Source organism: Pseudomonas sp. IT-P4 (genome assembly GCF_949767755.1).
Lineage (GTDB): Bacteria > Pseudomonadota > Gammaproteobacteria > Pseudomonadales > Pseudomonadaceae > Aquipseudomonas > Aquipseudomonas monachiensis.
Genome location: NZ_CATKPX010000014.1, coordinates 57,238 through 171,357, shown reverse-complemented (window position 1 = coordinate 171,357; position 114,120 = coordinate 57,238). Strand labels below are relative to the sequence as shown.

Below are 114,120 nucleotides of genomic sequence, written 5' to 3'. Positions count from 1 at the left end.
AAAAATGGCCGGTGGTCGTTGCATTACGATTGTCGCCTGCGTTTGGCTAAGCTTAATAAATCAGGGCGAACTGAAACCTTGAGTGATAGCGGCCATCAACGGATCTGGATCGGCCTCAAGGCGGCACTCCCAAGGGAGACGACTATGTACGCAGTTATAAGAACCTACCTGGGTACTGGAGCAAAGGAGCTTTTCGGGCTGTTGGAACAGCGCAATGCCGACGTCGAAGCGACCCTGCGGACAGTACCTGGCCTCGTCAGCTACACACTATTGAATACGGGTGATGGTGGCACGTCGGTGACTGTTTGCACGGACAAGGCCGGCAGCGATGCGAGCCTGAAAGTCGCGCGTGAATGGATTCAGAAAAATGCATCGAATATCCACTCGAACCCACCGATCGTAACGGAAGGTCCGGTCATTGTGCAGATCAACTAGCGTCCGGTCCGCATGTTGGTGAGTGCTATACTTTTTTTCAGATTGCACGAGGTGTGCAACGTTCCCCCCCACAGTACAGCTACCGACTGCTGCCGGACATCGGAGGTCTACAGCAAACCCGAAACGGGAGGTGTGGCATGAATCGACACTATTACATCAGTGACAATCTCAACGATCTTGAAAACGTTGAATATGAACTGGAAGCCAGCGGCATCAATTCCGAACAGATTCATGTACTCAGTGAAAAAGTTGCTGATGTAGAAGAACATCACCTCCACGAGATCAGTTCGCTAATGGAACAGGATGCTGTTCATTCTGGTGAGATTGGTGCGGTGATCGGCGTGCCACTCGCGGCACTTGTCCTGGGCGGCGCCTATTGGATGGGCTGGACCGAATCCCCCGCAGGCTGGATGCCCTTTATTTTCCTTGCCATTGTTGTATTGGGCTTCTGCATCTGGGAAGGCGGCTTTTTTGGGTTCCAGGTGCCGAACACTCACTTCCGCAATTTCAAACAGGCAGTAAAAGAAGGCAAACATATCTTCTTCGTGGATGTTGAACCGAATCAGGAATCGGTACTGGACCAGGTAATCAAACAGCATCCGAAGCTGAAGATTGCCGGCACCGGAACTGCAGCCCCCCACTGGACAGTGGCCTGGCAGCACAAATGGCATCAGTTCAAGCGAGTGATATCGGGTTAGCCAGGAGACTCAAGGCCATCCGAAAGCCGCTTACTGGCCAAAGAAAATGACCCGGCTGAGGAACACATAGTCTGCCTCGGTGGCCATAAGCCCGATGAGCACCAGTAAACACAAGGGTGGCACCAGTATGGCGTAGACCATGGCCAGGCGCTCCCATGCCATATGCATGAAGATGGAGACAATCAATCCTGCCTTCAACAACATGAACGTGATAATCAGGGACCAGCGAAGGTAGCCATGGAAGTGGAAATAGTCGACCAGGTACGACAGCGTGCTGAGGACGAACAGCAGCCCCCAGATCTTAAGGTACAAACTGATCGGATGTTGCTGACCCTGAGCATGTGCCATCACCCGTGCTCCTCTACCATAAATAGAAGAATGCAAAAATAAATACCCACACCAGATCCACGAAGTGCCAGTAAAGCCCGGCTATCTCGACGTTCTGATAATTTCCGGAGCGCTCATAATCTCCGCGCCATACTTTCAGCGCCACAATGCTGAGATAGAGAGCGCCGATCGACACATGCAGTCCGTGAAAACCGGTAATCATGAAAAAGCTGGCGCCAAATTGCGCCGCTCCCATGGGGTTGCCCCAGGGGCGCACCCCTTCTGCGATGAGTTTGCTCCATTCAAATGCCTGCATGCCGACGAAAGTCACCCCCAGGGCAGCGGTCGCCAGCATCAGGGCCGTGGTTTTCGCGCGGTTACGGCGATAGGCGAAATTGACGGCCATGGCCATGGTGCCGCTGCTGCTGATCAGCACAAAGGTCATGATGGCAATCAGGATGAGCGGGATTTCCTTGCCACCGATCGTCAATGCGAACACTTCACTGGGGTTCGGCCAGGCGCTGGTGATGGTCATGCGTACCGACATGTAGCCGGTCAGGAAACAGGTGAATATAAACGTGTCGCTGAGCAGGAATATCCACATCATCGCCTTGCCCCAGGGCACCTGCTTGAAGGCCTCCTTATCCGAGGCCCAGTCGCTGGCGATGCCCTGCCATCCAGGCGCAGGTGGCACACCTGGTGGATTGGATGAGCTGGATTCGACTTCAGCTTGCGGGTGCAATGCCATGGCTGTTCACCTCAGGCCGCAGAATCTGGCGATGGCTTCATAGGTTTGCGGCGTGCTGGCCAGCAGCGCGAATAGCACGAACCAAAGGCCCAGCAAGTAATGCCAATAGATGGCACAGAGCTCTACGCTGGCGCCAAGTTGCGCCAGTGGCACATGACGCAAGAATCTGGCGACGATCCAGCACCAGGCGATCAGCCCGCCCAGCAGGTGGAGCCCATGCAGGCCCGTCAACAGGTAGAAGAAACTGTTGGCCGGATTGCTGGCGACAAAGTAGCCCCAGGCGACAAATTGCTGCCAGACCCAGAATTGCCCCGCCAGAAAGGCAATGGCAAAGACACCCCCCAACGCAAAACCAATGACCGTTGCGCCCAGCCGAGCCTTGCGGGCGGCCATGCGCGAGCACTGCAGTGCGATGCAACTGATTACCAGAAAAGCCGAATTCAGCCAGAGCGGCCAGAGATTGCCTAACGGCGCCAATGGCTCTGTCAGGGGTAGCCAGTCGACCATTTGAGAACGGGCGACAAAGGCGATCAGGAAAAGGAAGAATAACGAACTCACCACCACCAGAAACAAGCGCAGGCCTACCCTTGCGGTTTGCCGTCTAACGGCATCCTCGGCGGCCTGATTACCCTCGGGGTCGCGGCTCCAACTGCCGCCGGGATCAGCGCCGCCGGCGTTTCTCAATAGCAGCCTGTTCATGTCTTGATGTCCGCCCTGGTTCCGGCACTGAACTGCCGCATGTGCTCCAGCTCCTCGGCGGAGACCGTTTGCGGCACGAAATCCTGCTCTATCCCCGGCACGCTGTAGTCATAGGCCCAGCGATGCACGACCGGCAATTTTTCTCCCCAGTTACCGTGTTTCGGCGGGGTGTCCGGCGTTTGCCATTCCAGGCTGGCCGAACCCCAGGGATTACTGCCTGCCGGCTTGCCCTTGAATGCACTCCAGGCCATGTTGAACAGGAACAGCAACTGGGAAACGCCGACAGTCAACGCGACCACCGTAATGAAGGCATTCAAGTCTTGCGCGGACTGCGGGATGAACGCGTAGTTTTCATAGGCGTAGTAGCGACGTGGCATGCCCTGGAAACCCAGGTAGTGCATGGGGAAAAAGATGGCGTAGGTACCCAGAAAAGTAATCCAGAAATGCAGCTTGCCCAGGGTGTCGTTCCACATGCGCCCGGTGACTTTCGGGAACCAGTGATAAATACCGCCGAACACCACCAGTACCGGTGCAACGCCCATGACCATATGAAAATGGGCCACGACGAAATAGGTGTCCGAGAGCGGGATGTCCACGATCACATTGCCGAGAAACAACCCGGTCAGGCCGCCGACCAGGAAGGTGATGATAAAGGCCAGGGCAAACAGCATCGGCACGGTCAAATGGATGTCGCCGCGCCACAGGGTCAGTACCCAGTTATAGACTTTCAGCGCGGTCGGCACCGCGATGATCAAGGTGGTGACGGCGAAGAAAAAACCAAAGTACGGGTTCATTCCGCTGACGTACATGTGGTGTGCCCAGACCACAAAGCTGAGTACGCCAATCGCAATAATGGCCCACACCATCATTCGGTAGCCGAAGATGTTTTTACGCGCATGGGTACTGATCAAGTCGGAGACCAGGCCAAACGCCGGGAGAGCGACGATGTAGACCTCCGGGTGGCCGAAGAACCAGAACAGGTGCTGGAACAATATCGGGCTGCCACCCTGGTGATCGAGCTGCTGCCCCAGCGAGATCATCGCCGGCATGAAGAAGCTGGTGCCCAACAGCTTGTCAAACAGCATCATGACCGCACTGACAAATAACGCCGGGAAGGCCAGCAAGGCCATGATCGAGGCCATGAAGATGCCCCATACCGAGAGCGGCATGCGAAACAGGGTCATGCCGTGCGTGCGCGCCTGCAACACCGTGGTGACGTAGTTCAAGCCGCCCATGGTGGCCGCGACAATGAAAATCGCCAGTGAGACGAGCATCAGGACAATGCCCCACTCGACCCCCGGTGTCCCCTGGGTAATGGACTGTGGCGGATAGAGCGTCCAGCCGGAACCTGTGGGGCCGCCGGGGACAAAAAAACTGCTGAGCAACACAACTACCGCCACCAGGTAAAACCAGTAGCTGAGCATGTTGACGTAGGGGAAGACCATGTCGCGGGCGCCCACCATCAGCGGGATCAGATAGTTGCCGAAGCCCCCCAGAAACAAGGCCGTGAGCAAGTAAATGACCATGATCATGCCGTGCATGGTCATCGCCTGATAGTAAGTACTGGCGTCCATGAACGCCAAACTGCCGGGGAAGCCTATCTGCATGCGCATCAAGCCGGACAACACCAGAGCGATAAGACCCACGAAGATGGCCGTCAACGAATATTGAATGGCTATGACCTTGTGGTCCTGACTCCAGATGTATTTGGTCAGGAAACTTTTGGGCTCGTGCAGTGCTTCTGTTTCGGCTTGCTCCGCATAGGCCATCACGTCATCCTCCTGCCGAAGTTTCAGTGTATTGCTGGCTGCTTTACGGCGACTTCCCTGGCTGCGCGTTGTTCGCATCAGCGTCAGCATTCGCTTTGGATTTGATGAAAGCGATCAGTGCATTGAGCTCCTCGTCACTCGCAGCCAAGGTTGGCATGACGGCGGCATAGCCCTTGACGATTTTGGCATTGGGATGAAGAACCGAATCCTTGAGATAGTCCTCATCGACCTTTACGCTCGTATCGTCGGCAAGGGTTTCCGTCTTGCCATACAGGCCCTGCCAGCCGGGGCCGACGCCCTTGTTGCCATCGACACTATGGCAGGCCAGACAGCCGAGCGACCCGGCCAGCCGCTGCCCCTGCGCCACCAGATCTTCACCCGGGCTCGACGCTTCGCCGGTCGAAGGTTCACCGTCTTGCCCCGCAGCACCCAGTGATTTGATCAGGGCGATGACGGCACCCAGTTCATCGTCCTTGAGAGTATAGGCCACCATGACCGGCGGGTAGCCCTGTACCAGTCGGGCCTTCGGATCGAGAATCGACTCTTTCAGGTAGGCCTCGTCGACCTGCACACTGGTGCCATCGGCAAGCTGTTCCGTACGGCCGTACAGCCCCTTCCATCCCGGGCCGAGACTGGCACCGCCATCCTGGCTATGGCAGGCCTTGCAGCCGAGTTGCTCGACCAACTGCCGGCCTTTTTCCAGCACGCTGTCTCGACCGGGTTTGGCAGTTGCCGTCAATGTCTGCGCAAACGTCGGTTGGCCTTTGAGCCATTGATCGAAGACGCCCTGCTCTTCCACGATCATATGGCCGCGCATGTTGTAATGACCTACGCCACAGAATTCAGCGCAAAGGACGTCGTACTTTCCGGTTTTAGTTGGCGTAAACCAAAAGTACGACACCATTCCCGGCACCATATCCATCTTGCTGCGAATTTGCGGTACATAGAAATCGTGCAGGACATCTTTAGCCCGCAACAAGACTTTCACCGGCCGATCGAGCGGAAGGCGAACTTCATTATTCATGACAAGCACATCGTCCTGCCCCGCAGGATCCTTGGGATCAACGCCGAGGGGATTGGCGGAGTCGACAAACTTGATATCCGACTTGCCCAACTTCCCGTCCTGGCCGGGAAAACGAAAGGCCCACTGCCACTGCTGGGCGACCACTTCAAGGTCGTAAGCCTCTTTCGGCACCCGGATGAAATCGTTGTAGACAACCAGGCCTGGGGCCAACATCCCGGCGATACCTACCGAAGTGATGATAATCAACCACAGTTCCAGCTTTTTATTTTCTGGCTGGTAGGCCGCCCTGGCACCCTCCTTGTGCCGATACCGCATCACCGCGACCGCCATGAATACCGTGATGGCAATGAAAAATATGCCGCTGATGATCAGGGTGATGAACAAGGTGGTGTCTATGGACCCCCAGTTGGAAGCTGCCGGTGTCGCATGCCAAGGCGCAAGTATGTGGAATAGCACTGATGCAATAACGATTAGTATCAGGACAATTGCTATTACCATTTCCTCTTCATCCTATTCCTGTTGTTCATTGGGTATGCAAAAGCATCGCCGCTGACGTCCAAGCAGGGCAGGCAAATGCCACCCGTCCGGGCGGCAAAGTCAGTAAGAAGTATAGAGCCCATCGGATGTACCGTGAGGTTGGCAGGCGAGGCCCGGCGACCGGCTATACTGAATTTCTGATGACGGACAGCAGGGGCGGCCAGAAGCGGGTCAGAAAATCGAACCCTGCCCTTGTACAGTCATCCAACTTAAGTAATGGCATCGTGCAGCAACGATAGCTACAGATTCCAGCAATCCACATGGGAGGTTTCGTCATGAGTGTCCTGACGATCGAAGGCTGGTGCAAAACCAGCGGCGCCCAAAAATCCACCCCGATGGGGGAGATCCATTTCAACGTCGACGGCCCCTTGCACCTCCGTCTGGAGGAGGCCGAAGAGCGCTTGCAGAAAACCCACGAACAGCAAGCCATGGTCGATGTCGATATGGACTCGATGGAGTTGATCATGCCCGAGGGATACGCCCCCTTGTCCGACTGCCAGATGCGTGTCTATCTGCAACACGAACGCGGACAGTTCCATCTGGTTGGACACCGAGCGAGTGACGGCAGCCTGATCTACACCAACGCAGTGTTGATTGATCAACTGCTTGAGTAGCGGTTACGTGATTCCCGGTATCGGAGTTTCTCCGCGGGATAATGTGCGGTACCGAAAACTCACGGGTCTTTTAAACACAATTCAGTGTGTTGCTTCGACCGGTTGAAACCCCAGACAGAAGCGGCCCTTCCCGTCCCGTTAAATCCACCTCGCCTCAGGGGCAAGTAGCCCCTGGCAAAAGCGATCGGTGAAACAGGGCCGCGACTCTCTCCATAAATGGGGTACTACACCCACCCGACCAGGTGTTTGCCACCAAAATTGAGGGATATTCCCCCCCTTCCCCGTTCTCTCGCTTGAAGACCTCGCAATCAGCCTGTTAATTCATTTGAGTTTTTTCTTCGCCCTATTGAAATGGCTCATTAGTTGCACCACCCCTGATACCCGCAACAGCTGTCGTCCCGGACATCACGGAGGCGGCGGGGCTCGCCGGATCAGGCATGACGCGAGGGGTGAAAAAATGAATCGAGCGACACCACCATGCAGTTCCATCGCCTTGTTGCCCAGGTCCAGCCTGTGGTGCGTATTCCACGCAAACGTGAGGACGGGTGATGGCTTCCACTAATAGATCAATCGCTCGAATCACCAAGCGACCAATGGCCCTTTATAAGCAGCTCGCTGAGTTAGGCCTGATGTTTATTGCGTTGGCGATGACGCTGGCGTTGTCCGTTGTACTGGCGATGGAGTTCACCCTTGGAGTGTTTTGACAAGTTATTGCCCCTACGACGAGCGCCCGTTTTACCAGGCACCCATGTAAATGAAGCGACTATGGGAGGTGTGTCATGTGGAATCAGCCTCTGATGATGGTGGCGATCTACTTTGCCATCACCCTCTGCTTCGGCTGGTTGTGGTCCGCAGCTACCTTGTATTGGTTTTGACCCAATGGAAAAAATGAGTCACCACCTGATTTTATAAACACACATGGCCGGCAGCCATGCGTCGGCCAGGTGGAAACCGAAGGTCAAGCGGTCAAATGGCCCATGGGGGCGCAGGGGAAAACTTTGACTCGATCCATTGTTTGAACGCGACAACCACCGCGCCCGGAAACCTGGCCGATGGCCTGACCAGATAGACCCCACCGGCGGAATCCAATTGCCAGTCCGGAAGGACCTGCAACAGCCTCCCGGCAGCAATATCGCGACTCATCAACCAGTCACCTGCCCCCAATATTCCGGCATCGGCGCGGGCCGCTGCCAGTAATGAATCGCTGTCATTGGCCGTCAGGTTTCCTTTGGGAGAAACCGTCTGCAGCTCATTGCCGCGATGGAGTCTCCACTGGGGAAAAGACGCCAGGCCGCTGAAGCGAAGGCAGTTGTGCCGGATCAGGTCCTGTGGCGTTTCGGGCATGCCGTGTTGCCTGATGTAAGCAGGCGAGGCACAGAGTATCCGGCGATGGTCACTCAGTTTCCTGGCGATCAACCGGCTGTCTTCCAACTCTCCGATTCGGATCGCCGCATCAAAACCTTCATCGATGATGTCGACCAGACGCTCGCTGTAGTCTGCGAGGATCGAGACATGCGGATGAGCCTCGAGAAACTCCGGCAGCATCGGGCCAAGCCAACGCCTGCCCATGGCTGCCGGCAATGCAAGGCGCAAAGTACCGCGGATTTCGCTGGCGCACTCGGACGCCTGCTGCTGCGCTTCATTCAGCAATTCGATGGCCGAGCGAAGGCGCTGCTCCAGCCTGGCACCTGTTTCAGTAATTCGAACCTGGCGGGTGGAGCGCTCCACGAGCCGAACGCCAAGGCGCTTTTCCATTGCGGCGAGGCGTTTCGAGACGACGGTTGGGTGTCGCTGCAATAGCCGGCCAGCCCCGACAAATGAGCCTTGCGAGGCCACGGCCAGAAACGCAGCGATTTCATCACTGTGCTGATTGTTCAGAACATCAAGATTCATGGTTTTAGAATGATCGCCCCCGATGAACGCCCCGACTCCAGGTCGGCATGCGCCAATGCTGCGTCCGCCAGAGAGTAGCTTGCCCGGACCGAAGGTTTGATAATACCCGCACCGATGGCCGCCAACACATCCTGCGCTCGTTCCTGGTACTCGGAGGCACTCGCGGTATGGGCTGCCAACGAAGGACGTGTGAGGAACAGCGAGCCTTTGGCATTGAGTGTCGACAACTCCACGGCTGACGGCGCACCTGATGAAGCGCCAAACGACACCATCAGCCCCCGTGGTCGCAAGCTATCCAGGGATGCCTGGAAAGAAACACGCCCTATCGGGTCATAGACGACGTCGACCATTTTACCGTCGGTGATTCGAGCGACCTGGGAGGCCAGGCTGGCAGCATCGAACACCAGGACTTCATTGCACCCCGACGCCAGGGCTTTCTCGACACTGGCCTGCTTTGAAACCACGCCAATCACGGTGGCACCCAAGTGCTTGGCCCATGGCACCATGATTTCCCCCAGCCCTCCCGCCACACCGTAGAGCACAAGGGTGGTGCCGGGCCCTACGGGATAGGTGGCTTTCAACAGGTACTGCGCAGTGATGCCCTTGAACATGACGGCTGCGGCATCTTCAAATGACAGCGAATCCGGAATTTTGACCAGCCGCTCTGCCGGATAAAGCCGGGCCGAAGCGTAGGAACCCAAGGGGCCGGTGGCATAGGCCACGCGATCCCCTGTTCGCACGTTGCTGACACCCGCACCCACAGCGGCAACACGCCCCGCGCCTTCCAGCCCCAGCCCGGACGGCAAGGGAATGGGCACCGCTCCCTTGCGCTGGGTAACGTCGAGATAGTTGACACCCACAGCCTCTTGCTCAAGCCATACCTCGCCCTGGCCTGGTGATTGTTCGCTCAGTGCCTCCAGGTTCAGTACTTCAGGGTTGCCGAACTGGTTAAACCGGATCGCAGATACCATGGTCATTTCTCCATCAGTCAGAAGCCGTAATCAAATGAGTGGGCTCAGTGTGAGAACTGATCTGCTGATGAACAAGACTGGAAAATTGCAGGACATTAATGCACTGATTGCAGCAATGTAACCACCGATAGCGGGCTATGCTCTGGGGACGTCAACGCCAGTCGGGCTGGGTCTGGCTCTGCGACATGTCGGCGCAGCAGATCCAGTTCACAACGGTAATCAATTCTCCGGTCGGTTCGACAACGCTTCATTCATGCCATGAAGGGAAACATGACTTGGCGTTTCTATTTTTCAGTTGACTGAGCACGACTAAATCGTGGAGTGAACCCACCATGTCCCTGGACCGTAAACTGTTTGTTGGCGTCGCACTGACATACCTGCTACTCAGCGGTTGCACCTCCCAAGTCACTGAACGCGAGCAATATTCGGGCTTCCTGTCCAACTACAACAACCTGCAAGAAGTGACCACCGCCACGGGTGAGAAGGCAATGCGCTGGGTGAGCCCGTCGTGGAACCCGAATGCGTATGACACCATCGCGTTCAGAACGCTGGAGTTTTATCCCTCGCCCAAACCCAACGAACAGGTCAATCAACAAACGCTGGCCGACTTGCAGGACTTCATGTCCAGGAAGGCCAAAATCGTACTGGGCCAGAAATACCAGAGGGTGTCTAACGCCGCCGCCGCACCAGCCAGGTCACGCCCCCTGATTCTTCGTGCGGCAATCACTGGCGTCAGCGCCTCGAACGAAGGCATGAAGTGGTATGAAGTGCTGCCGATTGCGGCCGTTGTCGGAGCGACACAGGCAGCTACCGGTCACCGGGATCAAGACACTAATCTATTCATTGAAGCCGAGTTCATTGACGCAAGAACCAATCAAACAATGGCCAAAGTGGTGCGTAAGGTATTCGGCAACCCGTTAGAGAACGAAAGTCAGAAAATCACCACCAAGGACTTTAAAGACGCTATCGAAAAACTGAATACCGATCTCTGGACGTTCATCCACAGCTGACCGCGAATAAACTTTCAGCTTCTTTCTCCCCTTGCGCCCTGCCAGCCGATGCGCGCCCCTGTATATGTTAAGGCGGCGATCCGACTTGCCCGCGAACACGACGACACACTGGCCGCTTTGGGCCGGCAGTTGACGTTGATGACAGGCAACAATCGGCCAACAGCGGCCTCTGACCACCGTGGGGAGTATAATTTCACCACGGTGGACTTATTCCCCCCTTGGAATTTAACTAAGTCACTCGTAACTGATGATTCCGAGTTGCTTTGCCATAAACAGTTCGTTCCGCTCAACGATCTCCTCGATCACTTTCCCCTCTTTGTTAAACCGAAAATACGTCAGAGCGGTCCAAGTCAAGCTCTTGCCTTCTACGTTAAAGCCATGCCATGTATTCGAGCCAGTAGCACAGTGCGTCAACGCGACTACAACAACGTCATCCGTGACAACTTCCTTGCTGAACGTAGTTTCAATTGTCTTATATCGTTCGAGAACATTTTCGCTCAAGGCTCGCTTAAAGTTTTCCAAACCACCTATCGGAGCATCGCAGTCCGGTCGATGCACAACCACATTGACATCGAAATACTCGGAAACCCGCTCAACATCCTTACCATCCACGCAGTATTTAAAGTAGTTCTTCACCGTATCTAGATTTTTGACACCCATACGACACTTACTCCTCTCAGATTGATAACAAGCAATACATCCCAAAGCTTTATAAAAGGCCGCCCCGCTCAAAAGGAGCCGTATACCAGAAGCGTTACATCAATTCGAATAAGACCTTTTGCACACTTCACGAGTGATTAACTGGAACGACCCAGCGCGCCAGGTACATTCTAGGAGGGGTTATGGTATTCGTAAATCTAGAATATATTAGACCTGATATCGAATATTGGAATACCACATGAGTCTGGAACGGTTGGAAAAATGGGCAACAGTCAGGCATTTCCGCCTGGCGATTGCATTGTTTGAATATGGCAGTGTTTTGCACGCCTCACGCTCGCTGAACCTCTCACAGCCTACAGCGAGCAAGCTACTACAGGATCTGGAAGAGGCTGTAGGGGCTCAGCTCTACACCCGAAATCGTAGGGGGGTTACGCCTACGGAGCTTGGTCGGGACTTTGTACAGCGCAGCCGGATGATCCTTGCCCAACTGGATCATGTATCCCAAGCAATCGACGCGCTTGGAAAAGGGCATGCCGGGCGTGTTGCTATAGGAAGCGTGTTAACAGGGTCAAGTTATCTTGTGCCAGCAGCCATCGCACGACTCTGGGCAAGCCGACCAAGCATCCGCATCAAAATCATCGATGGTGTAAGCGGAGAACTAATACCTCGGCTCATCTCGGGCGAATTGGACTTCTTGATTGGGAGACTTTCCGATGTCAGCTCAAGCGTCGTTGTCGCTCAGGAGGCACTTATTAGCGAAAACGCGGTCATCGTTGCGCGCCGTGACCACCCTCTTGCCCAGCAAACAGAGGTTAAACTGGAAGAGCTCGCGCGCGAAGCATGGATACTGCCCCCAATAGAAACTACTTTACGGAAGCAGTTCGATAATATCTTTCATCGAAATGACATCAATCCACCACATGCAACGATAGAAACCGCATCATTCTTTAATATACTTTGGTTATTAAAGCAGACCGATTTTCTTGGGATATTACCACAATCAGTTATTTCTGACCCAGCACACAGTAAGGAACTAATCCGCCTCCCGGCTTTTGAACCTCTAATTCTGGAACAAATTGGTGTTTCCCGACTAGCAGACGCTACATTGTCACCTGCCGCTTCCGCTTTATTGGACTCACTAAGAGAGATTATGCACAACACCCAAAAAATGGGCGGATACCTTCCGTGAGAGAAGGAGTTCTAATCGTTGCAATAGCCCATCGAATTGACGGGCAGCCTTGAGAACAGGCAGCAATCGGCCAGAAGGAGACATTCGTTTGCGTCGGGATGCCCCCTATCCAGTCGTCAGGCATTAAGCACTGTCGAGATGGTCGCGTATGAACTCGATGAACCGCTGGGTCTTCGCAGGAAGCAGCGGTTTTTCGGTCAGTGCGTAGACCGAGGTGCCAGTGCGACTACGACCAGATGTGCCACATCCTCGAAGGCAGCCTGCGCCTGACCGATGCGGACGGCGTGGCGAAGACCTTCGGGCCTGCGCCTCGCCTGGGAACGCCGCCACCCCATACGTCAACGCAAGTTCCAAAGCCGGTTACAAGGGGTATAACTATCAGAACAAAAGGCGGGTCACGCAGAATGGGCCCTCCGAAGGTAGCGCCCGGGCCAGGTGCCCCAGGCCCGATCGGCGCCTGCGGCGCGGAGCGATGTGATGAGATCCAGAACATGGCGATGGGCTCGCAAGAGCCTTCTTGGCTGCATCGAGCTGGCCTTGCTGGTCGCTCCTCTGTGCGCCAGCGCCATGTTCAAGTGCCAAGCCAGGGACGGCGCCATCAGCTACACCAGCCAAGCCATCGCCAGCGCCCGTTGCACTCGCCTCAATGGCATGGCGGGCGCCGGTGTCGGCGCCAAGGCAATGGCCCTGCCACGGGTTGTGCGGGACGACGACTCAGGCGCGGTGCGGATTCGGGTGTTCACCTTCATCCACAAGGGTACTCGTCAATATGTGAGCCGGCGCCCCGTCGGTATCTCCGCACGGGTCGATGTCCTTGAGCTCTATTACATCAAGGGCTGCTATCTGTGCATGGCGCCGAAGGATTTCAAGGTCGCCTCACTGCGCCTGGACACCCTTTCCTATCGGCGGGAGATCGAAGCCGCTTCGGGTCATTATGGTGTCGACAGGGCGCTGGTCCGCGCAGTGATACATGCAGAATCGGCGTTTCGCCCCAACGCCATTTCCGAAGCCGGCGCCCAGGGGCTGATGCAGTTGATGCCCGCCACCGCCCAGCGCTTCGCCGTGGACGATCCGTTCGACGCACGACAGAACATTCGTGGCGGCGTGCGCTACCTGGCCTGGCTGCTCAAGCGCTTCAACGGCAACCAGGTGCTGGCTTTGGCAGGTTACAACGCCGGCGAAGCGTCCGTGGTCGAGTACAACGGGGTGCCTCCCTACGCCGAGACGCAATCCTACGTCACCCTCGTGCAATCCTTGACCGAACGCTATCGCAACCATCGCTAGGTAAGTATCGACAAGCTGATTTTCGTCCCGCATGTAGCTTGTAGTCTCAGCCCTCGACTAGCTGGGTCAATATCTCCAGAAAACTGGAGTTACGAGTACCAACACAGTCAGGATTTCCAACCTTCCTAGAAGCATTCCAACCGTGAGCAGCCATTTGGCGGCATCCGGTAATGATGAGAAATTACCGGCCGGCCCAATGATTGCGCCAAGACCCGGTCCGACGTTACACACCGCCGTAGCGGCACCGCTCAACGCGGTTGTCCAATCAAGCCCAATGAGAGCCAGGCCCAAAGCGATGGCGGCAATCGTGATGGTGAAGAAAAACGAGAAGGTCAAAAGCGAGCGCACGATCTCCTCATCGATGGGATGGCCGTTGTATTTTTTCTGAATCACGGCTCGAGGATGGATCAACTGCTTCAAGCTGCTGACCAGTAGAGCGCCAGCCACCTGAAAACGGAAGATTTTAAGACCGCCTGCCGTTGAGCCGGAACAGCCACCGACGAAGGTCAGATAGAAAAACAGCAAGACAGCGAAGCTGCCCCACAAGGTGTAGTCGCCAACCGCAATTCCGGTGGTCGTGACGACCGAGGTCACATTGACCGCCACGATACGAAACGCATCCCACCATCCGTAATCACTGTGAAAACATAACCAGGTACCCACGGCCAGCGATGTGACGAGCAAGAATCCAATGAATCCGCGGACCTGGTGGTCCTTGATCAGCGCACGCCGATTACCCCGCAATGTCGCGACGTACAAGGTGAACGGCAGGCTGCCCAGAATCATGATGACTACCGCCACCCAGTGAATCGCTGGTTGCGTCCAATGCCCAAGGGAAGCGTCCGAAGTTGAGAACCCTCCGGTAGAGATTAACGACATTGCATGGTTGACCGCTTCAAATGGCGTCATTCCAGAGAGCCAGAGCGCCAGAGCTCCAAACCCGGTAAGCCCCAGATAGAGCAAAAGAATGTACTTGGCTGCCACATGGGAACGCGGTGTCACTTTCTCCGACCAATCGGAGGACTCTGTCTGGAACAGACGCATGCCGCCTACTCGCAACAGTGGAAGGATCGCCACAGCCATGCCGATAAAACCGATGCCGCCCAACCAATGCAGCATGGAGCGCCATATCAACAAGCCGGGAGATGAGGTATCCAGACCGGTGAGTACCGTCGAACCAGTGGTTGTGATGCCAGACATCGTTTCGAAGAATGCGTCGGTGTAGCTGATTTGGCTAATGAACACCATTGGTAACGCTGCGAAGGTGCACACGACAACCCAGCTTCCGGTAGTCAGCAAGTACATGTCCCTGGGACGAAGTTGGCCAGTATCCGGGCGTCCCCGCACGATCAACAGGAGGCCACAGACGAAGGTAATCAAACTCGACCAGAGAAAGGCCGACAGATCGTCGCTACGCTCATAGGCCACCAGTGTGATCATGGGAATAGCCATGCTTATGGCCAGCGTGATCAGAAAAATGCCCAGGATGAAGCCGATAAGCCGAATTGCTGCGAGGGACATGACAATAGCGTTCCAAATTAACACCGCGCAGTATTAGATACCCAACCTGAAGCCCCCGTAAATTTTGCGTAAAGCTTCTACGGGCAACCCCATAGGCTGCGTGCGTGAACGGGCTATATCGGGTCGAGTTCTGCCGGTCAGGACAGGCAGAAACCGGCCAAAAGCGGTCTTTCACGACGGCCATTTAAGACGTGCGGACGACCCATCAATGCCAGAGCTCACGATTGTTCCAGTAAGGCAAACCATCTATTGATAGTGCACCCAAAAATGTTTTGGTCACTTCAACATCACGAGTACCCGGAAATATCAGCTTACGCCTCCGCTTACATCCGGTGATGTTCCAGCAAGAAGTCCACGAACAATCGCACCCGCGCCGGCATTGCCGCCCCGCCGACGAACACCGCATGAATCGGTTCCTGGTCCCCGGGGTTCCAGGCTTCCAACAGCGGAATCAGGTCGCCGCGCTGCAGATCCTCGCTCACGCTGAACTCACCGATACGTGCAATGCCGGCACCTACTCGCGCGAGTTGTGCCAGCGCTTCACCACTGCTGCATTCGATGTTGCCGCTGACCTTCAGGGAAAACTCTTTTCCATCGCGGATGAACGGCCAGTTGGGTTCGGCACGCCGAAAGTTGAAGCGCAGGCAGTTGTGCTGTAGCAGGTCTTCCGGTTCCTGAGGGATGCCGTGGCTCTGCAGATACTCGGGCGATGCCACCACTACCTGGCCGGTGTCGCCGATCCTGCGCGCGGTCAGCGGGCTGTCGGGCAGATGGCCAAAGCGGACCGCGACGTCGGCCTGCCCGCCGAGAATGTCGACCACTTCGTCGCCGAGGGTGAGGTCGACGACGATGTTCGGGTAACGGGCGCTGAATGCTGCGACCAAAGGAACGATGGCCAGCCGCCCATGGCCAAGGGCGGCACTGACCCGCAATCGCCCCCTGGGTACGCCCTGGTCGGCGATGGCTTCTTCGACCTCGTCCATGTCGGCCAGGATACGCCGGGCGCCGCGCAGGAACGCTTCGCCCTCGGCAGTGAAGGTGATCGCTCGGGTGGTGCGCAACAGCAGGCGGGTGCCAAGACGTTGCTCGGTACGCGCGATGATCCGACTGACTGCCGAGGGTGTCAGGCCCAGTGCACGTGCGGCGGCCGACAGGCTGCCTTCCTGCGCCACGGTGATGAACACGCTCATTTCACCTGACCTGCCGTTGAAATCCACTTGTGCCTCCTGCGCAAAGGTGATTGCCAAAAATGCTATCTACCACCTGAAAAGACTGGATCGTAGCATTAGCGGCATAGATAAGGAGCCTTCCATGCGTATCAATCCACCACTTGTCGCGCTCGCCATCGGTGCCTTTGGCATCGGCGTAACAGAATTCGCCCCCATGGGCATGTTGCCGGGTATCGCTGCGGATCTGGGCGTTTCCATTCCCGCCGCCGGTTTGCTGGTCAGTGCTTATGCGCTGGGCGTATTGCTCGGCGCACCGCTGATGACCCTGACCACCGGCAGGATTCCCCGGCGCTATCTGCTGATCGGGCTCATGGCGATTTTCACCCTGGGTAATCTGATGTCAGCCCTGGCCACCGATTACTACAGCCTCATGGTCGCCAGGGTGGTGACCTCACTGAACCATGGTGCATTTTTTGGCGTTGGCTCCATCGTCGCCGCCAGCGTGGTCGCCCCGCAGAAACGTGCCGGGGCGGTTGCGGCGATGTTCATGGGCCTGACCCTGGCGACCATCGGCGGTGTGCCGCTGGCCGCCTGGTTTGGTGAACTGTTCGGTTGGCGCACCGCTTTCTGGGGAATTACCGGCCTCGGCGTGGTGACCATGGCCGCATTGTGGTTCGCCCTGCCTAACCTGAAGACGCCGCAAAGCGTCGGTGTAATGGCCGAAATTCGGGTACTGGGGCGTGGTCCGGTACTGGGCGCGTTGGCCCTGACCGTAGTCGGATCGAGCGCAATGTTTACCGTCTTCACCTACATCGCGCCGATCCTCAGCAGCGAGACCCATGCGTCCACCGCCTACATCACCGCCATGCTGGTGCTGTTCGGTGTGGGGTTGACGCTGGGCAACATGTGGGGCGGCAAGGCCGCCGACCGCTCGATAGATCGCACCCTGATCGTTTCGCTGAGCGTGCTGATTCTCGTCTTGCTGGCGTTTACCGTTCTGATGCGTTGGCCGCTGCCGGCCGCCGTTGCCATCCTGATATGGGGTATCGCCAGCTTCGCCCTGGTGCCGCCGCTACAGATGCGCGTCATGGAAGCAGCGAAGGACGCGCCCAATCTTGCCTCTGCGGTGAACATTGGCGCCTTCAATTTTGGCAACGCGATTGGCGCAGCACTGGGCGGAGCGGTGATCAACGCCGGTCTGGGTTATCCGGCGATTTCCCTGGCCGGAGCGGCGATGGCTGCTCTGGGGCTGCTGATGGTGTTGGCTTATGCCTGGCGTTCCAGAACGATTGAAGCGGCAGTGGTGTGACGAAGATGAGGGGGAGTGGTTCGTTACGATCGATGAGTGGCGGCAATCGGTCAATTTTAGCCTTTGCTGACCGGCAGCTTTGGGTCGTTTTCTGCCGGTCACCACTGGCAGAGAACGGCCAGGAGCAGGCAGTGACGTATAACCATGAAACCAGTAAGGTTCCACTCAGTTTCAATAACAGCTCTCAGACCAACAAATCGACGGTCTGCAACATGCGCCGATAAGGAGATTGCGTATGCCCCATCTCCAGGTGAATGGTTTCGATCAGACACTCCAGAAACCGCTCGGCCGCCGGCCGCAGGGGCTGCCCGCTTCGGCTGATGGCGCCCACCGAGGCACTGCCGACCGGCTCGCGCAGAGGCAAGGTGCACAAGCCTTCGCGCTGAGCACATATCTCCACCAGCGGCCAGGGAAAGATGCTTAACATGTCGGTTTCACGCAGCAAGCTCAAGATGATCGAGAGCGAATGGGCGAAATGCACATGCCCCTGCGTCGAAATCGTTCCATCTTGTTGCGAGGCCAGTATCCAGTCAGCCGACGCCAGGTCCTCCATGGTCCTGCTGTTCGACAGCGGGTGTTGGTGACGGGCGACCACCGCACAATCGGCCGTGAACAGCGGCAGATAGGTCAGGTCGGTGCTGGAAGACCGGGTATCAAGCCGTCCGATAAACAGATCGACGCTCGCATCCCGCAGCAACGGACACGCGACCGATGAAAGCCCCTCATGCAATTCAAGTTGTACCTTTGGAAACAGCTGGCGAAAACGCACGACGGCTTTTGGCATGAGCGTCATCGCCAACCAGGGTGTCACGGCGACCGACAAGCACCCCACCAGTTCCCCCTTGCAATCAGGCAATACCTGACGGGCACAGACCATCTGTGCCACCAGCAGACGTGCCTGAATCAACAGCTTCTTGCCGAGCTCGGTAAACACAATCCCTGAGGTATTGCGGATCAGCAATTGTGTGGCGGTGTCTGCCTCCAGCTTCTGGATGGCCTTGGTGACCGCTGCCGGCGAAGTGTCGAGTCTTTTTGCAGCGCCGCGGATACTGCCCGCGTCGGCCACCGCCACGAGTGCATTGAGTTGATAGAACTTCATAGTGTCCGCCGGTGTTAACCCAGGGTTGCCTTGTTAACTTTCGATTGCCTGTCAGCTGCTGCCTTGGCCCACTACTCTCGGACCAACACCAACTGAGCTTCGAACCTCAGCAAAAGACCGTACCAGAAAAAGCCCAGGCACTTTGATGAAACGCATGATGCCGTAAGCCATCGTCGATTGTGGCCCTTGCGACAGATTGGTTTCTCCTCTTGATCACCAAGGAAAAACACTGCCAATGACACAATCCATCACGCTGTTAAAAGAGATTGAGCAGGAAATGCGCGAACTGCGCCACCAGATCCATGCCAACCCTGAACTCGGTTATCAGGAGGTCGAGACGAGTGAGCTGGTAGCCGAACGTTTGATCAAGTGGGGTTATGACGTGACGCGCGGCTTCGCCGAAACCGCGGTCATCGCCACGCTGAAAAAAGGCACCGGTTCGCGTGTGATCGGCATACGGGCTGACATGGACGCACTGCCTATTCTGGAAAAGACCGGGCTGCCCTATGCCAGCCGGATACCGGGCAAGATGCACGCGTGTGGCCATGACGGGCATACGGTCATGCTCCTCGCCGCCGCCTACGCCCTCGCCCATGGCCATCCGTTCGATGGCACCATCCGCCTGATTTTCCAGCCGGCCGAAGAAGGTCTGGCCGGCGCCCGACGAATGATTCAGGAAGGCGTGTTGCAACAGTTCCCCTGCGATGCAGTGTTCGCTGCACACAACATGCCTGGCTACCCAGTCGGAAAACTCGGGTTCCGGGCCGGCCCCTTCATGGCCTCTGCCGATCAGGTCAATGTCACGATTCACGGAAAAGGCGGTCATGGCGCGATGCCGCATCTGAGCGTCGACCCCGTGGTGGTCTGCGCAAGCATCATCATGGCTTTGCAGACAATCGTCTCGCGTAACATTTCACCTCAGGAAATGAGCGTTATCACAGTCGGGTCCATTAACGCAGGCAAGGCGTCCAACGTGATCCCGGACAGCGCGCACATGCTGATTTCCGTCCGCTCACTGAACAACGCCGTCCGGGACCGCCTGGAGAGCCAGATAAAACACCTCATTCACGCCCAGGCGCAGGCATTCGGCGCGACCGCCGACATCGACTACAGTGCCGATTACCCTCTGCTGGTAAATGACGAAGAAATGACCCGGTTTGCCAGTCAGGTGGCCATCGACTGGCTCGGTGAGGACGAGGTGATGAACGACATCGTGCCCTTCAATGGCAGCGAGGATTTCGCCTACTTCCTGCAGCAATGCCCTGGCAGCTATCTGATCATCGGCAATGGCGACGGTGAAAAGAGCTGCATGGCTCACGACCCTCGCTACGACTTCAATGACGACATCCTGATTCGGGGCGCTGGCTATTGGGTCAAGTTGACTGAGGCCTTCTTGCCACTCAACGCTTGAGCAAAGACCTGTCAGAACGAGAAAACCAATAAAAACGAGGTCATCATGCAACTACGCAAACTTCAATACATCACCCTGCTGTTCGGGCTGATCATCACCCCGTTATCTCAGGCAGAACCGGTAATCAAGTTCGGCGTCGACCCTAGCTACCCGCCTTTCGAGCAAAAGCAGCCAGATGGCTCATTGAGTGGTTTCGATATCGATCTGGGCAATGCCCTTTGTGCCGAGTTGCGGGTCAAGTGTGTTTGGGTCGAGCAGCCCTTCGACAGCATGATCCCGGCGTTGAAGGCGAAAAAATTTGACGCCATCCTGTCTGCATTCAGCGCCACCGAGCCACGTCGCCAGCAGGTCGATTTCAGCCATAAGATCTACACCGCGCCGTCTTCTCTCGTTGCCAGAAAAGACTCCGGATTGCTGCCGACGGCAGAATCATTGAAGGGCAAGTCGGTCGGGGTGGTTCAAGGCTCGCTGCACGAAAGTTATGCCAAGTCGCAATGGGGCCGCCAAGGCATCAATATCCTTTCCTACCAAACCCAGGACCAGGTGTTTTCAGACCTCATCAACGGGCGCCTGGATGCATCGTTCCAGGCCTCGGTACAAGCCGACATCGGATTACTGCAAAAGCCTCAGGGCCAGGGCTTTGCCTTCGCCGGTGAGCCCATCACCGACAAAAGCATCATTGGCGATGGCGTCGCTATCGGTGTCCGAAAAAACGAGCCTGATCTCAGAGAGCAGTTGAACACGGCCATTGCCAGAATTCGCCAATCAGGCCAATACGACCAGATCGCGAAGCAGTACTTCAACTTCGATATTTACGGCGATTGAGGCAATCCCCATGAACGAAATGACACAACGCGGTGAATCTCGTTATGCCATCCCCGTCAGCGACGAGACTGTACGTGCCTTTCAAACTGATGGTGCGGTGTGCATCCGTAATGCGTTTACTGCGCAGCAAATCAGCGAACTGACGCTAGGTATCGAGCACAACCTTGCCCATCCCAGCCCTCGCGCAAAAGTGGCGAGCAGCCCTACGGATCCGGGATGGTTCTTCGAGGACTTTTGTAACTGGCAAGAGAATGCATACTATCGCGACTTCATCTTCAACTCCGCCATCGCCCCCATCGCGGCCACCCTGCTGAACAGCCTACAGGTGCGCCTGCACCATGATCACTTGCTGGTGAAAGAGCCCAATACGCGCCAACGCACACCTTGGCACCAGGACCAGCCTTACTACAACATCACGGGTTCGGACACCGTGAGTTTCTGGATTCCTGTTGACCCCGTGCCCAGGGAATCGACCCTCGAATTCATCGCCGGCTCACACAAAGGCCCCTGGTTGATGCCCCGGTCCTTCATGGACAGCCAGGCCAAATGGTTTTCCGAGGGAACACTGGGCGAGCTACCGGATATTGAAAGCCATCGCGAGGACTTTCCCATTCTGGGATGGACGTTGTCGCCAGGGGACATGGTGTGTTTCAACATGTTGACCTTGCATGCCTCTGCTGGCGTGGGCGGGCATAACCGTCGTCGCGCGTTTTCAGTGAGGGTCATAGGCGATGATGTGCGGCATGCGCCGAGACCTTGGGCCACCTCACCCGACTTTCCTGGGCTTAAAGATGCTCTGGCATCAGGTGAACCTATGGAACACGAGCTTTTTCCGACACTCTGGCATCGAGAAAGCAGAATGTCCGAGTGATAGATTGACGATGCAGGATGGCTCAGAAAAAGCAGATGATGGGTACGGGTCAGTTGTTTCACGGAACGGGAAAACCGGGTCATGTGCCCGGTTAACCAAGGTATGTGGTTTCCTCTTACAATCTCGACATCTTGCGATATGTTTTGGATGCCTGGATCGCTACCATTTCAAAGGAAGACACTTCTGACCGTCTGCAATGGGTCGATTCTGTTGAAAAAGTCGACCCGCCCCGGCTAGCCATGCATCGAGCGGTGAAAGCGCATTTTTTGCACGCAGCTACGTCAAATCTGAATCTTGGACCTTCTGCGCAAAACACAGATTTCAATCTCAGACGCGCACTTTCCTGCAATGGAAACCGAAGCCGACTTTTTCAACAGAATCGATCAAGAGCAGTCATTCGTGTGTTCACGCATGGCCAGCGTGCATTTTGTATTCAACGGTTCTTTTCCCATTGGTCATTACTCATCGCCAAGCGAAAGCCGAGATGCGACATAGAGTTCATAGGGTCTGCGCCCTGCCGGGCACTGGTTCTAAAACTCGTGCAGTAGCTGTCGCTACAAAGAAAAGATCCGCCTCGGATTACACGCTGCGGTGCATTGGCCGTCACCCCAAGTTCGGGGTCATAGCTGTCGGATGGCCCCACCGGGTTTACAGCCGCTTCACCCGCCGGTTGACGCTTGAGCCCAACTCTAAACGCGTCGGCACGATACCAATCGGCGACCCATTGCCAAACATTCCCGGACATATCGTAGAGCCCGTAGGCGTTAGGTCGGTAACTGCCTACCGGCTTGGTGCCAATTTTGAATTTGTTACTGGCTCCGGTCACGGGAAACGGCTGTACCTCATCCCAGGTATTCGCCATCTTTTCCCCTCCGGGCGAGAAGTCATTCCCCCACGCATAATTCGCTTGTTCCAGTCCGCCTCTTGCGGCGTATTCCCATTCAGCCTCGGTCAGTAGGCGCTTGTGCGCCCATGCTGCGTACGCCTGCACATCTTCACGTGAAACCTGAACAACAGGATGGGTTTCCTTGCCCTCGATGGTACTGTCTGGCCCCAGCGGGTGACGCCAGTCAGCCCCCGGTACAAATGCCCACCACTGGCTGAAATCATTGAGCGGGATTGGTCTGTCTGTGCCGACAAAAACCAATGCGCCAGGCACCAAGTCGCTGTCATCCGGCTCAGGAGTCCCTGGCGGCAGTTGGACTTTCAGATCTTCCCATTTGGGTTTGCGTTCGGCGGTGGTGACGTAATGTGTTTCAGAAATGAAACGGGCGAAATCGGCATTGGTGACGTCGTAGCGGTCGATCCAATACCCGTCGAGTCGAACCTTGTGCGCCGGCCCCTCGTTTGGACGAGCCTGCTTATGATCGCTCCCCATCAAAAATTCTCCGGCAGGAAGCCAGACCATTTCCAGGGGGCCATTTTTTCCATCACCCAGCGTCAAAGGCATAGGGCCACGAATGTGCTGATACACCACAAACGCCAGGCAAACCGACACGATCCCGGCGCAGACGATGGCGATACCTAAACGCCGTTTCCGGATAAGCATTTGCGTTCCTCTTGATTTCAGTCTGCGGCCATTGCTGACCCTGCCTGGTATCAAGATCAGGTATAGACACCACTCCTCCAAAGTCAACGACCACTCGGGTTAACGTTGAGATGGGCTGGCGAGAGAAGAAAACGGTTCTACACTCCGAACTTGGGGTTTCGGGGGTTTACAGGAGCTGGCCATGGCCACTGCACACTGGAATAAACCTTTATCGTTGCGCCAGCGCATCAGTTCCGGACTGGCAGTTGCCTTGCTTGCGCTCTCTTGCGCCAATGCAGCGACACAGGAAGTCAACGGCACGCCCGGTTCACCCAGTGCGACCACGACCATTGACGGGAATTATCTGCCCGCGCCACCAGCACCGTTCGGCGGCGTCATCAATATGGACGTCAAGGAGTCCAAGCCCTATTGGCCACCAACCGTGGTGCCGCCCAAGGGCGCGCCCAACGTGCTGCTGATCATGACCGATGACCAGGGTTATGGCGTTACAGGCACCTTTGGCGGCGTCATCCCCACGCCGGCCATGGACCGGATCGCGAAGGCCGGGTTACGCTTCACGCAGTTCCACTCCACCGCACTTTGCTCGCCGACGCGGGCAGCGCTTATCACCGGACGCAACCATCACTCCGTGGGCTTTGGTGTGATCACCGAGCAGTCCACCGGATTCCCGGGCTACGACTCGATCATTGACAAGAACAGTGCCACGATCGGTAAGATCCTGAAGGAAAACGGATATTCCACATCGTGGTTTGGCAAGAATCACAACACCCCCAGCTACCAATACAGCCTGGCTGGCCCCTATGACCAATGGCCGAGCGGGATGGGCTTCGATTATTTCTACGGATTCGTGGGCGGCGAGTCCGACCAGTGGAAGCCTTTTCTCTTCCGCGATCATACCCAGATCGAACCGTGGGTCGGGAAGCCTGACTACAACCTCATCACCGACATGGCGGACGAAGCCATCAAGTACATGGATGGATTGAATGCGGCCGCGCCTGACAAGCCGTTTTTCGTCTATTACGTGCCCGGTGGCACGCATGCACCGCATCAACCGACACCGGAATGGATCGAGAAGTACAAGGGCAAGTTCGACATGGGCTGGAATGCTCTGCGCGATCAGATTTTCGCAAACCAGCAGCGGCTCGGCGTGATTCCGGTGAATACCGAACTCACCCCCTGGCCGGATGATCTGCCGAAGTGGGACACGCTCAACGCCGATGAAAAGAAAATGTTTGCCCGCCAGGCAGAAGTGTTTGCCGCTTACGTGGCTTATACCGATCATGAGATCGGCCGTGTTATCCAGGCCGTGGAGGACATGGGCAAGCTCGACAACACACTGATCATTTACATCAACGGCGACAACGGCACCAGCGCCGAAGGTTCCACCATCGGCACCCCGTTCGATATGGCCGCAATTCAAGGCATCAATGTTCCGGTCGCGGAGCAATTGAAATTCTACGACATTTGGGGCTCGGACAAGACTATGCCGCATATGTCGGTGGCCTGGTCCTGGGCCTTCGATACACCATTCAAATGGACCAAACAGGTGGCGTCGCACTTCGGTGGAACCCGGCAAGGCATGGTCATGTCATGGCCTGACCGTATCAAGGACGCCGGTGGCATCCGCACACAGTTCCATCACGTGATCGACATCGTTCCAACGATCCTGGAAGCCACGCACATCCCGGCACCGGTGATGGTGGATGGTATCGCTCAGAAGCCCATCGAAGGTGTGAGCATGGCCTACACCTGGGACAAGGTGAACGCGAACGTCCCGTCCACGCGCACCACTCAGTACTTTGAAATGCTTGCCAACCGCGCCATCTACCACGACGGCTGGATCGCCTCCACGACCCCGCCTCTGGCGCCCTGGCTTCTCGGCTTGGGCAAGATGCCCGACGTTGTCAACGGATACAATTGGGAGCTTTACAACATCGCGGAGGATTTTTCGCAGAACAATGACCTCGCCGCGAAGATGCCCGACAAGCTGCGCGACATGAAGGAGCTTTTCCTGATCGAGGCGGCGAAATATAACGTGTTCCCGCTGGATAACGACTTACTCCAGCGCGCCACCACGCCGCGACCAAACGCGACCGCCGGCCGGACTGTCTTTACGTACTCGAGTGAATTGTCCGGGCTGCCCGAAAGCAGCGCCCCCAACACCCTCAACAAGTCCTACTCCATCACGGCCGAGGTGGAAATCCCACCGGGCGGCGCCGAGGGGATGCTCAACACACTCGGTGGGCGCTTCGGTGGCTATGGCTTCTACTTGGTGAAGGGCAAGCCTGTCTTTGCCTACAACCTTCTGGCCGTTGAACACTTCCGCTGGGAAGGCCAGGATGCGCTCACGCCCGGCAAGCACACCGTTGTGTTTGACTTCACATACGACGGGCACGGTTTCGGCAAGGGTGGCACCGGTGTCCTGTCGGTGGACGGCAAGGAAGTCGACCGCAAATCGATCCCGCACACCATCCCGTTCCTCGTGACGGTCGACGAAACCTTCGACGTCGGGGTGGATACCCGCATGGGGGTGGACGACAACGACTATCTACCGCCATTCCGTTTCACCGGCAAACTCGACAAGCTGACCATCAAGTTGGAGAAACCGAAGCTGACTGCCGAGGAGCAGAAGCTTCTCGATCAAAAGACGCAGGAGGCCAAGAACAAAGCACAGTAATCCCTTCATTTACGAAACATGCGGGCTGCCCCAGCGAGCAGCCCGCGAATTCACCAGATTCCGGGCTCGGTTTTGGTGCCGGCGACTCAGGTACTTGAGATAAGAGGGCGAACGTCCGCTTTCAAGAAATCTGGCCGTCCGCAATGGGTCGTTCACTACCGTTCATGGCCACGATACATGGCGGTTAAATCTGGCGTAAATGGCTGGTCAGTTCGATTGCAAACGGGAGGGTAAACCTATGCAATCACCACATGGGTCTGAGCTACGGTATTGTTAGTTTCTTTATTATGGATTTGCCATTACGGACAAGCATGACATCGACCGTCTTTCCTTGGCGCGCGCGTACAAAATCGGCAGCGTTAGGGATTTGGCCAACGGAAAGATTATCAGCTTTAAGAATTGTATCTCCAGGAAGTAGATCCGCTTGATAAGCAGCAGAACCGCGCACAATGGAGGTAATCACAACAGCACGCTGTGTGCCAAGAGCTTGAGCTTCCGCAGTAGTAGGTGCGCGGAAATGCAGTCCTAAGGGCTGGTTGGTCCTGACGTAGTACGTGGCGGTCTGAAAATAGCTATCCCGACTAACTTGGATCGCAGTCCATTGTTGCCCAGAAACAGTTGCATACGAGGAGCCATATGCAGTGGCTGATCCTCCATAGTTATTGTAAGCAGTCGCTTGCCCATAACTAGTCACAGTTTGCTGAGTAGGAAGTGATACCGGTACAGCTTGGGTGTTGGTGCGCTGGTAAATGGGTTCGTAGTAGACCACCAGATCAGCACCAACTTTCCGACCTTGCTCAATTGCTTTCTGCTGTGTCGATAATTCGTCGCTGAACATACTAAACCCAAGTGCTTCAAAGCTATTTTCATAGTACGTCTGAACGTCTTGGACCGGGTTTGTGCCGAGCGCCAGGGTCGGCTCCGCAGGAGCGGGAGCGGCTCGATAGGCGGCGATATATTCCGGATCAGAAAGTGACTTGTAGCTTTTGGCGTAGGGGTTTGCGCAACCAGCTAAAGCGAGGAAGCCAACGATCATCAGTACGTTCTTGATCACAGCCATTTTCCCTATGAGCTATTTGATAGATGCCGCATGTTCGAGAGCAGACCGAGCCTAGAGCGTCGTATAGCTCGGTGGCAAGGAAGTCCTCTAAAAAATCAAAAGCTGTGCAGCTATGAGGCTTTTGTGGGTGAACCGTTACGGTGGTAGTTGTAGACCGTGGAATTAAATGTAGACCCGAGCAGCTGCTTCTGGCTGTTTTTGACTATCGCCACCGACAGCAATGGGTCGAAAGTGACCACTCTGCGACAGGGAGTCTCCCGGGCCATCAAGCTACAAAATCAAGTGCGATTCAGATAGCCCTGGCGGGATTGGAAATTCTTTTTTGCACCTGCGTCCTGGACAGGTTTTGCTCGATGATGGTCAAGATGACCGCGCAGCAGATGAGCTAATGCGCGCATACATGGGAGCTGGCCCAGAGATTTTCGCTGCGGAGGACGCCCGCTACCTGACTTTTCGCAAAACACGTGCTGATCTTGACACACCATAACTATTAGCCCACCTGTTTTACGTCCAGGGTCCCTAGACACCCTGACGTGAGCGCCATGGGACGAATGCGGCCATCCGGCAAACGGTCATTCAACGTAGACAAAACCAGGGGCGATTCAGAAGATGTCCCGACCAACCTCGCTCACCCCGCAGCCCTGCCATACTGTTCAACATGACCAGTGCAACTTTCCGCTTCTTTGATGAGCTCAACGATTTCCTGCCGGCCGAACGGCGGCGGCAACCCTTCACCTGCCAGTGCGCGCAAGGGGCGACGGTCAAGCACATGATCGAGGCGCTCGGGGTGCCGCACACCGAGGTCGAACTGGTGCTGCTCAACGGCGAGTCGGTGGGCCTGGAGCGGGTGATCCTCGACAGTGACCGGCTGGCGGTGTATCCCAAGTTCGAAGCGCTGGACATCAGCCCCCTGCTGAAAATTCGTGCGCAACCTTTAAGGGTGCTGCGTTTCGTCGCGGATGCGCACCTTGGCGGGCTGGCCAGCCTGCTGCGCATGAGCGGCTTCGACACCCTCTACGACAATGGCTTCGAGGATGGCGAGATCGCCGAGATCGCTGCGCAGCAAGGACGCATCGTGCTGACCCGCGACCGCGAACTGCTCAAGCGGCGAATCATCAGCCACGGCTGTTATGTGCATGCCCTGAAACCCTCGCTGCAGTTGCGCGAATTGTACGAGCGCCTCGACCTGGCGCGTAGTGCGCGGCCATTCAGCCTGTGCCTTCATTGCAACCTGCCGCTGCACGAGATCAGCCTGGAACTGGCCCGGACGCAGGTGCCGCCACGCATCGGCGCCCTCTATTCGCACTTCCTGCGCTGCGACGCCTGCCAGCGGGTTTACTGGGAGGGTTCGCACTGGCGCGGTATGTGTGCATTGCTGGCACCGCTGCTGAACCGATAGCCGCCAGCCCTTGGCGGAAAAAAAATAACAAAATTGCCATGTGCTCCCTTCGTACCTTCTTGCGTCGCACTGTTCATTGCCCGTTCCCGTACGTCTGGAGTTTTCCCAATGCCCTCGCCTCATTCCTTGCCCGCTGCGCTGCTGGGCCTGGCCCTTGTTTGTCCGGCCATGACCGAGGCGCAGGGCCTGGAGCTGGGCCAAGTGCTGATTGGCGCCGAGGACCAGAGCGACGAAGACCAGGGAATCGAGGACGCCAGGGCCCGGCTGGCCCAGGTGCCCGGAGGCACTAACGTGGTCGACATGCGCCGTCCGTTGCAGGGCCGCGTGGCCAGCAACCAGGATGTGCTGGCTTACCAGCCGGGGATCTATGCCCAGTCGGCGGGTAACGAAGGGGTGAAGATCTCCATCCGCGGGTCGGGCATCAACCGTGCCCCGGGCGCCCACGCCTCGGGGCTGTACACCCTGCTCGACGGTCTGCCGCTGACCGGTCCCGGCGGCACGCCCTATGAATTGCTGGAACCGCTGTGGCTCGACCATGTGGAAGTGCTGCGCGGCGCCAACGGGTTCGACCGGGGCGCCCTGGCCCTGGGCGGAGCCATCGATTACGTCAGCCATACCGGCTACGACGCGCCGAAGTTGCAGGTACGCTACGCAACGGGCAGTCACGGCTATCAGCAGCGTCAGGTCAGCTCCGGACAGGTGCTGGGTGACTTCGATTACTACGTGGCCATGACCGACGCCAACGCCGACGGCTACCAGGACCACACGGCCAGCGAGAGCCAGGGGGTCATCGCCAACTTCGGTTACCGCTTCAACCCCAACCTGCAAACGCGCTTCTACCTGCGCCACCGCCAGACCGACAACGACCTCGCGGGACGGGTGACCAAGCATTCCATCGAACACGACCCACGGGCGGCCAACCCGGCCTACGTGGCGCGGGATGACCGCCGCGACGAGCCGGGCAGCACCTTTATCGGCAACAAGACCACTTGGTACATCGATGACGATTCGAGTATCCAGACCGGCCTTGTCTACCACGACTACCCCATGGACTTGCGCGAGGGCCCCAACCGCCTGAAGGTGGCGTACACCGATGTCAGCGGCACGTTCGACTACAAGCGTCGCGACACGCTCTGGGGGCTGGAAAGCCAAAGCACCCTGGGCCTGCGAATGACCAAACACCTGCCCAACGCCGGTGCCAGCGAGTTCGTGCGCATCCCCACCGGCAATACCGCCGGTTATGCACCGGGCACGCTGATCCGCAACTTCACCTACCAGGGCTCGGACACGGTCCTGCATGCCGGCAATGACCTGGAGATCGCCGACGACCTGTGGCTGACCACCGGCCTCGCCGCGATCTACACCCGCCGTGAAAGCGATGTCACCTACCCGCCGGAAGGTGGCAAGACCAGCCTGCACGACTGGGACTACGCCCCACGCGTGGGCCTGCGCTACCAACTGACACCGGACCTGCAACTGTTCGGCAATCTCAGCCGCTCGGTCGAGGCACCGCACCCGTGGTCGCTGATCTATAGCTCGAACATCCGATTCCCCGCAGGCAGCGGCGTCGCCACGGGCGCCCAGCGCCAACCGGTCACGCTGCAAAACCAGACCGCCACCACCCTGGAAATCGGCGGTCGCGGGGACAGCACGCTGGGACAATGGAGCCTGGCCTGGTACTACGCCCAGGTGCGCCACGAACTTCTTTCGGTGCTGCCGGACGCCAACGCCACCACGCCCTACGAACTCAACGCCAGCCCCACCGTGCACCAGGGTGTGGAAGCCAGCCTGCTGAGCCCCCTCTGGTCGCCCGACGATGGCGGCCAGTTGAGCCTGCGCCAGAGCTATACCTTCAGTGACTTCCACTACCGCGACGATGAACGCTTCGGCGACAACCGCCTGCCGGGCCTGCCGATGCACTATTACCAGGGCGAACTGCGCTACGACTGGCCACAAGGCTTTTTCGCCACGGTCAACACGCAATGGGTGTCCAAAGTGGCAGTCGATTACGCCAACAGCTACTACGCCGATCCCTACGCCCTATTCGGCGCGACGCTGGGCTACAACGCACCCAAGGGTGACTGGCAGACCTGGCTGGACCTGCGCAACCTGACCGACAAGCACTATGCCGCCACGGTCACGCCGGGCTACGACGACAAAGGGCTGGACGCGGCACGCTCCACCCCGGGGGAAGGCATGGCGATGTACCTCGGGGTGTCGTGGAGCCTGCTCTGAGGCCGCTTGCCTGTCTTCGCAAACGTACGCAACCGCACGCGACGACTAAGCTTTTGTAACGCCACTTCGTCTCTCAAGGAGCTATCCATGAGCGCCGCCGCCCTGCCCGAACTCGATGCCGCCCTGCCCGGCCTGACCCGCAAGATCCGCGTGCTGGATGCCCTGTCCTGGCCGGACGGCGTCGAGGAAGACTTCCTGGCGAAATGGCGCGGCGGGCGGGCCGAGTTACCCAGGGTCGAGTTGCAGCCCCGCGACCACAGCGCCGACATCGCCGCCCTGGAAACTTTTATCGGCCATTGCGATGTGGGGCATCCGGCCGGGAATTACCTGGCCATGACCGCCCGTAGCTATGCCACGGCCGGGCACATGCTGGGGGCCATTGGCACTCCCGCCTTTACCCAATATTCGTCAGCGCTGTACCGGCGTCCGGACTTCTATTACACACGCCTGCAACTGAGCATGCTCGACGCGGCCCGGTTCTTCCTCAAGACCACCGACGCCCTGCTGGGCGGTGCGCGGATTCCACCCTGCCCGGCCGAGATACCGGCCAAGGCGTTCGCCGCCTGGATTCAACCGGAGCTTGACCGCTTCTTCGGCGCCGGACAGATCACAGTCGTGCTCGATCCGAACCTGGCCGCCAAGGCTATCGCCGGATCGAGCCGCATCCGCCTGAGGGCCAGCGCGCTGTTCTCGGAACTGGACAAGCATCAGCTGTTGCAACACGAAGCCTTCGTGCATGTCGCCACGGCACAGAACGGCGCGCGCCAGCCCAACCTCACAAGCCTGGGCCTGGGAGCGCCCCGCACCACCCAGACCCAGGAAGGCATTGCCACCCTGGCCGAACTGTTCACCGGCAGCATGGACATCAACCGCCTGCGTCGCCTGGCCCTGCGCGTGCTCGCCGTCCAGCAGGCACTGGAGGGTGCCGACTTCATCCAGGTGTTCGAAGGTTTTCTGGCGGCCGGGCAGACAGAAGAGGAATCCTTCCGCTCGACCCAAAGGGTATTGCGCGGCACCGACCTGCGGGGTGGTTCGGCGTTCACCAAGGATGCCGCTTACCTGACCGGCTTGCTCGGTGTCCACACCCTGCTGCGTATCGCAATTCGCGATAACCGGCCGGAACTGGTGGGGCATCTGTTTGCCGGGCGCCTCAGCCTGGGTGACACCGTGCGCCTGGCGCCCCTGTTCGATTCCGGCTGGCTCAAGGGGCCGGTCTATCTTCCTGCCTGGGCCACCGACCTGCGCCTGCTGGCCGCCAACCTGGCCTTCTCGGCGTTCATCGCCCAGATCAAGCTGGATGTGCTGGACCTGGATGTGTTCATGGCATTCGCCGAAGAACACGAAAGCGATGCCAGCGCCCAGTGATCGACGCGCAATTTTACAGGCAGCCTTGACTCTCCAAATCAACTGCTACCATTAGGAAGCGGTGTCGAGGCCAGGCTCTGTGGCTTGCAAAGTCGGCTTCACCTGCCAGGGATTGGTCCACCCACTTCAAGCCTGCCTGACCCCATGGGGGGTGCAATGCACAATCCATTACTTTACGCGTTGTCGGCTGTACTGTTCTTGAGCGGATCGTCCTGCCTGGCACTGGATACGAATGGGACCGCCGCCACACCGACAGCCGCCGCTGCCCCCGCTCCGGCAAGCGCGACCACGGCAGCGCCCGCCGCCCCGGTGGCCAAGGATCCGGTGTTTACCCAGGAACAGCTGGATCAGATGCTGGCGCCCATTGCGCTTTACCCGGACCCACTGTTTGCACAGGTGCTGATGGCCTCCACCTACCCCGGGGAAGTCGGCGAGGCGGTCAGTTGGTCCAAGGCGCACCCCGACGCCAAAGGTGACGATGCGGTCAGACAGGTGGCGAACCAGCCCTGGGATCCGAGCGTGCAGGCGCTGGTCGCCTTCCCGCAGGTTCTGGTAATGCTGGGGCAGGACCCCGTCTGGGTCCAGCGCCTGGGTGATGCCTTCCTGGCGCAGCCCGACGATCTCATGGAAAGCGCCCAACGCTTGCGTCGCCAGGCACAGGCCGCCGGCAATCTGCAGAGCAACCAGTATCAGAACGTGACGATCCAGAATGTCGCGCCGTCGGCACCGGCGACCACGAACGCGGCACCGGCCCCTGAAGCGGCCCCGGCCAGCAACTCCACCATCATCATTCAGCCTGCCGATCCGCAGGTGGTGTACGTCCCCACCTATAACCCGACAACCACCTACGGCACCTGGGCCTACCCGGCATCGCCGCCCGCGTACTATCCACCGCCACCGGCCTATTACCCCGGTCAGGCGCTGATGGCCGGACTCGCGTTTGGCGCCGGTGTGGCGATCGTTGGATCCTTGTGGGGTGAATGTGACTGGGGCAATAACGACGTCGACATCGACGTCAATCGCTACAACAACATCAATGCCAACAACCGGATCAACAACAACAAATGGCAGCACAACCCGGTGCATCGCAATGGCGTGCCCTATCGGGACAATGCGAGCCGCGCACAGTACGGTCGCCAACTCAATGGTGCCAATCAGCGGGAAGCCTATCGCGGAGACAATGCCCAACGCGCCCAGGCCCGTGAAAATGCCCGCACCTCAATGGACAAGCACGGTATCGAACGACCTGCCACCAGCAACCGCGAAGCCCGTGATCAAACGCGCAAACTCCAGTCCGCAACTGCGGGCGGCGATCGACGGCAGGCCGGTGCAGACAGGCCCAAGGCAGCGGACAGAAGCCAGGGCACGACCAGAAACACCCGGGAGAACCAGCAGCCCAGGAGAGAGACCCAGCAGGCCAGGAACCAGACTTCCCAGTTGAATCAGCGCCGGGAAGGCTCCGCGCAGACGCGGCAAGCGACGAACAAACGGCCCGCCGCCAGTGCCGGCAGTGCCCGCAACAATGCGTTCGCCGGCGCACGGTCACCGTCCCAGGCCAACGTCCAGGCCAATCGAGGCCGGGCCAGCCAGGCATCCGCCCAACGCCCCAGTGCCTCGCGATCAGCCGGTCACCAGGTCAGCCGGCCGTCCAATCCACCAGCGCGTCAAAGGGGGGGCCGCCGTTGAAAAACCATCCTCGATTGAAGGGACTCACGGGCTTGCTCCCTCATGTCCTGGTTATAGCCGCCGGCTTGTTGTGGTCGTGCATGGCGACGGCACAGCAGGCCTTTCCAACCCCGGAAAAGGCCGCCGAAGCCTTCGTCGAGGCACTGGGCACGGAGCACTCCGACCAGGTACGCCTGACCGAGCTGCTAGGTAGCGACTGGCACAGCTACATCCCCCGCGAAGGCGTGCAGCGCGAAGATGTGGATGCATTTTTGCAGCAATACCGCGAGCAACACCACATTGAAAACACCAGCGATCGCAAGGCCATCCTGGCGGTTGGCAGCAACAACTGGACACTGCCCATCCCCATGACCAAAGCCGCGGACGGTTGGCGCTTCGACATGAAGGCCGGCAGTGCCGAGATCCGTGCTCGTCAAATCGGCCGCAATGAACTTGCCGCGGTGCAATCGGTGCTGGCCTATCACGATGCCCAGATGGACTATGCGTCAGTGGATCGGGACCATGACGGCGCACTCGAGTATGCGCAGAAAATCTTCAGCACCCCCGGCAAGCACGACGGACTCTATTGGGCCGAAGACGACAGCGACCAGATCAGCCCGTTGGGGCCATCGTTCGGCAAAGCCATTGCCGATGAAGAGTGGCACGGCTACCGCTTCCGCATCCTTAATGGCCAGGGTCCTTCGGCACCTGGCGGCGCCTACAGTTACCTCATCGGTGACAAGATGAGCCGGGGCTTTGCGCTGATCGCCTGGCCGGTGAAGTACAACGACACCGGCGTGATGAGTTTCATGATCAGTCATGAAGGCCAGGTGTTCGAGAAAGACCTGGGGCCCGAGAGTGAAAAACTGGCTCTGGCGATGAAGCGCTTTGATCCGGATGACAGCTGGAAAGAGGTGGCTGAGGACCAGGAGTAGCAGGCGCGACCTGCTGCAAGCCTTCAGAACGGCTCAAGGCAGTTATCTGATCGACAGGACGAATCGGTCTTCGCCCCCCGTGTTGTCGTTACAGCAGGGTTGCTCAAGCTTGAATCCGCACCGATCCAGAACTTTTCTGGAACCGGCATTCTCCCTGAAAGCATACGCAACCAGTTGCACCAGTCCCCAGCGCATCCGTGCCTCCTGGATCAGGTGTCTCAACGCCAGTGTTGCCAGCCCCTGGCCGCATACGCGCTGAGCAATCCGATAGCCCACCTGCGCAGAACCCGTCGATGAATCGATGCTTTTCAGATTGGCTCGACCGACGATTCTCTGACTGCAATCCTCGATGACAAAGGGGTGCCAGGCACCGATGGCGAAATCGGACAAATAGCTTTCGATATGATCGGCGACACCCTGCAACGAGTAAAAAGCAGGATCGCGCGCATCGATATGGGATTCGAACCATTCACGGTTGTGGATTTCGAAAGCCAGCAACGCTTGAGCGTCAGTCATTTTCAGCTCGCGTACGCTAAACGATTCCATTCACCACCTCTCCTTTGTCTTGTGCCGAATTGGCTCGAGTCTATCCCATACCTGAACATCCTGGCCGGACCGAGCCTTACCTTCTCAGTCAGAGCGGTTTGCACAAAACATATGGAAAATCGTATATTCGAATAACCATATGTATCGAGCCACGCCAATGCTCAATCCTGCCGCCGTATTCAAATGCCTGTCCGACGAAACCCGCGCCCGGGCCACCTTGCTCATCACCCGTGAAGGCGAGTTATGCGTGTGTGAGCTGGTCTGCGCCCTGGACGACAGCCAGCCCAAGATTTCCCGCCATCTTGCCCAGCTTCGCGGCTGCGGCCTGCTTCTCGACCGCCGCCAGGGACAGTGGGTGTATTACCGACTGAACCCCGAACTGCCCGCGTGGGTTCGCGACGTTCTCGAGACAACCTTGCTGGCAAACGCCGACTGGCTTGCGAACGACAGTACTCGCCTTGCCGCGATGGGCGACCGTCCGCTCAACACTTCCGCCTGCTGCTAACCCTTCATTCATCGAGACTGTGCATGTTTACTGCGTTTACCATTTTCCTGCTCACCATGGTGTTAGTCATCTGGCAACCCAAGGGCCTGGGCGTCGGCTGGAGCGCCTCCCTGGGGGCCGTCCTGGCCCTGCTGGCAGGCGTCGTGACGCTGGGCGATATCCCACTGGTGTGGGGCATTGTCTGGAACGCCACCGCGACCTTCATCTCGCTCATCATCATCAGTCTGCTGCTCGATGAGGCCGGGTTTTTCCAGTGGGCGGCACTGTATGTGGCGCGCTGGGCCAAGGGTGACGGGCGGCGCCTGTTCGTCTTCACGATACTGCTGGGGGCCGGCGTATCCGCCCTGTTTGCCAACGACGGTGCCGCCCTGATCCTGACCCCCATCGTCGTTTCAATACTGCTCGCACTGCGCTTTTCGCCAGCCTCTACCCTGGCGTTCGTCATGGCGGCCGGTTTCATTGCCGACACGGCGAGCTTGCCCCTGGTGGTGTCCAACCTCGTCAACATCGTTTCGGCCGACTACTTCAACCTGGGCTTCAGCGAATACGCCGCCATCATGGTGCCGGTCAACTTCGTTGCCGTGGCGACCACGCTCGTGGTGCTGTACTGGTTTTTCCGGCGTGACATTCCCAGGCATTACGCGCTCGATGACGTGATGGATCCGCGACGCGCCGTGCGTGATCCCCTGACCTTCCGCGTCGGCTGGCTTGTCCTGGCGCTGCTGCTGATCGGGCTGTTTGCCCTGGAACCCTTGGGCATTCCCATCAGCGCCATCTCAGCGGTCTGTGCCGCGATGCTGTTCGCCGTGGCGGCGCGTGGGCATGTGATTTCAACGCGACGGGTACTGCGTGAAGCGCCCTGGCAGGTCGTGATCTTTTCACTGGGCATGTACCTGGTAGTGTACGGGCTGAAAAACGCCGGACTGACCACCTACATGACCATGGCCCTGAACTACTTGGCCGAATTCGGTATCTGGGGCGCAGCGCTCGGCACTGGCCTGCTCACGGCCTTGCTGTCATCGGGCATGAACAACATGCCCACGGTGCTGGTGGGTGCCCTGTCGATCCAGGCCAGCGACGCCACCGGTGTGGTGCGCGAGGCCATGATCTACGCCAATGTCATCGGTTCCGACCTGGGCCCCAAGATCACCCCTATCGGCAGCCTGGCCACCCTGCTCTGGCTGCATGTCCTGGAGCGCAAGGGCATCCGCATTACCTGGGGTTACTACTTCAAGGTCGGCGTGGTCCTGACCCTGCCGATCCTGTTCATCACCTTGTCTGCCCTGGCCCTGCGCCTGAGCGTCTAGCCCTGTGCGACTGCAAAGAGGAATCACCATGCGCGTTCTGTTTATGTGTACCGCCAATAGCTGTCGCAGCATCCTGTCCGAAGCCATGTTCAACCATCTCGCCCCCGAAGGTTTTGAGGCGGTCAGTGCCGGCAGCTTCCCCAAGGGCCAGGTGTTGCCCCGCAGCCTGAGCACGTTGCAAGAGGCCGGCATCGCCATCGACGGTTTGAGCAGCAAAGGCAATGAGGCGTTCGAAGCCAACCCGCCGGACATCGTCATCACGGTCTGCGACAAGGCCGCCGGTGAGGCGTGCCCCGTGTACTTCGGGCCGGCGCTGAAAGCTCATTGGGGCCTGGAAGACCCATCGGACATCAAGGGCGATGAAGCGACGGTATCGGCGGCGTTCCACTCAACCCTGGCGCACATCGAAACGCGTTGCCGGGCATTGCTCGACCTGCCTTTTGCACAACTTGACCGCGATGCGCTGAAGCGGGAACTCGACCGCATCGGCACGCTTTGACCGGAGCCCCCATGACCCATCCCCTGCCCAATCTCGACACGTCACTGACCCAGCCCATCGCCGGACGCGACGACCAGCACAAGCCACGCATCCTGCTGCTGTACGGCTCGACTCGTGCACGGTCGTTCAGTCGCCTGCTGGTCGAGGAAGCGGCCCGGTTGCTCGAACACTTCGGCGCCGAGACTCGGATCTTCAACCCATCAGGCCTGCCGCTTCCGGACGACGCGCCCTCCGATCACCCGAAAGTCCAGGAACTGCTCGAACTGATGCAATGGTCCGAAGGCCAGGTCTGGTGTTCGCCAGAGCGCCACGGCTCCATGTCTGCAGTGTTCAAGGCGCAAATCGACTGGGTGCCGTTGGCGTTGGGCGCCGTTCGCCCGACCCAGGGGAAAACCCTCGCGGTCATGCAGGTCTGCGGCGGTTCCCAGTCCTTCAATGTGGTGAATCAGCTTCGTGTGCTGGGCCGCTGGATGCGCATGTTCACCATCCCCAATCAATCTTCCGTGCCAAAGGCTTTTCTGGAGTTTGACGACGCCAATCGCATGAAACCCTCGTCGTTGTACGACAGGGTGGTGGACGTCATGGAGGAACTGGTGAAATTTACCCTGCTGCTACGGGATCGCCCCGATCTGGTAGACCGCTACTCGGAACGCAAAGAGTCCGCAGAGGAACTGACTCAGCGCGTGAATCAGCGGTCGATCTGACTGTAGAAATGTTCCCCCAGGCCCGATAACCGAAAAAAGTCGCAAACCCCACGACGTTTCAGGGCTTGCGACTCTTTACTGCTATGCCTGCGGTGTTCATTGCCGAACGTGCAGGCTTAGTTCTCTACCTCGACCGCGTCGAAATCCGGCTCGTCCGGGGCATCCGGGGCGTCCGCCATATCTTCCCTGGCGTCCTTCGCCACGGCCTTGGCGGCCTCTCTGGCTGCCTTCGCCTCGGCTTTGGCGGTGTCCCTCGCGGCATCCGCGGTAGCCCGGGCAGCATCCCTGGCGGCATCTGCGTCGGCCTTGGCCGCGTCCCTCGCTGCATCTGCAGCGGCACGGGCAGCGTCCCTGGCGGCGTCTGCGTCTTCGTCCGCCAAGCCAGCAGCTTTTGCGGCATCCCGGGCTGCATCAGCTTCAGCCCTGGCGGCGTCCCGGGCGGCATCCGCAGTCGCTTTTGCCGCATCACGGGCTGCATCCGCAGTCGCTCTGGCCGCGTCACGGGCTGCCTTGGCATCAGCCTTGGCAGCGTCCCGGGCTGCATCGGCGGCATCGTTGTCTGCATCGTGATCAGCGTCGTCAGCGTCGTTGTCATGGGCATTGCCCGGGCCTTTGTTCCCGGCTACACCACCATGGTCAGCGTCGCCGCGCCCCGGACCTCCATGACCGTCACCGTCATGGCCGGCAGCGCCATGATCGCCACCCTTGGCTCCATCACCGCCAGCACCGTGACCGCCTCCACCGTCACCACCTCCATCACCGCCGTGGCCACCACCTCCAGCGCCGCCACCGCCACCGCCACCGTGACCTCCACCGCCTCCACCGCTGCCGCCATCCTTGGCATACACGCTGGAGAAACTACCGATGTAATCGGGCACCAGGACAGTCGATGCCGACAGGACTCCACCGATGGCCAGAGCCAATAAACATTTCTTGAGCAGCATGATGCACCTCCGCATGGAGTTGCGTACTCATCTCCGTATCGAACGCAATGTCCAGTGAGTTCCCGGCCGCCCATTGGAGCAGCCGGCCAACCGGCACGGCCATCAATCTGCAGCATTATCGAGCTGCTGCGGTATCCGCACGATCCCTGAAAGCCAGCTGGCATCGTTGCGTGGGAAACATTCCCACATTTTTTTTGGATAAGTACTTTCAGCCCGAGTTCAAAAAAACAGCTTCAGGGGCTGACGCATGGGTTGAGCAACCACTTCAACCCGACTCATTGGAGCATCGCCACGCCGCAAACTGATATGATTATTTTCAGATATATTGCATATAGAATTTTATCGTGTCATTTATAGCCTCGCCGATCACAGGACTGATCCACCGCGCCAACCCGGATGGCGGGCACCCGTTCCCCCAAATGCCCTCCAGGAGTCAACAATATGAACAAGACAGAACTTCTAGGTGCTCTGGCGCTATGCGCCTTCAGCTTCCTGGCACATGCCGACGAAGACAGCCTGCGTATCGGTATCGAAGCCGCCTACCCGCCCTTCTCCTTCAAGACACCCGAAGGCAACGTCAGCGGGTTCGACTACGACATCGGCAACGCTTTGTGCGAAGAAATGAAGGTCAAGTGCGAGTGGGTCATTCAGGAGTTCGACGGCATGATCCCGTCGCTCAAAGTGCGCAAGATCGATGCCGTGCTGTCGTCGATGTCGATCACCGAAGACCGGATGAAGTCCGTGGACTTCAGCAAAAAGTACTACCACACGCCGGGCAAGTTCGCGATGAAGGCCGGCAACGTGATCAATGACCCCCTGGTGGACCTCAAGGGCAAGAAAGTCGGCGTGCAACGCTCCTCGACTTACGATCGCTTTGCCACCGAGCAACTGGAAAAAGCCGGCGTCGTCGTGGTGCGCTACGGCTCACAGAATGAAGCCTTCCTCGATCTCGCCTCGGGTCGTCTGGACGCCACCCTCGCCGACATCGTCAACACCGATGAGAGCTTCATCAAGACACCCGCCGGCCAGGGCTTCGCACTCACGGGGCCCGACATCAACGACCCGAAGTATTTTGGCCGGGGCGCCGGGATCGCCGTGCGCAAGGGCGACAGTGCCAACGTTGCGCGCCTGAGTGCCGCGATTGACGCCATTCGCGCCAATGGCAAGTACCAGCAAGTGATGGCCAGGTACTTCGCGTTCGATATCTACGGCGAGTAAGCCGTCCCCCTGCCCCACTGACCCCAGCCCCGGCGCCGGCCCTGCGCAGGCACCTGTCGGGGCTTGTCTTGCGCGCCTCGCGGCGCTCGCTTGAGGAACTTCATCATGCTTCACGGCTACGGATCGAGCATTCTCGATGGCGCCTGGCTGACCATAAACCTGGCCCTGACGTCCATGTCCATGGCGATTGCCCTGGGCCTGATCGGCGCGGCCTTTCGCTTGTCACCGCTCAAATGGCTGGCCCTGCTCGGGGAAAGCTACACCACCCTGATTCGCGGCATTCCAGACCTGGTGCTGATCCTGCTGATCTTCTACGGCGGCCAGGATCTGGTGAACCGCATTGCCCTGGCGCTCGGTTACACCCGCTATATCGACATCAACCCCTTTATTGCCGGCGTCTGCACCATGGGCTTCATTTTTGGCGCCTACCTCTCGGAAACCTTTCGTGGCGCCTTCATGGCGATCCCCAAGGGTCAGGCCGAGGCTGGCGTGGCCTATGGCATGGGCGGTGCGCAGGTGTTCTGGCGAATCCTGGTGCCGCAGATGATTCGCTTCGCCATCCCCGGGTTCACCAACAATTGGCTGGTGCTGACCAAATCCACTGCGCTGATCTCCGTGATCGGCTTGCAGGACATGATGTTCAAAGCCAAGAACGCAGCGGATGCCACACACGAGCCATTTACGTTTTTCCTCGCGGTGGCAGCGCTGTACCTGATGCTCACCAGCCTGTCCTTGCTGGTGCTGCGCTATCTGGAAAAACACTACTCGGTCGGCATCAAAGCCGCCGAATTGTGAGGGGGAGCTACCCATGATTCTCGACTACAACCTGATCTGGGAAAACCTGCCGCTGTACTTCAATGGCGCCTTGTTGACCCTCAAAGTCCTGCTCATTTCCCTGGCGCTGGGTCTGGTATTGGCGATGCCACTGGCGCTGATGCGAGTGTCGCGATCGCCGCTGATCAACTTCCCGGCCTGGCTCTATACCTACGTGATTCGCGGCACGCCGATGCTCGTGCAATTGTTCCTGATCTACTACGGCCTGGCGCAGTTCGAAGCGGTGCGCCAAAGCGTGCTCTGGCCTTACCTGTCCAGCGCCACCTTTTGCGCCTGCCTGGCCTTCGCGATCAACACCAGCGCCTATAGCGCCGAGCTGCTGGCCGGCAGTCTGAAAGCCACCCACCCTGGCGAGATCGAAGCCGCCAGGGCCATGGGCATGTCACGCCTGACCCTGTATCGCCGCATTCTCATGCCATCGGCCTTGCGCCGGGCATTGCCGCAATACAGCAACGAAGTGCTGATGATGCTGCAAACCACCAGCCTGGCCTCCATCGTCACCCTCGTCGATATCACCGGGGCCGCGCGCACGGTCAGCTCACGCTTCTATCTACCGTTCGAGGCGTTCATCACCGCCGGCCTCATCTACCTCGCACTGACCTTCATCCTGGTGCGCCTGTTCAAGCTGGCCGAGCGCCGCTGGCTGGCGTACCTGGCACCGCGCAAGCACTAAGGAGCTGCTATGGAGCACATTCAATACCTGTTGCCGTGGAGTGCCTCGGGCACCGAGCGAACGCTGTCACTGTTTCGTTTTGGCAGCGGACCGCGCAAGGCCTACATCCAGGCGTCACTGCATGCCGACGAATTGCCGGGGATGCGCGTTGCCGTCGAGCTCAAGCGCCGTCTTCTGGAACTGGAAACCCAAGGCCGCCTGAGCGGGGTGATCGAGTTGGTGCCCATGGCCAATCCGATCGGTATCGCCCAGATGTTCCAGGCCACCCATCAGGGGCGCTTCGAGTTCTCCAGCGGCAAGAATTTCAATCGCGACTTCCCGGTGTTGGTCGATGCCATTGCGCCGCTGCTGGAAGGCCGATTGGGCGACGATGCCGATGCCAACATCGCACTCATCCGCCGCGCCATGATCGATGCCCTGGCCGCCATGCCCGCACCGACCTCGGAACTCGACGGCCTGCGCCGCCTGTTGCTGCAGCATGCCTGTGACGCCGATGTGGTGCTGGACCTGCACTGCGATTTCGAATCGATCATGTTGATGTATGCGATGCCACAAATCTGGCCACGCTTGCAATCACTGGCCGCTCGCCTCGGCGCGGGGGTCACGTTATTGGCCGAAGATGCGGGCGGCAGTGCCTTCGACGAAGCCTGCGCCATTGCATGGTTACGCCTGGCCGAGCTGTTTCCCGAAGCCAATATTCCCCTGGCGTGTGCGGCCACCACCATCGAATTGCGGGGCATGGCAGACACCGAACGCGAGCAATGCCTCGACAGTGCCCAAGCCATTCTCGGGTATCTCGCCGAACAAGGCCTGATCAGCGGTGAATGGCCAGCGGCACCGCCGAACCATTGCCAGGCCATGCCATTCGCCGGCGCGCAGTACGCCTGTGCGCCCCACCCGGGTGTGGTGAGTTTTCTGCAACCGCTGGGCGCCCGGGTCAAGGTCGGCGATCCGCTATTCGAAGTCATCGACCCGCTGACCGACCGCCATAGCGTGGTGAGCGCCAGCACCGACGGCATTCTATATGCCCGCGAACGGCTGCGCTTTGCCCAGCCAGGATTGTGGCTGGCCAAGGTTGCAGGCGTTACCCCCATTCGCCAGGGTCGCTTGCTCAGCGACTGACTCCAGAGAGTTCAAACCATGTACAAACTTGAAGTTCGAGACCTGCATAAAAGCTACGGCGCGCATCAGGTGCTCAAGGGCGTTTCCCTGCAAGCACAGGCCGGTGACGTGATCAGCATCATCGGTTCCAGCGGCTCTGGCAAAAGTACGTTCCTGCGCTGCATCAACCTGCTGGAGCAACCCAATGCGGGCAATATCGTACTCAATGGCGAACCGCTCAAGCTGGTGGCCAACAAGCTCGGCGGACTGAAGGCGGCCGAACCCAAACAGTTGCAACGCATGCGTTCGCAACTATCGATGGTGTTTCAGCACTTCAACCTGTGGTCACATATGAGCGCTCTGGAAAACGTCATGGAAGCGCCAGTGCATGTGCTGGGCCTGGGCAAGAAAGAGGCACGGGAAAAGGCCGAGCACTACCTGGACAAAGTCGGTGTGGCGCACCGCATGAACGCCTGGCCGGCGCATATGTCCGGTGGCGAGCAGCAGCGCGTGGCCATTGCCCGCGCATTGGCGATGGAACCGCAAGTGATGCTGTTCGATGAGCCGACGTCGGCCCTCGACCCCGAACTGGTCGGCGAAGTGCTTAAAGTCATGCAGGATCTGGCCCAGGAAGGCCGCACCATGGTGGTGGTGACTCACGAAATGGGCTTTGCCCGCGAGGTTTCGAACCAACTGGTGTTCCTGCACAAGGGCATGGTCGAAGAGCGCGGCGACCCGCGTGAAGTGCTGGTCAACCCGCAGTCCGAACGCCTCCGGCAGTTTCTGGCCGGGAGCCTGAAGTAACGCCGCCCCCCACCCATGCACTGCTCGGCGCTGCCCAGACAAGGTTGGCTTCGGATACACTCCGGCCAACCTTGTCAGGGCATCAGGCACAGCCCTTCTCTCACCTTCAGGAAATGTTGAGCCGGATATGCCCACCCCATCGAAAGACACCACTGTCTATGCCGCGCCGGTCATGCGCAAACTGACGGAAATCGTTTCCGATCTGCCGCCGTCACTGCGCAAGGTCGCGGACTTTATCCTGCGTCACCCGCTCAAGGCCGCGACGCTGACCATCGAGGAGATGGCGCACGAAACATTGACCTCACCCGCCGCCGTCAACCGTCTGGCCAAAGCCCTGGACCTCGGTGGCTACAGCGGCATGAAGGCCGAGCTGGTCGCAACGTTGCAGCAGATGGTGTCGCCGGTCGACAAGCTGCGCAACGAACTTGCCCATCGCCCCGGCGGCGCGTTTGGCCTGCATGAACAACTGCAGAGCGCCAGCAGCAACCTGGCCACTGCGGCGAGCAACAACCACGCCGACACCTTCGAAGCATTCGTCACTCGCCTGATCAAAGCGCGCAAAATCTACATCCTGGGCTTTGGCAACAGTGTCTACTTCGCCGGCCTCGCCGCGTCGACCCTGATGCCCTTCTGTGCGGACGCCACTGCCATCAGCATGGAGGGCGGCAACGAAAACGCCGCTTACCGTCTGGCCGCGATCACCGACCAGGACGTGCTGCTGGCGATCGCCCTGCCGCGCTACTCCCTCGACACCCTGCAACTGGCACGCTTCGCCAATGAACGCGGCGCATCGGTGCTGGCAATTACCGACTCACCCGCCTCGCCGCTCACCGGCATTGCCCAGCACACGCTGTTTGCGCCTTGCGATCACCCGGTGCTGACCAGTTCCAACATCGCCGTACTGGCCTTGATCGAAGGCTTGGTCGCCGGCGTGATGGCGCGCAATAAAGAAGCGGTCAAACTGGCAACCGAACTGACTGAAAGCGTGATGTCGTACCTGCACATCCCTGCCAGCGGCAAACCTGCGAAAAAGTGAGTACCTGGCGCCACTGGCAGCATCAGGCCAGGGGCTTGACGAACATCAAACTGCACTGCGCATTGGTCAACACCTGCTCAGCAGTGCTGCCCAGGAACATGTCGCCCCCGCGGTGATGATACGCAGTGCCCAAGACCAACAAGTCAAAAGCATTGTGTTGCGCAAATTGCCTGATCACTTTGTGGGGTAGACCGGTCAGAAGATGCCGTCGTTCTTCTTCTATGCCATAACGATCGGCAAGCGCCTCGAAGGCCTCCTCCTGGGCATCGATGACCGCTTCTTTCAAGCTACCGCCCAGGCTCAATGTCGGTACGCTCATTTTCGTATCGCCTACCACCGCCCAGCTGTTGACACTAAGCACATGCAAGGCGGCACCCGATGACGCCGCCAGTGTCGAGGCTACGTCGACAATCCGGTCGTTCAGCCCTTGGCTCAGCTCCTCCAGATGAGACAAATCCATGGCGGCGAGAATCTTCAAGGGTGTGGAGTTCTTGCCCTCGGCCACCAGGTGCAGGTGGGCAGGACAATCACGCAGTAACAGCAAGTCCACGGGCTGGTGGAACGCACGGCCGAGTGCCGATACATAGTGGAAGTCCTTGATGACCAGATCCGGGTGGAAGTCATTCACATACTCAAGCACATGAGCCGGGCTCGATTTGCTCCAGACCACTTCCGTGGTCACCTGCAGTCCCACGCACTTTTGAATTCGGCCTTGCTGCTCAAGCCATTGGCGATGCACTTGCAAATAGCCTTCTCGTGCCTGGGCCATCGCTTGATGGTCAAACAAACCGGCCAACGCCAGCGCCGGGACATAATCGAACGCCACGATGTGCAAACATGCGCCCGTTGCACAGGCCAATGCATGAGCTCGCTCAAATGCCGGAGTACGGACCATTTCCGCGGGTGCGATCAACAAGATTCGCTTAAGTTTAAGCATCATATACCTCGTACTTGCAGCACCTCACGGTCACGACTGCAATCCCGGCTCCTGTCGGACTGCATGCCATCTCTCAATACTTGCCGGGTGCTTTATCGGCGGACTCCAGGCGGGCATCGACTTCCTGCGCGTGTCCTGTTGATCGAGTATCTGGCGTGAGAACCTGTACTCCTCTGATATTTGTCAAACATGAGTGCGCTTTCCTTTGGCGCACAGATAACTTGCCATCGACAGAAGGATTGTTGATAAAGCTCAAAGCTTTTTTGTTGCGCTGGCGTAGAACACACTATGCGGGCACTCACGGTCCATCGTGGACAACCAGTCAGAACGAGGTACTGCCATGCTGGCAGTTACATTGATCAATACGTTGGTGGTCATCATAGTCGTCGTCATTCACTACGAATGCCTGTTGCGTCTGAACGACTGGCTTCCCCGACTCAACCTTTGGAGTCGTTTCAGAATTGTGGTGGGCGTGTTCGGTGCCCTGGTGGCCCATGCACTCGAGGTCTGGTGTTTTGCGCTGGTTTATTACCTGATGGTCCACTCTGAAAAGTGGGGCAGTTTGCAGGGAAATTTCGACGGTTCACTGATGGACTGCGTGTACTTTTCCTTCACCACTTACACGACAATCGGTTTTGGCGATATCTCGCCGGTGGGCAATCTCAAATACCTGACGGGGCTGCAAGCGCTGACGGGGCTTGTTCTGATTACCTGGACGGCTTCGTTTCTGTTTCTCGAAATGCAGAAATACTGGAAAAGCAGCAGATAAATCGCCTTGAGCAGCAGGTCGCCCTTGAGTATCACCCGCAGTACAAAAGTGATTCCCAATTACTCATTCAGTCGCGCCAATGTCCGAGAAAAATCAGCCTCGGCCCCCATGGAGTCTAAGCTCTACGCATCAATACCGGACATACCAGAACATGTCTGAAATCAAACTGTCGGCCGTCCATTCTCTCAAGACGGCCTGTTCAAACTGTAGCGTAATGGAGCTATGCCTGCCCCTTGGCCTGACCGGTCAGGAGGTCGCGCGCCTGGACACACTGATCGTTCAAAGGGTCAAGGTTAAAAAAGGCGCCACACTCTACCGGGCCGGCGACCCGCTGCGTTCGCTGTTTGCCGTTCGTATTGGTTCATTCAAGACCAGTGTGCTTTCAATCGATGGTCGCGAGCAGACCACCGGATTCCATATGCCCGGTGAGATGCTCGGCCTGGACGCTATCAGTAACGAGTTGCACGCTTGCAGTGCTTTTGCCCTGGAGGACAGTGAAGTCTGTCCTGTCCACTTCTCTCAACTGGAGAAACTCGCCCAGGAATTGCCTTCACTGCAGCACAGCCTGAACAAAATCCTCAGCCGTGAAATCGTGCGTGATCATGACATGTTGATGATGCTGGGCAACATGAACTCGGATGAGCGCCTGGCGGCGTTCCTGCTGAATCTGTCCCAGCGCTTGAGCTTGCGAGGTTATTCATCGAGCAACTTTGTGCTGAAAATGCGCCGTGAGGAAATTGGTTCTTACCTGGGCCTGCGACTGGAAACCATTTGCCGGGGGATTGCACATCTGCGCGATCAAGGACTGGTGGAGGTGTCCGGTCGAGACGTCAGGATTCATGATATGGAAGGGCTTAAACAGCTGATTGCAGGCTGTAATCGCCCTCCCCTGCGCTAGGTGCTGCCAATTGGCGCTTGACGAACATGAGGCTCACTGCCTGACAGCCAGAATGCTACCTGGTACAGAGTACAGCGCCCGTTCCGTGTTACTGCCAATCAACTGGTCGATTCCGACCCGATGCACAGTGCCCATCACCACTACATCCGCCAGATACGCCTCGACAAACTCTCGAATGGCCGGCACCGGCGGGCCCATGACGAAATGCCGACGCTCCGGTGGCACGTTGTAGCGATCCGCCAGATTGACAAACGCCAGGTGCAAGGACGAACGCAGATCCTCGATGAAGTCCCCGGCCCATCCACCACTGACCAGCGGTGCATCACCATTGAAAGCCGGCGACAAGTCATAGGCGTAAAGCAGATGCAAGGGGGCATCACATTGCAGGGCCAACGCATTGGCGGTCTGGATGATGGTGTCGTTCAGGCCGCTGATTTGCGTTGAAGGATCGAACGGATCCACTGCCGCTACAACACGGTGTGGCAAGCCGTAGCGGGCCTGGTTCACCAGGAGCACGGGGATCGGGCATTCGCGCAGCAGGTGGCAATCGAGCGGGGTGATGAATACTCGCTTGAGCACTGGCTCCAGAGTCACATCCTTGATCAACAGATCGGGATCGAGGTCGGCGACAGTCTTCAGAATGTCCAGCAACGGGTGGGTCGTGAAAACCACATCGACCGTCACTTGCAGCCCCTGGTCGCTCAACCGTTCAACTTCATCGGCCACCCAACGGCGATAGCGCCGCAAATAACGTTGCTGCCCTGCATCGTCGGTTTTCTCCTCCCACAAATGCACCATCGGCACCGGCTCGACAAAAGCCCGCACGTCGAGTGCGGCACCGCTGGCCCTGGCCAGTGCGACGGCACGCAACGTGGCAGGAGACTGGTGCAGGGTTTGATCGGCGATCAGCAGTAAACGTTGATATTGACCCATCACACACCTCGGCTCAGCTCCGGTCTTGAAGTACCGGCAATGCTCAAGACTGCGTCCACACCCTCACCCCCTGCTTGATTTTAATCAAACACAAGCGAATGAACTCCGCCATGACAGGTTCCTGATCCAGATCAGATAAAAGCACGGCCACCGGCGTAAAAAAGACCTGAGCCGCACGCTTGCATCAATCCAGATGGACTCGGTGGACGCCTCCAGCAATGCGCCGATGCGCGAACTGGCCCGATACCTGGGTTTCGACACACACAATGATCCGGATGACAGTCGGCAGGTCATTCACCGGCTTTACCTGAAAAAAATCCCCCCGCGAGAGTCTGGCCAGAAGCTTGTCGCGGGGCGAATGATCTTCAGGACTGCAGCATCCTGCCTGGTTTGATTGCCAGCACGCTGCAAGGTGCCCGATGCAGGAGTTGCTCAGCGGTACTTCCCGGCAGCTTGCTCAACCCGTTGTGCTGCACGGTCCCCATCACAATGACGTCCGTGTGGTGCCCGGTGGCAAATTCGCAAATACTCGGGATCGGCGCACCTTCAATGAAATGGCGACACGCCGGTGGCACCCCGTGGCGCTCGGCCAAAGCTGAAAACGCTTCGCGCTGAGCCGTTCCCAGGGCTTCATAAATCCCGGTGGCCAGAGGCAACGCGCCAAAGCCCATATCCTGGACATACGCGGCCGTCCAGTCATACACGTGCGCCAGCTCAAGCCGGGCCTCGCAGACTGACGCCAGTTTCTTCGCGGCAGCGACAATCCGATCGTTGAACACCAGGTCCTGCTCTTCGCTGCGCAATACATCGACGATGACCAAAATGTTGTGCGGCTGCGGGTTGCGGTCGTCAGTCACCAGATGCACCGGCACCGGACAATCGCGCAGCAATTGCCAGTCCAGCGCCGAGAAAAACACCCGTTTCAAGGCAGACTCCTGTTGAGCATCCTTGATGATCAGCGCCAAGGGCATCTCGCGGACAAAATGCACGATCTCTGCATAAGGAGCCTGTACCCACGCGACCTCACTGGTGACCTTCACGCCGTGCATGCTCAACCTTTCAGCTTGCTGCACAAGCCACTGTCGATGGGCTTGAAGGTAGCCCTCCCTGGCCGCGCTTATTTGTTCGGGGGCGAACAGACCGGCTACCGCCAGGGCCTGAAAATAATCGAATGCCACGATATGCAGGGGCAATTGCATGGCGCGAGCCAACGCGCCGGCGCGATCGAATGCCGGTGTCTGGGTCATGGTCGGGGGGGCGATCAACAGTACATGCTGAGCATTGGACATAGGACACCTCGGTACCCGGGTATATGGACAGGCGTGGTCGGTATCGTCACTCCACGAGGTCGAAACGAACCTCCTGTTCCCGGGCCGGGACAGTTCGACAACTTGCCGCCGAGCGGACAGTCACTGGCCAGACATGAGGTGCCTCGATACGTGCCTTGAGTTGGCCGACAAAGCTACTGGCAGCTTCCTGGCTATTGAAATTGACTTCCAGGGCATCCAGGTGCACAACCCAGCAATGGGGAACCCGTTGCTCGGTAATATCAATGTTCATCGTCAACCTCCGTTAAAGCTGGAGACATGCTTTAACTTCAAAGTGTAATTGCGACCTTCATGACCCTGCTCCCGAGACTGCACCGGGCTGGCAGGCGAAGGTTTGACAATGGTCAACAAATCCGTGTTTGGACCTGCCGTGCCCACCGCACGTCGGGAGCGTATTCCGGTCAAGCGACTGCTTGATAAAGATCAAACTCATCTCTGTGCGTCGTCTCAAGATCCAGGCAAGGTGTTCCTGCCTGAATGCAGCTTCTCAAATGAGCAGACGCAATCGCCACGGGAGATTTGTCATGTCCGAGCCATCAAGATTCATGCTGGTCGTCTCACCGCTCATGAAAAACAGCCCGGCCTTCGACCGGGCTGCCGCCCTGGCCAAGGCCTCGGGAGCTGCACTGCACATCGTTGCGTTTGATTACCTGGAAGGCCTGGTGACCGCGGGTCTGGTGAACGAGCAGGCGCGCGAAGAAATCCGTTTGGGCTATGTCGAACGCCACCAGCAATGGCTCGAAGAACAGGCCCGGCCGTTACGCAAGATCGGCGTGCACGTCACGACCGAAGTGGTCTGGGTCAATAACCCGTTGCAGGAAATCCTGATTCATCTTGAAGAGGCCAAAATGGCTGTTCTGATCAAGGAACTGGAACACGAGTCGCTGCTGTCGCGGCTGATGTTCACCCCCCTCGATATTCATCTGCTACGCGAGTGCCCGGTGCCTCTGCATTTTGTCAGCCAGATGCATCACGCACTGCCGCGCAGGATCGTTGCCGCCGTCGACCCTTTCCATCGTGATGGCCAGTACGAAGGTTTCAACGACAGGATTTTGCGCGAAGCGTCGAAACTGGCGAGCACCTGCAACGCCCAACTCGATGTCGTCTATGCCCATGACCTGTCTTCGATCAGTGCCGACGAATTTGGCTTTAGCAATGGCTCGGCGTTTTTCTCTTCAAGCAAAGCCAAGACCCTGTTCGACATGCAGGGCGAGGCCTTCGGCGAGTTGGCCGAGCGCAACGGCATCCCGCCGCAGAACCAGCACATGATCATGGGCGACCCGGCCAGGGTGCTGTGCAGCTTCGTCGATGCCTATGACATCGACGTGATTGTCATGGGCCGCGTGGGGCATCGCGCGATGGAGCGTTTGATCGGCAGTACCGTGGAACACCTGCTTTACAAAATGCCGTGCAGCATCTGGGTGGTTTCCCCCGAAGAACTCGAGGGATGACACCCCGGGAAATAAAGGCGATGGGAGAACGAGTATTAAGTGCGCCGCCCCGGCACGACCCTCAGGCTAGAGTCTGGCTTGCGCACTCAGCGCCGCAACGCCCCTGGTCTTGCGGAAGAAAACACCGTAGACAATCGACAGCACCAGCAGGAACGGCACGCCGAACACCAGGGTCATCTTGAAGGCTTCAGTGAAGTAGGTCGTGATCATCACAGCCCCCATCAGCACCAGCCCCAGCAATGTGCTGTAGGGAAACAGGCGCATGCGGAACGACAGTTTGCGGTTGCCGTTGCGTTCGTGAAAACGACGGAAACAGAAGTGTGTGAGGAAGATCATGAACCAGGTAAAGATCGCGCCGAACATCGAGATCGCCATCATCAAGGTGAACGAACTTTCCGGGTACAGGATGTTGAGCAAGGTCGCCAGGGCGATACCCGAGCTGGAGAGCAACAGCGCGTTCAGCGGGATCCCGGTCTTGCTCAATACCCCCATGGATTTTGGCGCGTAGCCGGCGCGGGACAGGCTGAACATCATGCGCGTGGTGATGTACAACTGGCTGTTCATCGCTGACAACGCCGCGATCAGGATCACGAAATTCATCACGCCGGTGGCGCCGGGAATGCCGATGGCTTGCATCACCGTGACGAACGGACTCTGGGCATGGCCAGCCTGGACCCAAGGCACGATCGCCAGCATCAACGCCAGGGTCAGCAGGTAGAACACCACCAGGCGCACGATAGTCCCGCGGAAGGCTTTCTTCACCGCTTGTTCCGGGTCTTTTGCCTCACCGGCCGCCACCGCGATCATCTCCACGCTCAGGTAGCTGAAGATCGACACGATCACCGCGATCCACATCCCTTGCAGACCATTGGGGAAAAAGCCGCCGTGAGCCGTGTAATTGTGCACGCCGTATTGCGGATTGCCGGAACCGAACACCACGTACACCGCCAGGATGATGAAACCGACAATCGCGCCGATCTTGATGGTCGAGAACCAGTACTCGAAGGTGCCGAAGGTCTTCACGCTGATGGCATTGAGCACGATCAGCACGCTGGAGAACGAGACGATCCATATCCACTCCGGCACGTTGGCGAACCAGTACTTCATGTACATCGCCACCGCCGTCACTTCCGTGCCCACCGCCAGCACAATCGCCGCCCAGTAGGCATAGCGCACCAGGAACCCGGCCAGCGGGCTGACATAAAATTCGGCGTAGGCACCGAACGAACCCGAGGTCGAATGGGCCACGGTCATTTCCGCCAGGCAGCCCATCAGCAGCAAGGTGATGATTGCGCCGATGGCATAGCTGAGCAATACGCTCGGCCCGGCATAGCCGATGGCATAGGCGCTGCCCATGAACAGCCCGGTGCCGATTGCACCGCCAATGGCGATCATGCTCATTTGCCCCGACGTCAACTGACGCCGCAGGCCGTGTTCACGCTTGGATATCGTTTCGAAACCGGAGTTATCGGTCATTTTTATGTCCTCTGGATTTTGTCTTTCTTGAAGAGCACGTCGTGGGTTTAACAGTGGGGATCAGCCACGCACAGCAGGACACGGATCAGAAAATACTCAGTGGATACTCGATGATCACCCGGACTTCGTTGTTGTCCGTGGTATCGGCGCGGGCGACCTGCGCGGTGGAACGCACACTGGCCTGACGCACGCGGATTGAAAGGTCCCGGGCCTTGCCCGACTGCACGACATAGCGCGCCTCGATGTCGCGCTCCCAGCGCTTGCCGTCATCGCCGTATCGTCCGTAGGCGCCATTGGGGCCACCGTCATAATGGCTGTCATCGATGTGGTCACCACTGACGTAGCGGGACATGAAGCTCAGGCCCGGCACGCCGAAAGGCGCCATGTCCAGGTCATAACGCAGTTGCCAGGAGCGTTCGTTGGGGGCGTTGAAGTCGAGGACCTGAATCGAGTTGGCGAGGAAAATCGAGGTACCCGGTTGCTGATCGAACCCCAGGTAATCGAACGGCTCGTCGCCATCGACCCGCTGGTACGCCAGGGTCAACCGATGGGCACCGAACCTGTACGCGGTGGACAGCGACCAGGTGGTGTTGTCGATCCTGCCGGCCAGGCTCTGGCCGCTGTCGTTGGTGCGGTAGATGTTGAAATCCAGGTTCAGCGACTGGCCTTCACCAAGGGCATGGGTGTAGTTGGCGTTGCCGTAGTACTGGCGCCAGATGTCGGTGAACTGCGAACCGTAGAGGCTGACACTCAGTTGATCGCTCAGGGCGTAGCTGCCGCCCAGATAATCGACACTGCGGGTTTCCACGCCGGCGTACAGCGCTTTGAGCGCGCCATTGGCATTGGTCGAATTACTGTCGTTGCCGGCGGTGAAATGACCGATGTCCAGTTGCAACGCCTTGAGTTCATTGCTGGTCAGTTGAAAGCCGGTGGCACTGCTGGTGAACAGTCGCGCATTGCCGGTGCCGAACACCGGGTTGAGCGGCGTCAGGTTGCCGTACTTGAGTTCGGTCCGGGAAATCCGCGCCTTCACCGCGCCACCCGCTTCGGAGTACTCATCCTCGGGGCGACCATCGGCATCGACCGGCAGCAAACCCGTACCCGTGCGTCCCTTGCCACTGTCGAGCTTGAGGCCCAACTGCGCGTAGGCATCGACCCCGAAACCCACCGTTCCCTGGGTGTAGCCGGAGCGATAATCGAGCATGATCCCGTGGGCCCACTCATCCCGATAGTTCTGCCCGCCCGGGTTGTTGAGGTTATTGCGGTAGAAATAGAAGTTACGGTTAGTCAGGGTCAGGCTGCTGTCTTCGACAAATCCGTTGTCGGAGGCGGCACAGGCCATTTGGCCAAGGCAACTGGAGATGGCGAGCGGCAAGGCGGGCCAGAGGGACAGTTTCATTCTGCGTGCTCCTTATTATTGTGATTGCAGAACTGGTTATTGCCGGCGGCCGAAGCCCTGCCGCAGAGAAACTCCTGCGGCAGGAATCGGATGTCGGAGGGTTCAGGTCACGCTGTGGCGAACCTGGAATTGCGCTTGTGACCAAGTGTTCCGGTCGAGGATCTCGCCGAGGATTTGTACCGCATCCCAGACTTCGGTGAAGGTCGTGTACAGCGGGGTGAAACCGAAACGCATGATGCGCGGTTCACGGTAGTCACCAATCACGCCCCGCTCGATCAGGGCCTGGATCACCGCATAACCTTGCGGATGTTCGAAGCTGACGTGGCTGCCACGCCTGGCGTGCTCACGGGGTGTGATCAACTTCAGTTCGTGGGCCGCGCAACGCTGCTCGACCAATTCGATGAACAGGTCCGTCAGGGCCAGGGATTTGCGGCGCAAGCTGGCCATGTCGGTCTGGGCGAACACATCCAGGCCGCACTCGACCATCGCCAATGAGGTAATCGGCTGGGTGCCGCACAGGTAGCGGGCGATACCGCTGCTCGGCTCGTAATGCGACTCCATAGCGAACTGCCGTGAATGGCCGAACCAGCCGGACAACGGCTGCGGCACCAGATCGCACAACCGCGGCGAAACCCAGACAAAGGCCTGGGAGCCCGGCCCGCCATTGAGGTACTTGTAGGTGCAGCCGATGGCGTAGTCGGCACCCGCCTGGTGCAGATCAACCGGCACCGCGCCAGCGGAATGGGCCAGGTCCCAGATGGCCAGCGCACCACATTCGTGGGTCAGCGCGGTCAGGGCCTGCATGTCGTGCATATAGCCGGTCTTGTAATTGACGTGGGTGAGCATGACCACCGCCGTGTCCTGGTCAATCGCATGCGGCAACACTTCAGGACTGTCGACCAGGCGCAGGGTGTAACCCTGTTGCAGCATCTGCGCGAGGCCTTCGGCGATATACAGGTCGGTGGGGAAGTTGCTCGATTCGCTGACGATCACTCGCCGCTGCGGCGACCTGGTGGCCTGTACGCGCAAGGCAGCGCTCAGCACTTTGAACAGGTTGATCGAGGTGGTATCGGTCACCACCACTTCACCCTCCCCCGCGCCGATCAGACCCGCCAGGCGATTGCCCAAACGCTCGGACAGCTCGCGCCAACCGGCGCTGTTCCAGCTGCGAATCAAGCCATTGCCCCATTCCTCGGCGACCACCGCTTGCGCCCGCGCCAATGCAGCGACCGGCCGTGCGCCCAGGGAGTTGCCATCGAGATAAATAACGCCCTCGGGGAGCGCAAACTGCTGGCGCAAAGGGGCCAGAGCGTCCTGGGCATCAAGCGCCAGGCAACTGTTTCTTGTCGTCATCGGGTGTCCTGTTTTTTGTTATGCGACGCCATCCGGGCAGGTTGCATCAGCCGGTTCCGGCGCCCTGAATAAAGGCGATTCGCTTGCCTTTCGGTGGAGAGATAATGAACGAACCTTTGAAGAATTTTCGTGCAAAGTAACCGGCCATGTAGTAGTTATTTCGCAGAATATTCGAATCAAGCCCCAATAAACGCGGATTTATTCAAACCATGAATCTCGACTCGACAGACCTGCGGATCCTGCATCAATTGCAACAGGATGGCCGTATCAGCAATCAGGAATTGGCAGAGAAAGTCGCCCTGTCACCCTCGGCTTGCCTGCGACGTTTACGCCTGCTGGAAAGCGAGGGAATCATCACCGGCTATCGCGCGGTGCTGAATGCCGAGCGGCTGGGCATTGAGCTGGAAGCGATCGTCCATGTGTCGTTGCGACAGGACGTGGAGGACTGGCACGAGACCTTCATCAAGAAGGTTCAGCAGTGGCCGGAGGTGGTCACCGCGTATGTCATTACCGGGGCGAGCAACTATGTGTTGCGGGTCCAGGCCCGCAACCTCAAGCACTTCTCGGATTTCATCGTCAATCACCTCAACCGCACCGCCGGCGTCACCGACATACGTTCGGAAATCGTCCTGCAAAAAATCAAGGAGCGCGAGCAGTTGCTTGATCTGGTGTTACGCAAGTAAGGCCGGGGGGGGCCGTCAAAGTCCCTGCTGGCGTCGGGCTTCGTTGCGCTGCAAGGTCATGCTCGGGGTTTCGTCGAACAGCTTGCGGTACTCGGTGGAAAAACGCCCCAGGTGTATGAAGCCCCAGCCCATGGCGATCCCGGAAATACTACGCACCGTGCCGTGCTCGAGGATCTCCTGGCGCACGGCGTTCAAGCGATACTTTTTCAGGTAGGCCATCGGCGACAGGGCGAAGTATTTCTTGAACGCGTCGAACAACTTGAAGCGCGAAACGCCGGCCGCGGCTTCGATGTCCTCCAGATGCAACGCTTCCCGGGCGTTGTCGTGGATGTATTGCCGGGCCCTGACCAGGTAGTGCGGCAACTTCACCCCCAGCGCGTCCCGCAGTTCTTGTGAGTAGTTGTTTGGCTGGGCCAGGATCAAACCTTTGATCAGCGAGCTTTCAATGTCCCGGGTGAAAGCCACCTGCTCGAAGAGTTCACTGCTGCGCTCCATCTCGTCGATGAAATAACGCGCCATGCGCCACCACGACGCCGATGGCCCATCGATCGCATCCATCACCGGTTCGAAGCGCAGCGGCGCATCCAGGGGTCGCTGCAACATCCCCTCCAGCGCCTCGCTCATCGCCACTCGGGTAATCACCACCTGGACCTTGCGACAGTCACCGGAAATCGCCAGCAGCTGGTTTTCATTGGGGGAAATGATGACCCCTTGATCGCGGTCCGACCTGACCACGCTGCCATCCTTGCTCAGCTCCTGTTCACCCACCAATGGCAAGCTCAGGCTGTAACTGCTGAAGTGCTCGGCGTCTTCGATATCGATGGTGACATCGGTTCCGTATTCGATGGTGCCCAGGGTGGTGGCCATCGACTTGAACATGTTGGCGTTGTGATGAAAGCGAATCCGTTCGGGGTTCGCGCTCACCAGCCGATGGGGACCGCAAATACCGGACATCCAGCTTCTGGCGGCCTCCAGGTCATCACTGTCGACACGAATGTCGCGAAATTGCGGATCGACGTTGTTGCTCATCAAGGTGCACTCAAGGTTTTTTTCAGCGCGCTCTGACGGCGCGTATACGGTTTGCAAAGGCAAGTTCCAAGCCACTAGAAGACGGCGCTGACCCAGTGGATAGCAATCGCCAATTAAGTGGATAACACGACTATCAAATCGCATTCGCGGCCTCGCAAAACAGTACCTGATTGCTGCAGACAAGTTCAGCCGTCCATCGCTTGATGCGTGGTTTGGGTAGTTGCTGCCCAGCCCATCACACGCTGTTGTTACCCGGCGCGCGCGCGATCGCCAGCATCGCAGCCTGCGGCAGCTCCTACAATTACACGCGTCCGATGTAGGAGCTGCCGAAGGCTGCGATCTTTTGGGAACCCACCAATTTTACGGACTGCCTTCGCCCACAAAGCGGATAGACCCAGGCACACCCCACTCCCTCTAATGACGTACCGATTAGCCCCAATAAAAACAGGTACACCTCATGAGTGGCGAAAGAAACGTCGAGCAATGGAAAACGTTCATCGAAAGCTGCCTGGACTTCCGCCCCGTAGAAGGCGTATTCCGCATCGCCCGGGACATGTTCACCGAGCCGCAGTTGTTCGATCTGGAAATGGAGATGATCTTCGAGAAGAACTGGATCTACGCCTGCCACGAAAGCGAACTGGCCAACAACCACGACTTCGTGACTATGCGCGCCGGCCGCCAGCCGATGATCATCACCCGTGACGGTGACGGTCAGCTCAATGCACTGATCAACGCCTGCCAGCATCGCGGCACGACGCTGACCCGCGTCGGCAAGGGCAACCAGTCGACCTTCACCTGCCCCTTCCATGCCTGGTGCTACAAAAGCGATGGCCGCCTGGTCAAGGTCAAGGCGCCGGGCGAGTACCCGGAAGGCTTCGACAAAGCCACCCGCGGCCTGAAAAAGGCGCGTATCCAGAGCTACAAGGGATTCGTCTTCATCAGCCTTGATGTGCAGGCCGACAACAGCCTGGAAGACTTCCTCGGCGATGCCAAAGTGTTCTTTGACATGATGGTCGCCCAGTCGCCGACCGGTGAGCTGGAAGTGCTGCCCGGCAAGTCGGCGTACACCTACGACGGCAACTGGAAACTGCAGAACGAAAACGGCCTCGACGGTTATCACGTCAGCACAGTGCACTACAACTACGTGGCCACGGTGCAGCATCGCCAGCAGGTCAACAGCGAGAACGGCACCGCCGCCAGCGGCACCCTCGACTACAGCAAGCTCGGCGCCGGCGACGCCAATACCGATGATGGCTGGTTCGCGTTCGATAACGGACACAGCCTGCTGTTCAGCGACATGCCAAACCCGTCGGTACGCTCCGGCTACGCGACCATCATGCCGCGACTGATCGAAGAACACGGCCAGCAAAAGGCCGAGTGGATGATGCATCGCCTGCGCAACCTGAACATCTATCCGAGCCTGTTTTTCCTCGATCAGATCAGCTCGCAATTGCGCATCATCCGCCCGGTGGCGTGGAACAAGACCGAAATCATCAGCCAGTGCCTGGGGGTCAAGAACGAGTCGGACGCCGACCGCGAAAACCGCATTCGCCAGTTCGAGGATTTCTTCAACGTCTCGGGCCTGGGCACACCGGATGACCTGGTGGAGTTCCGTGAAGCCCAGCGTGGTTTCCAGGCACGCCTGGAGCGCTGGAGCGACATATCCCGCGGCAGTCACCGCTGGGCCAGCGGCGCCACGCCCAACAGCGAGGCGATCGGCATTGCCCCGGCCATGACCGGCACTGAATTCACCCACGAAGGGCTGTACGTCAACCAGCACAGCAACTGGCAGAAATTCCTGCTGGACGGTCTGGACGCCAAATCCCTGAAACTCCGTGAGGTGCAATGATGAATGCGCAATTGCAGTACCAGATCGAACAGTTTTTCTATCGTAAATCCGAACTGTGCGACGCCCAGGACTGGGATGCCTACCTCCAGCTGTTTGCCGGACACAGCGAGTTCCACTTGCCGCAATGGGACTCCGAACACGTCTACACCCGTGACCCCAAGCGCGAAATGTCGCTGATCTACTACCCCAACCGTTCAGGCCTGGAAGACCGTGTGTTCCGCCTGCGTACGGGCAAGTCCGCGTCCTCGACGCCGATGCCGCGCACCCTGCATCAGATCAGCAACGTGCGAATCGGCGAGCTTGCAAATGGCGAGCTGGAGGTGCGCCTGAACTGGCACACGCTGTACTACCGCCTGGCCACGGCCGAGCAGTTTTTCGGCCGCGCGACCTATCACCTCAAGCCCCACGCCGATAGCTGGCTGATCACCCGCAAGCATGTGTTGCTGCTCAACGACACCATCAACTCGGTACTCGACTTCTACCACCTGTGAATCCAAGGAGACCGGGGCATGAACCATAAGGTCGCGTTCAGCTTTGCCGACGGCAAAACGCTGTTCTTTCCCGTACAACCCAACGAAATCCTGCTCGACGCTGCCTTGCGCAATGGCATCAACATTCCCCTGGATTGCCGCGAAGGTGTCTGCGGAACCTGCCAGGGGCGATGCGAATCAGGCGACTACAGCCAGGACTATGTGGATGAGGAAGCCCTCTCCAGCCAGGACCTGCAACAACGCAAAATGCTCACCTGCCAGACACGGGTCAAATCCGACGCGGCGTTCTACTTCGACTTCGCGTCCAGCCTGTGCAACGCCGCCGGCCCCGATCAACTCAGGGCAACAGTCACCGATGTCAAACAGGTCTCGGCCAGCACGGCGATCCTGCATCTGAACCTGGGCAATGCGGGGCAATCGCTGGATTACCTGCCCGGACAGTACGCCCGGCTGTTGATTCCGGGAACCGAAAACAAGCGCTCCTACTCGTTCGCCAATCGGCCGAGCGCCAGCAATGAGCTGCAGTTTCTGATTCGCCTGCTTCCCGATGGCGTAATGAGCAACTACATCCGCGAACGCTGCCAGGTGGGGGACGAAATTGCCCTGGAGGCACCGCTGGGGGCGTTTTATCTGCGACACGTCGCCAGGCCGTTGATCCTGGTGGCCGGTGGCACCGGTCTTTCGGCATTGCTGGGCATGCTCGACGAACTCGCCGAACGCGGCTGCGAGCAACCCGTGCACTTGTACTACGGCGTGCGCGATGCGGCCGATTTGTGCGAACAGGCGCGTATCCAGGCGTATGAACAACGCATCCCTGGGTTTCGCTACACCGAGGTGGTCAGCGAACCGTCGCCGCACTGGACCGGCAAGCGCGGCTACATCGCCGAACACTTCGACGTCGCGGAACTGCGCGATGGCCAGGTCGATATGTACGTCTGTGGGCCGCCGCCGATGGTGGAGTCGATCAAGACCTGGCTGCTGGCACAGGCACTGGACAGCGTGCAGCTGTACTACGAGAAATTCACCGAGAGTAATGCCTGACACCGCTCACCCGAAGGGGGCGCCAGGCTGGCGCCCCCTTCAGATCTGTTGAATGGGTTGTGAAGTACTCAACGGCCGCAAAATCGCCCTGACCGGACTGGCATCCAGATGAGCGAACCGCAGCGGCAAGGCGATCAGTTCATAATCGCCCTCCGGGACCTCGTCCAGCACGATGCCTTCCAGGATCGCCATGTGATGGCGGGCCACGGCGCCGTGGGAGTCCATGGTCCTGGATTGCTGCGGGTCCAGTGACGGCGTATCGATGCCGATCAAGCGCACGCCAAGGCTCGCCAGCAGGTCGATGGTTTCCTTGGCAACCGCCGTGAAATTCGAATCCCAGGTCGTCAGCGGTGCCTGTCGATAGGTTCGCAGCAGCACACGCTCGGGCACATTGTGCAAACGCCCTTCCAGTTGCCCCGGCTGCACCAGCTCGCCGCTGTCCAGACAATGCAAAACGCGGCAAGGCCCGATATAGACGTCCAACCCGACCTCGCCAATCGCCGCGCCGTCGGCGCTGTAATGCAGCGGTGCATCGACGTGGGCGCCGGTATGGGGCGACAGGGTGATGCGTCCGACATTCACCGGACACTCGGGACCGTAGGTCCAGACACGCTCCTCCTGGAAGGGCGTGTCACCCGGCCAGGTCGGTGTCTCGCTACTCAAGGGTGGACTGATGTCCCACAACGCTGTGTTTTTTGTCATCGCCATGCTCACGGTGGTTTCCGGGAGAAATGATACGAGCGACAGGCGTGAAGTTTCGTGCAAAAAACCCGGAGCAACGCACAGGATTTCGCATAAACCACTATGAATGAGCGGTATTGCGGCAGGAAATTTCAAAGACACGAAGTCGAAAAAAGTCGCAAGCCCCGTGATTCTTCAGGGCTTGCGACGCTTTGACGATACGTCCCTCAAACGCCCGGGACGTAATCTACGGGTATGCCCGTGGTGTTCGCCATCGAACGTGCGGGCCTAGTTCTCTACCTCAACCGTGTCGAAATCCGGCGCGTCCGGGGCATCCGGCGCATCCGCTACATCCTCTCTGGCCGCCTTCGCCTTGGCTTTGTCAGCCTCTTTGACTGCCTTGTCAGCCTCTTTGACTGCTTTGTCAGCCTCTCTGGCTACGTTCGCCTTGGCCTTGGCTGCGTCCCTGGCAGCATCTGCGTCGGCCTTGGCTGCGTCTCTGGCAGCATCCGCGTCGGCCTTGGCGGCGTCACGGGCTGCATCCGCGGCGGCACGTGCAGCGTCTCTGGCTGCATCTGCATCTGCGCGCGGTACGCCAGCAGCTCGTGCGGCATCCCGGGCGGCATCCGCCTCAGCTCTGGCGGCGTCCCGGGCTGCATCTGCATCAGCCTTGGCCGCGTCCCGAGCTGCGTCTGCATCAGCCTTGGCCGCGTCTCTGGCTACATCAGCGTCATTTCTGGCAACGCCCCTGTCTTCCGCGGCTTCCCTGGCAGCGTCCCTGGCGTCTTCCGCGGCTTCCCTTGCAGCGTCACCGGCGTCTTCTGCAGCTTCTCTGGCTGCATCTGCGGCGTTATCCGCGTCGTTGTCATCATCGTTGTCACGCGCGTCTTTGTCTTTTGCTTTGCCTGGGCCTCTGTTTCCGGCCATTCCACCATGGTCATCGTCGTTGTCATGCGCTTTGCCCGGGCCTTTGTTCCCGGCTACACCACCATGGTCAGCGTCGCCGCGCCCCGGACCTCCACGACCGTCACCGTCATGGCCTGTTGCACCATGACCGCCACCCTCTCCTCCATGGCCGCCGCCGTCGCCACCGTGACCACCGCCTCCAGAACCTCCACTACCGGAGCCACCGCCACCGTGGCCGCCTCCGCCGCCGTCACCACCGTGACCGCCGCCTCCGGAACCACCGCCACCACCGGAGCCACCGCCACCACCGTGACCACCCCCGCCGGAACCGCCGCCACCGCCGTGACCGCCACCGCCTCCGCCGCTACCACCACCGCCGCTGCCGCCATCTTTGGCATACACGCTGGAGAAACTACTGATGTAATCGGGCACCAGGACAGTCGATGCCGACAGGACCCCGCCTATTGCCAGAGCCAACAAACATTTCTTGAGCAGCATGATGCACCTCCGTTTGGAGTTGCGTTTTCACCTCCGTATCGAACGCAATGTCCAGTGAGTTCCCGGCCGCCCATTGGAGCGGCCCGCCAACCGGCACGGCCATAAATCTGCAGCAACAATGAACCACTGCGGTTTCCGTACGATCCCTCGGAGCCAGCTGGAATCTTTGCGTGGGAAATATTCCCACATCACTTAGATTAGCCCTGTCAGCCCAAGTGTCAACGACCGGGTATCCGGTCCGGGGCATTCGTTGAGCAGTCGGCCAAAAGCAGAAAGAGGACGCGGCAATAGCAAATGAGTGGCTATGCTTGGTTTGTTGCCAGGCTCTCCTGGCAACCCGTGAAAGGAGGCGTTTGAAATGCAACTCATCACGTTGAAAATCGAAAAGCCGGATGTGACGAACTTCATTCTGGGACAGACGCACTTCATCAAGTCCGTCGAGGACATCCACGAAGCGCTGGTCAATACCGTGCCAGGGATCCAGTTTGGCATGGCCTTTTGTGAAGCCTCCGGCAAATGCCTGGTGCGATGGTCCGGCACCGATAACTCAATGATTGAACTTGCACAAAAGAATGCGAAAGCCATCGCCGCAGGCCATAGCTTCATCATTTTCCTGGGCGACGGTTTCTATCCGTTGAACGTGTTGAACACCATCAAAATGGTTCCGGAGGTATGCCGTATTTTTTGTGCAACAGCCAATCCAACCGAAGTGATCCTCGCTGAAACGCAGCAAGGGCGAGCAATCCTGGGCGTAGTGGATGGCTTTTGTGCCAACGACATCGAAGGCGATGAAGACATCCTGTGGCGCAAGAACTTGCTGCGCCAGATTGGCTACAAGCAGTGAGTTGCAGAACGAGCCCCACCCACGCTCAACCGGCGCATGGTATTCGGCGCATGACGCCCTGTTTGGGAAGCTGGCCTGAGCAGCCCCCTGATGTAACGAATCAAGTCAAAATGTTTACCTGCAGGGCAGATCCTTATACGATGAAGTCCGTTTCTACTGCTCTCCATCGGGCCTGAGCAGTCCGTGGTTACTATGCATGAGAAAGCGACTTAACAAATTGTGCTCTAAGGCCATGCAAGATTTTGCGCGGCAAACAAGCAAAAAACGTATAAAAGTTCATTCATTCATACAGTCAAATAAAATAACATTGAGCACCTGAACGATGAACAACCCTGATTTACTGACTGAAAGCCCCAAAGCCTTCAGCATAGTTATAGTAAATTACAAAACACCAGAAATCACCAAGATATGCCTGGACTTATTACACCAGCATTTTGGCAGCAACAGCGTTCCAGTATGGGTAGTTGATAACTATTCCGCCGACGAGAGCACTGAGTATTTACGAACTCTTGACTGGATCAACTTGATCGAGCGCTCTATTTCCGAACCAGAAGCGGGACATATTGCGCATGGCAAGGCACTTGACCTTGTCTTGGAGCGAATAGACACCGATTATTTATTCCTGATGCACACCGATACATTTGTTTTCGACAAAAATGTATTTTCGATGATGCTGAATAAATGCCTGAAAAATCCAAACGTCGTGGCCGTCGGTTGTGTCGAGCAAATAAACCGCGGCACCATGAGAACTGCGTGGCGCTTTAGCTCACGACTATTCAAGCATCACTTCAGACGCCTGAAAATCTCCATGGGATTGCGTTCAAGAGAACCAAAGCCGTACAAAGAAGTCTATTTGAAAAGCTTCTGCACATTGTGGAACTGCAAACTTGTAAAACAGCACAACATGCACTTTTCGATGGATGATCGCGTGCCTGGCTATACTCTTCAGGACCGCATGACCGCGCTGGGTTATATCGTAGAGATGATATCGCCGCGTAAAATCTTCAGTTATCTGGATCACATTCAGGCCGGCACTGTTGCAGCGGCTGGTGGTTATGATAAAACTCATAGACGAACCAAAATGTACAACAACATCCTTAAGCGTCTGAACAAGGATGACAGAACAAATTAAGCTACGAACAGACGCAACGAGCAGTGCATTCAACATTGCTCCAAGTCACCCAAAAGTCTTTATATCAAGTTACTGGAGCGGTAATGGCACCCATCACTCAAGCACTACCTATCACCCTGTCCCCGGAGCTTGATTTCGACCAAAATGCCGCCAGCGCCCTTGGTGCCTCGTTGACCGACCGCTATGTTCAGGCTACGCCATTTCCGCACATAGTCATCGATAACTTCTTGCACGAAGACCTGATTGCGAGCATCTGCTCGCACTTCCCGGTCGAACCAACCAACAATGAAATGCTCTACGAGCGCGGCTATAAAGGTCAACGCAAACGTCAAATCAGTCCCAACGAATGTGACCCTTTTTTGAAGACTGTTTTCAATGCGTTTAACTCGGCCCCCATGTTGCAGTTTCTTGAAAAGCTCACAGGCATCGAAGGACTGATACCTGACCCCTACTTTAGCGGTGGTGGCCTGCACGAAACGAAAAGCGGTGGTTTCCTGGGGGTACACTCGGACTTCCGGCTCAACAAAAAACTTAATGTCGAGCGCAGACTGAATATCATCATTTATCTGAATGAAGACTGGCAGGAGGAATACGGCGGCAACCTGGAACTTTGGGATGTCGGCATGAAGAACTGCCTTAAAAAAGTCCTGCCCATTTACAATCGCTGCGTCATTTTCAACACAGACAAAGACAGTAATCATGGGCACCCGGAGCCTTTAACGACTCCAGAGCACATTACCCGCAGGTCTATCGCGCTTTATTACTATACCGCGGGAACCATGGCGATCGATCCGGCACAAAGAAACAAGACCCACTACAAACCAAGGCCCAAGGATCGTTTAAGCCTGAAGTACTACATTAATAAACTGATCAGGAAGAAAAACTGAACTGCAAAATGTCCGGGAGCGGACAATGACGTCATACCGCTGACCAGCAGGAACTGTCCCGGTATGCCGGTACGGCGGATGACGGGCAGGAATCAGAAAGCGTGGCTGAGCAACAGTCCGGCCTCGCCGTCCGGGCTGGCGTCGGAAAAACCCTTGACGGCATACAACTGAAACTTCCACTCCTGATTGAGCTTGTGCGTAAGGAAGAGTGTGAGTTCCTTGATTTCGTCGCCGGTGGAAACAACTTTTTGCCGCCAGTCGTAGGACACACCCGCCGTGGTGCGCGCGAACACGGGCATGGCGAAGCCCAGGCCGGCGAATATCGGGTTGTCGAAGTCGGAGCCCGACGGGTCGCCGAACTTTTTCCAGCCCAGGGTCGCGAACCCGGTCACGGGACCGAAGGCTTTGGCGACATCGACCTGGGCGGAATAGTCGGTTTTGCCGGTGCCCAGGCACTCGTCTTCATCGGCGGTGGGCAACTTGACCTTGCCGATCAGGTCCACGAACAGCCCGCCAACGCTGCCGTCAAGCACGGCATAGTCGGCACCGGCAACGGTGTCGCCCAGACCGCTTTCCACCTTGCCGCAACCGCCGGGCAGCGGTTCGCCGCCAGGGCCGACCGAAGGATTGGTGATGCGTAGCCAGGGCACGGTGAGCTTGTAGGTCATGGGACCGGTTTCGTATCTGCCCACCAGCGGGACGTACCAGGTTTCGGACGTAGTACCGGTGCCATAGTCGCCCCGGGAGTAGTCGGTTCCGATCGAGGTCGTGAAGGTATCGGCCAAGGCCGGCAAGGCCAGGCTGGCAAGCCAACCGACGAGCAGGATGCGCTTGGGGTCCATGTTCACCTCGTGTCTGGCGTCATCGAAGTTCACACGCATGTTTTGTTGCGTGACTTACCCAGACTAGTTATTTATGACGAAAGTGCATCATGACTGCGCTACTTAACCCGACCTGCCGGAGTGATCGACTTTTTCAGCGGGCTCCACTTTCTCGACTTTTTCTGGCCGATCAACTTTTTCGATCTTCTCAACTTTTTCCGGCCGATCGACTTTCTCAACCTTCTCTGGCCGATCAACCTTCTCGACTTTCTCCGGACGTTCTACTTTCTCTACTTTCTCTACCCGCTCTACCCTCTCCACTTTCTCGACTTTACCGGATTGATCGACCTTCTCGACTCGCTCTGACTTGCCAGACTTGTCCACATCAACGCGCTCTATCTTGTCGCCACCGCCATGACTGTCACCGCCCCCGTGGCGGGTATCGTCGATGACACTGCCTGTACTCTCGGAGCGGCCGCTCCTGTCACTACCCGAGTTTCCCGAACCCCGCGAACTGCCGGAATTGCCGGAGTCTCCGGAGTTTCCTGAGCCGCTTGAGCCGCTCGAGTTGCCCGAGCCACTTGAGTCGTCGGTGTCTTGCTCGCTGGAACCGAGTCGTCCGTGCCGGTTGCTGGCGGGCGAATCGGAGCGCTCGCGAGGCAATTCGATCCGCGTTGCCTGCACCTCCCGCGCGCCGGTGAACACGCCGTTGATCCGCACGCGTCGATCCAGCCCCAGCTGCGAAGCCTGCACACCGACAAACACGGTGTCGTGCGCCAGCGTCACATTAAAGCCGCCCACCACCAGATGGCGGTCCTGCCGGCCCTGTACCAGCCCCTCGATCACCGCATTGTGTGCCCGGCCAATGAAAGGCAGGCTCGGATCGGGGCGGCTTTGGTTCACGTCCAGCTCGCGACCGGACCAGTGGCCGCGCACCAGCATTTCCTGCGCCGGGCCTGGGTGATTGCTGAGCTTGAGCCCCTGGAGATAGCCGCTGCGATCCACCGGGCCGATGGCACTGGCCTCCTTGAGGCCGGGCGCCCGATCGATGCGACTAGCCACCACTTCGCCACGAGCATCGCGCAGCCCGCTGACCCGTACGGGATCACCCGGGCGCAGACCGGCAGCGACCTGGGCACCCTTGGCCAGGCGTACCGGTTGCCCCATGACACGCATGGGCATGGAATCGCGCGGCAGCGCTGTCAAAGGACCTTCGTAGGCGTGCAGGATAGAAATGCGTCCGGCCTCCAGACCGCGCCGGGAGTTGAACGCTTGCACGGCAACCACTTGGCCTATCGCCAGGCGGGTACTGGAGCTGGCGATACCGTTCTCGCTGACAGGAACGTTGTTGTTGAAGTGCACTTCCACGCCATTGACGCAGATCGAGGCGAACCCGGTGATGGTGCCGACAATGCCGGTGCCACCGACTCCTCCGTTATCGTCGCTGATGCCTGTCCCCCCCACGCCGCCTGCAACGGCCCCGGTGCCGCCAATGCCGCCAGGGCGTTTTTTCAACGGTGCGCCGGTACCACCGACTCCACCGTTGTCGGCGTCGATCCCGGTACCGCCCATGCCGCCAGGCGCTGCGCCCGTACCGCCGGTGCCCCCTGGTGCCTGGATGACCGGCACTTCGCTGGTGCCCGCGTCATTCTGGCTGACACAGGCTGGGGCGGCTTGCAGCACAATCGCAAACCCGAGGCCCAGAACGAGGGCGATTGCACGAATCAGGCGCAATTTGACGGTCATGATTCAGGAGCTTTTGGTGAATTGGGATCGGAAGCTTCAGTGTAGAAGTACAGGCCGACCGTGATGCGCTGGCGCGGCTCAAGGCTGGGCAGGTCCCGGAATTCCAGTTCGGCGGCGAGTCGGTTGAAGCTCAACAGGGCCTGCATTCCCTCGCTGGCCACGGCCTCGCGCAACGCCTCGACGCTCATCGGGGCCAATGCATCATAGTGGACACTGCGTTCAAAAAAGGCCGGGCCTTCGCTGCTCAGGTTGTGTACCGCAGCGCAGGCATGATCATGCAGATTATGCCCCAGGTAAGCCGCTTTCTCATCGAAGCCCTTTTGTGGCACGAAGGCCTGGGCTTCAAGGTGCACGCGCTCTTTTTCGTCGAGGCGCACGATCCCCAGGCGCAGCCACTCGTCCAACACCACCCGTGCCCTGATATCCGTGCTGACCTTCGCCACCAGGGCGTCAAAGGAACGGTCGCCACCGACACTGGCCAATCGAGGCAGTGGCTGTGGCTGGCCGGCGTCGTTGCAAAAGGGCGCGCTGGCCCAGGCGTTGACCAGTTGCGCACCGAACGTGATGTTTTCCGGAAGCGTGGAAGCAGCCGGATCGCCGGTATTGCGCAGGCGCCGTACATCCTTGCGATGCACACCGGTGAGCAGGCTGATGCGGCTGTCGCTCGGCGCCTTCTCGCCCAGGCGAAACTCACGGTCCGCCACTTCGACGAAAACCTCCTTGAGCAGGTCGGCAAACACCAGGTAGGTGACGCCTTTGCGCAGCATCAGGCGCACCAGCGGCTGCATGACATGCCGCAAGGCTTTGAGGAGCGAGGTGGGCAGCGTGGATGATTGCATTCAGCGAATTCCTGGGTAGATAACCCCAGTATAGCCGCGTGGGAAATAATCCCATGAATTTACAAAGCGCGGTGCCAACGCAATACCCGTTGCAATCCGGGAACATCTTGGGAGAAGCCTGAATTTCATGCGCGGGAATTATTCCCGCGCAATGAAGCTAGCCCGAGTTTACAGGGATGAAATACGCTCTGTCGGGCGCTACCCCGGTACCGAGGATTTTTGCGCACCGACACTGCCCGCCCTGCCGGCGACTGCCAGTGCCACACAACAAGCCAGTAACGAGAATGCGGCGAATGCGCCCATCACATGCAGGTAAGGCAACACGTGATTCCAGGCTCGAGCCACCCCCAGGAAAGCGGCGAACAGCCAACCGCTCATGGACAGCGCCCCCAACAGGGCGAGTCGCGTGCGGCCTGCACTGCGCAGTGCGACGAAGGGAGCCTTTTGCAGCAGTGGGAAGCCGACTCGATGCAACAGTGCACCGTTGAGGCTCAACAGTGCGACGACCGTCACCTTGGCCCAGAGTTTCTGATTGAGCAGATACGCCTCGCCTTCATAGAGATAACCCTGAAGCACCAGCAACAGCCCGCTTGCCCATAGAGCCAGCAATGCGAGGCTGACAATTTTCTGGGTTTCATCGAGGTATTCAAGCCTCGCCTGGTCCAGTAATTCCTTGCGCCAACTCCAAAGCTTGTGATCCGCCTGCAACACCCTCCCCAGGGCAATACACGTAGCGAGCAGATGACCGTACACGAGAAGCATTTTGAGCATTGCCTTGACCTTATTATTGTTTTGGCGCGGCGTTCCCTGCATCGCTGACTTGAAAACGAATGATACAAATTTGCAATTGCGCTTTCAAGACAAAAGCCAACTAACATTTGGCAGCACCAACCACCATACGACTTTCGTCGAACATGAAGCCGGTCATTCCCGTGGCGGATAATCGCCCGCTACACCCGCGGCGGCGAGGTGCGCACGGGCTCGTTCGAGGCGTCAGGCAGCGATAGCCAGCGTCTGTGTCGTGCAGGTGAAATTAAGCTTGGGCTAAGGTTGTCTCGTTAGTCTTCGACACTTTCGGGTAGTCGAGCATTTCGAAGATGGGCAGTGTCGATACAAGCGCCAAACCTCCGTTCAGCATCGTTCTGGTTAATTACAAAACCCCCGAGCTCACCAGGATCTGCCTGGAGCTGTTGCAGGAGCCTGCACAAAAATCAGGCATTGCGGTCTGGGTGGTCGATAACGGTTCGGCGGACGCCAGCGTCGAGTATTTGCGCTCACTGGACTGGATCAACCTGATCGAGCGCGATGCCCCCGCCAAAGAACCGGGGCACATCGCCCATGGCAAAGCGCTGGACATGGCGCTGGCCAGAATCAATACCGACTACCTGTTCCTGATGCACACCGACACGTTCGTCTTCGATGCAAACGTCTTTGCGATGATGATGGACTACTGCACCAAGGATCAAAACGTCATCGCGGTCGGTTGCACCGAGCAACTCAACCGCGGACTGCCAAGGACCGTGTGGCGCTTCACTTCACGCCTGTTCAAGCACCACTACCGACGCCTGAAGCAATCGCTGGGCCTGCGCTCGAAAGACCCGAAGCCCTACCGGGAAACCCACTTGAAAAGCTTTTGCACGTTATGGAATGGCAGGCTGATCAAGCAGCGCGGTTTGCATTTTCAGATCGATGACCGTGTGCCCGGTTATGAGCTGCAAGACCGCGTGATCGGGCTTGGCTACAAAGTCGTGTTTCTTTCGCCCGGCAAAATATTCAAGTACCTGGACCACGTCCAGGCCGGCACCGTCGCCGCTGCTGGCGGCTATGGCCAGAATCACCGGCGGACCAAGATGTACCAGGACATTCTCAAGCGCTTCGGTACAACCAACTCCTCAATGCCTTGAACAAGCCCGCGTCTACAAAAAAGCCCACTGACCGTCGCCGGTTCAGTGGGCTTTTCGCATCAGGCTTAGACTGACTTACTGTTGCAGGATAAAGGTCGCCAGGCTTTTCAGGTCGTCCGGGCTCAACTGCGCGTAAGGCGGCATGGGGACATCTCCCCACTTCCCGCTACCGCCGTGCTGGATGCTCGACATAATCCGGTCCATTGCCTGCGGGTCCCTGGCATATTTGGCCGCCACATCGCGGTAGGCGGGGCCCAGCACTTTGTGATCGATCGCGTGGCAGGACAGGCAGGCGTTGCTCTGCAGCAAGGCCTTGGCGTCGACTTTTGCCACGGACACCGCCGGGGTTTGGGGCGCCGGGGCGTTCGAGGCCGCCAGAACATCGGCATCATTGGCCTTCGCACTGCCGTAGGTCACCGCCAGGTAAGCGCCAATAACACTCACATCCTGGTCGCTGATCGGAGCGCCATACACGTGCTGCATCTTGCCCGCTTCGGCGGTCCATTGCGCCAGGCTCAGGCCCGGCGGCTGGAAATTGATGTAATCGGCCGAATGGCAGACGGAACACTTCTGCTGCGCCAAAGCGTAGCCAGGCATCGAGCTGGGCTTGAACGCAGCCGTTTCAGGCGGCAACGTGATCGATAGCGGCGCGGCGCCAGCCAGGGTCGTCAGGCAAACCTGAGCGGCGCACAGCAAGGCGGTCATGCATTTCACAAATTTCATGCGGTCCTCCTCAGGCGACGGTCACGTGGGTGGTTTCGATGACGTGGCGGCGGTAGCCCGCGGGGTTCCAGTCGGCTTGTAACGGCTGTGTCTCGCCAGCGCTGTTGCTCGCTCGCACCATCAACTGCGTGGCGCCCTTGCCGGTAAAGGTGATCGGCAGTGTCCACTCACGAAAGGAGAAACGGCCAAGGTCTTGCCCGAGCGTGGATTCACGCCAGGTTTTTCCGCCGTCGATCGACACCTCCACCTTGTTGACCCCGACGCCCCCGTCGAACGCAATGCCCTTGAGCACCCTGCTTTTATTCAGCGGCAATACATCGCCGTGTTTAACGCTGGTGATGAAACTGCGCACCGGCAATTTGGAAATCGGCAGGGTTTTCGCCGCCGTGGTGCCGGGGGCAATGCACAAGCATTCGTTATCCGGAAGCCGGTACCCCTTGGCCATGAAGAATCCGTCGTAGGTATGGTCGAGGACTTCGATCTCACTCAGGTGCTTGACCCAGTACGTACCGAAGTAGCCTGGCACCACCAGACGAATCGGGTAACCGTTGAGAAACGGCAGGTCGGTGCCATTCATCGACCAGGCGATCATCGGCTCGCCGTCCATGGCATGGCTGATGTCCAGCGCCTTGATAAACTCCGGCGTGCTCGGCAGCACAGGTTTATCGAGCCCACGGAAAGTCACTTGCCGGGCCTCGGCTTTTACCCCCGCCTTTTCCAGCACAGCCTTGAGCGGTACCCCCACCCACCGCGCATTACCCATGGAGCCATTACCCAACTGAGCACCGAACACGCGAGGCATCGAGAAGCCACGGCTGTTACCCGAACACTGATTGACGGCCACCACCTCTACCGGTGTGGCGAGGGCCTTGAGCTCGGCAAGGGAAAGCGACAGCGGCGTGTCGACCGCCCCCTTGATCGTCAGGCGGTAGCTGTCCGGATCAATGCTGGTCGGGAAATTGGCCAGGTGGTAACGCACGAAAAAAGCGTCATTGGGCGTGATCGGCCCTTCATTGAAGACGGGGAATGGCGTCTCCAGATGCGGCGGTCGAGTGGTCACCAGGGTCAACGGACGTTTTTGCGGGTATTGCACCAGCGGCCGTGGGCCGGCGGCAAAGGTCACTTCCTCGGCGGATTCGCTGGCCGCTGCGGACTCGTCGGCTGCCCTGGCCAGGCTTGCCAACGGCGAGGCCGCCAAAGCCAGGGTGAAAGCATCGCGCAAGACCCGTCGGCGGGTCGGCTGGCTATTGTCTACAAAACTGAACTTCATTCTGCGCTCTCTATGATTGTTTTATTGAGATGCAACTGACAGTCCCTCGTCAGGGTGAAGAGGCATAGGCCTGAAGGTGCCAGTGCGGTTTCGCTTTACGGTTCGACTTCGGAAAACAAACCAGTATCGTCACGTGCAAGCGGGCTGCTTCACATTGAGCGTCAGGGACTTTGCAATTGATGACAGGGGGGTGGCGATACGTGCGGCATAGAGATAATGCTGTTCACTTAAGCGCGGTGCTTCAGGCACACCTACTTTTGTGGCGAGGGAGCTTGTCGGAGCGCCGCATCGTCCCGCTGGGCTGCGTAGCGGCCCCAAAATGTGACAACAATGCTGTTTTTTGTGAGTGCTACGCACTCAAGCGGGAGCAAGCTCCCTCGCCACGGGTTTCTCTCTGACTGAAGATACGCTTAAGTGAACAGCATTACGGCATAGAGAAGCCTTTTCGAAAACGATGTCTTGGTCATCACCCACAAAAAAACCCACTGACCGTCGCCGGTTCAGTGGGCTTTTTCCCATCAGGCTAAAAACTGCCCTCGCCTGCTACTGCGGATCTACCTGATCCAGCACGCGGTTCACTGATAACTCTGCCAAGGCAATCATCTGTTGAATCCCCAATGCCAAATTGCATTTAGGGCCGTTGAGGATAAACGCCAGTTCACTGGCCATGACACTGGCCGAGGCAAGGGTTTCACAGGCGTGAACCAGGAGGGTTTCGTTGTTGACGTTGGGGGCGATGGTGAAGATGGGGTTGGGACGGCGCTCGGCCAATTTAGGCTTACGAGATGAGGACTCGGAATCGATGTCTGTCTGCGCGTCTGAATCTGAATCAGGGGGATTCGGAGTTGGCTTTATCATTGTGAAGCTCCTATGAAGTGAGCACCTCCCCATTCGCTACCACGCAAGATAGGGAGACGGCTGTACACAGGGTGGTAGACCGGTCATAGAAACCCGGCAGGCCGAAGCCTCCCATGCACAGCCGCCACAAAGCAGCCAGCACAAAAAAACGCCCTGAGGCGTTCTGGGTCTATGAAGAAACCGGGCTACCACACCCGTTCGCTGAATTGGCAGCGACGGGGGGAAGGTTAGCGAGGTGGGTTCCTATGCGCAAGCCCAATGGACATGAATAAAATAATAGTTCTAATACTCCCTGGTCACCTTTAAGGAGCTACTGTTTGAGCTGCGTCGCCTTTAATTTTTGTTACACAGCGCAGTCAAAAGCGTGGTCCCTAACAGCGCCGCCCTCTGCCCATGTTAAAGGCGAACAACAGACTAATTGAGACTTAAAAATCTCCCCTGAGAACAGCCAATGGTTATCGAAGCATTTTCCGCAATTGTCGACGCAATAAGATTTTGGAAGGAGAGAAATCAGGAGACAGTAGAAGAGCTGAAAAATAAGCGTGAAGCCCTAAAGCTGGTGATGGATGCAGTGATTGCTACAAAAGCGTACTTGTATGACCTTGATCAAGGCTTGGAGCCCTCACGTGCCACCGAAACGATGCTGGCCCGCTGCTGGGGCAACGCCTCAATGGCGATAAGTGAGTATGACTTCGAACTGTATCGCTCAGCACGATTAAAAGCCTTAGGCTGGGCTGATCCTCGGGAGTGGAAACAGGCAGAAGTTCGTCCATGGGTGATCAAATTGGATGTCATTATTGCTCAATGCCAACATTTACTAGATCAAAAATAAGAAATGGGAGGAGTGACGTCACAGAAAACATCATCACCCACAAAAAAACCCACTGACCGTTACCGGTTCAGTGGGCTTTTTTTGATCCGGCAGTCTAATTAGAGAGCCATATCACTCGCAGCATTAGCCTTCGGTGCCTTCACAGCAGTGTCGACCGTCACTGGCGTCACAGCCGGCGCGATCACCGCGGGTGGCGGAGTCAGTTCCAGCACCTTGGCGGTGTAGGCCCACTCCTCAGCGACTTTCTCAGGGCTGGCGTTCAGCTGGGTGCCGTAGCTCGGTACGATCTGGTGCAGTTTTGCCTGCCAGTCAGGGGTCGCGACCTTGTCCTTGAACACTTTCTGCAGCACGGTCAGCATGATCGGTGCGGCGGTCGATGCGCCTGGGGAGGCGCCCAGCAGGCCGGCGATGCTGCCGTCTTGCGAAGCGACGATCTCGGTGCCCAGTTTCAGCACGCCACCGGCGGCTTCGTCACGCTTGATGATCTGCACGCGCTGGCCGGCTTGCCACAGGCGCCAGTCTTCAGCCTTGGCGTTCGGGAAGTATTCCTTCAGGGCGTTGAGGCGGTCTTCGTCAGACAGCATCAGCTGGCCTGCCAGGTACTCCACCAGCGGGTATTCCTTGATGCCGACCTTGGTCATTGGCCACACGTTGTGGGTGGTCGTGGTGGTCAGCAGGTCCAGGTACGAACCTTCTTTGAGGAACTTGGTGCTGAAGGTCGCGAACGGGCCAAACAGGATCACGCGCTTGCCGTCCAGCACGCGGGTGTCCAGGTGCGGAACCGACATCGGCGGAGCGCCAACGGAAGCTTTGCCGTAGGCCTTGGCCAGGTGTTGCTCGGCGATGGTCGGGTTCTCGGTCACCAGGAACGAGCCGCCTACCGGGAAGCCAGCGTATTCCCTGGCTTCAGGAATGCCGGACTTCTGCAGCAGGTGCAGGGCACCGCCGCCGGCGCCGATGAACACGAACCTGGCGTCGGTTTCGGTCTTGCTGCCGTCTTTGAGGTTCTTGTAGCTGACACGCCAGCTGCCGTCTTCGTTCCTGGTGATGTCCTGTACTTCGCTGGACAGCTTCAAGTCGAACTTCGGCGTGGTTTGCAGGTGTGCAACGAACTGGCGGGTGATTTCGCCGAAGTTTACGTCGGTACCCAGCGGGCTCCAGGTGGCCGCGATTTTCTGGCTCGGGTCACGCCCTTCCATCATCAGCGGTACCCACTGTTTGATCACAGCCGGGTCTTCGGAGTACTGCATGCCGGCGAACAGCGGGCTCGCTTGCAGGGCTTCGTAGCGTTTTTTCAGGAACTTGATGTTGTCATCGCCCCACACGAAGCTCATGTGCGGCGTGGAGTTGATGAACGAACGCGGGTTCTTCAGCACGCCTTGCTGAACCTGCCAGGCCCAGAACTGACGGGAGATCTGGAACGCTTCGTTGATTTCAACGGCCTTCGGGATCGAAACCTTGCCGTTCTCGTCTTCCGGGGTGTAGTTCAGCTCGGCCAGGGCGGAGTGACCGGTACCGGCGTTGTTCCAGCCGTTGGAGCTTTCCTGGGCGACGCCGTCGAGGCGCTCGATCATTTGCATCGAGGTGCCGGGTTCCAGCTCGTTGAGCCACACACCCAGGGTCGCGCTCATGATGCCGCCACCGATCAGCAGCACATCGACTTTCTTGGCTTCTTCCGCGTGGACGGCAGACATCCCCATGGACAAAGCCAGCCCCAGCAGGGCCGTGTTCACTTTTTTAAACATCTGTAGCACCTATGATAAAACGCCATCCGCCCTTCCATCCTCATGCGCACTGCCCCGTATTTCACGGCAGTCACGGGTGCGGCACTCAAGGATTGCAGGGTGGGCACACAAGGCCGATGAACCGCATCGACCCCACTTTAATGTCCCTTCTGAACTGACTTCTTATCTTTATTGGCTTCAGCTACTTGAGCGACAGTGATTCCGTCGGCACGTCTCAAGGACACGCAAACTGAACAGGTCAAACCAAGTTGTCGCCAAGAATATCACGACAAGGCTTACCCGCGCGTCTGTTCCCGACCGGTTAGTCCGGGCCCGGGCGCCCGGCCTTCTATACTCATCCTGTTTTTTCCCAACGCGTGTGTGAGCAACAGCCATCAGCGACAGGAGCCAGTCATGAGCGACAAAGACGATCTGCGCAAGTACTCCTCGCAAGTGATCGACGGCGTGGAGGCCGCACCGGCACGCGCCATGTTGCGGGCCGTGGGCTTTACCGATGCAGACTTCACCAAGCCGCAGATCGGCATCGCCTCGACCTGGGCCATGGTCACGCCCTGCAACATGCACATCGACAAGCTGGCGCTCGAAGCCGAAAAAGGCGCGAATGCCGCCGGGGCCAAGGGCGTGATCTTCAACACCATCACCATTTCCGATGGCATCGCCAACGGCACCGAAGGCATGAAGTATTCCCTGGTGTCCCGCGAGGTGATCGCCGACTCCATCGAAGTGGTCACCGGTTGCGAGGGTTTCGATGGCCTGGTGACCATCGGCGGCTGCGACAAGAACATGCCGGGCTGCCTGATCGGCATGGCGCGACTCAATCGCCCGTCGATCTTTGTCTATGGCGGCACCATCCAGCCGGGTGCCGGCCACACCGACATCATTTCCGTGTTCGAGGCCGTGGGCCAGCACGCGCGGGGCGACATCAGCGAGATCCAGGTCAAGCAGATCGAGGAAGTGGCGATTCCCGGCCCCGGTTCCTGTGGCGGCATGTACACCGCCAACACCATGGCCTCAGCCATTGAAGCCTTGGGCATGAGCCTGCCCGGTTCCAGCTCCCAGGACGCCATCGGCGGCGACAAGGCTTCGGACAGCTTCCGCGCCGGCCAGCAGGTGATGGAGCTGCTCAAGCTCGACCTCAAGCCTCGCGACATCATGACCCGCAAAGCCTTCGAGAACGCCATTCGCGTGGTGATCGCCCTCGCCGGCTCGACCAACGCCGTGCTGCATCTGCTGGCCATGGCCAATGCGGTGGACGTCGAGCTGACCCTGGATGACTTCGTTGAGTTGGGCAAGGTTTCCCCGGTGGTCGCCGACCTGCGCCCCAGCGGTCAATACATGATGAGCGAACTGGTGGCCATCGGCGGCATTCAACCGCTGATGAAGCGCATGCTCGACGCCGGCATGCTGCACGGTGATGTGCTGACCGTCACCGGCCAGACCCTGGCGCAAAACCTGGCCAGCGTGCCCGACTACCCCGCCGGCCAGGACGTGATCCGCCCTTTCGACCAGCCGATCAAGAAGGACTCTCACCTGGTCATTCTGCGCGGCAACCTCTCGCCCACCGGCGCCGTGGCCAAGATCACCGGCAAGGAAGGCCTGCGTTTCGAAGGCACGGCCCGGGTCTATCACGGCGAGGAAGGTGCGCTGGCCGGCATTCTCAATGGCGAAGTGCAGCCCGGCGATGTCATCGTGATCCGCTACGAAGGGCCCAAGGGCGGCCCGGGCATGCGCGAAATGCTCTCGCCGACCTCCGCGGTCATGGGCAAGGGCCTCGGCAAGGAGGTGGCGCTGATCACCGACGGGCGTTTTTCCGGTGGTTCCCACGGTTTCGTGGTCGGGCATATCACGCCGGAAGCCTTTGAAGGCGGGCCGATTGCGCTGGTCGAGAATGGCGACAGGATCATCATCGATGCGCAAACCCGGCAGATCACGGTGGATGTCTCCGATGCCGTGCTGGCCGAGCGCAAGTCGCGTTGGGTGCGGCCGCCATCCAAGTACACGCGCGGGGTGTTGGCCAAGTATGCGAAGACGGTGTCCAGTGCTTCGGAGGGGGCTGTGACGGATAAGTACCTGTAAGGTTTGAGTCTGGCGCTGTTTGGTCTAATGCCATCGCGAGCAGGCGGCCTGTCAGGCAACCTCTACTTCAAAGCCTGAACCGATCACCTTGCAGTCGTCATTGCTTGCTTTTGCACCCTGTCGCGCAAGGACACCGGCAACAGGCTGACAAACGCCCCGGCAACCGCGATGGCCATGTCCTTTTGCGAATCCCACGGATCGTTTTGCGCGCCGACGAAGGCCTTCGCCGTGTCATTGCCCAGGAAGGCACCGCCAACCCACTCCACCAGTTCATACAAGGCGGATGTCGACAGCATGATGTTCAGGGTCACGAAAAACAGCCAGAACCCGCGCAGCGGCGTCAGTCGCCGCAGCACTTCGCGCACCGGATAAGCCAGCAGCAACCCGTAGCTCAGATGCACCAGGCGGTCGTAGTGATTGCGGTGTGTACCTGCCGCCCGGTCAAAACTGAAGCCCAACCACGCCGAAGACCAGTGATCGTAAGGCACCAGGGAATAGGTGTAATGGGCGCCCAATTCATGCACGCACAGAAACGCAAACACCAGCGTGATGGACATCGCCGACAAGCGGAACCGACGAGATACCGCCACCAAAGTCCCCACCAGCAACAGCACCAGCAGGTTTTCCAGCGCCCAGTCCACCCGGCTGCGGGGAGAAAAACCCGACGCCACGACCACCAGCACAAACACCATGAGCAACGTCAGGTCGAACCGTATACGCGGATCAGGCTGCATGGCGCACTACCTCGAAGTCAGGGCATCGCCCTTTTAACTTCGAGGCAAGGGCACCAGGCAAGTTCGCTTTTTTCCTCTGCCCCATGATAAGTTGTACGATGACTGATGAATGCTCATCCAGTCATCGCGCTATCCCTACAACAACAAGGAAACACCCATGAAAAAAGCAAAAGTGCTGATCGGTTTTCTGTGCCTGTTCAGCGGCTACGTCGCCGCCACCCCGGCCGCCGCGGACAAGGATGTGGCCCAGGCGGTCGACCACCTGACCCAGGCCATGCTGCACAAAGACATCCCGGAACTGAACGCCTTGACCGCCGAGAACCTGACCTACGGGCATTCCAGCGGCAAGATCCAGGACAAGCAGGCCTTCATCGCCGACATCGAAACCGGCAAAAGCGCGTTCAAGACCCTTGAGATGCAGAACCAGACCATAACCGTCTCCGGCGATGTCGCGCTGGTTCGTCACCACTTCTCGGCGCAAGCGCTCAAAGGCACCGAAGTGGTGCCGACGGAAATCGAAAACTTCCAGATCTGGCAAAAGCAGGACGGTAAATGGCTGTTGGTGGGACGGCAGGCGTTCAAGTTCTGATGCCCGCGTAAAGAAGCCGCACCGCTCCCACAAGGTTTTCGGGTGAATCAACTACCTTTCCACTCCCTGGGACTGAGCCCGGTTTTACGCCGAAACGCCCGGGCCAGCGCCGAGGGGCTCTCATAACCAACTTCCTCGGCAATCAGCGCAATCGGCCGGCCCTCGCGCAGGCGTTTCTGGGCCAGGCTGATGCGCCAGCTCACCAGGTAATCCACCGGCGTCTGCCCGACGACCCGGCGAAAATGCTCGGCGAAACTGGCCCGCGACATGTTGGCGGCAACCGAGAGTTCGGCCACGCTCCAGGCCTTGGACGGGGTTTGATGCATCAGGCTCAGGGGCCGCGCCAGGCGCGCATCGGCGAGGCCGGCCAGCATGCCCGGTTGCTGGCCTGTGGTGCTCAGGATGTGCCGCAGCAACAGAATCACCAGCAGCTCGAACAGACGATCCATCACCGCTTCGCGCCCGCAAGTACCGTCGAACGCCTCGTTGAACAGCCATTCCAGGGTCCCGGCCAGGGTCGGGATTTCATCGAGCCTGAGCACCAGATAATCCGGCAGCGCCGCCGCCAGGGCATTGCCCGCACCACCGTCGAAATCCAGGGTCGCGCACACCAGCTGCGTGCCGGACGACTCAGACGCAAACAGGCGATGTCGATAGGGCCGGGGGAAAAAGATCAGGCTCGGTTCGGTCAGTTGCAGGTCCGGCTGATCGCCCATCTTGAGCAGTAACTCGCCCGCTTGAAGCAGGTGCAAATGACCGCTGGCCTGTTGTCCGTCGTAGGCGGCGGTGCCGCAGAACGTACCGCTATGGAAAGTGCCGGCAGTGACGCCGAAGTGTGTAAGCAACGTAGACAAGCGATCCATGACAGGCTCCCGGAAGCAGTTCTGGACGATCTGTCGCATATCCTCGACGATTCGCACCCAAAACACCAGGCACTCTCCCTAACATCAGCTCCGTAGCCAGCGCATACCGCGCTTCACACCACGGAGTATCACCATGACCCGCATTACCCCGATCAGCCTGGAACACGCCACCGACGCCACCCGCCCGCTGCTGGAAGGCGTGCAGAAGAAAATCGGTTTTCTGCCCAATCTCTTCAAAGTACTGGCCCATGCCCCAGCGGTGCTAGCCTCGTATCTGCAAAACTCAGCCGCACTGAGCAAGACATCCCTGAGCGCCACGGAAAAGGAAGCGGTGTTCCTTGCCACCTCGCAGGTCAACGGTTGCGACTACTGCCTGGCGGCTCACACGCTGTTCGCCGGCAAGGCCGGGCTGTCGAAGCAGGACATCCTCAGCGCACGACACGGCGAGCTCAACGCCATTGCCGCCCTCGCCCGCCAGATCACCGAAAGCCGTGGCCACCTGACCGTCGAGCAGCTCGCCGCTGCCCGTAGCGCCGGTATCGACGACAGCAAGATCATCGAAGTGATCGCCCATGTGGCTTCGCAGACATTGACCAACTACCTGAACAATGCAGCGCTGACCGACATCGACTTCCCGGCCATCGACGCCTGAATGAATCGTTGACTCAGGCAAACGAGTAACCGTGGCGAGGGAGCTTGCTCCCGTTGGACTGCGCAGCAGTCCCAGCTTTTCGTATGAAGAGCCGGGGCCGCTTCGCTGCCCAGCGGGAGCAAGCTCCCTCGCCACAGGTGCAGTGTCACATCTGATTGACCGGAATCACCAATCGGTCACGTATTGGTTTTCAGCTTGGTCCACAACCGCGTGCTCAACCGTGCAATGGCCGCGGGCAAGTCCTCGACGGTAAACAGCTTGTCCATCACGCTCTTGGGCGGATAGATCGCCAGGTCCTGCTTCACCGCCGGGTCGACGAAGGCATCCGCCGCACTGTTGGGGTTGGCGTAGTGGATGCTGTTGCTGATGTTGGCAATCACCTTCGGCTCCAGCAGGTAGTTCATGTAGGCGTAGCCGTTCTTCTCGTGTGGCGCGCTCTTGGGCATGACCACCATGTCCAGCCACAAGGTGGAACCCTCGTCCGGGATCGAGTAGGCAATGTCGATCCCGTTTTTCGCCTCCCTGGCACTCGCGGCGGCCTGCACGATGTCGCCGTTGAAACCGATCACCGCGCAGACGTTGCCGTTGGCCAGGTCGCTGATGTACTTGGACGCGTGGAAATACTGGACGTAAGGCCGGATTTTCAGCAGCGCCTGCTCGGCTTTCTTGTAGTCGGCCGGCTCATGGCTGTGGGGTGGCAGGCCCAGGTAATTGAGGGTGATCGGCAGGATCTGCGTCGGGTTGTCAATGATCGCCACCCCACACTCGCTGAGCTTCTTGATGTTGTTTTCGTCGAAGAACAGGCTCCAGGACCGGGTGACGTCGGTATTGCCGAAGATCGCCTTGATCTTCTCGACGTTGTAGCCGATGCCCGCCGTGCCCCACATGTAGGGGTAGCCGTACTGGTTGCCCGGATCGTTGACCTCAAGCTTTTTCATCAGCGCCGGGTCGAGGTTTTTCCAGTTGGGCAACTGGCTCCTGTCGAGTTTCTGGATGGCCCCGGCCTTGATCAGGCGTGACAGGAAGTGGTTCGACGGGCTGACCACGTCATACCCGGTGTTGCCGGTCATCAGCTTCGATTCCAGCACTTCGTTGCTGTCGTGGATGTCGTAGGTCGCCTTGATCCCGGTGTCCCGGGTGAAATTGGCCAGGGTGTCATCGGCGATGTAGCCGTTCCAGTTGGAAATGTTTACGGTTTCGTCGGCATGGGTGACAGCGGAAAACGTCGAGATCAGGGCCACAAGGGAAAGCGTATTGACGCGCATGTTGAATCACCTTCGATGGGAAGTGCTTTTGTTCTTGTTGTGAAACGGGTGTTTTCAGATTTCGCTTCTGGCCCGGACCGCTTCCACGCGCATACGCAGCATGGCACCGATGTCGAGCAAGGGTTTGGGCGGCAGCCAGCCGGGTTGTGCCCGTTGCATGACCGACCGCATCAGCGGCGACTCACGACCCGAGGCCAGCTCCGCCAGCAAGCGGCCCCACAGCGTGCCCCGCGCCACGCCGGAACCATTGCACCCGGCCACGGCAAACACGCCCTCCTCGACTTTGCCGAAATACGGTTGCCCGGAACGCGAAGCGCTGAGATGTCCGGTCCAGGTGTATTCGATGTCCTGCTCGCCGAGCATCGGGAAACGTCGTTGCAACCCCAGCACATGGTGCTGGCGGCGAGTCGACAATTCGCTCAATGACAAATCCCTCGAGCGGTACTCCGCGGTGTTGCGGATCATCACCCGGCGATCCGGGGTCAGGCGCACCGTGGCCCCGAGCGGACGGGTCGACAGCACGCCCCAGGACGCTGGCGCACCCAGGGTTTGAAACTCTTGATCGCTGAGGGGGCGCGTGAGGCTGGCACTGAGTTCCATCGCGAATGTGCCACTGTCCTCGATGCCTGCGCGGGGGATAAAGGCGTTAAGGCAGACCAATACCTGTTTGGCCTCGACACAGCCGTTTTGGCCCCTGGCGCGAATCCGGCCGTTACCCAGGCGCTCAAGGCCTGTGATATCGGTGTTCTCGTAGACCGTCACTTTCGGCGGCAGGGCATCGAGCAAGCCCCTCACGTACTTCGCAGGTTGCAGCAGCGCATTGCCGTTGCCGCACCAGATCGCGGCGCGGTAGTGCCGGCTGCCGAGTTTCTCGAGCAACGACTCGCCTTGCAGAAACTGCGCACTGGCGCCCACGGCACGCAGGGTCTGCAGCTTGACCTCGACCTGGGTCAGTTTGCGTGGATCGCTGACGGCGAAGAAATAGCCCGACTCCCTGAAGTCGCATTCGATGCAATGGCGGGCTATCTGCTTACGGACCTCGTCGGCAGCCGCGCGGCCGATGGACGTATCTACCTGATACCCGGCGAATCCGTCACTGCCCACCAACTCGCCAGCGGCAGGATGCTCATGGGCCACCACAAAACCGGAATTGCGCGCCGATGCCCCCTGCGCAGCCCGCTGCCGGTCCACGACCACGATGCGTGCCTGGGGGTGCATTTGCGCCAGGGCGTGCGCGGCACTGAGGCCGGTGATGCCGGCACCGATTACCAGCCAGTCGGCCTGCTGCGTGCCTTTGAGCGGCTCGCGCAGGGGTGAACTCCCCGCTTGCGCAATCCAGCCACAGATATTTTCCATGCGTCACCTCGTTTTCTTGTTCTGCGAACCGTCTCGATCCAAAGCACTGCATGCAGGATTTGCATAAATGGTTTTCGAGGACGGCGGCGATGACTAGAATCTAGAGGCTCAAAACCCGGGCAACCAACGTTATTAAATCATCGAGGCATTCTGAAAACGCATGGACAAGATTCGCCACGTGCCCTCACTGCAGGGCTTGCAAGCCCTGGTCGAGGTCGCCGGGTCGGGCAGCTTCACCCAGGCGGCGCAAAAGCTCTGCCTGACCCAAAGCGCCGTGAGCCGACAGATCCAGCAACTGGAGGGCCACTTTGGCGTGGCGCTGTTTGTCAGGAGCAGCCGCAGCCTTCAGCTGACCGCCGAGGGCGAACAGGTACTGGCCAGCGCGCGCAGCATCCTCGAACAGTTGCGCACCCTCGAAGACCGGCTCGCGCCGCAAAAGCGCCCGTTCCGCATTCGCATGCACGTGTCACTGGCGGTGCGCTGGTTGTTGCCCAGGTTGAGCGAGTTCTACCGGCATCACCCGGACGTATCCCTGGCAATCGAAACCGTGGCCACTGAAGTGGTCGAGCCGGCCAGTGACAGCGACGCCTACATTCTCTATCTGCCCGAGCCGGCCACAGCGCCCGATTGCCTGACCCTGTTCGAAGAAGCGTTGGTGCCCGTATGTGCACCAGGGCTGGGCACCACCGATCGGCCATTGGCTTCGCTGGAGGATCTGTCGGGGTTCGCGTTGCTGCACCGTTCCTCCGATCAACATGACTGGCAGGTCTGGCTGTCAGCCCATGGCGGCAAGGCGCTGCATGACTATCGGCACATCCCCTTCAATCTCGACGAACTGGCGCTCGATGCCGCCGCCCGGGGCCTTGGCGTGGCGATGACCGACATGACCCTGGCGGGCGAGTCGATTCAACGGGGAGAACTGGTGATTCCATTTGGTGAGCCGTTGAAGACCCAAGGGATTTACTCACTGTGCCTGCAACCATCGGCGGCATCGCATCCAGCCTGCGCACCTGTCATGCAATGGTTCACCGCGCAAACCACAACGCAGTCCGCCAAGTAGGCCCCAGAACCTGTGGGAGCGAGCTTGCTCGCGATGAGGGCGTGACAGTCGACATCACAGGTGTCTGACACTCCGCCATCGCGAGCAAGCTCCCACAGGGGTTGCGCATCGCAGGACTCAATCATCCTCATGCAACTTGATGCCGCGTTTATGCAGCACATGGGGCACCACCAGCACCAGCAGCGTCAGGGCGAGGAAGAACGCCGAGATCGGTTGCGTGAGGAACACCGTCCAGTCGCCCTCGCTGATGGACAAGGCGTTACGCAATTGTTTCTCCGCCATCGGCCCCAGCAGCATGCCGACGATCACCGGGGCGACGGGGAAGTCGAAACGGCGCATCAGCACCCCGCCCCAGCCAATGGCCAACATCAGGATCAGGTCGAAGGAGGAGTGGCGCATGCCATACACGCCAATGGTGGCGAAGACCAGGATGCCGGCGTTCAGGTACGGCCGGGGGATTTGCAGCAGTTTGACCCACAGCCCCACCAGCGGCAGGTTCAACACCAGCAGGATCACGTTGCCAATGTACAGCGAGGCCACCAGCGTCCAGACCAGTTCCGCGGAGGTTTCGAACAGCATCGGCCCCGGTTGCAGGTTGTAGTTCTGGAATGCCGCCAGCAGAATCGCCGCGGTGGCGGACGTCGGGATGCCCAGGGTCAGCAACGGCACCAGAGACCCGGTCGCGCTGGCGTTGTTGGCCGCTTCCGGGCCGGCCACGCCTTCGATGGCGCCTTCGCCCTTGTTGGCGGAAAACTCCTTGGGGTACTTACTGAGTTTGCGTTCGGCGGAATAGGACAGGAAGGTCGGAATCTCGGCGCCACCGGCCGGAATCGAGCCAAACGGAAAACCGATCAGCGTGCCCCGAAGCCACGCAGGCACCGAGCGTTTCCAGTCGGCGCGGGTCATCCACAACGAGGTCAGGCGATGCCGGCCTTCGTTTGATTCCTTTTGATAGAGCAGGCTGTACAAGGCCTCGCCCACCGCGAACAAACCGACCGCCACCAGCACTACTTCGATGCCGTCCACCAGTTCGGGAACACCCAATGTGTAGCGGGCAATGCCCGAGGTCGAGTCCAGGCCGATCAAACCGATGGTCAGCCCGACGCCCAGTGAGGCAAACCCGCGCAGCATGGAGGCGCCGAGCACCGCCGACACGGTGGTGAACGACAGCACCAGGATCGCGAAATACTCGGTCGGGCCGAAGTTCAGGGCCAGCCTGGCCACAATGGGCGCAAACAGCGTCAGCAAAATCGTGGCGATGGTGCCGGCGACGAACGAGCCGATCGCCGCCGTTGCCAGCGCGGGACCGGCCCGGCCGTTGCGCGCCATCAGGTTGCCTTCCAGGGCCGTGACCATGGAAGACGATTCGCCGGGTGTGTTGAGCAGGATCGAGGTGGTGGAGCCACCGAACTGCGCGCCGTAATAGATACCGGCGAACATGATCAGCGCGCCGGTGGGGTCGACCTTGGCGGTGATCGGCAACAGCAGGGCCACCGTCAGCGCCGGACCGATCCCCGGCAACACGCCGATGGCAGTGCCGAGCAGGCAGCCGATGAACCCCCACATCAGATTGATCGGCGTCAGCGCCGAGGAAAAACCCATCGCCAGGCTTGAAAGAATGTCCACGGTGTCGAGCTCCTTTCAAAGCCAGATGTTGATCAGCGACGGCAGGGAAACCCCCAGCCCGGCGTTGAACAGCCAGTAGATCGGCAGGGTCAAGGCAATGCCGATGGCCAGGTCCCGCACGGGATGACGGCTGCCGAACCCCCGCGCCGAACAGGCGAACAGCAACCCGGCTGCCAGCACAAACCCGATCAGGTTGATCAGCAGCGCCACCCCGACAAGCCCCGCCGTCACCCAGGCCGCACCGGCTTTTCCACCGGGCACCGTGGTGGCGTCATTATCCAGCTCGCGAAAACCGCCACTGACCGCCTGATACCCCAGCAGCAGTCCCACTGCACCGAGAAACGCCGCCACGACATAGGGATAGACGTACGCCGGGAGGATCACGAAGCCCATTTCCGGCGGAAACCGATAGGCACCGATCGCCAATACGACGCTGATGGCGATCAGGCCGATGCCGACCGCCAATTGCGTCGGTACCACTGCGCGCTGTGTGGCCATCTCAAAGCAGCCCGACCTTGACCAGCATGGCGCGCAACCGCACGTGTTCTTCCTCGACGAATTTGCCGAAGTCATCGCCAGTCAGCACGCTGGGCGTCCAGGCATTGGCCTGGATATTGTCCTGCCAGACCTTGCTGTTGGTGGCGGCCACGACCGCGTCTATCACCTCTTTACGCTGCTGCGGGGTGAGGCCCGCTGCACCGTAAACGCCGCGCCAGTTGCCGATCGTCACGTCATAGCCGCTTTCCTTGAGGGTTGGTGCATCAATGCCGGGAACCCGCTCCGGCGCGCCGATGGCCAGGACACGAAACTGACCAGTCTTGATGTATTGGCCCAGCTCGGCATAACCGCCGGTGATCACCTTGAGCTGGCCGCCCAGCGCCTGGGCAACCACCTCGCCACCACCGCCGAAGGCCACGTAGTTGACCTTATTGACCGGCACGTCCAGCTTGCCGGCCAGCTCGGCGATGCCGATGTGATCCACCGAGCCCTTGGAGCCGCCGCCCCAGGTGATGCTCGTTGGACTGGCCTTGAAGGCCTTGACCAGGTCATCGAGGGTCTTGTATTCAGACTCCTTGCGCACGGCGATCACGTTGTACTCGGTGAACAACCGGGCAATGGGCGTCACATCCTTCAGGCTGATCTGCGGTTTGTTCTGTTCGATGCCCGCGACCATGATCGCGCCGACCACCAGCAATGCGTTCGGGTCACCCTTGGTACTGTTGGCAAATTGCGCCAGTCCCAGGGTCCCGCCCGCCCCACCCTTGTTCTCGAAAGTCACGGCCTTGGCCGTATTGGCCTCGACCATGGCCTTGCCCAGCACCCGGGCGGTCTGGTCGTAACCACCGCCCACGGAACCCGGGGCCATGAATTTCACGGTATCCAGCGCAAAGGCTGGTGCGACAAGCACGGCAGCGGTCAAGCCGGCGGCCATGCAGCGACTGAAACGACGGATCAAGGCGGACATGGGCATCTCCTGATTGCATTGTTTTTATAGGTGCCGCTTGCCCATCGAGGTGCACGATAAGCAGGGGCCTGCAAACAAGCTTAGGCCATGGTTCCGTGGGTTGATCTGTTTTGCTCAAACCACCCGCCAACGGCGCCGCAACCCGCTGAGGGATCGCCTCGCTAACCTGAACGCTGTCAGGCCAGCCACCGGCTACATGAGTCACACCCAGGCAAAAACCAGCCGGGGCCCTTCCGACAAAACAATGCTCTAGGGTGCGTGTCTTGACCTAACCTCATTGGCTAAGTGACTAACAACCCGTCGAGCTCGCCGATGCGCAATGTCTTGAAGTCAATGATTCACGTCGCCTTCGCGGTTCTGGCGGCAAGCCCGGGATGGCTGTTGGCGGGGGACATGGCCGACGCCCCGACTCCTGCACTGGCCCCCGCTCCCGCCCCCGCGGCCCCGATCATCAGCATCTCCGACGGCGAATTGCTGGGGGTGCAGAACCAGCTCAACAGCCTCAAGCAGCAGGTTTCCCAGGCCAGCAATTACACCCAATTGGAAAGCTCACAGGACCAGGTACAAGTACTGATCCAGGAGATTGAACGCCTGTCTACATCGCTGCTGCCTGGACAGGCGCAATTGCAGGCGCAACTCAACGTGCTGGGGCCAGTGCCGCTTGACGAGAACGCACAGGTGACGTCTGCCATCACCACCCAACGAGATGCCCTCGGCGAGCAAAAGGACAAGATCGACAGCCAACTCAAAACCCTGGCCGCGCTAAAAATAAGTGCCGCCGAACTGATCACCCAGATTGCCAGTATCCGGCGCAGCCTGCTGGAAGCGGAAGTGACCCAGCAGACCAGCAGCATCCTGAACCCGGGTTTCTGGTCGCCATTGTTCGCTCTGCCGATCGAGGACCGTCAGCGGTTCAGCGCCCTCATCGAGCAACTCGAGGCCACGCACCGGGCCGCCTGGCAACCCGGACAACGCGGGATCACGGCCGCCCTGCTGTTGCTGGCCCTGGTCATATGGACCGTGGGACGAAACCTCGCCGGCCGGGGCCTGGCGTGGCTGTGCTTTCATCGAATGCCTGCGGGCCGGTTGCGGCGCAGCTCCCTTGCGCTGGCGTCGGTGATCGCGACGCTACTGACCGCCGGCATCGCCCTGCAATTGCTGCACTTTGCCGGGACCCGGCAACAGCCCTACACCCCCCTGCTGGCCGACCTGGCGCAATACCTGGAAAAGCTGGCCTATACCTGCGTGCTGATCACCGGATTGAGCCGCGCGTTGTTATCCACCAAACATCCTTCATGGCGCCTGCCCGATATTGCCGACCCGGTGGCTCTGGCGATGGAGCCTTATCCGCGGTTGCTGGCCAGCCTGCTGCTGGTGCTGGTGACCCTGGTGCAGATGAGCAATGTCACCGGCATGAGCGCCGAAGTGGTGTTGTTCGGTCGGGGCATCGTGGCACTGGTCGCGGCACTGGTGATCGGTGCGCTGCTGTTGCGCGTCAGCAAGACACGCAGAGACCTGATCGTTGCCGGAGAAGCCCCCGAAGGCGTCACCACCTTCGCCGGTCTGATTTACACCTTCACCGGCGCGGCCGTGGTGGTGTCCCTGTTCGCCCTGCTGATCGGCTATGTGACGATGGCCCGGTTCATCACCTATGAACTGGTCTGGATATTCATCATCTTCGCCGGTTTCTACCTGCTGACACAGGTCTACCAGGACACCTGCGACTACCTTTTCTCGCCCCGGCAAGCCTCCGGCAAGGCGATCAAGCAGCTGTTGGGCATCGGCAATCCGCGCCTGGAGCAGATCTGCACCGTCATGTCCGGGGCTGGCCGCGCCATCCTGATGCTGATCGGCGTCATTGCCCTGTTCGTCGGCGGCGTGGGGACGACGCTCGGGCAACTGGTCACCGGCACCGTGGCCATTCTCGGTGGTGAGGGGCTGCGCAAGCTGAACATCGTCCCGGACAACCTGCTCAATGCCGTCCTCGCCCTGGTGATCGGCATCTACCTGATTCGCGCCTTCCGACGCTGGCTGGATAACGAGTTCCTGCCAAAAACCGAGATGGACCCGGGCATGTGCGCCTCGCTCAGCACCCTGTTTGCCAACATCGGTTACGCATCCGTGGTGCTACTCACACTGTCGTCGCTGGGGGTCAAGTGGACCAACCTGGCCTGGATTGTCAGTGCATTGTCGGTGGGCATCGGCTTCGGTCTCCAGGAGATCGTGAAGAACTTCATCTCCGGCCTGATCCTGCTCACCGAGCGTCCGGTGAAGGTCGGCGACCTGATCAGCATCAGCGGAGTCGAAGGCGATATACGACGGATCAACGTGCGGGCCACGGAAATCCAACTGGCCGACCGTTCGATCATGATCGTGCCCAACTCCCACCTGATTTCGCAGAACCTGCGCAACGTCACCCTCGGCGGCAGCGCCCAGGGCGTGGTGATACTCGAACTGATGTTCCCGCTGGATATCGACCCGGAGCTGGTGCAAAACCTGCTGATGGACACCTACACCGAGCATGAATCCATTCTGGATAAACCCGCGCCGTTTTTGCGTTTCAGTCAGCTGAAGCCTGAAGGCATCACCTTGACCATCACCGGTTATGTCGGCAGCCCACGCACGGTCGGCGCGATCAAAAGCGAGCTGCTGTTTGAAATACTCAAGCGGCTGGGGGCCGCCGGGATTGAACTGGCGAAATCGCCACCTGGCGCGTAACACCAATCCGTAGGAGCTGCCGAAGGCTGCGATCTTTTGATCTGATTTTTAAACCAGGATCAACAGATCGCAGCCTCGTGGCACTCGACAGCGCCTACAGGTATATCAATGGGCGATACACACCGACTTGAGCTCGGTGTAAGCCTCGATCACCGCACGCCCGAACTCACGGCCCATACCCGATTGCTTGACGCCACCGAACGGCATCGCCGGGTCGAGCAGCACGTGGGCGTTGACCCACACGGTGCCGGCCTCGATGCGCGGCACCAGGTTCATGGCTTTGCCCAGGTCGTTGGTCCACAGGCTGGCGGCCAGGCCGTAGCGGTTGTCGTTGGCCAGTTCGATCACGGCGTCTTCGTCGTCGAACGGCATCACGCCCAGCACCGGGCCGAACACTTCTTCACGGGCCACGGCCATGCTGTGGTCGATGTCCGCCAGGATGGTCGGCTGCACGAAGAAGCCGTCGCCTTCCAGCAACTCGCCGCCAGTCACCACCCGCGCACCTTGCTGGCGGGCCAGTTCGATGTGTTTGAGCACGCTTTGTTGTTGCTTGCGCGACACCAGCGGGTTGATGGCCGCGTCGCAATTCATGCCGGCGCCAATCGGCATCGAGGAGACGGCGGCGGCCAGGGCTTCGACGAATGAGTCGTGGATCGAGCGGTGCACGTAGAAGCGCGAGGCCGCCGCGCAGACCTGGCCGTTGTTCAGCAAGCCGCCGAGGATCGCACCCTGCACGGCTTTTTCGATGTCGGCATCGGCGAGCACGATCATCGGGTTCTTGCCGCCCAGTTCCAGGGAGAAGCGCGTCATGTTTTCCATGCACGCCACGCCGACGCTCTTGCCCACGGCGGTGGAACCGGTGAACGACACTTTGCTCACCAACGGATGCGCGGTCAGCACGCCGCCAACGGAGGCGCCGCCACCGGTGACCACGTTGAATACGCCGGCCGGGATGCCGGCTTCCACAGCCAGTTCAGCCAGGCGCATGGCGGTCAGCGGGGTTTCCATGGCCGGCTTGATGATCACCGTGCAACCGGTGGCCAGGGCTGGCATCAGTTTCCAGGCGGCGATCAGCAGCGGGAAGTTCCAAGGCACGATACCCACCACCACACCCACCGGCTCACGCTTGGTGAACGCGGTGAATTTGGCACCCGGTGGCAGCGGGATCGACACATCGAAGGTCTGGCCTTCGATCTTGGTCGCCCAGCCGGACATGTAGCGCATGAACTCGACGGTGGCGTTCAAGTCGAGGCCGCGGGCCATGTTGATCGACTTGCCCTGGCTCAGGGTTTCCAGCTGGGCCAGTTCTTCAGCGTGTTCTTCGACCAGGCGGGTGAAGTTCAGCAGGATGCGTTCACGGTCGGCCGGACGCAGGCCCGACCACACGCCGGACTTGAAGGCCTTGTGCGACGACTGCACGGCGCGCTCGACGATTTCCAGCGGCGCGTCCAGGGTTTCGCACAGGTTTTGCCCGGTGGCCGGGTTGACCACGGCGATGCTGTCGCCCTCGGCAAACACCCACTGGCCATCAATGAAGCAGCCGTGACGACGTTCGAGGAATGCAGCAACCTGGGGCAGGATTTCAACGTTGCTCATAAATCACCTTTCATTCAGGTGTAGGAGCTGGCTTGCCAGCGAAAGCGACCTTGAGTCCTGCACTGCCCGTCAAGACGCTATCGCCAGCAAGCCGGCTCCTACAGGGGGTGGTTGGTTGTCAGGCGGTAATCCGTCTGATCAGTGTTGTTCTTTGAGGAAGCACGCGACCGCCTGGCGGTCGTCGGCGGAAGCCAAGCCCATGTACGGCATGTAGGTGCCCGGTACGTAGGCCTGGGGCTGGGTGATCAATTGCGTGATGGTCTCGGCTTGCCAGCTGACGTCTTTGTCACGCATGGCCTGGGAATAGCTGAAGCCCGCCAGCGAGCCGGACTTGCGCCCGTACACGCTGAACAGGTTCGGCCCCATCATGCCGGTCGTGCCCTTGGTCACCGCGTGGCAGACGCTGCACTCGGTGGCAAACACTTCGGCACCGCGATGGGTGTCCGTGGCGCATTCGGCAGCAGACACCGCCTGAACCAGGGTGAAGGACAGCAAGCCGATGAGGGGCAAACGCAGCGAAGTGAACATAGGAAAACGACCTTGAAAATCCACGCGCCCGCCAGCAGGCGAACGCCAACACTAAAAACGCCGAGGCCAGGGTGCTTCGGCAGGTTGGAAAGGATTGTCGGTGGTCGCCGGCACGCAGGTTTTGCCCTGCGTGCCAGTTGTGTTTGCCACGCTGCCAAACCGGACAATCTGGCATGCACAACCAACTAATTGGCAAACAGGGAAAAGGGCAATCGAAAGCCGCGACTTAGTATCCGGGCAGACCGCAAACCTGCGCTCAAGAACAAGAACGGATGCCACACCATGCTCAAGTCCCCCTTGCTTCGTCTCTCGACGCTCGCGCTGATGATCAGTGCCGGCAATGCCGGTGCCTATGAACTCTACGCCGATGACGACAGCCATCTGAACGCTACTCTCGAAGCCGTGTTCGGCATTTTCCACAGCCAGGAAAACTACGCCCTGTCCGGCCGCCTGAGTGAAGGCAGCTCGTCGTGGCGCGAGGGCTACATCAAATACGGCTTGAGCTTCGACCAAGGCCTGGGCGGTGTGGGCACCGCGTACGGCGCGGGCAACATGCTCAGCTCCGGCACCTGGGGCGATGGCGATGCCGCCGGTTTCAGCGATGGCTCGGAACGCACCACCAAGTTCGAAGACGCCTACCTCGGCTGGCGCTCGGCCGACCTGTTCAGCGCGCTGGGCAATGACGGTGTAGACCTGTCCTTCGGCCGTCAGAACATCGTGGTCGGTGACGGTTTCCTGATCGACGGCGACGCGCTGAACATGGGCAAGGGCCTGGCCGACGGCGAATTCAACCGTGGCGGCGCCTACTACCTGGCGGCGCGCAAGGCCTTCGACGAAACCGCCGTATTGCGTCTGGGCGGCAAGGAAGGCTGGCGCAGCGACCTGATGTGGCTCAAGTCCGACAACCGCGCCCAGGCCAAGACCGAAATGTACGTCGGCACTCTGGAGCACGTGGCCGAGGCCGGCACGGTCGGCCTGACCGTCATCAAGACCACCGACATCGACGAACAGTACGCCTCGCCGATCCAGCTCGAACGCGATGGCATGAAGACCTACAGCCTGCGCGCGGCGGGCAACGCCGGGGTGAAAGACCTGTTCCTGTCCGGTGAATACGCCAAGCAGGACAAGCCGCACACCTCGACCGAAGACGCCTGGTACCTGGAAGCCGGCTGGACCTTCTCCGACGCGGTCTGGACGACCAGCGCCAGCTACCGCTACAGCCGCTTCTCGGAAGGCTACGACACCCTGTTCTACGGTTTCAGCCGTGGTTATGGCACCTGGTTCCAGGGCGAGGTCGCGGGCAACTACGCCGGGCCGTTCAACAGCAACTCGCGCATCCAGAACGTCACACTGAAAGTCTCGCCACTGGAAAACCTCAACGTCGGCGCGATGTACTTCAACTACGACACCATCGACCGCAGCCTGGGCAACACCGATGGCCACGAAGTCGACCTGTACGCCGAATGGCACGTCAACGACCACCTGACCGTGATGCCACTGGTGGGCATCTACCAACCGGACAAGAGCGCCGAAGACGGCGGTACCCAACTGGGTAACAACGACAAGAACGTCTACGCCCAGGTGGTGTTCGCCACCGGTTTCTAATCTCGGCCGCGGGCAGTGGCCAGGCCATTGCCCGCGTGGAAAAAGGTATTTCCAATGCACAGAAGATTCCTGACGATCCAGAGCAAGATCGCCCTCCTCGCCGGCCTCTGCCTGCTTCTGGTCGTCGGCTTGTTGATGGGGTTGTCGCTCTATCAGACCCACAAGAGCAGCCAGCAAGTGGCCCAGGCCAGCGGCGACATGCTCGCCAATGCGGCCAGGGAACACATGCAGGCTCTGGGCAAAGTGCAGGCCATGCAAGTGCAGCGCACCTTCATGCAGACCCACGAATACGGCCAGGGGCTATCGCGCTATTTGCTGTACCTGCGACAGTTGCAACAACAGGGCAGCCTGACCCGCCAACAATTACGCCAGGAGCTGAGCACCCAGCTGCACCAGGCCTTGATCGACAAGCCCGACCTGCTCGGGCTTTATGTCATTTTCGAACCCGGTGGACTCGACGGCGCCGACGCCGACTTCGTCAACCAGACCGAACTGGGCAGCAACGAAACCGGACGTTTCGCCCTGTATTGGGTGCAGAGCAAACCTGGCGAGCTGCAAGCGGTGATCGGCGACGAAGGCCTGCTCGCCAACATCGAGCCCGGGCCGAGCGGCGCGCCCTACAACGCCTTCTATACCTGCGCCCGCGACACCCGCCAGGCCTGTGTGCTGGAACCCTATTTCGATGAGGCCTCCGGCAGCCGCAAACTGGTGACCAGCGTGGCGTTCCCGTTGCTGGAGAACGGCAAGGTCATCGCCGTGGTCGGGCTGGACATCAACCTCGCCGCCCTGCAACAGAACAGCGAAGCCAGCGCCCGTCAGCTGTTCGATGGCAACGGCCAGATCAGCATCGTCAGCCCGCGCGGGGTGATCTCTGCCAACAGTCAGGATGTCGGTCGCCTCGGCCAACCGATGGACAACGCCGAGGTGATGGACAGCCTGCGTCAGGGCCAGCCAAAAGTGTTTGTCGACGCCCGGCAAATCACGGTCCTCGAACCCTTGTCGCCGATTGCCGGTGCCGCGCCCTGGGGTGTGCTGGTCGGTGTGCCGCAGAACGTGTTGCTGGCACCGGTCACCACCTTGCAGAAAGAACTCGATGCCCAAGGCGTGCAAAGCACCGCGCTGGAACTGCTGCTCGGCGGCGGCTCGGCCCTGCTCGGCCTGCTGCTGATCTGGTACACGGCGCAACGCATCACCCGGCCGCTGCAAGTGCTGACCCGGGTCATGGAGGACATCTCCCTGGGCGAAGGTGACCTGACCCGGCGCCTGCAAGTGCAATCGAAGGATGAAATCGGTCAGTTGGCGACGGCCTTCAACCGCTTTGTCGAGCGCATCCATCATTCGATCCGCGAGGTGTCATCTGCTGCCCTGGGCGTCAATGAAGGCGCAAGGCGTGTACTGGATGCTTCGAACTCGTCGCTGAGCAATTTCGACGATCAATCGACCCGCACCAACAGCGTGGCGGCGGCGATCAACCAGCTCGGCGCTGCCGCCCAGGAGATCGCCCATAACGCCTCCGATGCCTCGCAACAGGCTTCGTCCGCACGCCAGCAAGCCGAGGATGGGCGTCAGGTGGTGCAGCGCACGATCGAGGTGATGAACGAACTGTCCGGCAAGATCAGCGCCTCGTGCGCCAATATCGAAGTGCTCAACGACAAGACCGTGAACATCGGGCAGATCCTCGAAGTGATCAAGGGCATCTCCCAGCAGACCAACCTGCTGGCGCTCAACGCGGCCATCGAAGCGGCACGGGCCGGTGAAGCGGGCCGTGGTTTCGCCGTTGTCGCCGACGAAGTGCGCAGCCTGGCCGGTCGCACCCAGGCCTCGGCGCTGGAGATCCAACAGATGATCGAGGAGCTGCAGGTGGGCGCACGGGAATCGGTCACCACCATGACCGAAAGCCAGCGCCACAGCGAAGAAAGCGTCACCATCGCCAACCTCGCCGGCTCCCGCCTGGGCAGCGTGACCCAACGCATCGGCGAGATCGACAACGTCAACCAGTCCGTCGCCGCCGCCACCGAAGAGCAGACGGCGGTGGTCGAGGCGTTGAACGTCGACATCACCCAGATCAACACCCTGAACCAGCAAGGGGTGGAGAATCTGCAAGCGACGTTGCGGGCCTGTACCGAGCTGGAGCAACAGGCCGGGCGATTGAATCAGTTGGTGGGGAGCTTTCGGATCTGAGATGCGTAGTGCCTGATGTACCGCCATCGCGGGCAAGCCCGCTCCCACATTTTGACCTCTGTCGTACACAAATCCTGTGTTCACCAGAGATCCCTGTGGGAGCGGGCTCGCCCGCGATGAGGCCGGCACATCCAACATCACTGTCGCCTGACACGCCGTCATCGCGAGCAAGCCACCTCCCACAATTGGATTTTGTCGCCCACAAATCCTGTGTTCACCAGAGATCCCTGTGGGAGCGGGCTCGCCCGCGATGAGGCCGGCACATCCAACATCACTATCGCCTGACACTCCGCCATCGCGGGCAAGCCCGCTCCCACAATTGGATTTTGTCGCCCACAAATCCTGTGTTCACCGAAGATCCCTGTGGGAGCGAGCCTGCTCGCGATGAGGCCGGCACATCCAACATCACCGGCGCCTGACACCATGCGACCGCGAGCAGTCTCCCTCCCACAAGTGACTGTCTCCATCTCCTCAAATCTGGCACCCACAACCAACCACATGGCATGCGCACACACCCGCCGCGCCCCACCCCGAGCGTAGTATCGAAACCGACCTTCAGGGCTCAACCCGCTTCAGGGGGCCCTGCGATGCAACGCTGAACCCCTCCATTTCTCACTAAAACAATAAATCGGCCTTCGGGTCGCGGGAGATTTCTGTGCTCAAGAAAAGTGCGCTGGGCTGGCCCAAGATTGCCGGCCTCGGAATTGCGTTGGTGGTGGCCGGGCAGTTTTCCGGCTGGAACTTCGGGTTGGCGGCCGGTGGCTGGTTGAACATGCTGATCGCCACCTTGTTGATGGCCCTGCTTTGCGGTGGCCTGGCCTTGTGCGTGGCGGAACTGTCGACGGCGTTGCCGAGTGCCGGGGGTGTGTTCGTGTATGCGCAAAGCGCGTTCGGGCCGTTCGTGGGTTATCTGGTCGGCGTGGCCTGCGCACTGGCGCTGACCATCGGCACGGGTGCGGCAGCGACGTTCATCTGCGCCTACACCGAGTCGATTTTCGGCCTCGGCGGCTGGCCGGTGAAGATCGCCCTGTTCGCGGTGATCATCGGCATCCACATGCGTGGCGTCGGTGAGGCCATGGGCCTGACCTTCATCGCAGGCATCATCGCCGTGATCGCCCTGCTCACGTTCGGCGTCGCCATGGCGCCCCACGTCGAACTGGCCAATTTGCTGACATTGCCCGCCAACGTGGCAACGCCGGTGAGCCTCGGCGGTATCTTCGCCTGCGTGCCCTTCGCCATCTGGCTGTTCATCACAGTCGAGCAAACCGGCTCGGCCGCCGAAGAAGCGCACAATCCCGGCCGCACCATGCCCCGCGGCATCCTGGCAGCCATTGGCACTTTGCTGGTGACGGCGCTGGTGGTACTGGTGTGCGCACCGGGTGCCGGTGGCGTCGAGCTGGTCGGTTCGGCGGGCGATCCGCTGTACGCGGCGATGTCCAGCAACAGCGCTTTCGGTGACGGTTCGTGGCTGGCCAAGGTGATTGGCTGCGGCGCGGTGTTCGGCCTGATCGCGACCTTTTTCTCGCTGGTCTACGCCGCTTCCCGTCAACTGTTCGCCATGGCCCGCGACGGCCTGTTCCCGCAATGGCTGGGCAAGACCGGCAAACGCGGCACGCCCTGGCCGGCGCTGTTGCTGATCGGCGCCATCGGCTTGCCGCTGTCGGAAGTGGACCCGGCCACGGTGATGCTCGCGGTCGTGCTGCTGCTCAACGTTTGCTACCTGTTCATCTTCGGCGCCTACCTGCGCATCAAGACCCGCCAGCCGGACCTGCCGCGGCCGTTCACCCTGATCGGCGGCAAACTGGTTGCGTGGCTGGGCCTGGCCCTGACGCTGGTGGTGATCGCTGCGTGCTTCCAGCTCGACATGCTGATGCTGATCGCCCTCGCCGTGACCTTCACCCTGTGCATTTTCAATTACCTGCTGCGCAACCGTCGCACCACCGTCATCGAGGTTCCAGACCATGCCTGAAGACACTCTGCTGCAACGCCGTCATCGCGTGCTCGGCAGCGCCTCGCCGCTGTTCTACGACAAACCCTTGCACCTGGTGCGCGGCGAAGGCGTCTGGCTGTTCGATGTCGACGGTCGTCGCTACCTCGACGTCTACAACAACGTACCCTGCGTCGGCCACTGCAACCCCCACGTGACCGAGGCCATGCACCGCCAGGCCACCACGCTGAACATCCACACCCGCTACCTGGATGAGCAAGTGGTGCGCTACGCCGAACGCCTGACCGCGACGTTTGGCGAGTCGCTGGACACCGCCATGTTCACCTGCACCGGCAGCGAGGCCAATGAACTGGCGCTGCGCCTGGCACGCTTCGCCAGCGGTGGCACCGGCATCATCGTCAGCGACTACAACTACCACGGCAACTCGGCGTCGCTGGCCGAAGTCACCACTGCCCTGCCCTCGCCGGAGCCCTTCGCCGCCCATGCCCGGGCCGTACCGATTCCGTGTCTGTACCACGCACCGGCCGGCACCACCGAGGCGCAACTGGCCGAGCAGTACGCGGCCAATATCGCGGCGGCGATTGCCTCGATGCAGGCCCAGGGCATTCGCCCGGCCGCACTGCTGATCGACACCCTGTTCGCCAACGAAGGCCTGCCGCGGGTGCCGGCCAGTTTCGTCAACAAGGCGGCAAAACTGATCCGCGATGCAGGCGGCCTGTTCATCGCCGACGAAGTGCAGTCCGGTTTCGGCCGCACCGGCGATCACCTGTGGGGCCACCAGGCGCACGGCGTGGTGCCGGACATCGTCACCCTCGGCAAACCGATGGGCAACGGCTATCCACTGGCCGGGCTGATCACCCACAAGGCCTTGGTCGAATCCTTTGGTCGCCACGCCATGTACTTCAACACCTTTGGCGGCTCGCCGGTCGCGGCAGCGGTCGGCATGGCGGTGCTGGATGTGATCGAAGAACAGCAACTACTGAACAACGCACAAAGCGTCGGCGCCTATGTGCAGCAACGCCTGCAAGTGCTGGCGAGCAAGCACTCGATCATCGGCGACGTGCGCGGCAAGGGGCTGTTTTTCGCCATGGAACTGGTGCGCGACCACGCCAGCAAGGAGCCGGCCGGGCTGGAGGCGCGCAAGGTGGTCAACGACATGCGCGAGAACGGCGTGCTGATCAGCAAGATCGGCGCCGGCGACAACATTCTCAAGCTGCGCCCGCCGCTGGTGTTCGGCCGTGATCACGCCGACCTGTTCGTTGACACGCTGGATAATGCGCTCAGCGCGATTTGAGGCCCTGCCATGACTGAATTCCACACTCTCCCCCATGACCAGCAAGTCGCCCGCCTGCACGAACTGGCGCGCCATGCCCTGCAACAGTGGGAAGGCGAGTTCGCCGACATTGAACTGGTGAAGTTCCGCGAGAACGCGGTGTTCTCCGCGCACCGCCACGATGGTCAGCGGGTCGCCCTGCGCATCCACCGCAATGGCTATCACTGCGAAGCCGCGCTGCGTTCCGAGCTGCAATGGATGGAGGCTCTGGCCGGCGCCGGCATCACCGTGCCGCAGATTATCCGTGCGCAAAACGAAAGCCATCTGATCGAAGTCACCCATCAAGCCATCGGCGAACCGCGCCACATCGACATGCTCGCCTGGCTGCCCGGTGCGACTGCCGGCACGTCCGAAGCAGGTGTGCAGGCCGATACCGAAATCGATTTCCTGTTCCGTGAAGCCGGGGCGATCGCCGCACGGATTCACCTGCATTCAGCCGAGTGGCAACAGCCGGACGAGTTTGTCCGGCATGCCTGGGACGAGGACGGCTTGATCGGCGTCAACCCGTTCTGGGGGCGTTTCTGGGAGCTTGCGCAGCTCAGCGATGAGCAACGGGATCTGCTGCAACAGGCCCGGCGCACGGCGCGCAAGGACTTGCGCCAGTATGGTCGGCACCTGGGCAATTTCGGCATGATCCACGCCGACCTGGTGCCGGAAAACCTGCTGATCGAAGGCCCGCGCCTGCGCCTGATCGACTTCGACGATGCCGGGTTCGGCTGGCACATGTTCGAATTGGCCACGGCGCTGTACTTCTGCCTCGATGACCCGCGTTATGAGCAGATCAAGGCGGCGCTGCTCGACGGCTACAACGCGATGAAGCCGCTGACCGAGGCGGATCGCAAGACCCTGGCGCTGTTCCTGATGCTGCGCGGCACCACGTATCTTGGCTGGATTCACACCCGCCAGGGCACGCCGACTGCGATTGAAATGGCGCCGATGCTGATCGAGCGGGCTTGTTTGTTGGCTCGGGAGTATTTGCAGCAGTAACGATGCTTTTGTGGCGAGGGAGCTTGCTCCCGCTGGGCAGCGAAGCGGCCCCAAAACCAATCAATGCGGTTATCCAGATGAACCGCGTTGCCAAGGTTTACGACTGCTGCGCAGCCGAACGGGGCGGTGCGGCGTTCCGACAAGCCCCCTCGCCACAGAATTACCTTCTGCTTCAAAAGTGCCTATCCCGCCGGGTCAAGCCTGTCCAACACCCGATTCACCGCCAACTCCCCCAGCATGATCACTTGCGCGATGCCCAGCAGGGTGTTGCGGTGCGTGCCGTCCAGGAAACCCGCCAGGTCATGGGCCATGACGTTCGCAGACGCCAGCGATTCGCAAGCGTGAACCAGCAGGGTTTCGGTGTCGATGTCGGGGTTGATGGTAAACAGTGTGGAGGGTTTGTGCGGGGAGGCCATGATGTGCAGGGCCGGGTTGGGGCAAGCGTCGTTGTTCGGTGGATCAGGGGTAACCTTCAACATCCTTCGGTCTCCAGAACTGAAGCTGTCACCGATTCGCTGCTAAACGAAGGGTGGCGGCTGTACGCAGGTTAGCAGACCGGGGAGACTCGAAACCGGCGCGCCCGAAGACGCCCTGCGCACAGCTGCCATCAAGTGCAGGGATGGGGAATACCTGACTTATTGGACTGCCAATGCGCTTCAAGTCACCACGGGCTGCTAAACCCGATCACTGGAAATCAGTGACGCGGACCAAGTTACCGATGGCCTCCAAGGCGCACAAGCCGGCGGATTCTGGCGTAGCTGTAGGCAATGCCGCAAGGTGTTGTAGCTTGCAGGACGTTACGCCTACAGCCGTTAAACATGCTCACGACTCCCCGACCGACAATGGCTTGTTCAACTCACCAATCTTTTCCAGCCGCGCCCGAACGATATTGCGGCTGATGTTCAGCAACCGTCCGGTCTGCAACTGGTTGCCATGGCAGAATCGGTAAGCAGCGCGAAAGATGGTCTCCTCAATATGTTCATACAGGTCTGGAATGTTCTGTTCGAACAATGCGTTGAGCGCCGCTTCCAGGTTTACCGGTCCGGCAGCGGCGTGGCCCGTTTGCACCGCTTGCTCCTGCTCATGGCGGATGCCCGAGGAACGCATGTCCACCAGGTGCAGATCCGCCGGAGCGACCCGCTGATTGCGGCACACCAGCAAGGCATGGTGAATCGAGTTTTCCAGCTCACGGATGTTGCCCGGCCAACTGTGCTCCAGCAGTTTGCGTTCCGCCTCGATGCTCAACGTGGCGCGGTTGTAGCCCAGTCGCTGGCAATGCTCTTCGAGGAAAAACTCAGCCAGCGGCAGGATGTCTCCCGGCCGTTCACGCAAGGGTGGAAGGCGAATCGTGGCGACGTGCAAACGGTAAAAAAGATCCTCGCGAAAGTGCCCGGCAACCACCGCATCCGCCAGGTTGACGTTGGTCGCGGCCACCAGGCGTACGTTGATTGGAATGGGCGTACGCGACCCCAGGCGCACCACTTCACGTTCCTGCAAGACCCGCAGTAACTTGACCTGCATGTTCAACGGCAGATCACCGATTTCATCGAGGAACAGCGTCCCGCCATTCGCGGCTTCGAACCAACCGGCTTTGGTCGTGGTCGCGCCAGTGAACGCGCCTTTTTCATGGCCGAACAGTTCACTTTCCACCAGGGTTTCGGCAAAGGCACCGCAGTTGACGGCAACAAAGGGTTCACGCCCCCGGCGGCTGAGGTGGTGGATATGCCTTGCGACCAGTTCCTTGCCGGTTCCGGTTTCACCAATGATCAGCGTATTGGCTTCACTCGGGGCCAGGCGCTCGATGCGGCTGAGCAGTTCCTGGGAGCGCGGGTCCTTGAACACCAGGACGGTGGCCCGGACCGACTTGGTCAGTTCGCGAGCGTTTGGATGAGTGATCAGCGACATGGTGCATTCCTGGCAGTAAAAGCGCGTGCTCAATAGTGCATGAAGATTGTTAGACTAAAAAATTATTAATTAGTATTTACATATTCCTAATATGAATATGCCAGTCAGTTGTTCCTGGTCTGCTGCCAGAGCAGCAATTGGCAAGCATCAGCCTGCTTGCAGATCAGCAACCCGCCCGCTTCAGCGCTACCGCCAATTCCTCTACAAGCCCCGCCGTAAAAGGCCTGCAGCCGTTTTTTCGAGCGATGGCATGCAATCTGCTCTGTCCCTCCCAACACAAACACACAACACGCCCCCTGTATGAGCTGGCTTGCCAGCGATGGCGTCCGCAAACGTGCCGCAAGGCTTGAAGGCCTCATCGCCAGCAAGCCGGCTCCTACAAGGGCAATCGCGTGGTTTTTCGTAGGAGCTGGCTTGCCGGCGATGGCGACCGCAAACGTGCCGCAAGGCTCGAAGGCCTCATCGCCGGCAAGCCGGCTCCTACAGTCGACTCAGGGAGATTTCAATGAAACGTTTCTGGCGCAACAGCCTGGTCGCATTGACCGGTTTACTGCTCAGTGCCACCGCACTGGCCGAACAGGCACCGGCTTCGGTGAAGATCGCCATCGTTGCCTACACGCAAGGGGGCAAGCCGGTGTTTGGCGGTATCGCCGGCCGAGTGATCGAGGACGGCTGGCTTGAACAGCAACTGAGCCAACGCGGCGTCAAACTTGACTGGATCGCCCTGCCCCACGCCGGCGCCGGTCCGCAGATCAACGAAGGCTTCAGCAACAACAGCATCGACTTCGCCGTGCGCGGCGACCTGCCCTCGGTGATCGCCGGCGCGGGTGGCGTGCCGGGCAAGCTGATCGTCCCGGGTGGCAGCGGCAACAATATCTATCTGGTGGTGCCGGCCGGCTCCGAGGCCAAGAGCATTGAAGACCTCAAGGGCAAGCGCCTGGCCCTGCATCGCGGTCGTCCCTGGGAGTTCGCTTTCAGCAACTTCCTCGCCAGCAAAGGCCTGAAGCTCGACGATTTCAAGATCGCCAACCTCAATCCACAAGTGGGCGCAGCGGCGGTGTCCGCCGGCAAAGTGGATGCGGCAGTGCTGCTCAGCGAGGCCTATGCCCTGGAAGACAAGGGTGTGGGCAGGATTCTCTGGTCGACCAAACAAGGTGCCAACGACTGGCGCCTGGTGTCCGATCTCTGGGGCACCGACAGTTTCGTCGCACAACATCCGGACATCACTCAGCTCCTGGCGACGGCCTGGGTCAAGGCTGCGTGGTGGATTTCCCAGGAACAGAATCAGGACGCCTATTACCAGCTGTCCTCCCGCGCAGGCACGGCAGAAAGCGTGCTGCGCCGCGATGACTTGAACGATCCCGTGGCCTGGAAAGAGCGCTGGGCACCGAAGAGCGATCAACAGCTCAAGGCCCACTACCAGGCACTCACGGCCTATGCGTTGGCCAATCATCTGATTCGCGACAACTACGACATCAGCCCTTCGCTGGCCACCGGTTTTACCAACCAGGCGCTGATCGATCTGAAGCTCACCGACTACTGGCCGGCCCTGCGTGGCCAGGTCAGCAACAATCCATGAATAGGGAATTTGTGATGAAACTGCCGCAAAAATTCGTCTTCGGTCTGAGTGTCCTCGCGCTGTCCATGGGTGCCATGGCCGCAGGTGCACACGCGCCCAAACCCGACCCGCTGCAAGGTGATGGCCGCGTCTCGGCCTTCTACACCTGGCAAGAGACGATTCCGTCCACGCCGGGCAAGCTTCTGCGCAGCGAGCCATTGGAAAGAACATTGAGCCTGCCCAACGCGGCCAGCGCTCAACGGATTCTCTACAGCTCAACCGACGGCGTTGATAACAAGACCCCGATCGTGGTGTCGGGCACCTTGTTCCTGCCCAAGGGCAAGGCACCCGCCGGTGGTTGGCCGGTCGCCAGTTGGGGCCATGGCACGGTCGGTGTAGCGGACGTGTGCGCGCCGTCCTGGCAAGGCCGCTCCTATCGCGACGTGCAGTACCTCAGCCGCTGGCTGGACGAAGGTTATGCCATTGTCGCCACCGATTATCAGGGCCTCGGCGTACCCGGTGGCCATCCGTTGCTGAACAATCGCATGGCCGCCTACGGCATTCTCGATGCGGCCAAGGCCGTGGTCGCTGGCGTTCCGGGGCTGGCCAACAAAGTGTTGATCGTCGGTCAGTCCCAGGGCGGTGCGGGTGCGTTCGCCTCGGCAGCCTATGCCCCGACTTATGCGCCAGACCTCGGCGTCAAAGGCAGCATCGGCACCGGCGTGATTTACACCGTGGGCGCGAAAAACGTCGGTGAACAGGACCCGGATAAAGTCGATGCGTCCCTCGCCTACGGCTTCTACACCTTGCTGGCTGCCCAGCAGTACGACCCAAGCATCAACCCCAGGGACTTCTACACCGACAAGGCATTGCCACTGTTCGAGCAGGCCCGCACCAGTTGCCTGGCGGCGTTGGTCAGCGACGTGATCGGCGTCGGCCTGACCCCGGCCAATGCGAAAAAGGACTACAAGGGCGACCAGCTTGCCCTGTGGCAGAAACAAGTGTCCTACCCGACGCTGAAACTGGCCCAGCCGATTTTCATCGGCACCGGTGCCGAAGACAAAACCCCGGCGGCCTCGACCCAGGTTGCGCTGATGCAGGACGCCTGCAAAACCGGCTCGGTGGTTGAGGGCCATCTCTACAAAGGGCTGGGCCACAGCGAAACGGTCAACGCCTCGCTCAAGGACTCGGTGCCCTTCGCCCACAAGGTCATCAACGACCAGCCCATCACCCCGATCTGCAGCCCCACTGTGCAGTGAGACGGAGCCCTCGACATGAGCATTGAATTTTTCACCCGCCTGCCCCTGCATGGCGAAACCCAGTTCCTCCCCGGAGACCCGCGCAACCGTGGCGACTGGCACCGTGGCGGCCCGAGCACCGGCGCGGTCTCGGCGTTCAACGTGGGCGACCACTTCACCTACATCGATTACCTGGGGCAGATCGCCAGGGCCGCAGAGATCAACGGTTTCGGCGGCGCCCTGATGGTCAATGCGCCCTCCGGCGAGGAGCCCTGGACAGTCTGCTCGTTGCTGGCCCGGGAAACCCGTACGCTGAAATTCGTCACGGCGTTCCAGCCCTATCACTACACGCCGTGGGTGGCGGTGCAGCAAGCCGCGACCTATCAGCGCGCCACTGGCAACCGCCTGGTCTGGAACATCATCAACGGCGGCTCGGACGCGATTCAGCGCCAGGTCGGTGACTTCAGCGACCACGATGAGCGCTATGAACGGGCCATCGAGTTCATGGATGTGGTCAAGGGCTATTGGCACAACGAAAACTTCCACTACGAGGGCAAGTTCTACAAAGCCGAAGGCGGTGGTTTACGCGGGCCATTGAAGAAGGCCGAGCTGCCGCTGATCTGCACCGCTGGCTCATCGATCCCGGCTCGGGAGTTCGCCGCCAGACACGCCGACTTCTACCTGATGCGCGCCGAGCATCCGGATGAAATTGCCGCGCTGATTGCCGATATTCGCGAGCGTGCCTTGAAGTACGGGCGCACCGACATTCGTTTTGGCTTGTCGATCGATGTCATTACCCGGGAGACCGAGGAACTGGCCCGCACCGAAGCCAAGCGTTTCTTCGACGAAGGCATCGCCAGAGGCGCGGTCAAGGCTGTGGCGGCCCATGCCGGACTGCGCACCGCGCGCAAGCTCAGCTACGAAAACCAATTCGCGCAAAAGGCCGAGACCCAAGGCTTCGACGACTTCTTCATCCACCCCAACGTCTGGACCGGCTTCGGCTACATCGGTATTCCGCCCGGTTGCGCGCTGGTGGGCAGTTACGAGAATGTCGTGGCGCGGATTCGCGAGTACAACGCCATCGGCATCGATCTGTTCTTCCTCGCCGGCTACCCGCACCTGGAAGAAGCCTATCGCCTGGGCGAACACATCCTCCCGCACTTTCGCACTGAGCGCGTCCAGCTGAGTCGCCCGTCAGAAGCGCCGCTGGAGCTGCGTTCCGCCAACGGCCCGGTCGGAGCCTGATGCCATGAGCGACGATCACTCATTATTCAGCCGCCGGGATTTTCTCGGCCACAGCGCGCTGCTGGGCGGTGGCTTGCTGCTCGGTGGCGGACTGCTCGCCGGCTGCAGCCCGAGCAGTGACAAACCGGCCGTGGCCGTCGCCACCGACGATAATCCGCGCTACGGCGGACGTCTGCGCCTGGGCATTCTCGACGGCAACCAGAGCGGTAACCTCGACGCGCACAAGCCCATCGGCAGCGGCATCGTTCGCGGCTTTGCCCTGTACAGCAAGCTATGGGAATGGGACGAGCAGATGCAGCCGCGCCTGGCCCTGGCCGAATTCGCCGAGCCGAATGCCGATGCCACCAGCTGGACCCTGCGCCTGCGCCCGGACCTGGAGTTCCACCATGGCAAAACCATCGACGCCGATGACCTGATTTTCTCCATCCGCCGCCTCACCGACCCGCAGCTGGCGTCGCCCTATGCCGCGCTGTTGCACTGGGTGGACCGCGACAACCTGGTCAAGCTCGATTCACGTACCGTGCGCCTGAACTTTCGTGAAGGCCGCAGCTACATGCCGCTGGCGGAAACCTGGGTCAACTTTGGCGGGATCGTGCCGGTGGACTATCACCCGGTGTCCAACCCGGTGGGCGCCGGTCCCTACAAACTGAAAAGCTTCACCCCGGGTCAGCGTTCACTGTTCACGCGGTTCGAGAACTATTACAAGGACGGCAAGCCGTACGCCGATGAACTGGAAATCATCGATTTCAAGGACCAGGTTTCGCGCCTGGCGGCACTGCGTTCCGGGCAAATCGACATGGCCAACGTGATGCCCACCGAACAGTTGGAGGTGCTGCAACGCGACCCACGACTCAAAGTAGTCAAATCGGTGACCGGCAACTGGCTGTCGTTCGACATGAACCTCGACAAACCGCCATTCAACGACCCACGGGTACGCGAGGCATTCCGCCTGTTGGCCGACCGGGAGGAGCTGGTGCGCCGGGCGCTCAATGGTCAGGGGCGCGTGGCCAATGATCTGTACGCACCCAGCGACCCCACCTTCAACCACACCCTGGGACCGCGCCCTCACGACCCGCAGCGTGCGGCGCAACTGCTCAAGGAAGCCGGGCATGAAAACCTTGAACTGGAACTGGTGACGACACCGGGGCCTGGGCTGACTTCCGCGCTGGTGCTGGCCGAACAGGCCAAGCGCATTGGCGTGACCCTCAAGGTCAAGCAGGTTGATCTGGCTACATTCCAGGGGCCGTTGCGCAACGACTGGACGCTGAGTACCGGCGGCAGCATCGGCGCGCCTTTCCTGGCCAGCGCGATTCACACCGACGCGCCGTTTGCCGTGTCGAACAAGACCCATTTCAACGACCCGCAGTTCAGCGAGTTGTTTCTGGCGGCCATGGCCCAGCCCGACCTGGAGAAGCGCAAGGCCCTGGTCCACCAGGTCCAGCAGATCCAGTACGAACGCGGCGGCATGTTGATCTGGGGCTACGCCGATCTGCTCGACAGCGTGGCCAACCGCGTGGGTGGCGCGACGGCCGAAGAGTCGCTGTTCAGCACCTGGCGCTTTGAAAAGCTCTGGTTGAAAGACACCGCATAACCAGACACCACCGCCCTGTAGGAGCCGGCTTGCTGGCGATGGCGTCGTAACGGCCACCATTGCCATCGCCAGCAAGCCGGCTCCTACAAGGTGCTGCGTGTTTGCGCAAATCAATGAATTCATCTTTCGAGGCACATTTTCATGCCCTCTATCGGCTTCGTTCGTCCCGCTTCTGGCCACGCCCTGGCATTGGTCATCGTTTCTACCCTGTCGACAGCGACCTTTGCCGCCGACACTCAACTGCAAACCGTCACTGTTCAAGCCAGCGCCGGCGATTCCGACGATGACGCCCTGCCCACCCGGCCCGAGTCTTCGATCTACGGAGGCATCGAAACCAAGGTGCTCGACACCCCGCGTTCGATCTCTCAGATCAATGCCGAACAGCTGGCCGACGACCCGATCCGCAGTTCCGACGATCTGGTCAAATACGCACCCGGCATCACTCGCGGTGGCGGCCAGAACGCCGGGATCGCGCCGCAATTTCGTGCCCAGGGTTCTGAAGTGTTCCAGGACGGGCAACGTGCCTACGGCGTGCGCCATCCAGCCAACTTCAACGCCTATGAAGGCGCCGACATCGTCGCCGGTCCGTCCTCGGTGACCTACGGTTCGGTGTCAGGCAGTGGCGGTTACGTCAATTACCTGAGCAAAAAGCCGAACTTCAATGAATTCAAGACCAGGCTCAGCGGCGAGGTGGGCAGCTGGGTGCCGGACGGTGAATCCCGCGACGCGACAAAATTCAGCGTCGATAACACCGGGCCGCTGAGTGACAACCTGGCTTATCGGATCAGCATCACCAAACAGCGTCAGGAAGACTTCTACGACAACGTCGACAACAACTTCGATGCGTTCTACGGCGCCCTGGCCTGGCGCAATGACAACGTGCGCGTGGACTGGAATGCCAGTTACGACGACTACTACGACTACAACATCACCCACGGCTGGAACCGCGCCAACCAGGAACTGGTGGACAGCGGCAAGTACTACGCCGGACGGGCCACGCCGATCATCCAGAACGGCAACACACTGTGGTCGCCGGTGCTGGCCTCCGGCGCGGCCGATGCGCCGACCCTGGGCTGGGTCAAACGCCAACGCAACGCTCAAGGGAAATACAGCGTGGTCGACGGCAGTTTCCAGACCGCCTCCCCCAACACCCGAAGCAACCCTGGCAGCCTACGCGGCTGGGTCTACGACCCGTCGCTCGCCGGCAACGGCCTGACCTCCCTGTCGTCACAAACCGGCCAGCGCGATGAGGATGAAAACACCTCACGGCGCTTCACCACGCAACTGCGGGTGGAGGCCGACCTGACGCCGACCATCACCCTGGCCAACAACACGTTTTACCAACGCTCACGGGACATGACCGACGCCGTCGGCTCATTCCAGGTGCAGTCCAAGGACAACATTTTCGATAACCGCTTCGAGTTTCGCTCGCGCAACGAAACGCAGCTGGGCGGCTTGACCTTGCGTGATGACAGCAATACAGGACTGATCTACCGCCGCGAGCTCAACCAGTCGATCGCTGCCAACAACAGTTTCGGCTCGACCATCAATGCCTATGACCTGACACAGGACCCTTCGGGCAAGAACCCGGGGAGCCTTCTGGGACTGACCGGCTCCAACCCCGCCGGCGGTAACGGTGCCTGGATCGGCCAGGCTGGCGTACCACAGTTTTCCAACCTCTACGGCTGGCTGAACCTGCCGCCGATGTACCCGGCCGGCCATGGCTTGTACGCTGAATCCGTCGCGCCCTACACCGCTGAAAGCACCTGGACCACCCAGACCTTGTTCACCCAGCACAACCTGCGACTGGGTGAGCGAGTCGGCCTGAACATCGGCGCCAGCCGCAGCTGGATCGATGCCGAAATCGATAACCCGTTCGTGCTCGCCGGTGGCAATCCGCGCAAGGACAGTGACAACTACCGACTGTTTGCCTTTCAGGTCAGCCCCTACATCAAGCCGACCGAAAACAGCACGCTCTACTACACCTTCGATCGCTCCCTGGCAGTCAACACCGGGTTCTTCTCCAATGGCCTTGGCTGGGGCAGCGGCGCGGGCGCGAACCTGCTCAATCCGTTGGCGTTCGAAAGCCTGAGTGTCTTGCACGAAGTCGGGCTGAAAGTCGAAGCCGTGCCCAACGAATTGTTCATGACCCTGGCAGCGTTCAAGCAGGAACGGGATCAATCACCCGACAGCAACAACAACATCGCGCGACTGGTGATCAAGGGCGTGGAATCGAGCATTCGCTACCAGCCTGACGATCACCTGCGCACGGCGTTGAACCTTACGAAACTCACCGCCTACAACGAGTTCGCCTCCCAGGCCGGTTTTGCCTCGGCCGGGTTCATCCCCGACAACGGCACGGTGTTTGGGGACAACAACAGCCTCAACCAGCGGCCTTCGGGGCGTTTTGATGCGGTGCAGATTCCCGAATACACCGCCAGCGGCTACGTCGACTACCGCTTCGATTCAGGCTTTGGTGCCGAGCTGTCCGGGTGGTGGACCAGCAGCTGGTACCTGAACCTGAGCAAGACCGTGAAGGTCCCGGACGAGTACAACCTCGACCTCGCGGTCTACTACCGCCAGCCCCAATGGAGCACCACCTTGCGCGTGCTCAACCTGACCAACGAACTGAATTTCGTCAGTGGCCTGGCCGGCTCCACCAACACCTTCCTGCAACCCATGCCCGGCCGCACGTTGCTGGCCCAGGTCGATTACCAGTTCTGAAGCAGCGGCCAACCCACTTATTTCCATCAGGAGTGTTCCCATGTCCATCGAATTTGTCGGCATGATTTTCCCCCGCCAGTGGTCCGAGACCCGGGGTGTTCGCAGTCCGGATTTCGATCTGGAGTTTATCCGCCATCACGCCCGGGCTCATGAACAGGCAGGTTTTGATCGGGTGCTGATCGCCAGTGGACCGGGCAGCGCCGACAGTTTGCAGATCGCCGCCTACGCCGCTGCACACACCGAGCGCCTGGGATTCATGATCGCCCACCGACCGGCCCTCACCGCCCCGACTGTCGCCGCCAGGGCCTTTGCGACACTGGATCACACCACGGGCGGGGGGCGGATTCGCCTGCATGCCATTACCGGCATCACCGCCGAACCCCAGGAAGGCGACTTCCTGCTGGACAAGACCGAGCGCTACAAACGCACCGATGAATACCTGGAAATCGTCCGGCGAACCTGGACAGCCGAGGAACCTTTTGACTTCGAAGGGCAGTATTTCAACATCAAGGGTGCCTTCTCGCCGGTCAAGCCGTTGCAGCAGCCGCACATTCCGATTTCCTTCGGCGGGTCTTCGGATATCGCCTATCAGATCGCGGTGAAACACGCAGACCTGTATGCCTTGTGGGGTGAACCCTTGAGCGGTGTGGCCGAGCAGATCGGCAAACTGCGCGCAGCCGCCAGCGCGGCGGGCGTGGAGGCGCCGAGGGTCAGCCTGTCTGTGCGCTTGATCCTTGGCGCGACCGAGGAACTGGCGTGGCAGCGGGCGCAACAGATCCTTGAGCAGATCAAGGCCAACCCACAGTTTGCGGCCGGCAGCCCCTGGCAAAAACGCATCAAGGGCACCGGCTCCGAACGCCTGCTCGCCGCCGCCGCGGCGGGTGATCGTCATGACCGCGCGCTATGGATGCCCACCGCCACCGCCGTCGGTGCCTACGGCGACACCACCGCCCTGGTCGGCACCCCGGAAACCGTGGCTCAGGCCTTGCTCGACTACGTCGACCTGGGAGTGACCACGTTTCTCAACCGTGGCTACGATCCGCTGTACGACACCGTGGATTACGGACGCTGGATCATTCCGGCGGTGCGCGAAGAGGCACGCCGTCGAAAGGCGCGTGTTGCGTAAGCTCACCGACGCCATCGCCGGCAAGCCGGCTCCTACGGGTTCGGGTGTGCCAACATAATATCGGCACACCCACGATCTGTAGGAGCCGGCTTGCTGGCGATGGCGGCCGCACATCCACCATCGCATCCCCGGCAAGCCGCCTACAGCCATTTCGCGTCCCATAGTGGGTAATCATGTACTCGCCTGACAAGGCCTGCCCGTATGGGGTTGGCAATAACGTAACGTGCCACTGCGAGCAAATCCTCTTCCCGTCGAATGGCACGGTCGTGAAAACCTCTCTGCCATACCGGCCCCCTACGGTTCAAAGACGCATTGACCACCTGGGCGCTGCGGGATTTGGTGGCGAGCGTCAACGCCGGTAACGTGCTGTTCTTCAGTTCGACCAGCCAATGGAAATGGTCGGGCATTACCACCCAGGCGAGTGAGTCGACCCATTCTTCTGTCTGGGCCTGGCGAAATTGATCCACCACCCGGCGCCCCACACGCCAATCGGCAAATAGCGGATCACGGTGATGAGTGACGGCAGTGAGCAAATAGATTTGTCCGGATTGGGAGTAGCGCCCGGCGCGAAGCCGTTTGGCATGGGGAAGATCGGGCATTCCATTGCCCTCCTGTGTTCGAGACCGAAACACAAGGCTAGTGCGCGAGAATCAGGAACGTCGTCAAAGTCTGGTTCTGGATGTGACAGTACGACCGCCATCGCCAGCAAGCCGGCTCCTACAGATTTGTGTCGTATCAGAGTTCCGCGTGCCAATCCACCTTGTGTCGCATCACATTTCGGCGTGCAAACCCCACCTTGTAGGAGCCGGCTTGCTGGCGATGGCGGCATGACGTTCACCGCCGAATCGCTGACAAACCAGCACCTACAAAACGCCGCCCGCCAACGTCGGCGAATTTTCCAGCAATGTGCGTGTATACGCCGCTTGGGGTAGATCCAGCACCTCATCCACCCGCCCCTGTTCCACCACACGGCCGGACTTCAATACCAACACCCGATCGGCGATGGCGCGGACCACGCCCAGGTCATGGGTGACGAACAGCAGCGTCAGCCCTTCCCCTTGCAATTGCCGCAACAGCGCCAGGATCGACGCCTGTACCGATACATCCAGGGCCGAGGTGATTTCATCGCAGATCAACAGCCTTGGCTCGCAGACCAACGCCCGGGCAATCGCGACGCGCTGGCGCTCACCACCAGACAAGCTGTGGGGATAAAGATCGGCCACCGACGCCGGTAGCGAAACCCGCTTGAGCACAGCGTGCACGCGCTCCCGTGCGGCAGCGCCCTTGATCCCGAAGAAATGCTCCAGAGGCGCACTCAGGGTCTGGAAAACACTTTGTCGGGGGTTCAACGCTCGGTATGGGTTCTGGAAGATGTACTGGATCTGATGCCGTTGTGCCCCGTCACGCTGTCGCGCCGACAGGCTCAACAACCCGCCCGCGTAGAGCAACTCGCCCTCGGCGTTTTCCCCCAACCCGGCAACGGCGCGCGCCAGGCTGGTCTTGCCCGAACCGGACTCGCCCACCAGCGCGAGGCACTCGCCGGCAGCCACCTGCAGAGAAACATCGAACAGTACCTGGCGGTCGTAGGCCACGTTCAGGTCCTTGATCTGCAACAGTGGCGTGCGCTCCACCAAGTCGCTGACCGGTGCAACGGAAGCTTGGGCAACCCGTTGCAGGGGCTGGTGATGCGGGGCCAGGCAGGCCACCCG

At 59.5% G+C, this 114,120-nt stretch carries 101 protein-coding genes and 3 pseudogenes (1 of these 104 only partly in view); 57 read left to right on the top strand and 47 right to left on the bottom strand.

Going from position 1 to position 114,120, the window contains the following annotated elements:
• Positions 1–144 precede the first annotated feature (144 nt).
• Entirely contained in the window at positions 145–435 is a 291-nt protein-coding gene (locus tag ACM6IT_RS01675) for a hypothetical protein (RefSeq protein WP_056722915.1), read from the top strand.
• 137 nt (positions 436–572) lie between these two features.
• The gene (locus ACM6IT_RS01670; RefSeq protein WP_056722916.1) at positions 573–1,133 is read left to right on the top strand and encodes a hypothetical protein; all 561 of its coding nucleotides are present in this window, start codon (positions 573–575) and stop codon (positions 1,131–1,133) included.
• Between the two features lie 30 nt (positions 1,134–1,163).
• Here ACM6IT_RS01670 and ACM6IT_RS01665 read toward each other — a convergent pair whose 3' ends face one another.
• Genes ACM6IT_RS01665 through ACM6IT_RS01645 form a run of 5 tightly spaced genes read right to left on the bottom strand, consistent with a single transcriptional unit; the run spans position 1,164 to position 6,198 of the window.
• Entirely contained in the window at positions 1,164–1,481 is a 318-nt protein-coding gene (locus ACM6IT_RS01665) for a cytochrome C oxidase subunit IV family protein (RefSeq protein ID WP_008053359.1), read from the bottom strand.
• Between the two features lie 13 nt (positions 1,482–1,494).
• Positions 1,495–2,208 carry a heme-copper oxidase subunit III family protein gene (locus ACM6IT_RS01660; protein ID WP_414917351.1) on the bottom strand — a complete coding sequence of 238 codons (714 nt, stop codon included), beginning with the start codon at positions 2,206–2,208 and terminating at the stop codon, positions 1,495–1,497.
• A 6-nt stretch (positions 2,209–2,214) separates the two neighbouring features.
• Positions 2,215–2,907, bottom strand: coding sequence for a cytochrome c oxidase subunit 3 (locus ACM6IT_RS01655; RefSeq protein WP_414917350.1), 693 nt, complete (start codon positions 2,905–2,907; stop codon positions 2,215–2,217).
• Entirely contained in the window at positions 2,904–4,676 is a 1,773-nt protein-coding gene (gene ctaD, locus ACM6IT_RS01650) for a cytochrome c oxidase subunit I (protein WP_223542271.1), read from the bottom strand. The genes ACM6IT_RS01655 and ctaD overlap by 4 nt, the downstream gene beginning before the upstream one ends.
• 43 nt (positions 4,677–4,719) lie before the next feature.
• On the bottom strand, positions 4,720–6,198 hold the full coding sequence (locus ACM6IT_RS01645) for a c-type cytochrome (protein ID WP_414917349.1): 1,479 nt from the start codon (positions 6,196–6,198) through the stop codon (positions 4,720–4,722).
• 314 nt (positions 6,199–6,512) lie between these two features.
• Between ACM6IT_RS01645 and ACM6IT_RS01640 the strand changes: the two genes are divergently transcribed.
• Together ACM6IT_RS01640 and ACM6IT_RS01635 are read left to right on the top strand one after the other, a co-directional pair.
• Positions 6,513–6,851: a hypothetical protein gene (locus ACM6IT_RS01640; RefSeq protein ID WP_414913057.1), complete on the top strand. Its 339-nt coding sequence runs from the start codon at positions 6,513–6,515 to the stop codon at positions 6,849–6,851.
• A gap of 548 nt (positions 6,852–7,399) precedes the next feature.
• Positions 7,400–7,555, top strand: coding sequence for a hypothetical protein (locus ACM6IT_RS01635; RefSeq protein WP_414913056.1), 156 nt, complete (start codon positions 7,400–7,402; stop codon positions 7,553–7,555).
• 262 nt (positions 7,556–7,817) lie between these two features.
• Here ACM6IT_RS01635 and ACM6IT_RS01630 read toward each other — a convergent pair whose 3' ends face one another.
• Positions 7,818–8,744, bottom strand: a complete 927-nt coding sequence (locus ACM6IT_RS01630) for a LysR family transcriptional regulator (protein WP_414913055.1) — start codon at positions 8,742–8,744, stop codon at positions 7,818–7,820.
• A complete protein-coding gene (locus tag ACM6IT_RS01625; RefSeq protein WP_414917348.1) occupies positions 8,741–9,715 on the bottom strand; it encodes a quinone oxidoreductase family protein in 975 nt (324 codons plus the stop codon). The genes ACM6IT_RS01630 and ACM6IT_RS01625 overlap by 4 nt, the downstream gene beginning before the upstream one ends.
• Positions 9,716–10,047: 332 nt before the next feature.
• On the opposite strand from ACM6IT_RS01625, the gene ACM6IT_RS01620 reads away from it, so the two are divergent.
• Positions 10,048–10,725 carry a DUF3313 domain-containing protein gene (locus ACM6IT_RS01620; RefSeq protein ID WP_414917347.1) on the top strand — a complete coding sequence of 226 codons (678 nt, stop codon included), beginning with the start codon at positions 10,048–10,050 and terminating at the stop codon, positions 10,723–10,725.
• 234 nt (positions 10,726–10,959) lie between these two features.
• On the opposite strand, the gene ACM6IT_RS01615 is transcribed toward ACM6IT_RS01620, so the two are convergent.
• Positions 10,960–11,385 carry an ester cyclase gene (locus tag ACM6IT_RS01615; protein ID WP_223542269.1) on the bottom strand — a complete coding sequence of 142 codons (426 nt, stop codon included), beginning with the start codon at positions 11,383–11,385 and terminating at the stop codon, positions 10,960–10,962.
• Between the two features lie 238 nt (positions 11,386–11,623).
• Here ACM6IT_RS01615 and ACM6IT_RS01610 point away from each other — a divergent pair, with 238 nt between their 5' ends.
• Both ACM6IT_RS01610 and ACM6IT_RS01605 read left to right on the top strand, forming a co-directional pair.
• On the top strand, positions 11,624–12,574 hold the full coding sequence (locus ACM6IT_RS01610) for a LysR family transcriptional regulator (RefSeq protein WP_414913052.1): 951 nt from the start codon (positions 11,624–11,626) through the stop codon (positions 12,572–12,574).
• Positions 12,575–13,051: 477 nt separating this feature from the next.
• A complete protein-coding gene (locus ACM6IT_RS01605) occupies positions 13,052–13,858 on the top strand; it encodes a lytic transglycosylase domain-containing protein (RefSeq protein WP_056727392.1) in 807 nt (268 codons plus the stop codon).
• Positions 13,859–13,924: 66 nt separating this feature from the next.
• Here the strand turns inward: ACM6IT_RS01605 and ACM6IT_RS01600 are convergent, their stop codons facing one another.
• The gene (locus ACM6IT_RS01600; protein WP_414917346.1) at positions 13,925–15,379 is read right to left on the bottom strand and encodes a TrkH family potassium uptake protein; all 1,455 of its coding nucleotides are present in this window, start codon (positions 15,377–15,379) and stop codon (positions 13,925–13,927) included.
• 323 nt (positions 15,380–15,702) lie between these two features.
• Positions 15,703–16,596: a LysR family transcriptional regulator gene (locus ACM6IT_RS01595; protein ID WP_056727388.1), complete on the bottom strand. Its 894-nt coding sequence runs from the start codon at positions 16,594–16,596 to the stop codon at positions 15,703–15,705.
• Between the two features lie 94 nt (positions 16,597–16,690).
• On the opposite strand from ACM6IT_RS01595, the gene ACM6IT_RS01590 reads away from it, so the two are divergent.
• Entirely contained in the window at positions 16,691–17,857 is a 1,167-nt protein-coding gene (locus ACM6IT_RS01590; protein ID WP_414913059.1) for an MFS transporter, read from the top strand.
• A gap of 184 nt (positions 17,858–18,041) precedes the next feature.
• Here the strand turns inward: ACM6IT_RS01590 and ACM6IT_RS01585 are convergent, their stop codons facing one another.
• On the bottom strand, positions 18,042–18,956 hold the full coding sequence (locus ACM6IT_RS01585; protein ID WP_223541877.1) for a LysR family transcriptional regulator: 915 nt from the start codon (positions 18,954–18,956) through the stop codon (positions 18,042–18,044).
• A gap of 235 nt (positions 18,957–19,191) precedes the next feature.
• On the opposite strand from ACM6IT_RS01585, the gene ACM6IT_RS01580 reads away from it, so the two are divergent.
• From ACM6IT_RS01580 to ACM6IT_RS01570, 3 genes are read left to right on the top strand one after another with little or no spacing between them, the layout of a single operon-like run.
• On the top strand, positions 19,192–20,367 hold the full coding sequence (locus tag ACM6IT_RS01580) for a M20 aminoacylase family protein (protein ID WP_414913050.1): 1,176 nt from the start codon (positions 19,192–19,194) through the stop codon (positions 20,365–20,367).
• Positions 20,368–20,412: 45 nt separating this feature from the next.
• Positions 20,413–21,192, top strand: coding sequence for an ABC transporter substrate-binding protein (locus tag ACM6IT_RS01575; RefSeq protein ID WP_223541875.1), 780 nt, complete (start codon positions 20,413–20,415; stop codon positions 21,190–21,192).
• 10 nt (positions 21,193–21,202) lie between these two features.
• The gene (locus ACM6IT_RS01570) at positions 21,203–22,063 is read left to right on the top strand and encodes a phytanoyl-CoA dioxygenase family protein (RefSeq protein WP_414917345.1); all 861 of its coding nucleotides are present in this window, start codon (positions 21,203–21,205) and stop codon (positions 22,061–22,063) included.
• Between the two features lie 433 nt (positions 22,064–22,496).
• Here the strand turns inward: ACM6IT_RS01570 and ACM6IT_RS01565 are convergent, their stop codons facing one another.
• Complete coding sequence (locus ACM6IT_RS01565; protein ID WP_223541873.1) at positions 22,497–23,612, bottom strand: formylglycine-generating enzyme family protein; 1,116 nt, start codon at positions 23,610–23,612, stop codon at positions 22,497–22,499.
• A 181-nt stretch (positions 23,613–23,793) separates the two neighbouring features.
• On the opposite strand from ACM6IT_RS01565, the gene ACM6IT_RS01560 reads away from it, so the two are divergent.
• On the top strand, positions 23,794–26,289 hold the full coding sequence (locus tag ACM6IT_RS01560) for an arylsulfatase (RefSeq protein ID WP_223541872.1): 2,496 nt from the start codon (positions 23,794–23,796) through the stop codon (positions 26,287–26,289).
• A 262-nt stretch (positions 26,290–26,551) separates the two neighbouring features.
• On the opposite strand, the gene ACM6IT_RS01555 is transcribed toward ACM6IT_RS01560, so the two are convergent.
• A complete protein-coding gene (locus ACM6IT_RS01555) occupies positions 26,552–27,343 on the bottom strand; it encodes a PDZ domain-containing protein (protein ID WP_223541871.1) in 792 nt (263 codons plus the stop codon).
• A gap of 664 nt (positions 27,344–28,007) precedes the next feature.
• Between ACM6IT_RS01555 and ACM6IT_RS01550 the strand changes: the two genes are divergently transcribed.
• The 5 genes from ACM6IT_RS01550 (at position 28,008) to ACM6IT_RS01530 (ending at position 34,948) form a co-directional block, all read left to right on the top strand.
• Positions 28,008–28,748 carry a Mut7-C RNAse domain-containing protein gene (locus tag ACM6IT_RS01550; protein ID WP_056722940.1) on the top strand — a complete coding sequence of 247 codons (741 nt, stop codon included), beginning with the start codon at positions 28,008–28,010 and terminating at the stop codon, positions 28,746–28,748.
• A gap of 108 nt (positions 28,749–28,856) precedes the next feature.
• Entirely contained in the window at positions 28,857–30,983 is a 2,127-nt protein-coding gene (locus tag ACM6IT_RS01545; protein WP_409079322.1) for a TonB-dependent receptor family protein, read from the top strand.
• Positions 30,984–31,070: 87 nt separating this feature from the next.
• Positions 31,071–32,348: a tyrosine/phenylalanine carboxypeptidase domain-containing protein gene (locus tag ACM6IT_RS01540; RefSeq protein WP_414917344.1), complete on the top strand. Its 1,278-nt coding sequence runs from the start codon at positions 31,071–31,073 to the stop codon at positions 32,346–32,348.
• A gap of 156 nt (positions 32,349–32,504) precedes the next feature.
• On the top strand, positions 32,505–34,034 hold the full coding sequence (locus ACM6IT_RS01535; RefSeq protein ID WP_414917343.1) for a DUF3300 domain-containing protein: 1,530 nt from the start codon (positions 32,505–32,507) through the stop codon (positions 34,032–34,034).
• An 80-nt stretch (positions 34,035–34,114) separates the two neighbouring features.
• Positions 34,115–34,948 (top strand): DUF2950 domain-containing protein, encoded by an 834-nt coding sequence (locus ACM6IT_RS01530; RefSeq protein ID WP_414917342.1) that lies wholly within the window; start codon positions 34,115–34,117, stop codon positions 34,946–34,948.
• Positions 34,949–34,990: 42 nt separating this feature from the next.
• Here the strand turns inward: ACM6IT_RS01530 and ACM6IT_RS01525 are convergent, their stop codons facing one another.
• The gene (locus ACM6IT_RS01525) at positions 34,991–35,494 is read right to left on the bottom strand and encodes a GNAT family N-acetyltransferase (protein WP_414917341.1); all 504 of its coding nucleotides are present in this window, start codon (positions 35,492–35,494) and stop codon (positions 34,991–34,993) included.
• Between the two features lie 157 nt (positions 35,495–35,651).
• Here ACM6IT_RS01525 and ACM6IT_RS01520 point away from each other — a divergent pair, with 157 nt between their 5' ends.
• From ACM6IT_RS01520 to arsH, 4 genes are read left to right on the top strand one after another with little or no spacing between them, the layout of a single operon-like run.
• Positions 35,652–35,999, top strand: a complete 348-nt coding sequence (locus ACM6IT_RS01520) for a metalloregulator ArsR/SmtB family transcription factor (RefSeq protein WP_056722953.1) — start codon at positions 35,652–35,654, stop codon at positions 35,997–35,999.
• 23 nt (positions 36,000–36,022) lie between these two features.
• The gene (locus ACM6IT_RS01515; RefSeq protein ID WP_414917340.1) at positions 36,023–37,306 is read left to right on the top strand and encodes an arsenic transporter; all 1,284 of its coding nucleotides are present in this window, start codon (positions 36,023–36,025) and stop codon (positions 37,304–37,306) included.
• 28 nt (positions 37,307–37,334) lie between these two features.
• Positions 37,335–37,805 carry an arsenate reductase ArsC gene (locus ACM6IT_RS01510; RefSeq protein WP_056722955.1) on the top strand — a complete coding sequence of 157 codons (471 nt, stop codon included), beginning with the start codon at positions 37,335–37,337 and terminating at the stop codon, positions 37,803–37,805.
• A gap of 11 nt (positions 37,806–37,816) precedes the next feature.
• Positions 37,817–38,509, top strand: coding sequence for an arsenical resistance protein ArsH (gene arsH / locus ACM6IT_RS01505; protein ID WP_056722956.1), 693 nt, complete (start codon positions 37,817–37,819; stop codon positions 38,507–38,509).
• Positions 38,510–38,625: 116 nt separating this feature from the next.
• On the opposite strand, the gene ACM6IT_RS01500 is transcribed toward arsH, so the two are convergent.
• Positions 38,626–39,453, bottom strand: a complete 828-nt coding sequence (locus ACM6IT_RS01500) for a hypothetical protein (protein ID WP_056722958.1) — start codon at positions 39,451–39,453, stop codon at positions 38,626–38,628.
• A 441-nt stretch (positions 39,454–39,894) separates the two neighbouring features.
• On the opposite strand from ACM6IT_RS01500, the gene ACM6IT_RS01495 reads away from it, so the two are divergent.
• From ACM6IT_RS01495 to ACM6IT_RS01470, 6 genes are all read left to right on the top strand, one after another.
• On the top strand, positions 39,895–40,671 hold the full coding sequence (locus ACM6IT_RS01495) for an ABC transporter substrate-binding protein (RefSeq protein ID WP_414917339.1): 777 nt from the start codon (positions 39,895–39,897) through the stop codon (positions 40,669–40,671).
• A 105-nt stretch (positions 40,672–40,776) separates the two neighbouring features.
• A complete protein-coding gene (locus ACM6IT_RS01490) occupies positions 40,777–41,466 on the top strand; it encodes an ABC transporter permease (protein ID WP_046040455.1) in 690 nt (229 codons plus the stop codon).
• A gap of 13 nt (positions 41,467–41,479) precedes the next feature.
• Positions 41,480–42,178: an ABC transporter permease gene (locus tag ACM6IT_RS01485; protein WP_046040453.1), complete on the top strand. Its 699-nt coding sequence runs from the start codon at positions 41,480–41,482 to the stop codon at positions 42,176–42,178.
• 9 nt (positions 42,179–42,187) lie between these two features.
• On the top strand, positions 42,188–43,300 hold the full coding sequence (locus ACM6IT_RS01480; RefSeq protein ID WP_414917338.1) for a succinylglutamate desuccinylase/aspartoacylase family protein: 1,113 nt from the start codon (positions 42,188–42,190) through the stop codon (positions 43,298–43,300).
• 18 nt (positions 43,301–43,318) lie between these two features.
• Positions 43,319–44,083 (top strand): ABC transporter ATP-binding protein, encoded by a 765-nt coding sequence (locus tag ACM6IT_RS01475; protein WP_056722970.1) that lies wholly within the window; start codon positions 43,319–43,321, stop codon positions 44,081–44,083.
• 127 nt (positions 44,084–44,210) lie between these two features.
• Positions 44,211–45,119, top strand: coding sequence for a MurR/RpiR family transcriptional regulator (locus ACM6IT_RS01470; RefSeq protein ID WP_046040448.1), 909 nt, complete (start codon positions 44,211–44,213; stop codon positions 45,117–45,119).
• 22 nt (positions 45,120–45,141) lie between these two features.
• On the opposite strand, the gene ACM6IT_RS01465 is transcribed toward ACM6IT_RS01470, so the two are convergent.
• Positions 45,142–46,056, bottom strand: a complete 915-nt coding sequence (locus ACM6IT_RS01465) for a universal stress protein (protein ID WP_056722974.1) — start codon at positions 46,054–46,056, stop codon at positions 45,142–45,144.
• 340 nt (positions 46,057–46,396) lie between these two features.
• Here ACM6IT_RS01465 and ACM6IT_RS01460 point away from each other — a divergent pair, with 340 nt between their 5' ends.
• Positions 46,397–46,825: a potassium channel family protein gene (locus tag ACM6IT_RS01460; RefSeq protein ID WP_056722975.1), complete on the top strand. Its 429-nt coding sequence runs from the start codon at positions 46,397–46,399 to the stop codon at positions 46,823–46,825.
• Positions 46,826–46,976: 151 nt separating this feature from the next.
• Positions 46,977–47,723 carry a fumarate/nitrate reduction transcriptional regulator Fnr gene (gene fnr / locus ACM6IT_RS01455; RefSeq protein WP_223541864.1) on the top strand — a complete coding sequence of 249 codons (747 nt, stop codon included), beginning with the start codon at positions 46,977–46,979 and terminating at the stop codon, positions 47,721–47,723.
• Between the two features lie 33 nt (positions 47,724–47,756).
• Here the strand turns inward: fnr and ACM6IT_RS01450 are convergent, their stop codons facing one another.
• A complete protein-coding gene (locus tag ACM6IT_RS01450; RefSeq protein ID WP_414917337.1) occupies positions 47,757–48,656 on the bottom strand; it encodes a universal stress protein in 900 nt (299 codons plus the stop codon).
• 190 nt (positions 48,657–48,846) lie between these two features.
• Here ACM6IT_RS01450 and ACM6IT_RS01445 point away from each other — a divergent pair.
• Positions 48,847–48,966 (top strand): annotated as a pseudogene (locus ACM6IT_RS01445) (GNAT family N-acetyltransferase); the annotation flags it as partial.
• Between the two features lie 55 nt (positions 48,967–49,021).
• Here the strand turns inward: ACM6IT_RS01445 and ACM6IT_RS01440 are convergent.
• Complete coding sequence (locus tag ACM6IT_RS01440) at positions 49,022–49,945, bottom strand: universal stress protein (RefSeq protein WP_414917336.1); 924 nt, start codon at positions 49,943–49,945, stop codon at positions 49,022–49,024.
• Between the two features lie 46 nt (positions 49,946–49,991).
• Positions 49,992–50,216: a hypothetical protein gene (locus tag ACM6IT_RS01435; protein WP_056722983.1), complete on the bottom strand. Its 225-nt coding sequence runs from the start codon at positions 50,214–50,216 to the stop codon at positions 49,992–49,994.
• 292 nt (positions 50,217–50,508) lie between these two features.
• On the opposite strand from ACM6IT_RS01435, the gene ACM6IT_RS01430 reads away from it, so the two are divergent.
• Complete coding sequence (locus ACM6IT_RS01430; RefSeq protein WP_409079316.1) at positions 50,509–51,435, top strand: universal stress protein; 927 nt, start codon at positions 50,509–50,511, stop codon at positions 51,433–51,435.
• A 66-nt stretch (positions 51,436–51,501) separates the two neighbouring features.
• Here ACM6IT_RS01430 and ACM6IT_RS01425 read toward each other — a convergent pair whose 3' ends face one another.
• The 3 genes from ACM6IT_RS01425 to kynU form a co-directional block, all read right to left on the bottom strand.
• On the bottom strand, positions 51,502–52,911 hold the full coding sequence (locus ACM6IT_RS01425) for an amino acid permease (protein ID WP_056722987.1): 1,410 nt from the start codon (positions 52,909–52,911) through the stop codon (positions 51,502–51,504).
• A gap of 85 nt (positions 52,912–52,996) precedes the next feature.
• Positions 52,997–54,310, bottom strand: a complete 1,314-nt coding sequence (locus ACM6IT_RS01420) for an OprD family porin (protein WP_056722989.1) — start codon at positions 54,308–54,310, stop codon at positions 52,997–52,999.
• A gap of 102 nt (positions 54,311–54,412) precedes the next feature.
• On the bottom strand, positions 54,413–55,663 hold the full coding sequence (gene kynU, locus ACM6IT_RS01415; RefSeq protein WP_414917335.1) for a kynureninase: 1,251 nt from the start codon (positions 55,661–55,663) through the stop codon (positions 54,413–54,415).
• Between the two features lie 209 nt (positions 55,664–55,872).
• Here kynU and ACM6IT_RS01410 point away from each other — a divergent pair, with 209 nt between their 5' ends.
• A complete protein-coding gene (locus ACM6IT_RS01410; protein WP_056722993.1) occupies positions 55,873–56,346 on the top strand; it encodes an Lrp/AsnC family transcriptional regulator in 474 nt (157 codons plus the stop codon).
• Positions 56,347–56,361: 15 nt separating this feature from the next.
• Here the strand turns inward: ACM6IT_RS01410 and ACM6IT_RS01405 are convergent, their stop codons facing one another.
• Positions 56,362–57,375, bottom strand: coding sequence for a helix-turn-helix domain-containing protein (locus ACM6IT_RS01405; RefSeq protein WP_414917334.1), 1,014 nt, complete (start codon positions 57,373–57,375; stop codon positions 56,362–56,364).
• Between the two features lie 457 nt (positions 57,376–57,832).
• On the opposite strand from ACM6IT_RS01405, the gene antA reads away from it, so the two are divergent.
• Genes antA through antC form a run of 3 tightly spaced genes read left to right on the top strand, consistent with a single transcriptional unit; the run spans position 57,833 to position 60,756 of the window.
• Positions 57,833–59,224, top strand: coding sequence for an anthranilate 1,2-dioxygenase large subunit (gene antA, locus ACM6IT_RS01400; RefSeq protein ID WP_414917333.1), 1,392 nt, complete (start codon positions 57,833–57,835; stop codon positions 59,222–59,224).
• The gene (gene antB / locus ACM6IT_RS01395; RefSeq protein WP_056723011.1) at positions 59,224–59,715 is read left to right on the top strand and encodes an anthranilate 1,2-dioxygenase small subunit; all 492 of its coding nucleotides are present in this window, start codon (positions 59,224–59,226) and stop codon (positions 59,713–59,715) included. The genes antA and antB overlap by 1 nt, the downstream gene beginning before the upstream one ends.
• Positions 59,716–59,733: 18 nt before the next feature.
• Positions 59,734–60,756: an anthranilate 1,2-dioxygenase electron transfer component AntC gene (gene antC / locus ACM6IT_RS01390; protein ID WP_414917332.1), complete on the top strand. Its 1,023-nt coding sequence runs from the start codon at positions 59,734–59,736 to the stop codon at positions 60,754–60,756.
• A gap of 39 nt (positions 60,757–60,795) precedes the next feature.
• Here antC and kynB read toward each other — a convergent pair whose 3' ends face one another.
• The 3 genes from kynB to ACM6IT_RS01375 all read right to left on the bottom strand — a co-directional run bounded on the left by kynB (position 60,796) and on the right by ACM6IT_RS01375 (position 62,741).
• Positions 60,796–61,458, bottom strand: a complete 663-nt coding sequence (kynB, locus tag ACM6IT_RS01385; RefSeq protein ID WP_414917331.1) for an arylformamidase — start codon at positions 61,456–61,458, stop codon at positions 60,796–60,798.
• A 267-nt stretch (positions 61,459–61,725) separates the two neighbouring features.
• Positions 61,726–62,364 carry a hypothetical protein gene (locus tag ACM6IT_RS01380; RefSeq protein ID WP_409079314.1) on the bottom strand — a complete coding sequence of 213 codons (639 nt, stop codon included), beginning with the start codon at positions 62,362–62,364 and terminating at the stop codon, positions 61,726–61,728.
• Positions 62,365–62,417: 53 nt separating this feature from the next.
• A complete protein-coding gene (locus ACM6IT_RS01375; protein ID WP_414917352.1) occupies positions 62,418–62,741 on the bottom strand; it encodes a hypothetical protein in 324 nt (107 codons plus the stop codon).
• A 458-nt stretch (positions 62,742–63,199) separates the two neighbouring features.
• On the opposite strand from ACM6IT_RS01375, the gene ACM6IT_RS01370 reads away from it, so the two are divergent.
• The 3 genes from ACM6IT_RS01370 to ACM6IT_RS01360 all read left to right on the top strand — a co-directional run bounded on the left by ACM6IT_RS01370 (position 63,200) and on the right by ACM6IT_RS01360 (position 65,704).
• A complete protein-coding gene (locus tag ACM6IT_RS01370; protein ID WP_223542282.1) occupies positions 63,200–63,685 on the top strand; it encodes an adenosine-specific kinase in 486 nt (161 codons plus the stop codon).
• Positions 63,686–64,007: 322 nt separating this feature from the next.
• The gene (locus ACM6IT_RS01365) at positions 64,008–64,817 is read left to right on the top strand and encodes a glycosyltransferase (RefSeq protein ID WP_056723018.1); all 810 of its coding nucleotides are present in this window, start codon (positions 64,008–64,010) and stop codon (positions 64,815–64,817) included.
• A gap of 83 nt (positions 64,818–64,900) precedes the next feature.
• Positions 64,901–65,704: a 2OG-Fe(II) oxygenase gene (locus ACM6IT_RS01360; protein ID WP_056723021.1), complete on the top strand. Its 804-nt coding sequence runs from the start codon at positions 64,901–64,903 to the stop codon at positions 65,702–65,704.
• Between the two features lie 92 nt (positions 65,705–65,796).
• On the opposite strand, the gene ACM6IT_RS01355 is transcribed toward ACM6IT_RS01360, so the two are convergent.
• The 4 genes from ACM6IT_RS01355 to ACM6IT_RS01340 all read right to left on the bottom strand — a co-directional run bounded on the left by ACM6IT_RS01355 (position 65,797) and on the right by ACM6IT_RS01340 (position 69,881).
• A complete protein-coding gene (locus ACM6IT_RS01355; RefSeq protein ID WP_056723023.1) occupies positions 65,797–66,546 on the bottom strand; it encodes a hypothetical protein in 750 nt (249 codons plus the stop codon).
• Between the two features lie 102 nt (positions 66,547–66,648).
• Complete coding sequence (locus ACM6IT_RS01350; RefSeq protein WP_414917330.1) at positions 66,649–68,271, bottom strand: DUF5666 domain-containing protein; 1,623 nt, start codon at positions 68,269–68,271, stop codon at positions 66,649–66,651.
• Positions 68,268–69,110, bottom strand: a complete 843-nt coding sequence (locus ACM6IT_RS01345) for a DUF6502 family protein (RefSeq protein ID WP_056723028.1) — start codon at positions 69,108–69,110, stop codon at positions 68,268–68,270. Before ACM6IT_RS01345 ends, ACM6IT_RS01350 begins: the two co-directional genes overlap by 4 nt.
• A gap of 198 nt (positions 69,111–69,308) precedes the next feature.
• Positions 69,309–69,881, bottom strand: a complete 573-nt coding sequence (locus ACM6IT_RS01340) for a hypothetical protein (RefSeq protein WP_056723030.1) — start codon at positions 69,879–69,881, stop codon at positions 69,309–69,311.
• A 326-nt stretch (positions 69,882–70,207) separates the two neighbouring features.
• On the opposite strand from ACM6IT_RS01340, the gene ACM6IT_RS01335 reads away from it, so the two are divergent.
• Entirely contained in the window at positions 70,208–71,014 is an 807-nt protein-coding gene (locus ACM6IT_RS01335; RefSeq protein WP_223542279.1) for a glycosyltransferase family 2 protein, read from the top strand.
• Positions 71,015–71,089: 75 nt separating this feature from the next.
• Here the strand turns inward: ACM6IT_RS01335 and ACM6IT_RS01330 are convergent, their stop codons facing one another.
• The 3 genes from ACM6IT_RS01330 to ACM6IT_RS01320 form a co-directional block, all read right to left on the bottom strand.
• Positions 71,090–71,737 (bottom strand): c-type cytochrome, encoded by a 648-nt coding sequence (locus ACM6IT_RS01330; protein WP_414917329.1) that lies wholly within the window; start codon positions 71,735–71,737, stop codon positions 71,090–71,092.
• A gap of 10 nt (positions 71,738–71,747) precedes the next feature.
• On the bottom strand, positions 71,748–73,007 hold the full coding sequence (locus ACM6IT_RS01325; RefSeq protein ID WP_414917328.1) for a molybdopterin-dependent oxidoreductase: 1,260 nt from the start codon (positions 73,005–73,007) through the stop codon (positions 71,748–71,750).
• Between the two features lie 543 nt (positions 73,008–73,550).
• Positions 73,551–73,865, bottom strand: a complete 315-nt coding sequence (locus ACM6IT_RS01320) for a DUF6124 family protein (protein WP_414917327.1) — start codon at positions 73,863–73,865, stop codon at positions 73,551–73,553.
• Positions 73,866–74,316: 451 nt separating this feature from the next.
• Between ACM6IT_RS01320 and ACM6IT_RS01315 the strand changes: the two genes are divergently transcribed.
• On the top strand, positions 74,317–74,697 hold the full coding sequence (locus ACM6IT_RS01315) for a hypothetical protein (protein WP_414917326.1): 381 nt from the start codon (positions 74,317–74,319) through the stop codon (positions 74,695–74,697).
• A 98-nt stretch (positions 74,698–74,795) separates the two neighbouring features.
• Here ACM6IT_RS01315 and mqo read toward each other — a convergent pair whose 3' ends face one another.
• On the bottom strand, positions 74,796–76,442 hold the full coding sequence (gene mqo, locus ACM6IT_RS01310; RefSeq protein WP_414917325.1) for a malate dehydrogenase (quinone): 1,647 nt from the start codon (positions 76,440–76,442) through the stop codon (positions 74,796–74,798).
• A 393-nt stretch (positions 76,443–76,835) separates the two neighbouring features.
• On the opposite strand from mqo, the gene ilvD reads away from it, so the two are divergent.
• Positions 76,836–78,518 carry a dihydroxy-acid dehydratase gene (gene ilvD / locus ACM6IT_RS01305; RefSeq protein WP_056723040.1) on the top strand — a complete coding sequence of 561 codons (1,683 nt, stop codon included), beginning with the start codon at positions 76,836–76,838 and terminating at the stop codon, positions 78,516–78,518.
• An 83-nt stretch (positions 78,519–78,601) separates the two neighbouring features.
• Here ilvD and ACM6IT_RS01300 read toward each other — a convergent pair whose 3' ends face one another.
• A complete protein-coding gene (locus ACM6IT_RS01300) occupies positions 78,602–79,252 on the bottom strand; it encodes a DUF2238 domain-containing protein (RefSeq protein ID WP_056723042.1) in 651 nt (216 codons plus the stop codon).
• Between the two features lie 157 nt (positions 79,253–79,409).
• Here ACM6IT_RS01300 and ACM6IT_RS01295 point away from each other — a divergent pair, with 157 nt between their 5' ends.
• Positions 79,410–79,841 carry a nuclear transport factor 2 family protein gene (locus ACM6IT_RS01295; RefSeq protein WP_223515445.1) on the top strand — a complete coding sequence of 144 codons (432 nt, stop codon included), beginning with the start codon at positions 79,410–79,412 and terminating at the stop codon, positions 79,839–79,841.
• Between the two features lie 47 nt (positions 79,842–79,888).
• Here the strand turns inward: ACM6IT_RS01295 and ACM6IT_RS01290 are convergent, their stop codons facing one another.
• The gene (locus ACM6IT_RS01290; protein ID WP_414917324.1) at positions 79,889–80,704 is read right to left on the bottom strand and encodes a cupin domain-containing protein; all 816 of its coding nucleotides are present in this window, start codon (positions 80,702–80,704) and stop codon (positions 79,889–79,891) included.
• A gap of 133 nt (positions 80,705–80,837) precedes the next feature.
• On the opposite strand from ACM6IT_RS01290, the gene ACM6IT_RS01285 reads away from it, so the two are divergent.
• Positions 80,838–81,356 carry a carboxymuconolactone decarboxylase family protein gene (locus tag ACM6IT_RS01285; RefSeq protein WP_414917323.1) on the top strand — a complete coding sequence of 173 codons (519 nt, stop codon included), beginning with the start codon at positions 80,838–80,840 and terminating at the stop codon, positions 81,354–81,356.
• A gap of 176 nt (positions 81,357–81,532) precedes the next feature.
• Here the strand turns inward: ACM6IT_RS01285 and ACM6IT_RS01280 are convergent, their stop codons facing one another.
• On the bottom strand, positions 81,533–82,621 hold the full coding sequence (locus ACM6IT_RS01280; protein WP_056723050.1) for a polyamine ABC transporter substrate-binding protein: 1,089 nt from the start codon (positions 82,619–82,621) through the stop codon (positions 81,533–81,535).
• Between the two features lie 54 nt (positions 82,622–82,675).
• The gene (locus tag ACM6IT_RS01275) at positions 82,676–83,977 is read right to left on the bottom strand and encodes an NAD(P)/FAD-dependent oxidoreductase (RefSeq protein ID WP_414917322.1); all 1,302 of its coding nucleotides are present in this window, start codon (positions 83,975–83,977) and stop codon (positions 82,676–82,678) included.
• A 160-nt stretch (positions 83,978–84,137) separates the two neighbouring features.
• On the opposite strand from ACM6IT_RS01275, the gene ACM6IT_RS01270 reads away from it, so the two are divergent.
• On the top strand, positions 84,138–85,037 hold the full coding sequence (locus ACM6IT_RS01270) for a LysR substrate-binding domain-containing protein (RefSeq protein WP_414913024.1): 900 nt from the start codon (positions 84,138–84,140) through the stop codon (positions 85,035–85,037).
• A gap of 117 nt (positions 85,038–85,154) precedes the next feature.
• On the opposite strand, the gene ACM6IT_RS01265 is transcribed toward ACM6IT_RS01270, so the two are convergent.
• Genes ACM6IT_RS01265 through ACM6IT_RS01255 form a run of 3 tightly spaced genes read right to left on the bottom strand, consistent with a single transcriptional unit; the run spans position 85,155 to position 88,128 of the window.
• Positions 85,155–86,663 (bottom strand): tripartite tricarboxylate transporter permease, encoded by a 1,509-nt coding sequence (locus ACM6IT_RS01265; protein WP_056723056.1) that lies wholly within the window; start codon positions 86,661–86,663, stop codon positions 85,155–85,157.
• Positions 86,664–86,678: 15 nt separating this feature from the next.
• Positions 86,679–87,161 carry a tripartite tricarboxylate transporter TctB family protein gene (locus ACM6IT_RS01260; RefSeq protein WP_414913022.1) on the bottom strand — a complete coding sequence of 161 codons (483 nt, stop codon included), beginning with the start codon at positions 87,159–87,161 and terminating at the stop codon, positions 86,679–86,681.
• A 1-nt stretch (position 87,162) separates the two neighbouring features.
• Positions 87,163–88,128 carry a Bug family tripartite tricarboxylate transporter substrate binding protein gene (locus ACM6IT_RS01255; RefSeq protein ID WP_414913021.1) on the bottom strand — a complete coding sequence of 322 codons (966 nt, stop codon included), beginning with the start codon at positions 88,126–88,128 and terminating at the stop codon, positions 87,163–87,165.
• Positions 88,129–88,440: 312 nt separating this feature from the next.
• On the opposite strand from ACM6IT_RS01255, the gene ACM6IT_RS01250 reads away from it, so the two are divergent.
• The gene (locus ACM6IT_RS01250) at positions 88,441–90,846 is read left to right on the top strand and encodes a DUF3772 domain-containing protein (protein WP_414913020.1); all 2,406 of its coding nucleotides are present in this window, start codon (positions 88,441–88,443) and stop codon (positions 90,844–90,846) included.
• Positions 90,847–90,951: 105 nt separating this feature from the next.
• On the opposite strand, the gene ACM6IT_RS01245 is transcribed toward ACM6IT_RS01250, so the two are convergent.
• Both ACM6IT_RS01245 and ACM6IT_RS01240 read right to left on the bottom strand, forming a co-directional pair.
• Positions 90,952–92,442 carry an aldehyde dehydrogenase family protein gene (locus ACM6IT_RS01245; RefSeq protein ID WP_414917321.1) on the bottom strand — a complete coding sequence of 497 codons (1,491 nt, stop codon included), beginning with the start codon at positions 92,440–92,442 and terminating at the stop codon, positions 90,952–90,954.
• A 138-nt stretch (positions 92,443–92,580) separates the two neighbouring features.
• Positions 92,581–92,970, bottom strand: coding sequence for a c-type cytochrome (locus ACM6IT_RS01240; RefSeq protein ID WP_414917320.1), 390 nt, complete (start codon positions 92,968–92,970; stop codon positions 92,581–92,583).
• Positions 92,971–93,252: 282 nt separating this feature from the next.
• Between ACM6IT_RS01240 and ACM6IT_RS01235 the strand changes: the two genes are divergently transcribed.
• From ACM6IT_RS01235 to ACM6IT_RS01210, 6 genes and pseudogenes are all read left to right on the top strand, one after another.
• Positions 93,253–94,575 carry a hypothetical protein gene (locus tag ACM6IT_RS01235; protein WP_414917319.1) on the top strand — a complete coding sequence of 441 codons (1,323 nt, stop codon included), beginning with the start codon at positions 93,253–93,255 and terminating at the stop codon, positions 94,573–94,575.
• A gap of 54 nt (positions 94,576–94,629) precedes the next feature.
• Positions 94,630–95,358: pseudogene (locus ACM6IT_RS01230) on the top strand (cache domain-containing protein); the annotation flags it as partial.
• Positions 95,359–95,718: 360 nt separating this feature from the next.
• Positions 95,719–96,756, top strand: a pseudogene (locus tag ACM6IT_RS01225) (methyl-accepting chemotaxis protein); the annotation flags it as partial.
• Positions 96,757–97,411: 655 nt separating this feature from the next.
• Positions 97,412–98,725, top strand: a complete 1,314-nt coding sequence (locus ACM6IT_RS01220) for an amino acid permease (RefSeq protein ID WP_414917318.1) — start codon at positions 97,412–97,414, stop codon at positions 98,723–98,725.
• A complete protein-coding gene (locus ACM6IT_RS01215; RefSeq protein WP_414917317.1) occupies positions 98,718–99,998 on the top strand; it encodes an aspartate aminotransferase family protein in 1,281 nt (426 codons plus the stop codon). The genes ACM6IT_RS01220 and ACM6IT_RS01215 overlap by 8 nt, the downstream gene beginning before the upstream one ends.
• Before the next feature lie 9 nt (positions 99,999–100,007).
• Complete coding sequence (locus ACM6IT_RS01210) at positions 100,008–101,024, top strand: phosphotransferase enzyme family protein (protein ID WP_414917316.1); 1,017 nt, start codon at positions 100,008–100,010, stop codon at positions 101,022–101,024.
• A gap of 182 nt (positions 101,025–101,206) precedes the next feature.
• Here the strand turns inward: ACM6IT_RS01210 and ACM6IT_RS01205 are convergent, their stop codons facing one another.
• Positions 101,207–101,503, bottom strand: a complete 297-nt coding sequence (locus ACM6IT_RS01205) for a DUF6124 family protein (protein ID WP_414917315.1) — start codon at positions 101,501–101,503, stop codon at positions 101,207–101,209.
• Positions 101,504–101,846: 343 nt separating this feature from the next.
• Entirely contained in the window at positions 101,847–102,929 is a 1,083-nt protein-coding gene (locus tag ACM6IT_RS01200) for a sigma-54 interaction domain-containing protein (RefSeq protein WP_414917314.1), read from the bottom strand.
• Between the two features lie 505 nt (positions 102,930–103,434).
• On the opposite strand from ACM6IT_RS01200, the gene ACM6IT_RS01195 reads away from it, so the two are divergent.
• From ACM6IT_RS01195 to ACM6IT_RS01170, 6 genes are all read left to right on the top strand, one after another.
• Positions 103,435–104,508: an ABC transporter substrate-binding protein gene (locus ACM6IT_RS01195; RefSeq protein ID WP_414917313.1), complete on the top strand. Its 1,074-nt coding sequence runs from the start codon at positions 103,435–103,437 to the stop codon at positions 104,506–104,508.
• A 14-nt stretch (positions 104,509–104,522) separates the two neighbouring features.
• Positions 104,523–105,746: a lipase family protein gene (locus tag ACM6IT_RS01190; protein ID WP_414917312.1), complete on the top strand. Its 1,224-nt coding sequence runs from the start codon at positions 104,523–104,525 to the stop codon at positions 105,744–105,746.
• Between the two features lie 15 nt (positions 105,747–105,761).
• On the top strand, positions 105,762–106,970 hold the full coding sequence (locus ACM6IT_RS01185) for an LLM class flavin-dependent oxidoreductase (RefSeq protein ID WP_414917311.1): 1,209 nt from the start codon (positions 105,762–105,764) through the stop codon (positions 106,968–106,970).
• Between the two features lie 4 nt (positions 106,971–106,974).
• Positions 106,975–108,561: an ABC transporter substrate-binding protein gene (locus tag ACM6IT_RS01180; RefSeq protein ID WP_414917310.1), complete on the top strand. Its 1,587-nt coding sequence runs from the start codon at positions 106,975–106,977 to the stop codon at positions 108,559–108,561.
• 141 nt (positions 108,562–108,702) lie between these two features.
• Complete coding sequence (locus ACM6IT_RS01175) at positions 108,703–111,285, top strand: TonB-dependent receptor plug domain-containing protein (protein WP_414917309.1); 2,583 nt, start codon at positions 108,703–108,705, stop codon at positions 111,283–111,285.
• Between the two features lie 40 nt (positions 111,286–111,325).
• Positions 111,326–112,411 carry an LLM class flavin-dependent oxidoreductase gene (locus ACM6IT_RS01170; RefSeq protein WP_414917308.1) on the top strand — a complete coding sequence of 362 codons (1,086 nt, stop codon included), beginning with the start codon at positions 111,326–111,328 and terminating at the stop codon, positions 112,409–112,411.
• A gap of 140 nt (positions 112,412–112,551) precedes the next feature.
• Here ACM6IT_RS01170 and ACM6IT_RS01165 read toward each other — a convergent pair whose 3' ends face one another.
• Both ACM6IT_RS01165 and ACM6IT_RS01160 read right to left on the bottom strand, forming a co-directional pair.
• Positions 112,552–113,010: an REP-associated tyrosine transposase gene (locus tag ACM6IT_RS01165; protein ID WP_414917307.1), complete on the bottom strand. Its 459-nt coding sequence runs from the start codon at positions 113,008–113,010 to the stop codon at positions 112,552–112,554.
• Positions 113,011–113,274: 264 nt separating this feature from the next.
• Positions 113,275–114,120, bottom strand: partial view of a dipeptide ABC transporter ATP-binding protein gene (locus tag ACM6IT_RS01160; protein WP_414917306.1) — the end only. It continues 969 nt past the right edge of the window; the window shows 846 of its 1,815 coding nt (coding positions 970–1,815); its start codon lies off the right edge, out of view — the gene reads right to left on this strand; its stop codon occupies positions 113,275–113,277.

Coding starts and splice junctions, on each gene's coding strand:
- ACM6IT_RS01510 (WP_056722955.1), top strand. CDS start 37,335: ATGCGCGTTCTGTTTATGTGTACCGCCAATAGCTGTCGCAGCATCCTG.
- ACM6IT_RS01165 (WP_414917307.1), bottom strand. CDS start 113,010: ATGCCCGATCTTCCCCATGCCAAACGGCTTCGCGCCGGGCGCTACTCC.
- ACM6IT_RS01270 (WP_414913024.1), top strand. CDS start 84,138: ATGGACAAGATTCGCCACGTGCCCTCACTGCAGGGCTTGCAAGCCCTG.
- ACM6IT_RS01190 (WP_414917312.1), top strand. CDS start 104,523: ATGAAACTGCCGCAAAAATTCGTCTTCGGTCTGAGTGTCCTCGCGCTG.
- ACM6IT_RS01185 (WP_414917311.1), top strand. CDS start 105,762: ATGAGCATTGAATTTTTCACCCGCCTGCCCCTGCATGGCGAAACCCAG.
- ACM6IT_RS01550 (WP_056722940.1), top strand. CDS start 28,008: ATGACCAGTGCAACTTTCCGCTTCTTTGATGAGCTCAACGATTTCCTG.
- ACM6IT_RS01235 (WP_414917319.1), top strand. CDS start 93,253: ATGCTCAAGTCCCCCTTGCTTCGTCTCTCGACGCTCGCGCTGATGATC.
- ACM6IT_RS01580 (WP_414913050.1), top strand. CDS start 19,192: ATGACACAATCCATCACGCTGTTAAAAGAGATTGAGCAGGAAATGCGC.
- ACM6IT_RS01170 (WP_414917308.1), top strand. CDS start 111,326: ATGTCCATCGAATTTGTCGGCATGATTTTCCCCCGCCAGTGGTCCGAG.
- ACM6IT_RS01295 (WP_223515445.1), top strand. CDS start 79,410: ATGAAAAAAGCAAAAGTGCTGATCGGTTTTCTGTGCCTGTTCAGCGGC.
- ACM6IT_RS01545 (WP_409079322.1), top strand. CDS start 28,857: ATGCCCTCGCCTCATTCCTTGCCCGCTGCGCTGCTGGGCCTGGCCCTT.
- ACM6IT_RS01620 (WP_414917347.1), top strand. CDS start 10,048: ATGTCCCTGGACCGTAAACTGTTTGTTGGCGTCGCACTGACATACCTG.
- ACM6IT_RS01570 (WP_414917345.1), top strand. CDS start 21,203: ATGAACGAAATGACACAACGCGGTGAATCTCGTTATGCCATCCCCGTC.
- ACM6IT_RS01410 (WP_056722993.1), top strand. CDS start 55,873: ATGAATCTCGACTCGACAGACCTGCGGATCCTGCATCAATTGCAACAG.
- ACM6IT_RS01250 (WP_414913020.1), top strand. CDS start 88,441: ATGCGCAATGTCTTGAAGTCAATGATTCACGTCGCCTTCGCGGTTCTG.
- ACM6IT_RS01675 (WP_056722915.1), top strand. CDS start 145: ATGTACGCAGTTATAAGAACCTACCTGGGTACTGGAGCAAAGGAGCTT.
- ACM6IT_RS01280 (WP_056723050.1), bottom strand. CDS start 82,621: ATGCGCGTCAATACGCTTTCCCTTGTGGCCCTGATCTCGACGTTTTCC.
- ACM6IT_RS01245 (WP_414917321.1), bottom strand. CDS start 92,442: ATGAGCAACGTTGAAATCCTGCCCCAGGTTGCTGCATTCCTCGAACGT.
- ACM6IT_RS01365 (WP_056723018.1), top strand. CDS start 64,008: ATGAACAACCCTGATTTACTGACTGAAAGCCCCAAAGCCTTCAGCATA.
- ACM6IT_RS01485 (WP_046040453.1), top strand. CDS start 41,480: ATGATTCTCGACTACAACCTGATCTGGGAAAACCTGCCGCTGTACTTC.
- ACM6IT_RS01460 (WP_056722975.1), top strand. CDS start 46,397: ATGCTGGCAGTTACATTGATCAATACGTTGGTGGTCATCATAGTCGTC.
- ACM6IT_RS01325 (WP_414917328.1), bottom strand. CDS start 73,007: ATGAAGTTCAGTTTTGTAGACAATAGCCAGCCGACCCGCCGACGGGTC.
- ACM6IT_RS01330 (WP_414917329.1), bottom strand. CDS start 71,737: ATGAAATTTGTGAAATGCATGACCGCCTTGCTGTGCGCCGCTCAGGTT.
- ACM6IT_RS01420 (WP_056722989.1), bottom strand. CDS start 54,310: ATGAAACTGTCCCTCTGGCCCGCCTTGCCGCTCGCCATCTCCAGTTGC.
- ACM6IT_RS01440 (WP_414917336.1), bottom strand. CDS start 49,945: ATGTCCAATGCTCAGCATGTACTGTTGATCGCCCCCCCGACCATGACC.
- ACM6IT_RS01495 (WP_414917339.1), top strand. CDS start 39,895: ATGAACAAGACAGAACTTCTAGGTGCTCTGGCGCTATGCGCCTTCAGC.
- ACM6IT_RS01465 (WP_056722974.1), bottom strand. CDS start 46,056: ATGCTTAAACTTAAGCGAATCTTGTTGATCGCACCCGCGGAAATGGTC.
- ACM6IT_RS01475 (WP_056722970.1), top strand. CDS start 43,319: ATGTACAAACTTGAAGTTCGAGACCTGCATAAAAGCTACGGCGCGCAT.
- ACM6IT_RS01380 (WP_409079314.1), bottom strand. CDS start 62,364: ATGGCCGGAAACAGAGGCCCAGGCAAAGCAAAAGACAAAGACGCGCGT.
- kynB (WP_414917331.1), bottom strand. CDS start 61,458: ATGACAAAAAACACAGCGTTGTGGGACATCAGTCCACCCTTGAGTAGC.
- ACM6IT_RS01315 (WP_414917326.1), top strand. CDS start 74,317: ATGGTTATCGAAGCATTTTCCGCAATTGTCGACGCAATAAGATTTTGG.
- ACM6IT_RS01290 (WP_414917324.1), bottom strand. CDS start 80,704: ATGGATCGCTTGTCTACGTTGCTTACACACTTCGGCGTCACTGCCGGC.
- ilvD (WP_056723040.1), top strand. CDS start 76,836: ATGAGCGACAAAGACGATCTGCGCAAGTACTCCTCGCAAGTGATCGAC.
- fnr (WP_223541864.1), top strand. CDS start 46,977: ATGTCTGAAATCAAACTGTCGGCCGTCCATTCTCTCAAGACGGCCTGT.
- ACM6IT_RS01355 (WP_056723023.1), bottom strand. CDS start 66,546: ATGGACCCCAAGCGCATCCTGCTCGTCGGTTGGCTTGCCAGCCTGGCC.
- mqo (WP_414917325.1), bottom strand. CDS start 76,442: ATGTTTAAAAAAGTGAACACGGCCCTGCTGGGGCTGGCTTTGTCCATG.
- ACM6IT_RS01560 (WP_223541872.1), top strand. CDS start 23,794: ATGGCCACTGCACACTGGAATAAACCTTTATCGTTGCGCCAGCGCATC.
- ACM6IT_RS01205 (WP_414917315.1), bottom strand. CDS start 101,503: ATGTTGAAGGTTACCCCTGATCCACCGAACAACGACGCTTGCCCCAAC.
- ACM6IT_RS01180 (WP_414917310.1), top strand. CDS start 106,975: ATGAGCGACGATCACTCATTATTCAGCCGCCGGGATTTTCTCGGCCAC.
- ACM6IT_RS01500 (WP_056722958.1), bottom strand. CDS start 39,453: ATGCTGCTCAAGAAATGTTTATTGGCTCTGGCCATCGGTGGAGTCCTG.
- ACM6IT_RS01255 (WP_414913021.1), bottom strand. CDS start 88,128: ATGTCCGCCTTGATCCGTCGTTTCAGTCGCTGCATGGCCGCCGGCTTG.
- ACM6IT_RS01285 (WP_414917323.1), top strand. CDS start 80,838: ATGACCCGCATTACCCCGATCAGCCTGGAACACGCCACCGACGCCACC.
- ACM6IT_RS01275 (WP_414917322.1), bottom strand. CDS start 83,977: ATGGAAAATATCTGTGGCTGGATTGCGCAAGCGGGGAGTTCACCCCTG.
- ACM6IT_RS01215 (WP_414917317.1), top strand. CDS start 98,718: ATGCCTGAAGACACTCTGCTGCAACGCCGTCATCGCGTGCTCGGCAGC.
- ACM6IT_RS01530 (WP_414917342.1), top strand. CDS start 34,115: ATGGCGACGGCACAGCAGGCCTTTCCAACCCCGGAAAAGGCCGCCGAA.
- ACM6IT_RS01195 (WP_414917313.1), top strand. CDS start 103,435: ATGAAACGTTTCTGGCGCAACAGCCTGGTCGCATTGACCGGTTTACTG.
- ACM6IT_RS01345 (WP_056723028.1), bottom strand. CDS start 69,110: ATGCAATCATCCACGCTGCCCACCTCGCTCCTCAAAGCCTTGCGGCAT.
- ACM6IT_RS01520 (WP_056722953.1), top strand. CDS start 35,652: ATGCTCAATCCTGCCGCCGTATTCAAATGCCTGTCCGACGAAACCCGC.
- ACM6IT_RS01655 (WP_414917350.1), bottom strand. CDS start 2,907: ATGAACAGGCTGCTATTGAGAAACGCCGGCGGCGCTGATCCCGGCGGC.
- ACM6IT_RS01470 (WP_046040448.1), top strand. CDS start 44,211: ATGCCCACCCCATCGAAAGACACCACTGTCTATGCCGCGCCGGTCATG.
- kynU (WP_414917335.1), bottom strand. CDS start 55,663: ATGACGACAAGAAACAGTTGCCTGGCGCTTGATGCCCAGGACGCTCTG.
- ctaD (WP_223542271.1), bottom strand. CDS start 4,676: ATGGCCTATGCGGAGCAAGCCGAAACAGAAGCACTGCACGAGCCCAAA.
- ACM6IT_RS01525 (WP_414917341.1), bottom strand. CDS start 35,494: ATGGAATCGTTTAGCGTACGCGAGCTGAAAATGACTGACGCTCAAGCG.
- ACM6IT_RS01240 (WP_414917320.1), bottom strand. CDS start 92,970: ATGTTCACTTCGCTGCGTTTGCCCCTCATCGGCTTGCTGTCCTTCACC.
- ACM6IT_RS01540 (WP_414917344.1), top strand. CDS start 31,071: ATGAGCGCCGCCGCCCTGCCCGAACTCGATGCCGCCCTGCCCGGCCTG.
- ACM6IT_RS01575 (WP_223541875.1), top strand. CDS start 20,413: ATGCAACTACGCAAACTTCAATACATCACCCTGCTGTTCGGGCTGATC.
- ACM6IT_RS01200 (WP_414917314.1), bottom strand. CDS start 102,929: ATGTCGCTGATCACTCATCCAAACGCTCGCGAACTGACCAAGTCGGTC.
- ACM6IT_RS01665 (WP_008053359.1), bottom strand. CDS start 1,481: ATGGCACATGCTCAGGGTCAGCAACATCCGATCAGTTTGTACCTTAAG.
- ACM6IT_RS01260 (WP_414913022.1), bottom strand. CDS start 87,161: ATGGCCACACAGCGCGCAGTGGTACCGACGCAATTGGCGGTCGGCATC.
- ACM6IT_RS01405 (WP_414917334.1), bottom strand. CDS start 57,375: ATGAGCAACAACGTCGATCCGCAATTTCGCGACATTCGTGTCGACAGT.
- ACM6IT_RS01320 (WP_414917327.1), bottom strand. CDS start 73,865: ATGATAAAGCCAACTCCGAATCCCCCTGATTCAGATTCAGACGCGCAG.
- ACM6IT_RS01335 (WP_223542279.1), top strand. CDS start 70,208: ATGGGCAGTGTCGATACAAGCGCCAAACCTCCGTTCAGCATCGTTCTG.
- ACM6IT_RS01635 (WP_414913056.1), top strand. CDS start 7,400: ATGGCTTCCACTAATAGATCAATCGCTCGAATCACCAAGCGACCAATG.
- ACM6IT_RS01565 (WP_223541873.1), bottom strand. CDS start 23,612: ATGCTTATCCGGAAACGGCGTTTAGGTATCGCCATCGTCTGCGCCGGG.
- ACM6IT_RS01630 (WP_414913055.1), bottom strand. CDS start 8,744: ATGAATCTTGATGTTCTGAACAATCAGCACAGTGATGAAATCGCTGCG.
- ACM6IT_RS01450 (WP_414917337.1), bottom strand. CDS start 48,656: ATGGGTCAATATCAACGTTTACTGCTGATCGCCGATCAAACCCTGCAC.
- ACM6IT_RS01340 (WP_056723030.1), bottom strand. CDS start 69,881: ATGCTCAAAATGCTTCTCGTGTACGGTCATCTGCTCGCTACGTGTATT.
- antB (WP_056723011.1), top strand. CDS start 59,224: ATGAATGCGCAATTGCAGTACCAGATCGAACAGTTTTTCTATCGTAAA.
- antC (WP_414917332.1), top strand. CDS start 59,734: ATGAACCATAAGGTCGCGTTCAGCTTTGCCGACGGCAAAACGCTGTTC.
- ACM6IT_RS01210 (WP_414917316.1), top strand. CDS start 100,008: ATGACTGAATTCCACACTCTCCCCCATGACCAGCAAGTCGCCCGCCTG.
- ACM6IT_RS01430 (WP_409079316.1), top strand. CDS start 50,509: ATGTCCGAGCCATCAAGATTCATGCTGGTCGTCTCACCGCTCATGAAA.
- ACM6IT_RS01435 (WP_056722983.1), bottom strand. CDS start 50,216: ATGAACATTGATATTACCGAGCAACGGGTTCCCCATTGCTGGGTTGTG.
- ACM6IT_RS01535 (WP_414917343.1), top strand. CDS start 32,505: ATGCACAATCCATTACTTTACGCGTTGTCGGCTGTACTGTTCTTGAGC.
- ACM6IT_RS01670 (WP_056722916.1), top strand. CDS start 573: ATGAATCGACACTATTACATCAGTGACAATCTCAACGATCTTGAAAAC.
- ACM6IT_RS01640 (WP_414913057.1), top strand. CDS start 6,513: ATGAGTGTCCTGACGATCGAAGGCTGGTGCAAAACCAGCGGCGCCCAA.
- ACM6IT_RS01175 (WP_414917309.1), top strand. CDS start 108,703: ATGCCCTCTATCGGCTTCGTTCGTCCCGCTTCTGGCCACGCCCTGGCA.
- ACM6IT_RS01490 (WP_046040455.1), top strand. CDS start 40,777: ATGCTTCACGGCTACGGATCGAGCATTCTCGATGGCGCCTGGCTGACC.
- ACM6IT_RS01610 (WP_414913052.1), top strand. CDS start 11,624: ATGAGTCTGGAACGGTTGGAAAAATGGGCAACAGTCAGGCATTTCCGC.
- ACM6IT_RS01605 (WP_056727392.1), top strand. CDS start 13,052: ATGAGATCCAGAACATGGCGATGGGCTCGCAAGAGCCTTCTTGGCTGC.
- ACM6IT_RS01615 (WP_223542269.1), bottom strand. CDS start 11,385: ATGGGTGTCAAAAATCTAGATACGGTGAAGAACTACTTTAAATACTGC.
- ACM6IT_RS01350 (WP_414917330.1), bottom strand. CDS start 68,271: ATGACCGTCAAATTGCGCCTGATTCGTGCAATCGCCCTCGTTCTGGGC.
- ACM6IT_RS01360 (WP_056723021.1), top strand. CDS start 64,901: ATGGCACCCATCACTCAAGCACTACCTATCACCCTGTCCCCGGAGCTT.
- ACM6IT_RS01375 (WP_414917352.1), bottom strand. CDS start 62,741: ATGCCAAAGATGGCGGCAGCGGCGGTGGTGGTAGCGGCGGAGGCGGTG.
- ACM6IT_RS01585 (WP_223541877.1), bottom strand. CDS start 18,956: ATGAAGTTCTATCAACTCAATGCACTCGTGGCGGTGGCCGACGCGGGC.
- ACM6IT_RS01425 (WP_056722987.1), bottom strand. CDS start 52,911: ATGACCGATAACTCCGGTTTCGAAACGATATCCAAGCGTGAACACGGC.
- ACM6IT_RS01625 (WP_414917348.1), bottom strand. CDS start 9,715: ATGGTATCTGCGATCCGGTTTAACCAGTTCGGCAACCCTGAAGTACTG.
- ACM6IT_RS01600 (WP_414917346.1), bottom strand. CDS start 15,379: ATGTCCCTCGCAGCAATTCGGCTTATCGGCTTCATCCTGGGCATTTTT.
- ACM6IT_RS01660 (WP_414917351.1), bottom strand. CDS start 2,208: ATGGCATTGCACCCGCAAGCTGAAGTCGAATCCAGCTCATCCAATCCA.
- antA (WP_414917333.1), top strand. CDS start 57,833: ATGAGTGGCGAAAGAAACGTCGAGCAATGGAAAACGTTCATCGAAAGC.
- ACM6IT_RS01480 (WP_414917338.1), top strand. CDS start 42,188: ATGGAGCACATTCAATACCTGTTGCCGTGGAGTGCCTCGGGCACCGAG.
- ACM6IT_RS01645 (WP_414917349.1), bottom strand. CDS start 6,198: ATGGTAATAGCAATTGTCCTGATACTAATCGTTATTGCATCAGTGCTA.
- arsH (WP_056722956.1), top strand. CDS start 37,817: ATGACCCATCCCCTGCCCAATCTCGACACGTCACTGACCCAGCCCATC.
- ACM6IT_RS01300 (WP_056723042.1), bottom strand. CDS start 79,252: ATGCAGCCTGATCCGCGTATACGGTTCGACCTGACGTTGCTCATGGTG.
- ACM6IT_RS01590 (WP_414913059.1), top strand. CDS start 16,691: ATGCGTATCAATCCACCACTTGTCGCGCTCGCCATCGGTGCCTTTGGC.
- ACM6IT_RS01515 (WP_414917340.1), top strand. CDS start 36,023: ATGTTTACTGCGTTTACCATTTTCCTGCTCACCATGGTGTTAGTCATC.
- ACM6IT_RS01370 (WP_223542282.1), top strand. CDS start 63,200: ATGCAACTCATCACGTTGAAAATCGAAAAGCCGGATGTGACGAACTTC.